This is a genomic window from Micromonospora sp. NPDC050686, from assembly GCF_040654475.1.
Lineage (GTDB): Bacteria > Actinomycetota > Actinomycetes > Mycobacteriales > Micromonosporaceae > Micromonospora.
The window spans coordinates 10,173-93,184 of record NZ_JBFAID010000019.1 but is presented as its reverse complement, the minus strand read 5'-3'; the positions used below and the strand labels follow the sequence as shown (position 1 = coordinate 93,184).

Sequence of the window (83,012 nt, the reverse complement as noted above, 5' to 3'; positions counted from 1 at the left end):
ACAGTGTTGTCGTCAACACGCAGGCTGCGGTCCGCGCCCGAATCAGGCACCTGCTTGACGAGTACGACGATATTCATCGCGATTCGACGACCCTCCTGTTTGGTGTAGCGATCACTCGCCGGTCACGGGCGCAGCCTCGCGCGTGGCTTAACGTTCGGTCAACCGCGCGACGCTGTGCAGTAGCCCACGAGGGCAATGTTACCTGCCAGTAGCATCGCCCATCCGGGCACTCAGCGTGACACAGCTCACCGGCAGCCGCCGTAGCCCGATACGCTTCCGAAAACGGGAGGGAAAGGGCATGTACCCACAAATCGGCGACGCGGGGCCCGACGCGGCCACCGAGGCCGTGCGGCACCGGCTCCACGCCGGCAGTCACCGGTGCGCCTGCGGGCGGATCCGCGACCGGTGCGTACGGGCCGTCGTGCGCACCCTGTGGTCGCTCGGCCGGGAAGCCCGCCCGGTGGCCCCCGAGCCGCCACTCACTCCGGTCGGTCCAGCGCTGCCCTGATCCGTTCGATCATCGCCGTCTCCTCCGGCGCCACCCCGCGGTGCGCCCGGGCCACCCGGCCCGCGGCATCCAGCACCACCGTCCGGTAGGTCGCCACCTCCCCCGGCGACCTCGCCGCGAGGATCCGCACCGCCCGCTCCAGCGCCGGCAGCGCCACCGACTCGATCTCCAGCGCCGAGTCGGTGGGCAACTCGGGCAACGGCCCCGTGGTCAGTGCCTCCTTCACCGGCCCGCTCGCCGCACCGAACGCGGAAGAGGCGGCGAAGCTCTCCCGCACCATGCCGAACATTCCCGGGTCGGCGTTGGAGACCAGGAAGACGGCGCCGAAGGCACCGGTCCGCAGGGTCAGCCGCTCCTCGTCCGTCAACCGCTGCTCCATGATCACGGAGTGTAGACGTACGGGGTGGTCGTGGTGACCGAGACGAGCCCGAGCCGCTCCAGGATCGGCCGGCTGTCCTCCGAGCAGTCCACCTGGAGCAGCGTCCGGCCCCGCGCCTCGGCGAGCCGCGCCCGGTACGCCACCAGCGCCCGGTAGATCCCCTTGCGCCGCCACTGGGCGAGGGTCGAGCCACCCCACAGGGTGGCGAAGCCGTTGCCGCGCGGATAGCGGACCCAGCCGGCGCTGACCACCTCGCCGCCCGCCTCGGCCACCACGATCGTGATCGACTGCGGGTCGGCCTCGATCTCCTTCGCCAGCCCGGTCACCAGGTGACTGCGGTCGGACTGCCAGACCTGCTCCTCCATCGCGGCGATCCGGCCCAGGTCCGCGCGGCTGGTGACCTCGAGCAGCCGTACCCCGTCGGGCAGGACCGGGAGGGCGGCGGCCAGCGCCGCGACCGGGCCGACCACGACGGTCTCCCGCTCCTCCGGGACGAACCCGGCGGCGCGCAGCCGGTCCGGCAGGTCGGCCGGCTGGTCGTGGCCGTTGACCTTCCACTCCACCGCCTCGCCCCGCTCGCGGAAGTACGCCACCTGCCGGGCGATCAGCGCGTCCAACTCGGCGCCGGCCAGCCCGCCCAGGTCCCGGTAGGTCAGGAAGCCCCGCTGGTCGAGGCCGACGACCCGGACCAGTGGGCCGTCCCGTTCGACGGTCACCCCGGCCGGCAGCGGGTCCGGGATCTCCGGGCGGATCTGGTTGTCATAGGCGTCCCGCAGGGTACGAACATCAAGATCAGTCATCCCTCCAGGCTATTGGCGGCACAAAGCGGATAATCGGCGGCGTGATGCAGGCGATCAGGAACTGGTTCGACCCGCGCGAGCTGCGCTCGGTGGGCACCACCCCGGACTACCGGTTCTCGCTGGCCAACGAGCGCACCTTCCTGGCCTGGCTGCGTACCGGGCTCGCCCTGATCGCCGGCGGGCTGGCCACCGCGCAGTTCCTCCCGCCGCTGCCGCTGGCCCACCTGCGCGAGGTCATCGCGATCGCGCTGCTGCTGCTCGGCGGCACCGTGGCGCTGCGCGCGGTCGACCACTGGGCCCGGACCGAACGGGCCATCCGACTCGGGGAGGAGCTGCCGGCCTCCCGCTTCCCCGCGGTGCTCGCCCTCGCCGTGGGGCTCGGCGCGCTGGTGCTGATCGCCGCGGTGCTGCTGCGCGGGTTCGGCCGGTGACCGGCGAGCCGGCTCCCCGCGACCCCGGCCTGCAACCCGAGCGGACCCGGCTGGCCTGGCGGCGGACCCTGCTCACGGTCACCGCGGTCGCGGTGCTCACCGTCCGGCAGGCCGGCGGGGCCGGTGCCGCGGGCTGGGCGGCAGCCGGTGCGGCGGTGCTGCTCTGGGGGACCATCCTGACCGCCGGTTGGCGGCGGGCCACCGGGGGTGGGCCCCGCCGGCCGGCCCGCTGGGCGCTGCCGCTGTGCGCCCTGACCGCCGCCGGGTACGCGGTGCTCGGCGCGCTGCTGGTGGCCCGGGGTCTGTGGTGACCGCCGCGGGTGCGCCATGATGGTCCCATGGCCCGGCTCTACGTCCTCTTCTTCCTGGCGCAGGTCGTCCTCTGCGTCTGCGCGCTGATCAGCTGCCTCTCCGCCGAGGAGGACCAGATCCGCGTGCTGCCCCGGATCGCCTGGGTGCTGATCATCCTGTTCTTCCCGATCGTCGGCTCGGTCGCCTGGTTCGTCGCCGGGCGCGAGCCGGCCGCCGGCCGGTCGGGCGCCGGTGCGTCCAAGGAGCTCGGCGATCGGCTCCGCTCCCGGCCCCGGCCGGTCGCCCCCGACGACGACCCCGAGTTCCTCCGCACCGTCGACGAACGCAACCGACGCCAGGACGAGGAACTCTTCCGGCGCTGGGAGGAGGACCTGCGGCGCCGCGAGGAGGACCTGCGCCGCCGCGACGGCGACGCGCCCCGCGAGGGCAACCGCCCCGAGGCCTGAGCGGGCTCAGGCCAGGTTGGACGAGCGGGGGTACGCGTCCCCCGGGTCGGTCAGCACGTTGACCAGGTACGGCACCCCGCTGTCGAAGGCCCGGCCGAGGGCGGGACCGAGGTCGGCGGTCTTCTCCACCGTCTCGCCGGCGCCGCCGAGCGCCTCGACCACCTTGTCGTAGCGCAGCCCGGGCTGGAGGTCGGCGGCCACGTCGTAGCCGTACATCGCCCGCATCGGGTGCTTCTCCAGGCCCCAGATGCCGTTGTTGCCCACCACGATCACCACCGGCAGCTGCTGCCGGACCAGGGACTCGACGTCCAGCAGCGAGAAACCCGCCGCGCCGTCGCCCATCAGCACGCAGATCTGCCGGTCCGGGTGGGTGACCCGGGCCCCCATCGCGTAGCCCATGCCGGTGCCGAGGCAGCCGTACGGGCCGGGGTCGAGCCAGGTGCCGGGCTGGGCGGGCTCCAGGTACTTCCCGGCGTACGAGACGAAGTCGCCCCCGTCGCCGATGGTGATCGCGTCGGCGGCGAGCACCTTGCGCAGCTCACCGTAGACCCGGGCCGGGCGGATCGGGTCGGTCTCGGCGGCCATCTCCTCGGCGTCGCGGGCCTTCGCGGCGTCCTCGGCGGTGCGCAGCTGGGCGATCCAGTCGGCGTGGTCGGCCCGGTCGCCGGGGTGCCCGGCGAACGCGGTGAGGATCAGGCGCAGGTCGCCGGCGGGGCTGGCGGCGGGCTGCACGTGGCCGGCGCGCTGGCTGGGCGCGTCGACGACGTGCACCACCTGCGCGTCGCCGAAGTCGCCGAAGGAGAGCCGGAAGTCCAGCGGGGTGCCGACCACCACGACCACGTCGGCATTCTTCAGGGCGATCCGGCGCGCCTTGGCGAAGGCGAGCGGGTGCTCCGGCGGCAGGGCGCCGCGCCCCATGCCGTTGGTGAAGACCGGTACCTGGAGGGCCTCGGCGGCGGCCCGCAGGGCGTCGACGGCGTCGCCCGCGTACACGTCGGAGCCGGCGATGATCACCGGTCGGGACGCGCCGGCGATCAGGCCGGCGGCCTTCGCGACCTCGTCCGGGTCGGCCTCGACCGGGGCGGGCGGGGTGACCGCCGGCAGCTCGGCGTCGCCGACGGAGAAGATCGCCTCGAGCGGGAAGTCGAGGAACGCCGGGCCGCGGTGCGGGGTGAGCGCCGCGGTCAGGGCGGCGGTCACCGCGCGCGGGATGTCGTCGGCGCTGAACACCGTCTCGGCGTGCTTGGTGACCGGGGCGACGAGCGGCAGGTGGTCCATCTCCTGCAGGCTGCCGGAGCCCCAGCGGAACTGCGGGGCCCGCCCGCCGAGCACCAGCACCGGGGAGGCGTTGAAGAAGGCGCTGGTCAGGCCGGAGACGCCGTTGGTGACGCCGGGTCCAGCGGTGAGCACGGCCAGGCCGGGGCGGCGCTGGAGCTTGGCCACCGCCTCGGCGGCGAAGACGGCGGACTGCTCGTGCCGGACGTCGTAGATCGGGAAACCGGTGGAGTGCGCGGCGTCGTAGAGCGGGAAGACGTGCCCGCCGGAGAGGGTGAACATCTCCCGTACGCCGTGCGCGCGCAGCGCCGCCAGCGCCAGCGCGCCGCCGTGTCCCTCGACCCGTTCCGTCATCGCCGCTCCCCTTCGATCATGGCCGAGTCCCACGCTACTGGCCGGTAGGCGGAATGTGAACCGCTCTCGGGTCGGCGGCGCCGGTTCGCCGCCGACCCGGGAACCGGTCAGCGGCCGGTGAAGCCCGGCTTGCGCTTCTCCACGAAGGCGGCCATGCCCTCGCGCCGGTCGTCGGTGGCGAACAGCGCCGCGAAGAGCTGGCTCTCCCAGGCCAGGCCCGAGTTCAGGTCCATGTCCAGGCCGCCGTCCACGGCCAGCTTCGCCGCCCGCAGCGCCTGCACCGGCCCGGTCAGGAACGGCTTGACGTAGGCGACCGCCGCCTCGTACACCTCGGCGGCCGGGACCACCAGGTCGGCCAGGCCGATCCGCAGCGCCTCCTGCGCGTCGACCATCCGGCCCGTCATGATCAGATCCTTGGCCCGGGCCGGCCCGACCAGGCGGGCCAGCCGCTGAGTGCCGCCCGCGCCCGGGATGATGCCCAGCTTGATCTCCGGCTGGCCGAGCTTCGCGTCCTCCGCCACGATCCGCCAGTCGCAGGCCAGCGCCAGCTCGCAGCCGCCGCCGAGGGCGTACCCGGTGATCGCGGCGACCACCGGCTTCGGGATCCGGGTGAACACGCCGAGAGCGCTGGACAGGTCGGCGGCGCGCCCGGCCATGTCCACGTAGGACATGTCGGCCATCTCCTTGATGTCCGCGCCGGCCGCGAAGACCTTCTCGCCGCCGTACACGATGACCGCGCGGACCTCGGGGTCGGCGGCGGCCTCGGTCGCGGCGGCCCGCAACTCCTCCTGGACCTGCTTGTTGAGCGCGTTCATCGGCGGCCGCTCCAGGCGGATGGTACCGATGCCGTCCTTCACTTCCAGCCTGACGAACTCGCCCACGCTGCCCTCACTTCCTCGTCGAAGTCGCGTGCCAACCTTACGACCCGACTCGTTGGGGTACGTAGTGTGGTGTCAGCCGCACCGCCGGGAGTCGAGGCCATGATCACGTACTACGACGACAGGTCGGTCCAGGTCACCTCCACCGCCGTACGGGTGGAGCGCCGCACCTTTCCGCTCACCGAGATCAGCGCGGTCTGGCACCGCCGGGGCAGCCGGTCGTGGCGGGTGCTCGCCGGTCGCGGGGCGCTCGGCGCCGCGCTGGCCGGCCCACTGGTCGCCGCGCTGCTCGGCATCGCCCTGGCGCTCTGGCTGGACCGCTCCGCCACCGTCACCATCGCCGTCGTCGGCGCGTCGGTGCTCGTCGGGCTCGCCGTCGGCCCGCTCGCCGACTTCCTCTTCGAACACCTGGACCGCTCGTACGCCCGGGGCAGCCGGCAGTTGGAGATGTGGGCCCGCTGGCGCGGCCAGCCGGTGTGCCTGCTGCGCACCGGCGACGCGCTGCGCTTCGGCCAGATCTACCGGGCCGTGCAGCGGGCGGTGGAGAGCGCGCCGCCGGCCCGCCGGCCGACGGCCTCCGTCCGTCAGAACGCGGGCAGTTCGTCCGGCACCATCGCCAGGCCGCGCAGCAGGCCGTAGAGGTCCTGTTCGCCCCAGAACTGGACGATCCGGCCCCCGGCCAGCCGGTATCTTCCGGCGACGACACCTCCGGGACCGGCGCCGCGACGCGACCGCAGCCGACGGGCGACAGCCGGAGTCGACGGGCGACAGCCGGGACCGACGGGCGGCGATCGTCGCGGGGTGACGGCGGATCGTCGGGGGTGGACGGTTGCCGGCGGGTGGTAATGCTTGATGATGACCCTCTATTACCGGGACGACGCCATGCAGGTGACGTCGGAGTCGATCCGGGCCGGCGGCCACGCCATCCGGGTCGCCGACGTGACGTACGTGTGGCACGCCCGCGGGACGACCACGCTCGCCGTCCGGGGCCGGGTACTGGGTCGCGGGGTGCTGGTGCTGCTGCTGTCGCTGCCCCCACTCGTCGCGCTGGTCTGCGTGGTGTCGCTGGCCTGGGCGGCCCAGGACCGGGGCAACTGGCAGCTGGCGCTGCTCATCCTGGCCGCGTGCGCGGTGGCCGTGCTGGTCGCCATCCCGTTCCTCGAACTGCCGCTGGGCTGGCTCGACCGCTCCTACGAGCGGGGCAACCGGGTGCACGAGCTGTGGGTGCAGCACCACGGGCGGGAGGTGATGCTGCTGCGCACGCCGGACGCGCTGCGGTTCGGGCAGATCTACCGGGCCGTGCAGCGAACCGTCGAGCAGCAGGGCGACCATCGCTGAGCCTGACGGCTCAGCTCGGCTGGCCGGATTCGTCATCCGGCGGTCCTGGCCATGGCGACGCACACTGGGTGGCATGGCGATCCCCCTGCCCCGGCCCGGCGACGTCCTCGGGCTCACCCGCTCCGCGTTCGACTCGGCGGCGTCGTTCGCCGCCTTGCCCACCCGTGCCTTCGCCGTGCTCGACGGGGTCGAGGCGCTGCTGGCCCGGATAAACGGGGTGGTGGACCGGATCGAGGGGACGCTGGACCGTACCGACCGGGTGCTCGACGACGCCGAATCGGCGGTGCGCGGGGTGGCGGTGATCAGCGTCGCGGCGACCACGGCGGTGGAGAACGCGGCGGAGGTCGCCGCCGCGGCCGCGGTGGTGATCGGCGAGGCCGAGCGGGCGTCCGCCGCCGCGCTGACCCTGGTCGCGGACGCGGAGAAGGTGACCGGCGCGGCCGCCGCCGTGGTCACCGAGGCGGACGCGGTGGCCGGGCGGGCCGCCGGCACGCTCCGCACCGCCGAGGAGGTGACGGCCGCGGCGGGCGAGCTGCTGGCCGCGTACGAGCCGGCGTTGCGGCGCGGCGCGCCGATGGCGAACCGGTTCGTGGCGGAGCTCAGCCCGGAGGAGGTGACCGCGGCCATCCGGCTCGTCGACGAGCTGCCCAAGCTCAAGGAGCACCTGACCGCCGACATCCTGCCGATCCTGGCCACCCTGGACCGGGTCGGGCCGGACCTGCACGACCTGCTCGACGTGACCCGCGACCTGAAGCTCGCCGTCGCCGGCATCCCCGGCCTGGGCATGCTCCGCCGCCGGGGTGAGCGGCTCGCCGACGATCCGGAGAGCTGACCGGACGCCGCTCAGGCGGGCCCGGCGTACAGGGCGTCGATCTCCGCGCGGCGGGGCAGCGCCACCGAGGCGCCCAGCCGCCGGCAGCAGGCCGCCCCGGCGGCCGCCGCCCAGTGCACGGCGGCGAGCAGATCCCGTCCCTCGCCCCAGGCGACCGCCAGCGCGGCGGTGAACGCGTCCCCGGCGGCGGTGGAGTCCACCACCTCCACCCGGACCGCCGGCACGTGCACGGCCGTGCCGTCCCGGTCGCCGTACCAGGCGCCGGCCGCGCCGAGCGTGAGCACCGCCCGGGGCACCAACTCCAGCAGCGCGTGCGGCTGGTCCCGGCCGCGCCCGGTCAGCGCCTGCGCCTCGGACTCGTTGACCACCAGCACGTCCACCGCGTCGAGCAGCTCCGCCGGCAGCCGCCGGGCCGGCGCCGCGTTGAGCACCACCCGGGTGCCGGCGGCCCGGGCGGCCACGGCCGCCTCGGTCACCGTCTCGACCGGCACCTCCAGCTGGGCGACCAGCACGTCCGCCTCGCGTACGGCGGCCAGCTCGCCCGCGGTGAGTCGGGTGAACGCGCCGTTCGCGCCGGGGATCACCAGGATCGCGTTCTCCCCCTCGGCGTTGACCATCACCAGCGCCACGCCCGAGGCGCCGTAGACCACCCGGAGCTGCCCGGTGTCGACCCCGGCGGCGGTGATCCGGGCCCGCAGGGTGACCCCGAACGAGTCCGAGCCGATCGCGCCGAGGAAGGCACCGGAGGCGCCGGCACGGACGGCGGCGACGGCCTGGTTGGCGCCCTTGCCGCCGGGGACGGTGACGAAGTCGGTGCCGAGCACGGTCTCCCCCGGCCGGGGCAGGGTGGGCGCGGTGGCCACCAGGTCCATGTTGGCGCTGCCGACCACCACGACACGGGTCTGTTCCACCGGCCTCTCCTCCCGACCGTCGCCCGGCGCGCGGCTCAGGCGGCGCGGGCGGTGTACCGGTCGCCGTGCCGCTCGACCACCAGCGGCAGGCCGAAGGTCTTGGCGAGGTTGTCCCCGGTGAGCGTCTCGGCGAGCAGGCCCTGGGCGACCACGCCGCCGTCGCGCAGCAGCAGCGCGTGGGTGAACCCCGGCGGGATCTCCTCGACGTGGTGGGTGACCAGCACCAGGGCCGGCGCGTCCGGGTCGTACGCCAGCTCGGCGAGCCGGGCGACCAGGTCCTCGCGCCCGCCCAGGTCGAGCCCGGCGGCCGGCTCGTCGAGCAGCAGCAGCTCCGGGTCGGTCATCAGGGCGCGGGCGATCTGCACCCGCTTGCGCTCGCCCTCGGAGAGGGTGCCGTACGCGCGGTCGGCGAGGTGCCCGACGCCCAGCTGGCTCAGCAGGGCGCGGGCCCGGCTCTCGTCGCCGCGGTCGTAGCTCTCCCGCCAGCGACCGACCACCGCCCACGCGGCGGTGACCACCACGTCGGTGACCTTCTCCTCGGCGGGCAGCCGCTCGGCCAGCGCGGCGGTGGACAGGCCGATCCGGGTGCGCAGCTCGTTGACGTCGGTGCGGCCGATCCGCTCGCCGAGCACGTGCGCGACGCCGGTGGTCGGGTGCAGCCGGCCGGCGGCCAGGTTGAGCAGGGTGGTCTTGCCGGCGCCGTTCGGGCCCAGCACCACCCATCGTTCGTCCAGTTCGACCCGCCAGTCGACGTCGTGCAGCAGCGCGGTGCCGGACCGCCGTACCCCGACTCCGTCCAGGCTGACCACCAGATCCGCGTCGACGGGTGAGGGGGCGGCGGCGCGGGCGGCGCCGGGGATCAGGTCACCAGTCACCCGCCCATCCAACCACGCACCGCCCGGCCGCCCCCCACGGGCGGTGCGCCGACTCTAAGGTGAGCGCGGCGTGCCCGTCGACCTGAGGAGTTGCCCATGCCCACGCGAGGCGAGGAGGCCGTCGGGTGACCGCCGTGATCGAGATCGAGGGGCTGCGCAAGTCGTTCCGCAGCCTGCGCCGGGGGCGGCGGGTGGCGGTCGACGGCTTCGACCTCAGCGTCGAGGCGGGCCAGGTGCACGGCTTCCTCGGGCCCAACGGCTCCGGCAAGACGACCACGCTGCGCGCCCTGCTCGGCCTGGTCCGGGCGGACGGCGGCCGGATGCGGGTGCTCGGGGTCGACTCCCCGCGCCGGCTGCCCGAGGTGGCCGGCCGGGTGGGCGCGATCGTGGAGAGCCCGCAGTTCTTCGGCAACTTCACCGCCCACCGGACGCTGCGCCTGCTCGCGGTGGCCGGCGGGGTGCCGACCGGCCGGGTGGACGAGGTGCTGGAGCAGGTGGGGCTGCGGGACCGGGGCCACGAGCGGGTCCGCGGCTACTCGCTGGGCATGAAGCAGCGGCTGGCCGTCGCCTCGGCGTTGCTGAAGGGCCCGGAGCTGCTCATCCTCGACGAGCCGGCGAACGGGCTGGACCCGGCGGGCATCCGGGAGATGCGGGACCTGACCCGCTCGCTGGCCGCGGCCGGGGTGACCGTGCTGATCTCCAGCCACATCCTGGGCGAGATCCAGCTGATCTGCGACCACGTGACGATCATCTCGCGGGGCCGGCGGGCGGCGACCGGCCCGGTGGACGAGGTGCTGGCCGGCTTCGACCGGCACGAGTGGCGGATCGGGATCGCCGACCCGGACCGGGCGGCGGCGGTGCTGGGCGCGGCCGGGGTGACGGTCGCCGAGCACGACGACCACCTGGTGGCGCACGGCGTCGCCGACCCGGAGCTGATCTCGCGCACGCTGGGCGAGCAGGGGCTGTGGGTACGGGAGCTGACCCCGCTCCGCCCCGACCTGGAGAGCGTCTTCCTGGAGCTGACCGGCTCCGCGCCGGACCCGGCGGCCTCCCGCCAGGTGGACGACGTGACGCTCCCACCGGCCCCCCGGGAGCCGGTCATCGACCTGGACGTACGGCAGAACGGGGAGGTGCCGGCGTGAACCTGATCCGCGCCGAGCTGGAGCGGCTGGCCGCCCGCCGCTTCGTGCAGCTGATGGTGGTGCTGCTGCTCGCCGCGTTCGCGGTGGCCGCGGCGACCACGGTGGCCGACTCGCACCGGCCGTCGGCGGCCGAGCTGGAGCAGGCCCAGTCGCAGGCGGCCGTGCAGATCGCGCACCTGGAGGCCACCCACGAGCGCTGCCTGCGGGTCAAGGCGGGGCAGCTGCCGCTGGACGAGAACGACTACCTCCCGGCGGACTGCGCCGAGATCGACCCGGCCCGGATGGCGCAGTTGCCGGTCGCGACGGACTTCCTGGACGGCGTGTTCGTCTTCGCCAACCAGGCCCGGCCGCTGCTCTACACCGTGGTGGCGTTCCTGATGCTCTTCGGGTTGCTGGTCGGCGCCTCCTACATCGGCGCCGACCTGAACTCGGGCGGGGTGGTCAACCTGCTGCTCTGGCGGCCCCGTCGCGAGGAGGTGTTGCGGGCGAAGCTCACCGCGCTCACCGGCGTGCTGCTGGGGTTCTCCGCACTGACGTCGGCGGCGTACCTGGGCGTGTTCTGGCTGATCGGCCAGGCGGGGGGGACGCCGGGGCGGCTGGACGGCGAGTTCTGGGCCGGGCTGGGCGGCAGCTACGGCCGGGGCCTGGTGGCGGTGCTGTTCGCCGGGGCGATCGGCTTCGCCGTCGCCACGCTGGGCCGGCACACCTCGGCGGCGCTCGGCACGGTCGTCGCGTACCTGGTGGTGTGGGAGTTGGGCGCCCGGCTGGTGTTCGGCGTGCTCGGGTCGGGCCGGCCGGACCGGGTGATGCTCTCCAGCTACCTGTTCGCCTGGCTCAGTGGCGAGGTCCGGCTCTGGGACGGGTACGCGTGCGGCGACGGCGCCGGCTTCTGCGACGGCTTCTACACGCTGGGCTGGCCAGAGGCGCTGGTGGTGCTGCTCGCGCTGACCGGAGGGCTGGTCGGGGCCGCCTTCGTCCTGTTCCGCCGCCGGGACCTGATCTGAGCCCGGCCGGTGGGGCGGGCGGTCAGCCGACGGTCGAGCCGAACACCTCGTCCCGCACGGCGTCCAGCGCGGTCCGCAGCGCGCCCCGCAGGATCGGCTCCTCGGTCAGCCCGGTCACCACGACCCGGGGCCGGACCAGGGTGATCGCGGCGACCTCGTGCTGCACCCGCTCGGCCAGCGCCGCCCCGCCGGCCTGCCCGACCTCACCGGCCAGCACCACCAGCGGCGGGTCGAGCACCACGCAGGTGCTGGCCACGCCCAGGGCCAGCCGGCGGGCCAACTCGTCGAGCATCGGCCCGCCTGCCGTGCCAGCCGCGACGGCGGCCCGCACCGCCGCCGGCGCGTCGGTGTCCGGGAAACCGTGCTCGCGGGCCACCGCGCGGACCGCGTCCCCGCCGGCCAACTGCTGGAAGGCCGGCTTCGCGCGACGGGAGACGTCGCGCGGGATCGGCACCCCGGGCACCGGCAGGTAGCCGATCTCGCCGGCCGCGCCGGTGCTGCCGTGGTGCAGCCGGCCGCCGAGCACGATCGCCAGGCCGACGCCCGCGCCCACCCAGACCAGCACGAAGTCGGGCACCTCCCGGGCGGCGCCGGACTGCGCCTCGGCCACCGCCGCCAGGTTGACGTCGTTCTCGAAGACCACCGGGATGTGCAGGTCCTCGCGCAGCGCGGCGAGCAGTCCCCGGTGCCAGCGCGGCAGGTTGAACGCGAAGGTGATGTCGCCCGTGCCCGGGTCGACCAGGCCGGGGGTGCCGAGCACCACCCGCCGTACGGTGGACAGCTCCGCCCCGGCGCTGGCCGCCGCCTGCACCACGGCGTTGTGCACCACGCCCACCGGATCGTCGGTGTCCCGGGTCGACTGCTCCACCCGGCCGTTCACCGCCCCGGTGATGTCGGCGCAGGCCGCCACCACCCGCTCGGCGCCCACGTCCACGCCGACGACGTGCGCGCTGCCCGGCCGCACGGCGTAGAGCTGGGCGTTCGGGCCCCGCCCGCCGGCCTGCTCGCCGACCCGGGTGACCAGGCCCCGCTCCTCCAGCCGTTCCACCAGCTGCGACGCGGTGACCTTGGACAACCCGGTCAGCTCGCCGATCCGGGCCCGGGTCAGCGGGCCGCGCTCCAGCAGCAGTTCCAGCGCCGCACGGTCGTTCAGCGCCCGCAACAGGCGGGGGGTGCCGGGCAGCCGGGTCGCACTCATGCCACGTCCTCGAGTTTCCGTAAGCTTTGCTAACCAACGCCCTGGAAGCGGGTGACCGTAGCGTATCGGCCGCCCGGACCGGGGAAACCCGGGCGACCGGGCAGCACCGCCGACCGGCCCGGCCGAGGACGCCGACACCCGGTCGGGTCACCCGAAGGAGGAAAGTCGTGGGGTTGGATCCAGGACTGCGCCGGCTGGCGCTGGGCACGCTGCTCGCCGCGTACCCCGGCCCGGTGCCGCCGGACTGGGCGGTGGACCTGGTCGCCGAGGGGCTGGCCGGGCACACGCTGTTCGGCACCAACGTCCACGACCCGGCCCAGTTGGCGGCGACCACGGCGGCCCTGCGGGCCGGCCGGGCCGACGTGCTGATCGCCATCGACGAGGAGGGCGGGGACGTCACCCGGCTGGCGCACGCCACCGGCAGCCCGTACCCGGGCAACGCGGCGCTCGGCGCGGTCGACGACCCGGCGCTGACCCGCGACGTGTACGCGGCGATCGGCGCGGAACTGGCCGCCCTCGGCATCACCGTCGACCTGGCCCCGACCGTGGACGTGAACACCGCCGACGAGAACCCGGTGATCGGCACCCGCTCGTTCGGCGCCGACCCGGCGCGGGTGGCCGTGCACTCGGCCGCCGCCGTGGCGGGCCTGCAGTCCGCGGGCGTGGCGGCCTGCGCCAAGCACTTCCCCGGCCACGGCGCCACCGTCGCCGACTCGCACCACGAGCTGCCCACCGTCGACGTGCCCCCGGCGGTGCTGCGGGAGCGGGACCTGCCGCCGTTCGCCGCGGTGATCGACGCCGGCGTCGAGGCGATCATGACGGCGCACATCCGGGTGCCGGCGCTGACCGGCGACGGGCCGGCCACCTTCAGCCGCGCCGTCCTGGTCGACCTGCTCCGCGCCGAGTACGGCTTCACCGGCGTGGTGATCACCGACGCGCTGGAGATGAAGGGGGCGGCGGTGGCCGCCGGCGGGGTCGGCCCGGCCGCCGTCCGCGCGCTGGCCGCCGGGGCGGACCTGCTCTGCATCGGCGCGAAGGTCGACGCCGAGCTGGTCGAGCTGGTGGCCGCCGAGATCGGCGACGCGATCGGCGCCGGCCGGCTGGACCGGGCCCGGGTGGAGGAGGCGGCGGCGCGCACCGCCGCGCTGGCCGCCCGTACCCGCGCGGCCACCGCCGCGCCCGCCGTCGCCGAGCGCCTCGGGTACGCCGCCGCACGGCGGGCCGTCCGGGTCGAGGGCACGGTCGACGGGCTGGCCCGGCCGCTGGTGGTGCAGCTGCACGCCGCCGCCACCATCGCCGAGGGCCGGGTGCCGTGGGGCCTGGGCCCGCACCTGGGTGACGCGGAGGAGGTCCGGGTGGTGGCGACGGAGGCCGACCCGGAGGCGCTGCGCCGGCTCGCCGGCGGGCGGCCGATCGTGCTGGTCGGGCGGCACCTGCACCGGCTGCCCGGGGGCCCGGAGCTGGTCGCCGCGCTGGCCGCCACCCACCCGGTGACGGTGGTGGAGATGGGCTGGCCGGCGTCGTGGCGGCCGGCGGGCGCGCGGGCGTTCGTCACCACGTACGGGGCGAGCCACGCCAACGGCCGGGCGGCGGCGGAGGTGCTCGGGCTGGCTGAGGTCTGAGCCGGCCCCTCGGGGGTAATGCTCACCGGATGACGGACCCCGATGCCTGGCCCCGGGTGCTGGCCGAGATCGTCGCCCGGTCGCACCGGCTGCCGCCGGACGAGCTGACCTCGACGGTCAACGACGCCCTCGCGGCCACCCGCGCGCGGGTGACGATCTTTCTGGTCGACGTCGAACAGCGGCACCTGCGGCCGCTGCCCGACCCGGCGCGCCCGACGCCGGAGCCGCTGCCGATCGACGCCAGCCTTCCCGGTCGCGCGTTCACTCTGCTGGAGCCGCGCTCCGCGCGGGGTGACCCGGCCCGGCTGTGGGTTCCCGTGGTCAACGGCACCGACCGGCTCGGCCTGCTGGAGGTGTCGCTGCCGCCCGGCGGCGACCCGGACGACCGGTCGCTGCGCGACGGCCTCCGGCTGGTCGCCGGGCTGCTCGGCCACCTCGTCACCAGCAAACGGGAGTACGGCGACAACCTGCGCCGGGCCACCCGCAGCCGCCCGATGACGGTCTCGGCGGAGCTGCTCTGGGACCTGCTCCCGCCGCTGACCTTCGCGACCGCGGACATCGCGATCACCGGCCTGCTGGAGCCCTGCTACGCCGTGGGCGGCGACGCCTTCGACTACGCGCTCGACGACGGTGTCGTCTCGCTGGCGATCCTGGACGGGGTGGGGCACGGGTTGCCCGCCGTGCTGACCACGGCGGTGGCGCTGGCCGCGTTGCGGGCCGAGCGCCGCCACGGTGGCGGACCGGCCGCGCAGGCCGGCGCGGTCGACGCGGCGATCCGCGGCCAGTGGAACGACGCCCGGTTCGTCACCGGGGTGCTGGCCACCTTCGACACCGCCACCGGCCTGCTGCGCTACGTCAACGCCGGCCACCCGGCCCCGCTGGTGCTGCGCCACGGTCGGGCGGTGCACGCCCTCACCGGGGGCCGTCGGCTGCCGATGGGCCTGTCCGGGCCGGCGCCGGAGCCGGCCGAGTTGCGCTGCCAGCCCGGGGACCGGCTGCTGTTGCACACCGACGGGGTGACCGAGGCCCGCGACGCGGCCGGGGAGATGTTCGGTCCGGCCCGGTTGGCGGACCTGACCGAGCGGTGCAGCCGGTCCGGGCTGCCGCCGGCGGAGACGCTGCGCCGGGTGAGCCACGCCGTCGCCGGGCACCGCGACGGCGAACTGGTCGACGACGCGACGCTGGTGTTGCTTGAGTGGTCGGCGGAGGCGGCGCGCCGCTCCGAGCCCTGAATCGGCCTGCCGGCCGCGGCTGCGCTCAGCCGAACCGGCGCCACCGGGCGGGGCCGTCCGCCCGGTACGCCTCGCCGTCGGCCCAGCCGAGCAGTGGGCCGACCCCCGTGATGCGCAGGATCCGGGCCACCGCCGGTTGCGGGTCGGTGACCCGCACCGGGACGGCGTGTACGGCGCCGGCGTCGGCACCGCGCAGCAGCGCCCGGACCCCGGCGGAGTCGAGGAAGTCGACCCGGGACAGGTCGACCAGGACGGCACGGGCGTCGGGTCGCCGCACGGCTTCGCGCAGCGCCGCCTCCAGGGCGTCCGCGCTGGACATGTCGATCTCGCCCGTCGGGCACAGGATCACCCGTCCCCTCGCGGCGTCCCGCACAGCCACGTCCATGAACCGTCCCCACTGGTCGGATGAAGAATCGGCGGACGGCCCGCCACCGAGCCGCCCGTCAGCCGACCATACCGGCCGGGCGGGCGGCGGGCCACGCACCGCGATCAGCCGCGGGGACCACTCTCGGTCACCGGCGCCGTGACGGCATCGCGCCGCAGGTCAAGTCCGGTAGCGGACACCCGGAAACGGTCGATCGCTCCTTGCCGCCCGGCGCTCCGATACGTAGCGTTACCGGCGGCGGGTCGAACGGCGGTGGCCACCGGCCCGCCACGGCCCGGGCCTGGGGGATGGGCCGCGGACCGTGGATCCGGCCCGGGATCCACGGTCCGCCGCCGTGCCATCGGTCCAGCGTGGCGCCGGCACCGTGGGACCCGCCCCGTGCCCGGTGGCCGCACCGCCGACGCTCAGGGCGGGTAGACCCCGAACGAGCGCCAGCCGCGGTCCGGGAAGCCGGCGGCCGCGGCGACCCGGGCGGACGCGGTGTTCGCCGGGTCGTGCAGGTAGGTGGGGACGGCGCCCTCGTCGAGCACCCGGCGGGCCGCCTGGGCGACCAGCCGCCGGGCCAGCCCCCGGCCCCGCGCCGCGGCGACCGTGCCCACCGCCAGCTCGTGCCCGTACGCGTCGTGCCGCTTGACGCCGACGCCGGCCAGGTAGCCGCCGTCGGCGTCGCGCACCACCAGCACCGCCCGGTCGAACAGCCGCAGCCAGCGCGGCAGGCCAGGGCCGGTGGGGCTGGTCCACTCGCCCGCGTCGGGCAGCGGCGCGGGCGCCACGCACCAGCGGAACACGTCCTCGTGGATCACCCAGTTCGGGTGCCCCACCGCCGCCGGCAGTTCGGCCAGCAGCGCGGCCTCGCCCCGCTCGGCCAGCGCGCGGACGGCGTCGACCCGGTCCGGCGCCACGGAGAGCACGGTGCTGCCGTGGGCGCCGACGGCGATCGCCGGGCGCGGTCGGCCGTCCCAGGCCGGCCGGGCCCGCCGTCCCGAGCGCACCACGTGCAGCCCCGAGCCGGCTGGCCACTGCCCCAGCCAGCCGGCCAGGTGCAGGTGCAGCCGCCGGTCCAGCACGTGATCACCCCTTCTCGGTCATCGGTCCAAGATCAGGGTACGCCGCGCCGGCGGGGTGGCATCCCGGTTCGTCCGCGCCGCACGCCGCCCTCGTTCGGCAGTGGGCGGCGCGACGTGGTCCGGCCCTGGCCCGGCGCGAAGAGACCGCCGTCACTTTGCGCGCTTGCGCCGGATCGGCCTGGCGGCGGGGTGAAACAGTTGACGAATCGTGATTGGCCGACGAGCCGAGCGGGTAGGCGTACCGAACATCACCGATGCCCTACCGGCCCGGACCTCGGGGACGACGCCGGGAACCAGCGTCACCAACATGGCGTCATATCTATTTCCATACATGTACAACTTTTTTTGGGATGGTAATGGTCATGCCGAATCAGCCGAATGACCGGTACCAGCAGGACGCCGACCGCATCTGGATGGCGGCGGAGGCGGCCGGGCGCTTCCCCGCCCAACCGTCGTACCGGGAGGCCCGCGCCGCCGCCGGGCTCAGCTGGGCGGAGCTGAACGCGCTGCCGGCCGGCGCCTCACCCCGGCGCGGCCTCACCGCCCGCTGACGACACACCTGGGCGGTCCACCCACCGCTTTCGCACACCTGTCGGTTAGCGTCTTCTGGTCCGAGAACCGCGTACGACAGGAGAAGCTCCGCGCATGGGCAAGAAGACGATCCAGGTCTCCGACTTCAGCGGCACGGTCCTGCGGCCCGACGACGAGGTGGTCAGCGTCGTCGTGCTGGAGCACCCTGACCTGGTGGCCGGGCCCGTGCGTTTGGACGCCACCGCGGTGGAGGTGGAGAGCATCGACGACGCCTCGCTCGACGTGGCGGTGGTGGAGATCCACGACCGGCACGGCGGGGGCGAGCCGCGGCGGGTCGTGCTCACCGCCAGCGAGTTCGACGCGATGGCCACCGACACGCCGATGGCGCAGTTGCTGCGTACGGCCGAGCGGGTCAAGCCGCCGAAGGCCCGGCGCGGCGCCGAGAAGGTCGACTACGGGACGATCGAGCACGCCGGCCGGCCGCACCGCGGACGGGTCACCGAGGAGGAGGCCCGACTGGTGCGCGAGCGGCTCGACGAGGTCAACAAGCGCCTCGCCGACGCCGGCATCCGCCAGGTGGACCCGGCGGACCCGGAGCACGCCGCCCGCTACGGCTTCCCCGTCGGGGGCTGACGCCGCCGACGCCCGGGCGGGGTCGACCCCAGCCCGGGCGGCCGGCGCCCGGTCACTGCTGGATCGAGATCTTCTTCAGCGTCTCGACCAGCCACTCCTCGATCGGGCCCTTGGCCAGCCCGAGGCCGGCGAGGGGGCCGTCGCCGTTCTCCTCCTCGATCAGGGCGAGCAGGATGTGCTCGGTGCCGACGTAGTTGTGCCCGAGCCGCAGCGCTTCCCGGAAGGTCAGCTCCAGGGCCTTCTTGCCCCGCGCGTCGTACGGGATCAGGTCCGGCACCTGGTCGGCCGCCGGGGGCAGGACCGCGGTGGCCGCCTCCCGCACCGCTTCCAGCGAGACGCCGGCCACGACGATCGCCTTGGCGGCCAGCGCCTCCGGCTCGGCGAGCAGGCCGAGGACGAGGTGCGCGGGGCCGATCTCCGGGTTGCGCGCGGTCCGCGCCTGCTCCTGGGAGGCCAGCACCACGTTGCGGGCACGGGGGGTGAACCGGCCGAATCCGGCGCTGGGGTCCAGCGAGGCGGCCGTCTCGGACTTGGCCGCCGAGCGCTTCTGCGCGGCCTGCTTGGTCACCCCCATGCTGCTGCCGATCTCGGTCCAGGAGGCGCCGGAGCGCCGGGCCTGGTCCACGAAGTGGCCGATCAGGTGGTCGGCCACTTCGCCGAGGTGGTCGGCGAGCAGGACGGCGTCGGAGAGCTGGTCCAGGGCGTTGTCGCGGGTCTTCTTGATCGCCGCGATCAGGTCGTCGAGGCGTACGGGATGGCTCATCTGCACGGGATCGCTCATGCGTCAACTCTAGGTTGACGCTATCCGGCCGTCAACCACTGGTTGACGATTCGCGGCGGCTCAGTCGCGCAGGGCGTCGTCCACCCCGGTCTCCCGCCGGCCCAGGTGGACCGGGTCGCGCCCGGACAGCACGTCCCACGCCGCTTTGACGCCCGCGCCGTACTCCCGCACGACGCCCCGGCGCCACAGCAGCGGGAACCGCTTCGCCGTCTCGTCCCCCACGCCGTCGGCCTCGACCCCGAGCGCCCGGCAGAGCGTCACCGCCCGGGCGAGGTGGAACGACTGGGTGACCACAATGGCCTTGCGCACCCCGAAGACCCGGTTGGCCCGCGCACACGAGTCGTACGTGTCGAAGCCGGCGTGGTCGAGCACCACCTTCCGCTCCGGCACACCCCGGTCGACCAGCCAGCGGCGCATCGCACCCGGCTCGTCGTAGCCCCAGTCCATGTGGTCACCGGAGACGAGGACGGCGTGGACCTTGCCGGCCACCAGCAGCTGCCGCGCGATCTCCAGCCGCGCGGCCAGGAACGCCGACGGCTGCCCGCCCGGATCGACCTGCGCGCCCAGCACCAGCGCCACCGGCGCCTCGGGGACGTCCTCGACGGTGAAGGTGTGGCCCGCCGCGCCCGAGCGCACCCACATCACGCTGGCACCGGTGAGCACCCCGGCCAGCACCACACCGACCGCCGCCACCAGCAGGGCGCGCCGCAGCCACCGGGCGCGGGGGAACCGACTCAGGACCCGACGAAGACTCGACACCCGCCCAGTATCGCAACCGGCCTTGTCCGCACGTGGCTACCACGCAAGGCTTGACGCGTAGACGTCTTCGGGCCGGTGGCCCGCGCATGACGGCCCTGGCGTCGCGGCTCCGGACGCGCCTGTTCCGCCCGGTTCAGTCGTTCAGCGCCGGTGGCGGTGGCGGGGTGGCGGGCGATCGGTGGCCGCCGTGCGAGGCGACCAGGGCGTCAGCCACCAGCACGGCGTCCGCCTCGGCGACGTCGGCGGGATATTCCGGCAGGAGGTCGTCCCAGACGACCAGCCAGGATCCGTAGAGCTGCGCCTGGCCCGCGGGCCGGGCGAAGAACCAGACGTGCAGGTGCGCGCCGCCGTCGCCGATGCGGTAGACGTGGGCTCTCGCGATGTGCGGCAGGGCCTGCACGTGACGGACGATTCGCGTGGTCAGCAGTCCCAGCTCCGCGGCGAGATCGTCGGGAAGATCCGCCATGTCATAGTGATCGCGCGGGTACAGCATCAGCACCAGCGGCACGCCCACTCCCGGGACCCGGGCCAGCCGCCAGTGATCGTTGAACCAGATTCCCTCGTCGCGCTCCTGGCACGGCTGACAGTCTGCCGGATCCTCGCCGTGCCGGGCGGGCTCGGGCAGCACCGGCGGGCGCAGCGGCGCGACGCGCAATCCATCCTGTTCGAACGGGCTGATGTCCCATCCCGTCATGCGCGCCAGCGGAAGCCGCCGCTCGCTGTCGGCGACGGCCACCGCACGGTCGTAGAACTGGTCCGGAGACAAAGCCATGACGCGGAGGCTAGTACAACCAAGATCCCCTCGTCATCCATCGCCAGTGTGTCGGCCGACCACCGCCCGGCGGCTCGGCTGGCGCGGATTCGCCACGTTCGCGGCCCCTCAGTTCAGACAGAAGTCGTTGCCCTCGACGTCCTGCATCACGAGGCACGACTCGTTCTCGCCATCGGCAGGCAGGAGTCGCACGCGTACCGCGCCGAGCGCGACCAGTCGGGCACACTCGGCCTCAAGCACGGCCACGCGCTCCTCACCTACAAGCCCGGTGGCGACCCGCACGTCGAGATGCAGCCGATTCTTGACCACCTTGCCCTCGGGAACACGCTGGAAATACAGTCGCGGACCCACGCCTGAGGGATCGACGCAGGCGAACGAGGAACCCTGCCGCTCCGGCGGCAGCGCGCGATCGACCTCGTCCCAGCTGGCGAACCCCTCCGGTGGCGGCGGCACGACGTACCCCAACACCTCGCACCAGAAGCGGGCGACCCGCTCAGGTGCCGCACAATCGAAGGTGACCTGGAACTGCTTGACCGATGCCATCGGGCCACCCTAGAGGCGGCGGTGAACCGGCCGGGTGGACGGGCCACCCCGAACAGTCGACGGACGAGGACCCGTACGGCGCTCAACAATCGACGGAAGTTCACAGTGGCTCTTGACCTGCGGAAACGCACCCTTGTTGAATTGCCGGACCGCCTGATCTTCCTCATCGGAGGGTCGCAGCCAGGCCAGCATTGCAGCGCGAGGAAGAACGCGGGGGCGCCAGGACAACTGACCGGAGCTGCGGGGCAACCTGAGAAGGGACGTCACACAGTGTCTAGACCACGCCGTCGTCGATACCTCGCCCTGCTGGCCGCGCTACTCGTCGCCCCCCTGCTCGCGCCCGGGGTAGCCAAGGCCGACGGGCCATTCGTCCCGCCGAGCCAGGAGACCGTGAACCGCTCCTCGATGCTGAGTGCCGCAGAGGTTGCCGCCGAACTCCGCTCGTTGGAGGCCCGCAGCAAGGGCGCGCTTCGGGTGGAGGAAGTTGGCCGCAGCGGCCAGGGCCGTCCACTGCAGGTCGCGTACATCGGCACCGGCAGTACCCGGGTCTGGATTCAGGGTCGGATCCACGGCAACGAGCCGTACGGCGCCGAAGCCTCGCTGGACTTCCTGAAGACCCTGGTAGCCGGCGGCAAGCACGCGCAGGATGTCCTGAAGGAGATCAGCTTCGCGATCATTCCGCTCTACAACCCCGACGGCTTCGAGGCCTTCCGGCGGCAGGACAGCATCCACAACATCGACCTCAACCGGGACTGGGGCGTCGACCGCCGAATCTTCGACCAGCTCAACGCCGTTCGAGCCGGCCTCGGTCAGCCCCCGTTGTCCGAGCGGACCTTCACGGGCTACACCCGGCATCGCGCCGTCGAGTCGCAGGCCTTCTGGTACGCCTGGGCCGACTTCCTGCCCCACCACATGATCGACCTGCACCACCAGGGCACGTATTACGTCGATGACACGGACGAGATGACCACGTTCTCGGTCGGCATCTCGCTCGATCCCGGCATGCTCACCTCGGAGCAGTGGAACACGGTGCGCCGCATGGGTGTCGTGGCTGCGGACGCCGCTGGCAAGAGCGGCGTCGTCACCCTCACCCGCTACCCGTACATCAACATCCCGGAGGGTGTTACCTCGGCCGCGATGCTCAACGCACCGGGACCGCAGGGCGAGTACGTCAACTGGCGCAGCAACGCGATGTTCTTCGAGTCGCGTGGCGGCATCGGCCACAAGAGCAGCGGCTACATCGTCAAGCAGAACGTCAACGGCCTCTGGGCCATCATCAACTCGATGAGTGACGGCTCACTGGCGAGTGTGGACGCCGACCGGTGGGCCGAGATTCCGGATCGGGGTGCCACAATCTCCACCTGCGCGAAGTTCCCCAACCAGTGTGAGTTCTGACCTCGGGCACGATCGTTGACCCACGACGGCTGGCTCACCCTCCCGCCCGGGGGGTGAGCCAGCCCGACGCATCGACCCGGTGGGCGAGCGGTCCAACGGCTCCCGAGCACCCGCCGAGCGACCACCCATCGAGGCACCCGAAAAAGGCCCCGCCCTGGTGTGAACCACCAGGTCAGGGCCTTGATCATTGGTGCGCCGCCAGGGACTCGAACCCCGAACCCGCGGATTAAGAGTCCGCTGCTCTGCCAGTTGAGCTAGCGGCGCTCGCCGGCAACGGGGAGGAACGATAGCAGGCCCGACGGGGGGCCGCTGTGGGAGGTCGGCGGGGTCACGGCTGACGCCCCTCGACACCCATCCGGACGGTGACACCGCGGGTGTCGGCCATCAGGAACGGCGGGGTGAGGGACGATCGTCTGGCGGCGATCGCGTCCGGCTCGGCAGAGCCGGCCGAGGACCAGGTGAGCGGGAGCGATCTCGGTGTTGCGCGCGCTCCGCGCCTCCTCCTGCGAAACCATCCGGCATCCACCTGTCACGATGGGTGCCGGACCGGACATGGGATGGACGTGAGCGCCGGTATCGAGCATGAGGATCTCTTCCGCCAGGTCTACGCGGCCAACTTCGAGCCGCTTCTGGCGTACGCTCTCCGGCGCGTCGCGCAACCCGAGGACGCGGCCGACGTGGTCGCCGAGGTGTTCCTCGTCGCCTGGCGTCGTGGCCGCGAAATGCCGCCCGAGGAAGAGATCCGGCTGTGGCTGTACGGGGTCGCCCGGCGGGTGCTGGCCAACCACCACCGCGGCACCCTGCGCCGGGAACGGCTCGGCGAACGGCTGCGGCACCGGCTGCGGGACGCCTTCTCCGTCGACCCCGGCAGCCAGGTGCCGGAGCGGCTCGTGGTCCGGTCCGCGCTGGCCCGCCTCGGTGAGCTGGACCGCGAGGTTCTCATGCTGACCTTCTGGGAAGGGCTGGAACCGCGCGAGATCGCCGCGGTGCTGCGGGTGAACCCGAGCGTGGTCCGTACCCGCCTGTCGCGGGCCCGGGCCCGGCTGCGCGAACTCCTCCGTGACGACCCCGGCCCAGCCGGACATGAACTCGACGTCATGGCCGTACGCATCTCCGAGGAGGGCAGATGACCGACGAGCAGCTCGACCGGATGGTCCGAGACGCCGACCCGTACCCACCGGATGCCGTCCGGCACCTCGACGGGGCCGCGCAGCACCTCCTGGAGGAGATCATGTCCACGCCGACCCTGGCCCCCGTCACCGAACCGCCGGAGCGACCCCGGCGGGCCCGCCGCAGCGTCCTGAGCGGCCTGGCCGCCGCGGGCGTCGCGGCTGTGCTGCTCACCGGCTTCCTCGCCGTCTCGGCCCTGCGTCCCGAGCCTCCGGCCGGCCGCCAGGCGTCCCCGGTCACCACCTCGGACGGGCCGCGAACCGCCGGCTATTCGGCGATGGTGCTCAAGGCGGCCGAGCAGAACCCGCGCCTGCTGATCGATCAGCCCGGCTGGAAGGCGACCACCGTCTACGGGTTCGCCGAGAAGCAGGGCACCATCGGCTTCACCAACGGCGACCGGCACGTGGAGATGAACTGGTACCCGGCCGATTCCTACCACGGCTACCAGCAGGATCGACTCGGTGTCAGCAGGCCTGAGGCCGTGAAGGTCGACGGTCAACCGGGCGACCTGTTCCGGTACAGCGGGAACGACTTCGCGGTCATGCTCCGGCCCCGCGACGGTTCCTTCGTCGAACTGCGTGCCAACGGCATGCGGCGGGCGGAGTTCGACCGGATGCTGGCCGCCGTGGTGCGGGTCGACGCCCGTACCTGGCTGGCTGCGCTGCCCGCGGAGATCGTCACGCCCGAGCGGATCGAGGAGCGGGCAGCCACGGTCCTCGCCGACGTGCCACTCCCCCCAGGCTTCGACACCGCCGCGCTGACCGAGCTGGGGGTCAACGACGCCTACCAGTTCGGCGCCCAGGTGACCGCGCGGGTCGGCTGCGGGTGGATCGCCGAATGGCTGCGGGCGAAGAAGGCCGGCGACGACGCCGCCCTGAAGCGGGCCACCGACGCGTTGCGCAGCAGCCACCACTGGAAGGTGCTGCACCAGATGAACGAGGCCGGCGATTATCCGGAGGTGTTCTGGGAGACCGCCGACGAGGTGGCCGACGGAGACGTGCCCCCCGGGTACAAGGGGGCGCTGGGTTGCCAGTAGCCGCCGGCGCCTGACTCGACGCCGACAGGGCGCTGGCCCGGTGGCAGCTGCACCGGGCCAGGGCCCCGATCGGATCAGGCCACAGCGATCGGGCGCGGCAGGTCGCCCCCGGCCCGAGCTGGCGTCGGAAGGATGCCTCCGCGACGTGGGCGACGTACACCTCGCGGTGGAACTGCTGTCCGGGGTCATGCGCGCGACGCCGAACGCGTCGGCGGGGACCAGGCCGCCTTCGCCACCACGGTCCACACGGCGTGGGAGGTCATCCTCGCGGCTCTCGCCCACCGCCCGGGTGATCACCGCGCGCCGCCCGCGCAGCTCGCTCTGCTCGATCATCCGGTGTGCCTCGGCAACCTGGGACAGGGACAGCCGCACGACCGCGCGCGGCGCCAGCCGGCCGGCGGCGAGCATCCGGTTGACCGCGCCGGCGGCCTCGGCCAGTTCCGCCGTGGTGGCGTGCGAGATGACGAAGCCGACGACGCTGCGGTCGGACATGTAGAGCGCCCCGGCGGGCAGCACCGGCCGGGAGCGGGCCCCGGCGAGCAGCACGATCCGGCCGCGCAGCGCGAGCAGGTCGACCACTGCTTCGAGGTCGTTGCGTCCGGCGGTGTCGAGGTACACGTCGACGCCGCCGGGGCAGGCCGCCCGTAGCCGGTCGATCAGGTCGGGGGCGTGGTAGTCGAGCACCTCGGCGGCGCCGGCGTTCCGGCAGAACTCGGCGTCCCGCGGGGACGCGGTGGCCACCACCCGGGCGCCGGCCGCGGCGGCGAGGGTGACCAGGGCCGCGCCGACGTTGCCACCGCCGCCGGCCACCACCACGGTCTCCCCGGCCCGCAGCCGGCCGTGGACGACGAGCGCCAGGTACGCGGTCGCGCCCGGGTGCAGCACGGTGACGGCGGTCGCCGGATCGACCCCGTCGGGCAGCCGGTAGAGCCGGTCGACCGGCACCACGGCCCGCTCGGCGGCGGCGCCCTGCCGGCCGTCGTGCCCCAGGCTGTTGCACCACACCAGGTCGCCGGCGCGGAAGCCGGGGGCGCCGGGGCCGGCCTCGGCGACCCGGCCCACCAGGTCGCGGCCCACCACGAACGGCGTCGGCAGCGGCGTCGGGTACGCCCCGGAGCGGACGAAGGTGTCGACGTGGTTGACCGTGGTGGCGACGAGGTCGACCAGGACGTCGGTCGGGCCGGGGCGGGGTGCCGGCAGGTCGCCGTAGCGGATGTCGGCGGCGGGCCCGGGGCGCTCGACGTAGGCGGCTCGCATGCACCCAATTCTGCGGGTCGGCCGGCTCGGGGCCCACGGTTTCCCGCGGACCCCGAGCCGGCCGGCCGGTCAGCTGATCGAGAACTCGGCCAGCCGCAGCGCGGAGCCGAACACCAGGTACACGTCGTGGACGCCGGCGGTCCGGGCCAGGTCGGCCCGGACGGTCACGTACCGATGGTCGTCGCCGGTGCTGGGGACGGCGGCCGTGCCCAGCAGCCGGCCGGTGGGTGAGCCGAGCCGGACCTGGATCGTCGTGGCGCCCGCGTCGGCCCTGGCGACCCGGGCGGTGACGGTGCGCTCGCCGGGGCGCAGGGCCGAGCCGGCGAAGGAGACCCACTGGCCGGCCGCCGTGGCGCCGACGGCCGTGCCGCGGGCCTTGGTCTCGTCGACCAGCCGGACCCCGGAGTACCGGTCGAAGTTCTCCGCCCGGGTGGGCCGGGACAGGTCGCGGGCCGGGATGCTCTCGCCGCGCACCCGCACCGCGGTCCGGCCCCGGATGTCCTCGACGGACGCGCCGACCAGCAGGTCGTAGGTGGACGACTCGACCACCCACCGGTCGCGGGTGACGTCCCAGTGCGCCAGGTCGGCGGCCGGCAGCCGCAGCCGCACCGTGCGGGTCTGCCCGGGCCCGAGTTCGACCCGCTGGAACGCCTTGAGCTGCCGGATCGGCGTCCGGTCCCGCGAGGTGCGCTGGTGGGTGTAGAGCTGGACCACCTCGGCCCCGGCCCGGCTGCCGGCGTTGGTCACGTCGACGGTGACGGTGACGGTGCCGCCGGCGGTGACGGTCCGGGCGTCGGCGCGCGGCGGGCCGTACCGGAACCGGGTGTACGACAGCCCGTGGCCGAAGGGGTAGAGCGGCCGTGCGCTGTTGTACAGGTAGGTCTGCCGGGACGAGATGATGTCGTACTCCAGCAGGTCCGGCGGCAGTTGGTCGGCCGAGCGGTACCAGGTCTGGGTGAGCCGCCCGGACGGGTTGCGGTCGCCGTACAGGACGTCGGCGATGGCGTGCCCGGTCTCCGCGCCGGCGTGGGTGGTCCAGACGATGGCCGGGACGTGCTCCTGCTCCCAGCCGAGGGTGATCGGATAGCTGGTCTGGAGCACCAACACCGTACGCGGGTTGGCCCTGGTCACGGCCCGGACCAGGGCCTCCTGGCCGGCGCCCAGCGCCATCGAGGTCCGGTCGTGCGCCTCCCGCCCGTTGATGAACGGGTTGCTGCCGACGACCAGGACGGCGGTGTCGGCCGCCCGGGCCGCGGCGACCGCCCGGTCGATCCCGCTGCTGAGGACCTCGCGCTGGAACCGGGTCGCAGCGGCGGGGGTGGCCGCGCCGAGGGTGAGCGCGCCGTCGGCGCCGACCGTGACGTACGTGTTGGGGCCGAACCAGCTCTCCTTGGTCTCGTAGCCGACGTAGTGCAGCACCACACTGCCGTCGTCCTGCGGCTCCAGCTTGAACTGCTGCTGCACGAACCAGCCGTTCGGCTGGTCGTCGCGGGTGATCAACGGCCCCCAGTTGTAGCCGAGGTAGCGGCCGTTGGCCGCGTTGCGCAGTGTCACCACGTCCTGGCCCCAGTCGACCACGTCGAACTGGGCGGCGGCGGTGGCCGTGGCGGCGCTCGCGGTGACCTGGTCCGCGTCGGTGGTGCCGGTCGCGGTGACGTACCGGCCGGTCGCGGGGTCCTTCAGCGCGATCCGGTCCGCCCCGTCGGCGCCGCTGACGGTGGCGGAGCCGCCCAGCCGCTCGCGGATGCCGTCCAGGGCGGTCACCTGGTACGGCAGGTCGCCGCCGTACCAGTCGGTGTACAGGGTGTCGGCCAGCGGGCCGAGCACAGCGACCTTCCTGGTGCGGGCTGGGTCCAGCGGGAGCGCCTGCCGGGAGTTCTTGAGCAGCACCATGGCCTCACCGGCGGCCTGCCGGGCCAGCCGCTGGTGTTCGGGGCTGTTGACGACCTCCGGGGTGATGCCGCCGTACCGGCCGCCGCCCGGGTCGAACTCGCCCAGCCGGAACCGCACGTTCAGGGTCTCCCGGATCCGGGCGTCGATGTCCCGCTCGCTGAGCAGCCCGGCGGCCAGCGCCTGCTTGATCGCGTTGACGGTCGGCTGCGCGTTGGTGTCGTCGGTGATGAAGCTGTTGAGGCCGGCCTTGACGATCGCGGCGTTCCCCTCGGCCTGGCTGGCGTAGTACCCCTGTGAACCGACGAGGTTGTTCGGCGCCCAGGCGTCGGTGACGTTCATCAGCGGCCGGTCGGCCCACCCGCGCACGGTGGTGGCCAGGTCCGGGTCGACCGTGGCGGGGCGGCCGTTGACCAGGTTGTACGAGGCCATCACGCCGGTGGCCGCGCCGGCGGTGATGGCCGGCTTGAAGGCGGCCCGGTCGTACTCGTTGAGCACCCGGGGTGGCACGTTGGCGGAGGTCACGTCGCGCCGGACCTCGTTGTTGTAGGCCAGGTAGTGCTTGAGGGTCGGCGCGGTCTTCAGGTGGTCGGGGTCCCCGCCGGTCATCCCCTTGCCGTACGCGGTGGAGATCGCGCCGGTGAGCAGCGGGTCCTCGGAGTAGCCCTCCTCGTTGCGGCCCCAGCGCGGGTCGCGCAGCAGGTTGACCACCGGCGCCCAGAGGTTGAGCCCCCAGACCCGGGGGTTCTGCGCGTGGTAGCCGCGCGCCTCGTCGCCGACGGCCGAGCCGACCCGGTTGACCAGGTCGGTGTCCCAGGTGCTCGCCATGCCCACCGGCTGCGGGAACGACGTGCCGCGGGCCTTCACCACCGCGCCACCGTTGTCGATGTCGGTCGACCAGGCGACGCCGTGCAGCGCCTCGGTGCCGGTCTTGAACAGGCCGATGCCCAGCCGCGGCACGGCCGGCTGGTACTGGTGCAGCATCGAGATCTTTTCGTCCAGGGTGAGCCGCCCGAGCAGGTCGTCGACCCGGGTGTGCACGGGCAGCCGCGGGTCCCGGAACGGGTACGTGGGCTCGGCGAGCGCCGCGCCGGGTACGGCCGGCAGGGCCATCAGGGTGAGCGCGAGCGTGGTGACTGTGCGCCGGAGGCGCCCGTTACGCATGCGGTTCTCCTCGTGTCGTCCGGCAGGCGCCGGGGTGCGGCGAACCGGCGCTGGCCCCCGCTCGACGCCCGGATCGTGGGGTCGCGGGCCGGTCGTCGAAGCGCTTCGACAACGGGTCCGCGACGTTACGGCCAGGGTTCCCAGTGATCCGCGCAACTATAGATGCGCAACTATGAGCAGGCAACCCCGCGACCGGCCTGCTGTCCCCACCGCAGCCGACGACATCGTCCGCTTCTTCACCCCGCGCCCCACCGAACCGGCACCCGCTCCGTGACGTGGGCGCGCTCTCCGGTCGGCCAGCCGGGCCTCCCGGGGCCAGGCCGGTTCGACCCGGCCCCGGGAGGTGGCTGGTCAGCTCCGCAGGCTCCACGGCTGGTTCGAGCCACCGTTGCACGACCAGAGAATGATCTTCGTGCCGTTGGCGGTGGCGGCGCCGTTGGCATCGAGACAGAGCCCGGACTGGCCGTTCGTGATGGTGCCGTTGGCGTTGACGTTCCACTGCTGGTTGAGCCCGCCGTGGCAGTCCCAGATGATGACCTGGGTGCCGTTGGCCGTGCCCGCCCCCGAGGCGTCCAGACACTTGTTGCCGTACACGGTCAGTTGCTTGCTGGCGGTGGAGGTCCACCGCTGGTTCACGCCGCCGGTGCAGTCCCAGAGCTGCACCTGGGTGCCGTTCGTGGTCGCGGAGTTGGGCACGTCGACGCAGCGGCCGGACTGGCCGCCCACGAGCTGCCCGCCCTGCTGGCCGCCGCCGCCGCTCTGCTGCCGGACGACGGAGGTCGACTCCGCCGACCGATTGCCCTGGGCATCGACGACGTAGAGCCGGTACTCCCCCGGCGACGTCGGTACGGCGATGGACCTGGCGGTGCCGGCCGCCCTGGTCATCGTCGGGCCGGCGGTGAAGGTGGTCGTACCGGTGGGGGCCAGCCAGACCGCCTTGGTGGCATCGCCGGTGCTGCGGATCGGGATCGACGCCGTCGCGCTGGTGACGAACGTGCTGGCCGGCAGGACGTGGTTCGGCGCGGAGAAGTTGCCCGCCGGGATGATGTCCCGGTACCCGTCCTCCAGGCCCGAGTTGACGGCGATTCCGTACGCCGCCGCCGGCCAGACATAGTCGGCGGAGACGATGATGTCGCCGATCGTGCTGTTCGGCAGATTCTTGTTCGAGACCTTATTGATCGGACCGTAGGTCTGCGTGATGCTCAGGTCGTGCTTCCGCCCGAAGTCGTCGGAATTGATCATCCAGGTGACGTTCTTGTCGATGCTCAGGACGTTGTCCCGGAACGTCATGTACGCCGATCCCTCGTCCGGGTGCAGCCCGTACTTGTGGCCGGCGGGCACGCCCTGGAGGTAGTTGTCGGCGATCGTCGTCCCCGGCTGACTGCCCAGCGTGTAGATCGGTGCCGTGTCACTCAACCGCTGCACCGTGTCAATGATGTGGTTGTAACTGATGGTGTTGTTCCGGGCCGTGGTGGTCGGTCCGTTGGGCGCGATCGAGCCAGATGATCCGTCGAAGTTCCACCAGCCCCAGCCGAGGGTTATGCCGGACCAAGGCGTCTTCTCGATCCGGTTGTGCTGGATGGTGAGGGTGTCGGCGAAGTACGCCGAGATCGGGCTGTGCCCGTTGAACAGGACCGCGCTGTCGTAGAGGTAGTTGTTCCTGATGTCGATGTTCTTCGGCAGTCCTTCGACCTGCGCGGAGTACTTCTCGCGGTTGATCGACGTGCCGTCTCCGACGTAGACGTGCTGGGGATGCCCCACGGTGATGGCGGACCCGGCGATGTCGTTGGTGTGGTTGCCGATCAACTGGCTGCCCTGCACGTCGTTGATCATGTTGATTCCGTCGGCGCCGGTGTGCTGGACCCGGTTGCGGTGCAGGAGGATCCCGTCGGCGTTCTGCACCTGGACGATGCCGGGGGTGACGTCCACGTTCCGGTAGTAGTAGACGTGGAAGTTGCCCTTCGCGTACGCCTGGGCGCCGAGGTTGCCCTGCTGTGCCTGCTTGAAGGACGAGCCGGCGACGGTGAACAGGTTCCAGTCGGAGTGCTGCACGGTCAGGCCGGAGAACGTGATGTTGCGGGCATGGTTGCTCGTCGAGGTGCCGGCGACGCGCAGCAGGGTGGTCACGTTGTTCGGCGCGTAGACCGTCGCGGTCGACATGTTCTCCGCACTGGCCTTGTAGTAGTACAAGGTCCGGCTGCTCTTGTCGAAGTAGAACTCGCCGGGCGCGTCCAGGAACTCGTACGCGTTCATGACCTTGTGGGTGCCGCCCACCTGGGCGTTGCCGTTGAACGCACCCTGAGCGATGGCCGCACCGGGCTGCTGGAAGAGGGCCACCCGGCTCGCGCCGTCGGAACTGGTGGTCACCTGGCGGACGCCCACGAAGGCCGTGGTCCAGGTCGTCCCCGTCTCGATCTCGATGTCGTCGTGGTTGCGGGCGATGGCGGGAAAGTCCGTCAGACCGTATTTGGCGCCGGCACACTGCGATCCCGACTCCCAGGCCCAGTCGGCCTGGCCGGCCGTGACGGTGTACGTCCCGTAGCAGCCCGCCGAACTGATCGTCTTCGAGGCCATGAACGCGCGCTTGTCGTTGACGTAGAGCGTCCGCAGCTTGTTGGCCCGGTCCAGGGGCGCCTTCCAGATGTTGCCGCTGTGCTGGGTCCAGCCCGTCACCTGCACACCGCCGTCGAGGACCGGCGTCTCGCCGGGGTACGCGGCGTAGATGACCCGGTTGCCGTTCGTGCCGGAGTCGCTCGACCCGAACTCGATCGTGCTGCTCACCGGATAGCGTCCGCCGCGAAGGTAGACCTGGATGTCGCCGGTCATGTTCGCGGTTTTCGTGCGGACCACGTCCCGTGCGCGCTGCACGGTTCTGAACGGTGCCGCCATCGTGCCCGGGTTGGCGTCGTCTCCACCGGGCGCGACATGAAGTGTCTCCTGGATCGCCGCCAGCGCCGGAGCCTGATCTGCGACCACCGCCGGCAGCGCGGCGGAGACGAGCACCGCCAGCGCGAGTAAGGCACCTCTTCCGGCCCGGACCAAGGGCATCATTTCTGCACCTGCCACTTCTGGTTGTCGCCGCCCCAGCAGCTCCAGAGCTGGACCTTGGACGTGCTGGTGTTCACGTCCAGGCAGAGGCCGGACTGCGCACCGCGGATCGTGCCGTCGCCGCCAACCGTCCATCGCTGGTTGTCGCCGCCGTTACACGCGTACGTGCCGACGGCGGTGCCGTTCGCGGTCCCCCGGTTGTACGCGTCGAGGCACCGCTGGCCGGCGAGGGCGGTGATCTGCCCGCCGGCCGTCACGGTCCACTGCTGGGCGGCGGTGTTGTTGCAGGGGTACACCTGGACCTGGATATTGGCGGTGGTGGCGCCAGGGATGTCCAGGCACTGCCCGGTGCCGACGTTGCGCAGCAGGCTGGCCTCCGCCGGAACCCCGCCGTCGGTCAACCCCCAGGCATGTCTGAGGCGGTTGAGGCCGCTTGCGTTGGGGGTGCTGAGAGTGAGGTTGGTGCCGGTGCCGTGCAGCTTCTGCATGGCGTACCAGTCGTCGCCCTGGCCGGCGGTGATCTTGCCGCCCAACCCCGGCCAGTAGATCGAGCCGATCCGCAGTTCCCGCAGCACGTCGGTGGTGGCACGGAAGTAGCGCACGAAGTTGTCGGTGCTGGTGGCGTCCTGGTAGTTGAGCCCGGTGTCCATCGGCGCACCGAACTCGTCCATGACGGTACGGGCGGCGCAGGAGCCGATCGCGTCCCGCAGGAACGCCACCCACTGGTCATAGTTCTTCGCACCGCTGAAGAAGGTGTAGTGGTGCAGCGACACGATCGTGCCGTCGAGCCGGCGGTCGGCGCACATCGATTTGATGTCGGTGTTCAGGCCGGCCCCGCTGACGAAGACCCGGTTGCGCGGGATCGACGGACGGGCGTTGAGCCAGTTGTTCACCACGTTGGCCCAGTCCGCGGCGCTGTGCCCGCCGGGCTCGTTCATCGGCTCGAAGTACACCAGGTCGTTGGCGCCGTACCTGGCGACCACGGTGTTCCACATGGTGTTGAAGGCGGTGGTGTTGACGATCCGGCCGCCACTGGCGGCCACGCCGTCGTCCCAGTAGGAGAGGACGACCTTGAAGCCCTTCGCCGTGGCGGCGTCGATCGCGCCGGTGTACGCGTTCCACCAGCTCGTACCGACGGTGTAGGTGTTGACCGGTAGCCGGACCGTGTTGGCGCCCAGGTTGTTCTGGAAGCCGGTGTAGATCGCGTTGGCCTTGGCCACCACCGTCGCGTAGCTGTCGGAGCTGCTCAGGCCGGCCAGCACCAGTGGCCCACCGTGGAAGTTGTCGCCCACCCTGGCCCAGTTGACACCGCGGAACTGGGTGGTGTCCGCGGCAGCTGGCGAGGCACCACCCAGCACAGCGGCCGGCACCGCGCCGAGCGCGGCCAGGGCGCAGGAGAGTATCCGGGCCAGGTATCGGCTCGTACGGGATCGGGGCGGTGCCGTGAGGTCCGTCATCTCAGGCCCGGGCCCACCGTTGGTTGGCTCCGCCGTGGCAACTCCACACGATCACCGCGGAGCCGTTGGCGGTGCTGGCGCCGTTGACGTCCAGGCACAGCCCGGTCTGCGCGTTGCTGATCGTGGCGTTGCTGTTGAAGACCCACTGCTGGTTGACCCCACCGTGGCAGTCCCAGATCTGCACCCGGGTGCCAGCGGCGGCGTTGTTCGGCACGTCCAGGCACCTGCCCATCACCTGCAACGCCCGCCCGTTCTCGGTGAACTGCTGGTTCGCTCCGGTGTGGCAGTCCCAGATGATCATCTGGGCACCATTGGTCGAACTCGCGCCGTTCACATCCAGGCACCGGCCGGATGCCTCGTTGCGCAGCCGGTTACCGGTCGGGTTCGGGTTCGGGTTGGTGCCACCGTTGAGCGCGTCGAGGACCGCCGTGTACGCGGCCTTCTTGTTGCCCGCGCAGTCGAAGAGCAGGGCATTGTCGCCGCCGCGCCAGGAGTCGCAGTCCCGCACGCCCCACACCGTGATGCCGGTGCAGCGTGACACCGCCAGGCAGGCGCGGGTCACCGCGCCGTACATGTTGGCCTGGTTGCCGCCCTGCATGATGTCCAGCTCGGTGATCTGCACGTCGACGCCCAGATCCGCGAACCGTTGCAGGTTCGCCTGGTAGTCACTCGACAACGTGGTGCCCAGGTGGGACTGGAAGCCGACGCAGTCGATCGGCACGCCCCGGGCCTTGAAGTCGCGCACCATGTTGTAGATGCCGGTCGACTTCGCGTTGACCCCGTCGGTGTTGTAGTCGTTGTAGCAGAGCTTCGCGCCCGGGTCGGCCGCGCGGGCGGCGCGGAAGGCCGCCTCGATCCAGTCGTTGCCGGTGCGCTGCAGGTTCGAGTCACGGCGGGCGCCGCTGCCACCGTCGGCGAACGCCTCGTTCACCACGTCCCAGGAGTGGATCTGCCCCCGGAAGTGCGTGGCGACCTGGGTGACGTGGTTGATGGCCGCGTTGCGCAGGTCACTGCCGGACAGACCCTGTGCCCAGCCGGGCTGCTGGGCGTGCCACAGCAGGGTGTGCCCACGTACCGACATGCCCCGGGAGCGGGCGTGGCTGACGATCCGGTCGCCGGCGCTGTAGTTGAACACCCCCCGTTGCGGCTCGGTCGCGTCCCACTTCATCTCGTTCTCGGCGACGAGGCTGTTGAACTCGCGGTTGAGCACCGTCATGTACGTGGTGTCGGAGAACTTGTACGTCCCGACGGCGGCGCCGAAGTAGCGGCCCTTCTCCGCCGCCGAGGTGCCCAGCGTGGTGCCCGCGTTGGCGGCGCCGGTGGGCACCAGCGCCGTGCCGGCCACCAGCAACCCGACCGCCAGCGCACGCAGCGTCGCTCCGGCCTTCCGTGGTCGCCGCGGAGAACCAGTCCGATGTACGAGAGTCTTCACCTGTCTCAGCACCTTCCAGAGTCGCATCCCGGTCATTGAGTTAGCGCTAACACCGCCGGCCGGCTCCCGTGCTCTGCGGGCAGACCACGGGGGGCGAGAGAACGCTACACATCGATGAATTCGAGATTGCCACATAGTTTCGGGGCGCTCAAGAAGTTCGGCCCGCCGAGCTGAAAAAATCGACGTTCGTCAAGGTCTTCGCGCCGCGCGGATGGATCGATCGCAGCGTTCTCGACACCCGGCGCGTCCCCGTCCGCGACACGCAATGTGCACGCGAACATCGTGCCGGTGTGGGACCTCGAGCACCCAGCGGGCCGCCCCCGCGACCGGCGTACGCGAAAAGGCCCCGACCGGCACCGAAGTGCCACGTCAGGGCCTTGCTCGTTGGTGCGCCGCCAGGGACTCGAACCCCGAACCCGCGGATTAAGAGTCCGCTGCTCTGCCAGTTGAGCTAGCGGCGCTCGTTGGCAACGGGAAGAACATTAGCACGGGGCTGGAAGCTGGTTCCAATCCGATCCCCCACTCCTCCCTTCGGCCGATATTATCCGGCAAAACGCCCATAACGACCGCCAGCCCGGGTGCGGGGTCCAACCAGACAGCAGCGATGCGGCACGATGTCCGCCAGGCGCGAGAACAGGGGTGGGGATGGGCAGGTTCACGCGGGCCGGGGCGATGGTGGGCGCTCTGGCCCTGGCGGCGTCGCTGGCACTGACCGGGTGCGGCGACAAGCAGAAGTCGGCGAACGGTGCCGACGGGACGTTCGTCACCAGCACGCCCACGGCCGCTCCCGAGGAGCCCGACCCGACGGCAGCCGAACCCAGCACGCCCGCGCCGCGCCTGCCGGTGACCCCCGCCGACGGGGCGACCAAGCGCCCGGTGAGCACCGAGATCAGCGCGAAGGTCCCCGGCGGCGGCACGCTCTCCGAGGTCACCCTCGTGGCCGCGAACGGCGAGCGGGTGGCCGGCCGGTGGCGCACCGACGGGTCGTCCTGGGTGCCGAGCAAGCCACTGCGGTACGGCACCCGCTACACCGCCACCGTCACCGGGACCGGGCCGGACGGCGACCGCCGCGAGGGCGCCAGCACCTTCACCACGATGGCGAAGCCCGGCTCGATGATCAGCTCCGGGCTCTACCTCTTCGACGACAAGACGTACGGCGTGGCGATGCCGGTGGTCGCCGAGTTCCACCCGGGCATCCCGAAGAAGGACCGTGCCGCGGTGCAGAAGCGGATGTTCGTCCGGACCGACCCGCCGCAGCCCGGCGCGTGGCACTGGTTCAGCAACGGCACGCAGGCCTACTACCGGGCGCCGGAGTACTGGCGGCCGGGCACCACCCTCGACGTACGCATCGCGCTGGCCGGCATCCCGCTGAGCAACGGCCGCTACGGCAACGTCGACCGGTCGGCCACCGTGAAGATCGGCCGGGCGTTCGAGATGAAGGTGGACAACGCCAGCAAGAAGATGACCGTGTACGAGGACGGCAAGGTGATCCGTACCCTGCCGGTCAGCCTGGGCAAGAAGAGCACCCCCTCCTCCAGCGGCACCCTGGTGGTGATGGAGAAGCAGCAGCACACCACCTTCGACACCCGCGACGATCCGAACCCGGACAACCGGTACGTCACCGAGATCGACTTCGCCCAGCGGCTCACCTGGGGCGGCGAGTTCATCCACGCCGCGCCGTGGTCGGAGGGGCAGCAGGGCCGGCGCAACGTCTCGCACGGCTGCGTGAACGTCTCGATGGCGCACGGCCGCTGGCTGTTCGAGCGGACCAGGATCGGCGACCCGGTCACCGTACGGGGCACCGAGCGCCGGCTCGCGCACGGCAACGGCTGGACGGCGTGGAACCTGAGCTGGTCGGAGTTCGTGAAGGGCAGCGCCCTGCCGGTCCCGGCGGGCGGGGCCGGCCCGGCCCTACGCTGACCACCGGACCTGTCGGCATCCCGATGCCGGTTCGTCAGCAACGTGGGTACATCATTGACCGGGGTGTCCCCGCTCACCCCACGCAACTGTTACCCGAGCCCACGCGTCGGAAAGAGACGATGGGACGGGGAGACGACTGTGAGGGAATCATGCGAGCTGACCAGGACCGACTGATCCGGCCCGGGCAGGCCCGCCGCGCCGGGCGGCGCCGTGGGTGGGCGGCAGCGGTGCTCGCCGCGACACTGGCCCTGACCTCCGCCTGCACGGCGGGCGACAAGGGCGGCGGTGACCAGCCGTCCACCTGGCAGAGCCCCAGCGAGCAACCGCCGAAGGCCTCGGCGACGATCACCACCCCGGCTGCCGACGCCGCCGAGGTGCCCCCGCTGACCACCGTGGCCTTCACCGCGACGGACGCGGAGCAGACCGAGTTCACGCTGACCGATTCCGCCGGTGCGGAGGTGAAGGGCAAGCTGGCCGACAACGGCGGGAAGTTCACCCCGCAGGACGCGCTGAAGTGGGGCGAGACGTACACGGCGACGGTCACCGCCACCGGCGACGACGACAAGCCGTTCACCGCGACCAACAAGTTCACCGTGATGAAGCAGCCCGGCAAGCTGGTCCGGGTGAGCAGCTTCCTCGGCGACGACCAGGTGGTCGGCGTCGGCATGCCGCTGATCGTGCGGTTCGGCCGGGCCATCCCCGCGGAGTACCGCGACGACATCCAGCGCCGGATGTCGGTCACCTCCGTCCCCGCGCAGGAGGGCGTCTGGCACTGGGCCAGCCCGACCGAGATCCGGTACCGGCCGAAGAAGTTCTGGCAGGCCGGCACCAAGGTGTCGTACCAGGTGCGGGCGAAGGGCGTCCCGCTGGGCGACGGCTGGTACGGCCGCTCCGACTTCACCGTGGACATCAAGATCGGGCCGTCGTTCGTGATGACCGTGGACAACTCCTCCAAGCGGATGACGGTCACCAAGGACGGCAGGGCCGTCAAGACGATCCTGGTCAGCCTCGGCAAGAAGAGCACCCCGTCGTCCAGCGGCACCATGGTGGTCATCGAGAAGCTGCGCAAGACGGTATTCGACACCCTGGAGGAGCTCGGCCCCGAGGAGGGCTACCGGACGAAGATCGACTATGCCCAGCGGCTGACCTGGGGCGGCGAGTTCATCCACGCGGCGCCGTGGTCGGAGGGGCAGCAGGGCAGCGTCAACGTCTCGCACGGCTGCGTGAACGTGTCCATGGCCGACGGCGCGTGGCTGTTCGCCAACACCCGGATGGGCGACCCGATCACGGTCAAGGGCACCGAGCGCAAACTGCAGCTCGGCAACGGCTGGACGGACTGGAACATCAGCTGGGCCGAGTACGTCAAGGGCAGCGCCCTGCCGTACACCCCGGCGAACTGACCCGGGTTCCGGGCCCGGCCGCCGGCCGGGCCCGGTCCCCGGCGAACGGCCTCGCAAACGCGGAAGCCCCCTCCGGTGGAGGGGGCTTCCGTCGTTGGGGTGACTGATGGGAATTGAACCCACGACAACCGGGACCACAACCCGGTGCTCTGCCAACTGAGCTACAGCCACCATGCTCTCCGCTCGGGCAGGCCCGGCGGCGCGGACTAATAATAGCCACACCGGTACCCGGCCCGTCCAGCGGGTTCACCGCCGGCGGCTCACAGCTGCGCGGCGATCGCCTTGGCGCTCTCCACGTCCGGCCCGGGCAGCGGGACGAAGATCGTCCGCCGGTAGTACTCCAGCTCCCGGATGCTCTCCCGGATGTCGGCCAGCGCCCGGTGCGCCAGCCCCTTCTGCGGCTGCCCGAAGTACACCCGCGGGTACCAGCGGCGGCACAGCTCCTTGATCGAGGAGACGTCGATCATGCGGTAGTGCAGGTGCGCGTCGAGGCGCGGCATGTCGCGGGTGATGAAACCCCGGTCGGTGGCGATCGAGTTGCCGCACAGCGGCGCGGTGCGCGGGTCCTTCACGTACCTGGTGACGTAGTCGAGGACCATGTCCTCCGCCTCGCGCAGGGTGACCGTGGAGCGGCGTACCTCCTCGGTCAGCCCGGACTTGCCGTGCATGGTCCGGACGATCTCCGGCATGCCGTCCAGCGTCTCCTCGTCGGCGTGGATCACCACGTCGACGCCGTCACCGAGCACGTTGAGATCCGGATCCGTGACCAGAGCGGCGACCTCGATCAGGGCGTCCTTGCCGAGGTCGAGTCCGGTCATCTCACAGTCGATCCAGACGAGCAGATCAGCCACGCGGACCAGACTACGCGCCGGGCCGACGCCCGCGCCTGGCGCACCGTCGACCCCTCGGCGGCTAGGGTTTTTTCTTGTGCCAGCCGAACCCGCCGCCCCACCCGCCGTCGTCGAGGGTGACCGCGCCGCGCGTACGGCCCGGCGGGTGGTCACCGTGCTGGCGCTCGCCGCCGTGCTGCCCGCCCTCTACCTGCCCGGGCGGGCCCACGACTTCTTCGACCTGAAGATCTACATGCGGGCGATGCACTGGTGGGCGGCCGGGCACCCGCTCTACGACTACGTCCAGCCGGACCGGGTGCAGGGAGCGCTGTACTTCACCTATCCCCCGTTCGCCGCGCTGCTGCTGCGCCCGTTCGCGGCGCTGCCGCTCGGCGCCACGGTGGCGGTCTTCACCGCGCTCACCCTGGTCGGGATCGTGGTGACCACCCGCTGGCTGGTCGATCCGGTGATCACCCGGCACGGGCTGCCCCGGCTGTTCACGCTGACCGTGGCGGTGCTGCTGGTGCTCGCGGTGGAGAGCACCCGGGAGACGATCACCTTCGGTCAGATCAACATGCTGCTGGTGGTGCTGATCCTGGCGGACCTGCTCATCGCCGTACCCCGGGCACGCCGGTGGGCCGGGGTGGGCGTCGGGCTGGCCGCCGCGCTCAAGCTCTTCCCGGCCATCTTCATCGGCTACCTGCTGGTCGGGCGGCGCTGGCGGGCGGCGGCGCTGGCCAGCCTCACCGCAGTGACGGCCACCCTGCTGGCCGCCGCGGTCACGCCGCGCGACTCGTGGCGGTTCTGGACCCACGAGCTGTGGGCCACCGACCGGGTCGGGCGCACCGACTACACCGGCAACCAGTCGCTGTTCGGGCTGCTGAGCCGGTTCACCGCGCCGGAGCCGCCGCCGCGCCCGCTCTGGCTGCTGCTGGCCCTGCTGGCCGCCGGCTACGGGCTGTGGCGGGCGGGCCGGGCGGCCCGGGCCGGCGACGCGCTCACCGGACTGACCCTCACCGGGCTGGTCGGCGCGTTGATCAGCCCGATCACCTGGACCCACCACATCTACTGGTTCATCCCGGCGGTGGTGGTGCTGGTCGACGCCGGGCTCTGCGCCGACCCGACCACCCGGGCGGGACGCCGGCAGCGCGCCCGCCGGTACGCCCTGGCCGCCGCGACCACCGTGGTGATCGGGTACGGCGTGGTGTCGTTCCTGGACTGGGGGGTCGCCCCCACCCACACCGACGATCCCGCCGAGTTCCTGCTCCGCAACGCCTACGTGCTCCTGGCCCTGGCCCTCCTGCCCACCCTCCCGATCCGCCCCGACCAGCCGGCCCCCGTTGATCATGGGGTTGCCGGTCCGCCGGTACGAACGCCCTAACTCCATGATCAACGGGACCGTCGAGCGGGGCGGGCGAGTCGGGGTGGCGGTCAGGGGTGGGTGGGGTTGGTTTCGGGGGTTGGGGGCGGAGTTGCCGGGCGGAGGGTGGCGGTCACCGGCACCGTGCGGCGGGTCTCCTCGGGCTCGGTCGGGGGCCAGGTCAGGGTGAGCGCCACCTCGGGCCGGCCGCGCTGAACGCCGGCCGGGACCGGACCGGACGCCGGTTCGACGCCCGGCGTCGAACCGGGCCCGGAAGCCCTGACCGAGACCGGGCCGGAGGACACCGCGCCGGCCGGTTCGGTGGGCGGGGCCGAGGTGGGCACGGGCGGCAGGTCGGCGAGGGTGTGCGGGCGGCTCGGCGGCACCGGCCCGAGGGCGGGCCGGGACCGGGTGGCGGCCACCGCCCCGACGAGTTCGCGGTCCCGGGTCGGCGGCGACTCCCAGCCGGCCGCGCCGAGGCCGCTGAGCGAGCTGACCCCGAGCCGCCCGGCCAACACCGGCACCTGGTCGGGCTCGACCACGAAGACCACCTCGCGGGGGCGGACCGGTCGCAGCAGCAGCAGCGCCGCGAGCGCCACCAACACGATCCCCGCGGCCAGCAGGCCGTACGTGGCCGGGTCGAACCAGCCGACGCGGAGTTCGGCGCGCAGGTCCAGGGTCAGCCCAGCCTGCCCGTCCGGGCGCATCACCACCAGGCTCAACGGGCGGCCGGCCAGGTCGGCGGGGCTCCACTCCAGGGCGCCGATCCCCTCGCGTACCCAGATGGTGCTGCTGACCGGGGTGCCGGCGCCGGCCGCGGCGGGCGCGCCCATCGGCGGGCCGGCCGGCTCGACGCGGACCGGCAGCGGGCCGCGGGCCAGCGCCACCCGGGTCACCGTGGCGTGCGGGACCGGGCCGAGCCAGCGCGCCACCTCGTCGGCCGGGGCCAGCCCGAGGAACGCGGGTCCGTCGGCGGTCCGGGCGGTCATCCGCAGCCGGGACCCGTCGGTGCGGGCGAACGGCACCTCGGCGTGCAGCAGCCGGTCCACGTCGGGGACGACGACCGCCTGGCCGTCGACGCGGACCTGGTCGAGCCGGGCGCCGAAGGCGCCGCCGGGGTCGGCGTGCCGGGCCACGATCCCCAGCGTGCCCCCGGCGACCAGCGCCGGGATCCCCACGATCAACAGCAGCAGCCCGGCCAGCGCTCGCCCGAAACGCATCCGTTTAGCCCCCTCCGTCGCCGATTACCCGGACGACCTTACCGAGGCAAACCGGCCGATCAGCGGATATCCACGGCAAGCAGCGCAAGCCTCTCGAAAGACTGCGGGCCCGCCGGAAATCTTCCGGCGGGCCCGCGGGGCAGGGATCGCTCAGGCGGTCGGCTCGGCCGTCCTCCGGGTACGCGCGAAGGCCAGCCCGCCCAGCACCAGGCCGGCCAACCCGGCCACCAGGCCGGCGACGCCGAGGCCGATGGCCAGGCCCGACGAGTCGTCGTCCGCCTCGTCGTCGGCTTCACCGGCGGCAGCGGCCGGCGGGGCCGCCCCGGCGGACGGGGAGGCCGGGGCCGCCGCGGTCAGGGTGAGCACCGGCGCCGGGCTCTCCGGCTCCGCACCGCCGGTGGTGGGCTCGTCGATCCACCGGGACACGTTGCCGTCGGAGTAGGTCTGCAGGGTCTTGAACACCATCGTGTCGGTCTCGGGCAGCGGCCCCATCGAGACCGGGAACTCCTGGAACTCGCCCGGCTTGACCCCGGTCTGCGCGCTCGCGGCCGTCCAGGTCAGCTTGGCCACCACCTCGCTGACCTCGCTGCCGTGCACCTTCACCGGCGGGTCGACCTTGCGCTTCTCCACCGCCACCGTCCAGCCCTGCACCGGCATGGTGGACACCGACGCGACCGGGGCGTTCTCCGGCAGCACCACCTCGACCTTGACGGTGGACGCCGTGTCGCTCTCGTTCGGCACCCGGAACGCGAACCGGCCGTAGCCGCCCTGGGTCGCTTCCTTCGGGTTGACCGTGACGTGCGCCGAGGCCGCCCCGGCCAGGCCGAACACGGCCGCGCCCACGGCGGCGAGAGTGAACGCGGCGGCGGTACGCCGGAAACGGATCATCGGGGATTGCCTCTCTAACGGATCGGCACGGTGACGGTCACCGTGGCCTGATCGATCTCGGTGGTACGGACAGTGAAGCGCAACTGCCATTCACCGGCGGCGGGCAGGATGACCTCGCCGGTGGCGTGGTTGTCGGTCAACGGCAGCAGCGGCACCTCGATCGCTTCGACGCCCGCCGACGGCAGGGCGGCGCTCGCCTTCCACTCCGCGACCGGCTGCGGCTTGTTGTCCTTCGTGTAGGCGTACAGGTGCAGCGAGTTGGGGCCTCGCCGCGCCGGGTCCAGCTCCACCTGGAGGGTGTAGAGCGGGCTGGTCAGCGTGGTGGTGAAGTAGCCCTGCGGCGTACCGGCCACCTCGGCGCCGGCGGTGCGGGCCGGGGTGGTCTGCACCAGCACGGCGGAGACCCCGAGCACCACCGCGGTGATCACCAGCTCGGCCACCACCAGTCGGCGCATCGGGGTGGGCCGGCCGGCGACGGTGCGCCGCCGCACCAGCTGCCGGGAGTACGCGGCCACCGCGATCACCAGCGCGAACAGCCCGATCTTGGCCAGCACCAGCCGCCCGTACGTGGTGTCGACCAGCGCCTGCGGGGTGGCCACCTCGATCAGCGCCTGGACGGTGCCGGCGAGCAGCAACGCGGCCACGGCCAGCGCCGCCCAGCGGGACCAGATCGGCAGGATCGCGTCGAGTTCCCGCTCGTCGGCCCGGGGCAGCAGGAATCCGGCGAGCATCACCAGGCCGCCCAGCCAGACCGCCATGGCGCCCAGGTGGACCGCGTCGACCACCACCGACACCGCCGGCGCCGGCGAGGCCGCCCCGTGCCCGGCCAGCGGCCAGGTGAAGAGCGTGGCCCCGCCGAGCACGGCCAGGATGATCAGGTCGGTGCGGCCGGCGGGGGCGGCGAAGAGCGGCCGCAGCAGGAACGCCGCCGCGGCGAGCAGGCCCAGCCGGACCAGGTGCACGGCGCCGAAGGTGCTGCCCAGCACCTCGGACAGCCCGGAGCCGGTGACGTCGAAGATCCCGCCGCCCGCCGTGTACGGCACCTGGAGCCACAGCCCGGCCAGGGTGGCGAAGGCCAGCAGCCCGAGCCCGGTCCAGGCCAGCCGGGCCGGGCCCCGGCGGGACAGCCGACGCGGCCACAGGGCGGCGAGCACCAGCGCCGGGCCGACCAGCAGGAGCAGGCCCGCGTAGCCCAGGTACTTGGCGACCTTGACGGCGGTCCCCACCACCGGATCGGCCCGGCTGTCGCTGCCGGTGTCGGTGGGCGGCGTCGACGGCGCGCCCACCGAGTAGGTGAGCGCGCCGGAGACGGGGTGGCTGTCGGCCGAGATCACCCGGTAGCTCACCAGGTACGTGCCGCGCGGACCGGACCCGTCGACCGGGATGGTCACCACCGTCCCGTCGAACTTCGGCTCCCCACGATCGGCCCGGGAACCGTCCGGCGCGAGCACCCGGATCTTGCCGGTGACCTTGCGGACCGGCTCGCTGAAGGTGAGCACCACCTCGGACGGGGCCTCGGGCACCACGGCGGAACCGGCCGGACTGCTGCTGACCAGCACGGCGTGCGCGCTGGCCGGACCCGCCGGGGCCAGCAACAGGGCGACGACGGCGACCAGCAGGCCGGCGGTGGCACCGAACCGGATGAGCCACGCGGGGGCGCGGCGGGTGGCGGAAGTCATGACGGCCATGCTCGCCGACCGGGACCCGCTTCGGCGAGCCCGGTCGACGATCTTTTCGGCGGGACGCCCGCGCGGCGGGCCGACCGGGCGCGACACCGCGCCGCGCCGCGCCGGGCGTAAGTCGTCGCCTGTCATGAGCGGGTAGTCGGCCGGGAGCCCGGGAAAGTTCCCGACGTGGTGGGGACCATGGAAGGGACCAAGGACCCTGCCCCGGCCGTGACCGCCGCGTAACCTTCACAGTCGTGATCCCGCCGACGAAGCCCGCGCCGCCGCGGCGGGAACTTCCCCCAAAAACAGGACGACCAATGACCGTGACGGCAGTGAACAGCAGCGCCCGCTGGGCCGCCGCCCGGCCCTGGCTCGGCACCGCCGCCCGGCTCGGGCTGGCCGCCGTCTGGCTGATCGCCGGCGGCGCCAAGGTGGGTGACCTGGCCGCCTCCGGCCGGGCGGTCAACGCGTACCAGGTGATGCCGTACGACCTGGCCACCGTGATCGGGGCGGCGCTGCCGTTCGTGGAGCTGGCGCTCGGCCTGCTGCTGCTCGTCGGGCTGGCCAGCCGGCTGGCCGCCGCCGTCTCCGCGGCCCTGCTGGTGGTCTTCATCGCGGGCATCGCCTCGGCCTGGGCGCGCGGCCTGGCCATCGACTGCGGGTGCTTCGGCAGCGGCGGGCAGCTCGCCGCCGGCCGGGCCCCGAGCTACCTCCCGGAGATCCTCCGGGACCTGGGATTCCTGGTGCTGGCCGGATTCCTGCTGAGCTGGCCCCGCACGCCGTTCTCCGTGGACGGCTGGCTGGCGGGCGAACCTGCCGTGGAGGACGAGGATGAGTAGTCGCAAGGACCAGAAGGCCGCGAACCGGGTGGTCCGGGAGCAGATCGCCCGGGAGCAGCGGCGCAAGCGGGCGCTCTGGGCGGGCGTGGCCGCGGTGGTCGTGCTGGTGATCGCCGGCCTGATCGGCTGGAGCGTCCTCCGCAGCCAGCAGTCGGACACCTTCACCGCCCCGCCGGGTGTCAACGACGCCGGCAACGGCATCGTCCTGGGCACCGGCAAGGTCACCATCGACCTGTATGAGGACTACCTCTGCCCGGCCTGCCGGCAGTTCCAGCAGACCAGCGGCGCGACCATCGACCAGCTGGTCAGCGAGGGCAAGGCGAAGGTGATCTTCCACCCGGTCGCCTTCCTCAACCGCTTCTCCACCACCCAGTACTCCACCCGGTCGTCGGCCGCCGCCGGCTGCGCCGCCAAGGGCGGCAAGTTCAAGGAGTTCACCGACCAGCTCTTCGCCCGGCAGCCGGCCGAGGGCAGCGCCGGACTGAGCGACGACGAGCTGATCGACATCGGCGCCGGGGTCGGGCTGAACCGGGACGACTTCGGCTCCTGCGTGCGGGCCGGGACGTACAAGCCGTGGACCGAGCGGGTCACCGACGACGCCGGCCGGGCCGGCGTCACCGGCACCCCGACCATCCTGGTCGACGGCAAGCCGGTCCAGGACCGGTCCCCCGACGGCATCAAGGCGGCGGTGGAGGCGGCCGGCAAGTGATCCGCCCCCTGCTCCGCCGCGCGGGCACGGTGCTCGGCGCCGCCCTCGCCGCCACCCTCGCCCTCGCCGCCCCGGCCGCCGCGCACGGCGCCGACGCCCCCGCCGCCACCGACTACCGCACCGAGGTCACCGGCCTGGCCCCGGCCAGCGCCGGGCTGACCGTACGCGCGGTCGAGGCGGGCGCCCGGCTGGAACTGGTCAACCGCACCGGGCAGGACGTCGTGGTGATCGGCTACTCCGGCGAGCCCTACCTGCGGGTCGGGCCGTCCGGGGCGTACGAGAACACCCGTTCCCCGGCCACGTACCTGAACCGGACCATCGCCGGCGACACCCGGCTCTCCCCCGACGCCGACCCGGCGGCCACGCCGGTGTGGCGGCGGATCGGCGACGGGCCGGCCGTCCGCTGGCACGACCAGCGGACGCTGTGGCTGGCCGACGCGCCACCGGCGCAGGTGGGCGTCGACCCGACCCGGGAGCACCGGGTACGCGACTGGGCGGTCCCGCTGCGCGACGGCGGCGGAGAGCTGACCGTGCGGGGCACCCTGGACTGGGTGCCGCCACCCGACCCGTACCCGTGGTGGGTGGCCGCCGCGCTCGGCTTCCTCGCCCTCGCCGCGGCCGGCCTGCTGCCCGCCCGCACCGGCGCCGGGGCGCGCGGGCTCGGCGCGGTCGGCGCGCTGCTGGCCGTCGGCGGGGTGGGCGTGGTCGTCCTGCTCGTCGGCCGGGAGTTGGACGCCGGCGCGCAGGGCGCGGGTGGCCTGCTGGCCGGGCTCCTCACCGAACGGGTCTGGGCCCTGACGACCGCGGTGGGCGCGATCGCCGCCGGCGGCTGGGCGCTGGCCCGCCGACCGGCGGCCGACTTCGCGCTCGCCCTGGCCGGGGCCGCCCTGGCCCTCTTCGGCGGCTTCGCCAACCTGGCCATGCTGTCCCGGGCGGTGGCGCCGGTGCCGTGGCCGGCCGGGTGGGCCCGGGTGCTGGTCGTCCTCGCCCTGGCCACCGGCCTCGGTGCCCTCGGCGCCGGCCTGCTCCGGCTGCATGCCGCCGCCCGCCCCGGCACGGCACCCGCGCCCGCGCCGGTCGACGCCGGTCAGGGGCGGGGCAGGGCGTGGGGGTTGAACCCGTAGGGCAGCTCCAGCCGGTGCCGGGTGAGCAGCGCCTCGTCGGTGAGCACCTCCCGGGTGGGGCCGTCGGCGACCACCCGGCCGGCGTCCAGGACCACCGACCGGTCGCAGAGCTCCGCCGCGTACGGCAGGTCGTGGGTGACCATCAGCAGGGTCACCGGCAGCCCGCGCAGGATCTCGGCCAGCTCCCGCCGGGCCGCCGGGTCCAGGTTCGACGACGGCTCGTCCAGCACCAGGATCTCCGGGCGCATCGCCAGCACGGTGGCCACCGCCACCCGGCGGCGCTGCCCGAACGACAGGTGGTGCGGTGCCCGGTCCCGGTGCTCCGCCATCCCCACCGCGGCCAGCGCCTCGTCCACCCGCTCCGCCAGCTCCGCCCCGCGCAACCCCAGGTTGGCCGGGCCGAACGCCACGTCCTCGGCGACCGTGGGCAGGAAGAGCTGGTCGTCCGGGTCCTGGAAGACGATGCCCACCCGGCGGCGGATCTCGGCCAGGGTGGCCCGGTCCGGGGTCACCGTCAACCCGCCCACGGTGACCGTCCCCTCGGTCGGGGTGAGGATGCCGTTGAGGTGCAGCACCAGGGTGGTCTTGCCGGCGCCGTTCGGCCCCAGCAGCGCCACCCGGTCGCCGCGCGGCACCGCCAGGTCCACGCCGTGCAGCGCGACGTGCCCGTCCGGGTAGGCGTACCGGACGCCGCGCACGTCCAGGGAGACAGCGGAGGTCTGCACGCCCCCGATCATGTCAGGACCAGCGCGGTGGCGGCGATCGCCACCGCCACGACCGGCACCACCGCGGCGGCCGCCCACTGCGCGGCGGTGGCCGCACCCGCGCCCTGCCACACCGCCGGCATCCGGCCCGCGTACCCGCGGGAGAGCATCGCCAGGTAGACCCGCTCGCCCCGCTCGAACGCGCGCAGGAACAGCGCGCCGACCCCGGCGGCGAAGCCGCGCAGCTGCCACAGGAACCGGGGGTCGTCGCCGCGGGAGAGCCGGGCCACCCGCATCCGCCGCGCCTCGGAGACCAGCACGTCCAGGTAGCGCAGCATGAAGGTGGCGATCTGGGTGAGCACCTGCGGGCAGCGCAGTCGATCCAGGCCGAGGATCAGGTCCCGGGTCGTCGTGGTCGCCGCCAGCAGCAACGACGCGAGTACGCCCAGCGTGCCCTTGGCCAGGATGTTCCACCCGCCGTACAGGCCGTCGACGGAGAGCTGGAGGCCGGCCAGCCCGACCCGCTCCCCCGCCCCGAGGAACGGCAGCGCGAACGCGAAGAGCACGAACGGCAGCTCGATCGTGGCCCGCAGCAGCAGCCAGCGCGCCCCGACCCGGGCCAGCGCGGCCACCACGGCGACGAGCAGGGCGTACCCGCCGAACGCCCAGAACGCCTCGCGCGGGGTGGCCACCACCGCCAGGGTGAAGAGCACCATCGCGGCGATCTTGACCTCCGGCGGCAGGCGGTGCACCGGGCTGTCCCGCTCCCGGTAGAGGACGTGCGCGTGTCCCGCGCCCATCGGCCGGCCCGTCCCGCTCAGCCGGTCGGGCCCCGGCCGGCGTCCACGGCCGGCCGGTCCGCGTCCGTGCCCGGCTCGTCGCCGGTCGTCGGCCCGGTGCCGGCGGCGACCGGGGAGCGCCGGCGCAGCAGCCAGAAGGCGCCGCCGCCGACGGCGAAGGTCAGCAGCACGCCGACGACACCGGAGAGCCCGGTGGAGAGGAAGTCGCTGTCGACGCCCTTGATCCCGTAGTCGGCCAGCGGGCTGTCGGCCAGTTCGTGCTCCCGGGCCTGCTGGGCCGGGCAACTGCCGCCGGTGATCTCGTCGTCGGCGTTCACCGTGCAGCCCTTGAGCAGGGAGGAGTCCAGCCCGTCCGGGTGCGACGAGGCGTAGTTGCTGACCACGCCGGCCAGCAGCAGGGCGGCCAGCAGGCCGACCGCGACGAAACCCCAGCTCCGCGTCCTCATCGCACACCCCCGGCGACCGGAACGGCGACGGCCGGCGCGACGGCCCGGCGGGAGCGCAGCGCGTACACCAGGTCGGGCCGGACCTTGGCCACGGTGAGCACGGTGGTCGCGGTGATCAGGCCCTCGCCGATGCCGATCAGCAGGTGTACCACGGCCATCGTGCCGGCCAGCCCGGCCAGGTTGCCGCCGAGGTCGGTGGTGCCACCCAGGGCGTACTGGAGTACGAAGCCCTGGCTCGCGACGACCACGCTGACCAGCGCGGAGACGAACGCGGTGACCGCCAGCCCGGCCCGGGTACGCGGCAGCACCCGCAGCAGCAGCGCGATCAGCAGGTACGCCGCCGCGGTGCCCAGCAGGGCCATGTTGGTGATGTTCAGGCCGAGCATCGCCACCCCGCCGTCGCCGAACACCAGCGCCTGCACGACCAGCACGACGGCCACGCAGAGCGCGCCCACCCACGGGCCGACCAGCAGCGCGGCCAGCGCCCCGCCGAGCAGGTGGCCGCTGACCCCGGCGGTGAAGATCGGGAAGTTGAGCATCTGCACAGCGAAGATGAACGCCGCCACCAGGCCCGCCATCGGCGCCAACCGGTCGTCCAGGTCGGCGCGGGCGCGCAACACGCAGAACGCCAGCGCGGCGAGGGCGAGCGCCCCGAACACCGCGGCGACGGGACCGTTGATGATCCCGTTCGAGATGTGCATAGCCAGGGTTTGCACGCGACCTCCCGCCGCCCGGCGTGGCGGGTCCACGCCGGCACGGGTCAGCGTATTTCCCGTACCCTGCTGTTGCCAATACTTTGCAACAAGCCATGGGCCTGATCACCCGATGGTTGGCGGCACCCGCGCGTCGGCACGGCCGCCCGGACCCGCGCCGGCGGTATCGTCTGCGCCATGACCGACCGCCTCAACGCCGGCGACCCCGCGCCCGAGTTCACCCTGCCCACCGACACCGGCGAGACGCTCTCCCTGGTCGACCTGCGCGGCCGCCGGGTCATCCTGTATGCGTACCCGGCCGCGATGACCCCCGGCTGCACCAAGCAGGCCTGCGACTTCCGCGACTCACTCGCCTCGCTCCAGGCCGCCGGCTACGAGGTCGTCGGCATCTCCCCCGACAAGCCCGCCAAACTGGCGAAGTTCCGCGAGCGCGACGCCATCACCTTCCCGCTGGTCGCCGACACCGACAAGGCGGTGCTCACCGCCTACGGCGCGTACGGCGAGAAGCAGATGTACGGCCGGACGGTGACTGGGGTGATCCGCTCCACCTTCGTCATCGACCCCGACGGGAAGATCGAACGGGCGCTCTACAACGTCAAGGCCACCGGGCACGTCGCCAAGCTGCGCCGCGACCTCGGCCTGGACTGAGACTGTCGGACCGGGCCACTACGGTGCGTACGTGGTCCGGTACCGGTACACCCCCGAGGCGCTCGCCGAGACGGCCGCCGCCGCGCACAGCATCGCCGAGGTCATGCGACTGCTCGGCGTACGGGTCAGCGGCGGCTCGCACGCGCACATCAGCCGGCAGCTCAAGCGCTTCGGCATCGACACCTCGCACTTCAGGCGAATCTCGCCGAACCGCGGCTCGCCCAGCCCACGGCGCACCGCGTCGGTAGACGTCCTGGCGCCACTGCCGCCGGGTTCCCGCCGCACGCCGGGCACCCGTCTAAAGCGGGCCCTGCGCGACATCGGCGTCCCGGAGCAGTGCGAGAGGTGCGGCATCGGAGCGCGGTGGCAGGGCCGGCCGCTGATCCTGCACGTCGACCACATCAACGGCGACTTCCTAGACAACCGGCCGCCCAACCTGCGGTTGCTCTGCCCCAACTGCCACAGCCAGACCTCGACCTACGCCGGCCGCAACAAGGCGATGGCCACACCGGTTGCGCCGGGCACCGGGCCGCCGCCCCGCGCACCCGGATCGGCGCTTACCGACGAGGAGGTGACCGTCGTGGTGGCCCGAGTCCGTAACGGCGAGGTGAGCGCGGTGGAAGCCGCCCGCCTGATCGGCTGCACCCGGGAGCGGGTCAGCAGGATGCGTCGACGCCTCGAGGAGACCGGCACCATCGCACCGCAGCAGCGCCCCCATGACCAACCGATCCGCCGACAGTTTCGCGACCTGGTCGTCGAGGCGGCGCTCGCCCACCCCGGGATCTCGTCCCGCCAGCTCGCCCAACGCGTGTCGGCGCTTCCCGGAGCGCCCGGCACCATCAGCCACCGGACGGTCCAGTTGATACTGCGCGAGGCGGGCCTCACCACGGCGGAGGCCAGACGCTCTAGACTCAGCGGGTCGGCGGGAGTGGCGTAACGGCAGCCGCGGTAGGTTTAGGTCCTATTGTCCGAATGGACGTGGGGGTTCGAATCCCCCCTCCCGCACCAGCACCGCCGCTGTCGCGAGGATCACGATCGTGGTCCCGGCCCGTACGGCTGCCGCAAGATGGCCGCGTGAACCTGCGCTTCGTCCTCGACCCCGAGCTCACCCCCGCCCTCCGCGACCGGATCGTCGAGATCTGGGTGGACGCCACCAACGCCGGGGGCGCCGTCGGCTTCGTCGCCCCGGTGACCGCCGACGAGGTCCGCCCGGTCGCCGAGCGCGCCGTCGCAGATGTCACCGACGGCCCGGACCGCCTGCTGGTCGGCTACGCGGGTGACCGGCCGGTGGCGGTGCTGTTCTTCGCCGACAACCGGTTCCACCTGACCGGCCACTGGCGCACGGTGAAGCGGGTGATGGTCTCCCCGGACACCCAGGGGCGCGGCTACGGGCTGGCGCTGATGACCGAGGCGGTCCGGCGCGCGTCCGAGCTGGGCTGGGAGGCGCTGCTGGTGACGGTGCGCGCCGGCCACGGCCTGGAGCGGTTCTACGGCAAGGCGGGCTTCCGGGAGGTGGGCCGGCTGCCGCGCTCGCTGCGGGTGGCCCCGGGCGACGAGCGCGACGAGGTGTTCCTCTGGCGGGACGTGCCGGCGCTGGCCGCCTGACCGCCGGCGCGCCGTTGCGGCCGACCGACCCGCCAGCCCGCACGGCCGACCGGCCCGTCAGCCCGCGCAGCCGGCCGGCTCGGCGGCCACCGGGGTGCCCGCGCCGACGGCGGCGTCCAGTACCGCCGTGGGCGTGGCCGCCACCGCCGACGGCGACCGGACCGGTGTGCCGCTGGCGCCGACCCTGGCACTGGCACCTGGGCTGACCCGGGCGCTGGCGGTGGGCCGCGCCGAGGCCGATCGGCTGGGCGCGGCGGAGCGGCTCGCGCGCCCGGCGGCGGCCGTCGTGCCGCCGTACATGCGCACGTCGGCGCGCTGGGTGCGGCCCGGTGCCAGCTGGATTTCGGTGGCGGTGGCGCGGTGTCCGTTCGTGTCGGTGACCCGGATGGTGAACGGGCCGGGGCCGGCGCCGGAGTCGATGAGCCAGTAGTTGTAATCCTGCCGGGTGGCCGCGCGCCAGGTGTCGCCCTGGCGGACCTCCACGGCCCGCAGCGGGTTGCCGTGGTCGCCGACGAGCACGGCGAACCACCACTGGGACGCGCCCTCCTTGATCCGGAAGGTGAGTGGGCCGGGTAGCGGCGGGTCGGCCACCGCGCGGTAGCTGACCGGTACGACGCCCCGGACCGGGTCGGCGATCCGGGCGAAGGCCTCGGCGGACAGGTCGAGGTGGCCGGGCGCGCATTCGGGGCACTGGTCCATGACCAGGACCCGGACGGTGCCCTTGGGTCCGGTGACGTCGAGGTAGCGGCCGGCGGCCGGACAAGTGAGCTAAGCGGAAGATAAGCGGCCGGTTCAGCCGGTGACGGTGAGCGGGTCGCCGAGGGCCACCCGTCCGGCGCCTTCGGGGACCAGGTGCAGCCCGAAGAGGAGTTGCTGGTCGATGTTGCGGTGCCGGGCCAGGGTGCGCAGCGGTTCCCGGCCGCGTACTCCGGTCTCCTGGTCGGTGGTGATGACCACGCAGCGGTCGCACGGCCCGGCCGCGCGGTAGGTGACCTCGCCGATGCGCAGCCGGCGGCCGGCCCAGTCGTCCTCGGCCCAGGCCGGGGCGCCCTGGATCACCAGGTTGGGGCGGAAGCGGGCCATCGGCACCGGTTCCTCGCCGGCCTCGGCGAGCCAGTCGTGCAGCGCGGCGAGGGAGGCGGTGCTGGTCAGCAGCAGCGGGTACTCGTCGGCGAAGCTGACCTGGTCTCCGGTGTCGTGGGCGCGCCCGTCGGGGCGCACGTGCCGGGTGGGGTGGGCCAGCCAGACCAGCCGGACGGGCCGGCCGACCAGGTCGGTGAGCCAGCCGTCGGCGGCCGGGCCGGCGGGCAGGGCGTCGACCGACAGCCGGCTGGTGAACACCCGGACCGGCAGCGGCACGGCGGCGGTCGGCTCGGCGACGTCGAGGTCGGGCCGGCCGGGTGCGGTGAGCAGCAGGCCGCCGGGGCGTGGCCGGGCGTGCAGCCGGACCAGCTCGGTGCTCTCGCGCTGGGTGACGCCGACGCCGTCGGCGTCGACCAGCAGCCAGCGCCGGTCGCCGGCCAGGCCGCACGGTTCGACCCGGGCGTCGCGGTGGTCGAGCCGGTGGCAGCCTTTGACCGGGTACGTGTGGATGGCGGCGACGGTCGGCGCGTTCATCCCGCTGTTCTACCACTGTGGACGGGCGGCGCCGGTTGCGTCCGGCTCGGGCCGTCCGGCGGACCGGTCGGGGCCGGACGGGGGCACGCGAGCCTTCTTCGAACTCAGTAGCATCGCCGCCATGCATCCTCAGCAGTACACGGAACCCGAGCCGGCCCTCTGGGCCGGCGGGCAAGCCCTGCAGGGCAACGACGCTCCTCCACCGAAGCGCCGGCGGTGGCGCCGGATTCTCCTGTTCAGCCTGCTGGCCGTGGTGCTGCTGGTGGGCGTGGGTGTCGCCGGTGGGGCGCTCTACCTGCGGTCGGTGGAGAAGGACATCGACCGGGTGGACGCCTTCAAGGACGTCCCGGAGGAGGGCCGCCCGCAGGCCGGCGCCAAGGGCGCCCGGAACTTCATGATCCTGGGCAGTGACTCGCGGGATCCGGAGAGCAACTCGGGCTCGCGTACCGACACCATCATCCTGGCGCACATCCCGGCCGACCACTCCAGCGCGCAGCTGATCTCGATTCCCCGGGACACCTGGGTGGACGTGCCGAAGTCGAAGGACGGCCGGCACGGCGGCCGGAAGGCGAAGATCAACGCGGCCTTCGCCTGGGGCGGGGTGCCGCTGATGGTGCAGACCGTGGAGAAGTTCACCGGGGTGCGGGTCGACAACGTGATGATGGTGGACTTCGCCGGCTTCAAGGAGATCGTCGACGCGCTGGGCGGCATCGAGGTGACCGCGGAGAAGAAGTTCACCTCGATCCACCCGCCGCACCGCACGTTCCCGGCCGGCCCGCAGCGGTTGGACGGCGAGGCGGCGCTGGACTACTCCCGCCAGCGTAAGCAGTTCGCCGACGGGGACTTCGCCCGGATCCGGCACCAGCAGCAGGTGATCAAGGCGATCCTGGACCAGGCGGCCTCCGGCGGCATCCTGAGCAGCCCCGGCAAGCTCAACGACTTCGTCAAGGCCACGTCCAGCGCGGTGTCGGTGGACGAGCAGATGTCCCTGCTCTCCACGGCGACGGACCTGCGCGGCCTGCGCGGCGGCAACGTCACGTTCCTGACCAGCCCGACGAAGGGGACGGGCAACGCCGGCGGCCAGAGCGTGGTCTTCGCCGACGAGGCGAAGGTCCGGGTCTGCTACGACGCGGTCCGCCGGGACTCGGTCCAGGAGATCATCGACGCGGCGCAGAAGAAGAAGTAGACGGTACGGCCTTCGGGGCCGCGGGCGGAGTGACCTCCGCCCGCGGCCTCCGGCGTTTCCGCCGGTCAGTACGCGCCTCGCCGGGCCAGCACCACGCTCACCGTGCGCCAGAGGATCCCGATGTCGTACGTCAGCGACCAGTTGTCGACGTAGTGCAGGTCGAGCCGCACCGCGTCGTCCCAGGTCAGGTCGGAGCGGCCGGAGACCTGCCAGAGCCCGGTGATGCCCGGCCGGACCAGCAGCCGGCGCCGCACGTCGCCCTGGTAGTCGTCGTCCTCGGTGGGCAGCGGGCGGGGGCCGACGAGGGACATCTGCCCGGCCAGGACGTTGATCAGCTGGGGCAGCTCGTCGAGGGACAGGGCCCGCAGGTGCCGGCCGATCGGGGTGACCCGCGGGTCGTCCTTCATCTTGAACAGCAGGCCGTCGCTCTCGTTGTGCCCGCGCAGGGCCTCCAGCCGCTGTTCCGCGTCGGTGTACATGGTGCGGAACTTCCACACCTTGAACGCCTTGCCCTGGTAGCCGATGCGGCTCTGCCGGAACATCACCGGCCCCGGGTCGGTCAGCTTGATCGCCAGGGCGATGCCGAGCAGGACCGGGCTCAGCAGGATCAACCCGAGCAGGGCGGTGATCCGGTCGAGGGCGCTCTTCGCCACCAGGGAAAGGCCGGAGAGCGTGGGCTCCTCGACGGTCAACAGGGGCAGCCCGTCGACCGGGCGGACGTGGATGCGCGGGCCGGTCACGTCGGTCACCTGCGGCACGACGACGAGGTCCAGCCCGGTCCCCTCCAACTGCCAGGCCAGCTTCCGCAGCTCGTACGACTCGAGGCTGGCCGGCCCGCAGACGGCGATGGTGTCCGCGCCGATCTCCTGCACCAGTGGCACCAGTTCCCACCCGACGTACACGGGAACGGGCGCGGTGACCGTCTCGCCGGGACGCGGGTGCTGGGGCAGGTGGATGGCGATGGGTCGCAGGCCGGCGGCCGGGTTGCGGGTCGCCACGTCGTAGAGGGCCAGCGCGTCGGAGAGCTTCCCGACCAGCAGGATCTTCTGCGACGCGCGCGCGCCCGTGCGGCGCAGGTGGCGCAGCACGCAGCGGGCGACGAACCGGCCGATCAGGGTGTAGAGCAGCGCGGCGGCGACGACGAGGAGCACGGTCAGCCGGGACAGGTCCTTCTTGAAGCCCAGCGCCAGCAGCGAGACGGTGGCGGCCATCGCGATGTCGGCGCGCACCACCCGCTTCAGTTCCTCGGTGCCGGTGCCCAACGCCCGGCGGTGGTACGCGCCGGAGGCGGCGAGCAGCAGCACCCAGCCGAGTGGGATGCCGACGTTGGCCACCAGCACGAAGACGCCGTCGACGCCGCCGGGGGCGGCCGGGTCGTGGAAGCCGGCGTCCGCCTTTTCCAGCAGGCCCACCGCGGTCTGGCTGGCCGCCAACGCGGCCAGCAGGTCGAGCACGAGCAGCCAGAGGATGTACGGGCGGTGCCACATCACCCGGGGGGTGACCCGACGGCCGAAGGCCGACCTGGCGAAGCCGTGTGAGGGTGTGATCACGCCGGCGTCGACGTGGCCGCCGCGCTTCGCCGCCGTCTGCTGCCCGGGCACCCGGGTGTTCAGTGACACGATCGTCCTTCCTACGACAGCCCCCGTCGGGAGATCGCGGCATGCACCGTACGTGTGTCGGGCGGCTCCGGCCATCGGCGGTTCGGTCGATGCTGCATCGATCGCGGTCGGATCGCCGATTCAGCGGGGCGCGCCCGGCGCCCGCTCCTGGAGTTCGGCGACCAACGCCCCGTGCGCCTGTTTGGGTCGCATGTCGGCGTCGAAGAGGCAGGCCGCGCCGTAGCCGCGATATCGGTGCGGGATCCAGCTGCTGGCGTCGGTGAAGCCCCAGACGGTGAACGACTCGCAGGTCGACACGGCCAGGCAGGCCGCCAACATGTGCTGGTAGAGCAGCGCCTGGTTGACCAGTTCCTCCTGGCTGACCGGCAGCGGTATCCGCACGTCCAGCTCGGTGATCGCGACCGCGACCCCGAGTGCCGCGAACCGGCGCAGGTTGCCGGTGACGTCGCGCGGTTGCCGGCCGGACCGCAGGTGGCTCTGGAAGCCGACCCCCTGCACCGGCACACCGGCGGTTCGCAGGTCGCGCACCAGCCGCCACAGGGCGTCGGCCTTTCTCGTGCGGCCCTCGGTGTCGTAGTCGTTGATGAACAGCCGGGCGTCCGGGTCGGCCTCCCGCGCCCAGCGGAACGCGTCTGCGATGTAGCCGGGGCCGAGCCGGCGCAGCCAGATGGTGTCGCGCAGCGAGCCGTCCTCGGCCAGCACCTCGTTCACGACGTCCCACGCCCAGACCTTGCCCCGGTACCGGGACGCCACCGTGATGACGTGCTGGCGCAGCAGGGACCGCAGTCGCTCCCGCGACCAGGACTCCGACACCCACGACGGTACGCTGCTGTGCCACACCAGGGTGTGCCCGTAGACGGCCTGGCCGTTGGCCTGCGCGAGTTCCACGATCCGGTCGGCGTCGGTCCAGTCGTAGCTGCCCGGCGTGGGTTGCAGGACCTCCCACTTCATGGCGTTCTCCGGGGTGACGGCGGTGAAGTCCGACGCCAGGGTGGCCCGGTACGGCACGTCGTCGAGCAGCCGCGCGCTGACTGCCGCCCCGATCCGCACGGTGGCGGGCGCGAGGCCGCGCAGGGTGGGACGGTTCGGGGGTTCGGAGGTGTGCCAGCCGATCGCGACCTGGTCCCCCGCGTCCGGCTCGTCCGGACCGGACCAGGCCACGGTGAGCCCGCCCGCGAGCAGCAGCGCCGACGCCACGGCCAGCGCGGTCCACCGCCGGGCGGTCAGCCCGAGCCCGGCCAGCCGCGCGGTGGCGGACCAGACCCGGCCTCCGGTGGGAGCGCCGGCGCGGACGCTCGGACCACTGGCGGGCAGGGCCCCGCGGCGGGCGTCTTCGGCCATTACCATCCTCGGGTGAGACAGCGCGGTGGCTGACGAAAAATGACCGCTGGCCGGGCCCATCCTACGGCCCGGCCCCCACTGGTCGCTGTCGGCTGCTACCTTCGCTGCTCGACGCCGCAGCAGCGGGCGGATCCGCGCACCTCACCCCTCAGGTGGTCGACCTTGCCACGAGTACCCGCCTCGCATTCCGCGCAGCCGCCCGCCGCGCACCCGCCGCCGGCCGCCGGCCCACTGTTGGAGGTGGCGGCGGGCACCGCCGCCGAGCGGCGGCCACCGCCGGCCGGCGGCCGGTCCGCCTCGGTCGTCAAGGCCGGTGCGCTGTCCATGCTCGCGCTGCTCGCCGTCGGGTTGACCCGCCTGGTGCACGGCTCGCTGACCAGCCACCACACCGACCGTGCGACGTACGGCCTGGTCGGCATCATGCTGGCCGCCAGCATGATCGCCAGTCTGCTGCTGCCGGGCGGGGTGTCCGCCGGCATGTCGAAGTTCGTGGCGTTCCACCGGGGCGCGGCCGACGTGCCGGGCGCGTGGGCCGTCCATCGGTTCCTGTCCCGGGTCGGCGTGCTGTCCTCGGTGGTCCTCGGCCTGCTCACCGCGTTGGTGGTCCGGCAGCTGCACGACCTGGGGCCGGTGGACACCGCGTCGTTGGCCGCGCTGACCACCAGCTACGCGTTGTACACGGTGGACAAGGCGGCGATGTACGGGCACGGCCTGGTCCCGAGGTACGCGCGGATCGAGCTGGGCACGTCCGCGCTGGCCATCGTCGCCACGGTGGCGGTGATCGTCACCGGCCGGACGTTCTACCTGCTGCCGCTCTGCCTCGGCTACGGCACCTTCGTGTTGTTGTGCCGGCGGCAGCTCCGCCAGCAGCGACGGCGGGACCGGTCCGCCGAACCGGGCTCCTTCGACCGGCGCCAGGTGGTGTCGTTCGCGCTGCTGGCCAGCGTGGGAACGCTCGCCAGCGCCGGTTTCCTGCAGGCGACGCAGTTGCTTGCCGGTCACTTCGCGGCCCCGGCCGAGGTGGCGTACCTGGTCGCGGCGGTCGCCCTGATCGCCCCGCTGTACTTCCTGCCCCGGGCGATGGCGCTGGCGCTGTTCCCGGCCATGGCAGGCGCGCACGGCGCCGGTGACCGGTCGGCGGTCCGCCGGCAGGTGGACGTGTCGACCCGGGCGCTGGCCGTGGTGATGACGCCGGTGTTCCTGGTCGGTCTGGCGGCCGCGCCGCTGATCCTGACGCTCTTCGGTGGTGCCGGGTACGCCGGCGGCGCACCGGTGCTGCGCCTGATGCTCTGCGCCTCGTTCTTCGGGATCCTCCAGGTGCCCTCGGTCAACGCGCTGGCCGCCGGGGCCGCCGCGCAGAGCCGGATCCCGGTCGCCTCGGCGGTGACGGGGTGCCTGGTCGGGCTCGGTGTGGTGGCCGTCGCGGCCGGGCCGCTGGGGGCCACCGGCGTCGGGCTCGGCTACCTCGTGGGCACCGCCGTCACCGCGCTCGTCCCGATCCTCACCGTGTGGCGCCTCCACCGCCTGTCGTGGGCGGGGCCGCTGGCCCGGTGCCTCGGCTTGATGACCGCCGGCGCGCTGGTGGCCAGCCTCGACGCCCTGGGGGTCTGGTCGTGGCCGGCCGGGCTGGTGGCCGTCGTCGCACCGCTGGTGGCGCTGGCGGTGCTGCGTACCGAGCTGGTCGGGCTGCTCGCGGTGTTGCCGTCCCGCCGCCGCGCGGGCACCGAATGATGCCGGATCTCTGCTGGGAGAACAGTTGACGCACCTGATCGATCCCGCCACGACCACCCGTCCGCTGCGGGTCCTCGCGGTGACCAACCTCTGGCCGGAGGATCCGACCAGCTACCGGGGCATCTTCGTGCAGCGCCAGGTGACCGCGCTGCGGGCGCTGGGCCACCACGTGGACGTGGAGGTGATCGCGCAGTCGCGGGGCAAGCTCGACTACCTGACCGCCGGCCCCCGGGTGCGCCGCCGGGTGCAGGACGGCGGTTACGACATCGTCCACGTGCACTACGGCATGGCCGCCCCGGCGGCCCGGCTGGCCAACCATCCGGCGACCGTGCTGTCCCTGTACGGCAGCGACGTGAACGTGCCGCGCCAGCGCCTGATGACCAAGGCGGGTTGGGGCGGCACCCGCGCCCGGATCTACGTGTCGCGGCGGTTGGCCGAGACGGCGGGCGACCCGGAGGGGCACATCATTGCCAACGGGGTGGATTTCTCCTTCTTCCGGCCCGGGGACCGGATGGCCGCCCGCCGCCAGTTCGGCATTCCCGAGCAGGCCCGGGTGGTGCTCTTCGCCGCCGACCCGGCCCGGGAGGTGAAGGGGTACGACGTCTTCGCGGACGTGGTGGCCGAACTGCACCGGCGGGATCCGTCGGTGCGGGAGTTGATCCTGCACGCGCCCGGCCAGTTGCAGGCCGACCTGGTCCGCAAGTTCGATGCCGCCGACGTCCTGCTGTTCACCTCTCGGCGGGGTAAGGAGGGCTCGCCCACGGTGGTGAAGGAGGCCACCGCGATGGGCCTTCCGGTCGTGTCGGTGGACGTGGGTGACGTCGCCGAGGTGCTGGACGGGGTGCGGCCGGGCGCGATCGTCGGCTTCCCGGACGGCCCGATCGAGGGCGCCAACCGGGACCGGCTGGTGCGGGACCTGGCCGACCGGACGGCCGAGGTGCTGCGGGCCGGGCGGCGTGCCGACGGGCGGGAGAAGAACGCCTGGCTGGACGAACGGCTGGTGGCGGAGCGGATCGCCACCGTCTACCGGCGGGTGCTGGCGGGCTGACCGCAGCGGGGCGGGCCGGAAAGCCGTGTCACGAGCACGGCTTTCCGGCGGGCTCTCACCTGCCCAGCGCGGTCACCATGGCCTTGCCGATCTCGCTGGCCGCGCGGGCCGTCACCACGGCCAGCGCCAGGCCGGGGATCCGGCTGCTGCCGTAGGTGTTGATCAGCCTGTACCAGACCGAGAGGCCGGCCAGCCGATGCCGGCTGATGTTCGTGTCGTGGCGGTGGAAGCGCACCACCGGGTGGGCCAGGTGGGCCATGTGCACGCCGCTGGCCAGCGCGCGCAGGACCAGCTCCACGTCCACCTTGATCGGGGTGCCCTCGTCGTACCCGCCGATGCTGGTGAGCAGCTCCCGCTCCATGGACATGCCGGAGTGCTTGAACGGCAGCCGTGGCCGGGTCAGCACGGACCACAGCATCCGCCGCGGCGAATCGTACGACGGCAGCCGGATGACCTGGCTGCCGGCGCTGGTGAGCTCTTCGTAGTCGGTGTAGACCCAGCGCGCCCCGGTGCCCGCGAGCGCCGCGTGGATCCGGCTCAGGCCGTCCGGGGCCAGCTCGTCGTCGGAGTCCAGGACCGTGACGTAGCGGCCACGGGCCACCGTCAACGCGGTGTTCCGGGCCGCGCTGATGCCTGAGGGCGGCTGGCGTACCAGGCGGATCCGGTCGTCGGCGAGCAGACCGGCCCCGGCGAGGCGTTCCTGGACCGGGACGGTGGAACCGTCGTCGACGATCACCACCTCGAAGTCGGGGAAGTCGCCGGCGAGGACGCTGCGTACCGACTTCACCAGCAGGTCCGGGCGGTTCCGGACGGCGATGCAGACCGAGATGGCGGGGGTCGTGGGGCGTTCGGCCGATCGGGCGGCGGCCGCGACGGCCTCCGGGCGCCAGTGGGCAGGGTACGGCGCCGGCCGTGCGCCGAAGGCCGGCGGCTCGGACCGGGTGCCAGGAGATTGGACCATCACCGGTGATCGTCACCTGCCGCGCCGACGACCGGCGAAGCGCCGCCGTCCGATGCCGACGGCCAGTCCCGTACGTCCATGTCGATAACCCGCTCCCCGTGCACGTTCTCTTGTCCGACCTGGCGCCCGGAACGCCCCGAATGTCACCCCGAAACGTCACCGGATCGACACATGTCGCCGCCTGGCATTCCGGATTCTATGCACCGAATTGCTGGTCGGACGTCCGCCGAACGGCTGCTCTCACCGGGCGCTTCCGCCGTCCGGCCGGTTCCCGCCCGCACGGCGGGAACGTCGGGCGAGGGCCAGGATCTCGTCGGTGGCGAGGATGTGGGTGTTGACCTCGCTGGTGTCCGAGGGACGGCGGACCACCGGCAGCATCTCCGTCGCCGCGGTGTAGATCGAGGCCTCCTTCTCCCGGGAGCGGCGGCAGGCCCACCAGGCGAGCCCGACCACGGTCCACAGCAGAGCCGGCAGCAGCGGGTCCTCGAAGGCCGGGGAGAGGAAGGCGACCAGCGCGGCGAAGACCAGCGCGCCGACGCCCCACACCACGGCGGCGGACGGGGGCGGCGCGTTCCGCTGCCGGCGCTGCCGTCCCAGCGCGGCCAGCAGGGGCCGCAGCACGAAGAAGAGCCAGACCAGGAACGCGATGAGCCCGAGTACGCCGGCCTCCATGGTCAGGTGCAGCCAGAACGAGTCGACCTGGACGGCCTGGAAGCCGTAACGGTTGAAGCCCTTCGGGCCGAACTTCGGGTTCTCGTGCCAGTTGGGGTTGTTCTTCTCGGCGACCACGCCACCGAACTGGCCGATGCCGAAGCCGAGGAGCGGCTGACGCGGCAGGATGTCGGCGGCCTGCTGGAGGTAGAGCACCCGGATCTCGCGTACGGGTGCCGGCGACGGGCTCGGGGCGGGCCCGGCGGCCGGACCGGACGGCCGGGCAGTGGCCGTGGCCGACGGTTTCGGCTTCGCGGTCGACGTCCGGCCCGGCGTGGCGGCCGGCGAGCCGGCGGGACGCGGGGAGGCCGGCTCGGCCGCCGGCGGTGCCGGCTCGGTCCGGTGCTCACTGCCGGCCGGGTGGAGGAAGCCGGAGAAGGCGTTGTCCAGCCGGCGTTCCCACTCGGCCCGGTTGTCGGGCCGGGCGGCGATCTGCGCGGCGGTGCACAGCGACAGGATGAGGCAGACGGTCAGGACACGCCGGGCGCTGCCCCGCACCAGGATCGCGATCAGCACCCCGGCGACCAGGACGCCGAGCAACGACTCACGGGACTGGCTCGCCGACAGCGCCAGCGCCACCACGGCCGCCACCGCCCACCAGGCGAGGCGGACCCGCGGCTGCACCGCGACCCAGGCGATGAAACCGAGCAGGGCCAGCCCGAGCAGGTGCCCGAGGTGGTTCGGGTGGGGTTGCAGGCCCTGGGCGCGGCTCTGCTCCGCCCAGGTCATGTCCACCCAGCCGAGCATCCGGTAGGCCGGCGCCCCGACCAGCATCTGCACCAGCGCGAGGAGCACGTTCACCCCGACGACGGCCGCGACCACCAGCAGCAGCCGACGGACCAGGCCGGGTTCGAGGTCCGCGGCCCGCAGGGCGTAGAAGACCAGCACGCCCCGGAAGTAGACGAACAGCGCCTGACCCATCAGGCTCGTCGAGGAGTCGTTCACCAGGCCGGCGAGCACCATGACCAGGCCGAGCACGAGCAGGGCGAGGTCGGCGCCGGTCCGGAACCGGTGCCAGAGCCGGTCGACGACCACCTTCACCACCGTGAGCCCGGCCAGCCCCAGGTAGAGCAGGGTCTTGAGCTGTTTGGGCCACTGCGCCGCGTTCTCCAGGTTGGCCCGGGGATCGGCGCTGGTCGGCCCGCTGAGCACCTGCGCCCAGGTCTCGACCAGCACGTGCACCAGCAGGATCCCGACCACCACGACGATGGCGACCGACAGCAGGTGCGACAGCCCGCGGGACCGGCTGCCGTCGGCGGCGCTCCCGGCGGCGTGCCGGGCGGAGGCGGCGGCGCTCACGGACGACGCCGGGCGTTCAGGACGACGAGCAGGGCCAGCAGGATCAGCAGCGGCCCGCCCGCGCCGGCGAGCAGCCACCAGGCCCAGGCCGGCGCGCTCGCCGGCTCGCCCTCCAGTTGGCCCCGGCTGTCGGCGTTCTGCCGGTACGCCTCGGCCAGCCGGTTGTCGGGCACCTGCCGCGCCACGGCGGCGAGCTGGTCGGCGGCGGTGGCGTACCGGCCGGTGAAGTAGGCGTCCAGGCCGGAGCGGTAGAGCCGGTCGGTCTCGCCCGGCTCGGCCTTGACTCCGGCCTCGCCGAGCAGGCCGGTGAAGGCGGACGCGGGCAGCACCACCCGGTTCGCCCGGTCGGGGCGGGCCAGATCCTGGTCGAGCATGCCGATGACGCGGCCGGCGGGGTCGATGGCGATGCCTCCGTAGGAGGTGTTGCCGAGGTCCTCGCCGATGCGCCACATCGACACGTCACCGCGCCGGCCGGTGCCGGCGATCTTGACGCTCATCGTCCGGGGCCGGTAGGTGGCGGTACGGAAGTCGGCGTCGGTGGTGGCGAAGCCGAGGACGAGCAGGTGCCCGCTCTGGCTCACCCTGGCCCCGGTGTCCAGGCCGACCGCGGGCAGGCCGTTGCGGTTCAGCTTGACCAGGGCGACGTTGCCGGTCTCCTCGGTCTGCGCCGAGACCACCTGGCCGCCGATGGCCGGATCCTCGGTGACGTTGCCCTTGGCCTCGTTGAGCTGGGCGAAGAGCTGGGTAGCCGGTTCGGTGCCCTGGTCCACCCCGGTGAACAGGGTCCGGTCCAGGTTGGTGTTGAGGTAGTTCTCGACCTGGTTCTCGGCGAGCTTGCCCTCGCGCACCAGCATCCGCGCGACCGTGTCCAGGGCGATCCGCCGGGCGTACTCCTCGCCGGGCCGCACGCAGGAACTGCTCGTCAGGGCGTGGCCGTCCGGGTCGACGACGAAGCCGGTGCACCGCCGGCTGAAGGTGATCGGCGTGGGGCGCACCAGGGCGTTCGTGGCGCGGTCGCGCAGGTAGCCGGTGAAGACGGCCTCGAAGAACACCAGGGACGGCCCCGCCGCGGCGAGCGCCCGCTCCTGCGGGCTGGACGGCGCGGCGTTGGCCCATGGACTCAGGCCCGGCCGAACCGGATCGTCGACCGGGAACGCGGTCGCCGGGGCGGCGTCGCCGGCCTCGTCGCCGACGGCGGTGGCGACGCCGACGGCGCCGACCCCGGCGAGGATGCCGAGCACGAGCGCGGCGACGGCGAGCCAGAGCGCCGCACCGGAGCGGGCGGTGCCAGCGCCGGCCGCGGACGGCTGGATGCGGCGGGTCGGGTCGGCGAACGGGTCGGCGGGCGGCGAATCCGCGGGCGCCGGGACCGGAGTGGACGGTACGGCGAGCTGTGGCGCCGGCTGCTGGGGCACGTGGACGATCGGCTGCTGACCGGTGGCGTGCATCGCCCACGGCAGGTGCGGCGGCCCGGAGGTGGGCGTGGGCGAGCCGGACGTCGGCGCGCCGGAGACCGGCCGCGGCGGCGAGGTTATCGCGTCCGTCGCCGGGATCAGCACGGTCGCCTGCGCCTCGGGTGGGTGCAGGTCCATGCCGAGGGTCTGGAAGAGACGCTGGGCGCCCATCCCCTCCTCGGAGGGATAGGCGACCCACGGCTGCGCGGCGTCGAGGTCGGCGTTGACGTAACGCTGACCGCCCGGCGCCTGCGCCATGGCGTTGGCCGCGTTGCCGAATGCCTGTCGCCAGGCCACATCGGTCGCGGCGGCGCCTTCGAGCAGGGCCACCGTGACCAGCCGATCCTGCCCGTCGACGGCCCACCAGGCCGTACCCACCTGGCAGACGCCCAGCGCCTCGGTGAACCTGTACGGACCAACCGGCTGCATGCCACGACTCCTCTGCTCACCTGCCGTGCGGATAGTACAGAGAACGTGCACCGGCGCTGACCCGTGGGCGGTGGGATGGGACAGCGCGCGCGGCTCAACCGGACGGTTGCCTCTGAAAGTTTTCATGCATAGAGTCGCGGCATGAATGAAGGAGGTGTCGCCGCGGCGCCGGACCGGCTGCTCGACCTGTTCCAGGGCGTCCGGCTCACCCCGACCCAGCGGCGCATCGCGCACTGCCTCGTGCAGCACGCCACCACCGCGGCGTACCTGTCCGCCGCCGAGGTGGCCGAGCTGGCCGGGGTCAGCCAGCCGTCGGTCACCCGGTTCGCGGTGGCGCTCGGCCACGACGGCTACCCGGCGCTGCGCCGCCGGCTGCGGGAGATCGCCCCGGCCGGCGGCCCCGACGACGCGGACGCCGGCAACGAACTCCAACGGGCGGTCCGCGCCGAGATGGGCAACCTGGACCGGCTCGCCGGCGAGCTGGCCGACCGGAAGCGGATCGCCGAGGCCGGCCGGCTGCTCGCCACCAGCCGGCCACTGCCCGTGCTGGGGCTGCGCGCCGCCGCGCCGCTGGCCGCCTACTTCGCGTACTTCGCCGCGAAGGTGCACCCCGACGTGCGGGTCCTCGACGACGGCGGCAGCCTGCTCACCGACCGCCTGGAGCAGGCCGCCGCGGCCGGGGCACGCGCCCTGCTCGCCTTCGTCCTGCCCCGCTACCCCCGGGAGACGCTGGACGCGCTGCGCGACGCCCGGGACGCCGGGCTGACCGTCGTCGCTATCACCGACTCGCCGGTCAGCCCCGCCGACGAGTACGCCGCGCTGGTGCTGCCCGCCGCGGTCGGCACCGGCCTCGTCTTCGACCTGCACACCGCCCCGATGACCCTGGCCATGGTGGTCCTCCAGGCGATCTGCGACGCCACCCCGGCCGAGACCCAGGCCCGGCTCGAGGCGTTCGAGTCGTCCGCCGCCCGCCGCCAGTTGTTCCTCGGCTGAGAGGAGTACGAGATGCACCAGCCCGTCCGCGCCGCCCGCGGCACCACCCGCACCGCGAAGGGGTGGCCGCAGGAGGCCGCCCTGCGAATGCTGATGAACAACCTCGACCCCGAGGTGGCCGAGCGCCCCGAGGACCTAGTGGTCTACGGCGGCACCGGGAAGGCCGCCCGGGACTGGCCGTCGTACCAGGCGCTGGTGCGTACGCTCACCGAGCTGCGCGACGACGAGACGATGCTGGTGCAGTCCGGCCGCCCGGTGGGCGTGCTGCGCACCCACGAGTGGGCGCCCCGGGTGCTGCTGGCCAACTCCAACCTCGTCGGCGACTGGGCCACCTGGCCGGAGTTCCGGCGGCTGGAGGCGCTCGGCCTGACCATGTACGGCCAGATGACCGCCGGCTCCTGGATCTACATCGGCACCCAGGGCATCCTCCAGGGCACCTACGAGACGTTCGCTGCCGTCGCGGCCAAGCGGTTCGACGGAACCCTGGCCGGGACGCTGACGCTCACCGCCGGCTGCGGCGGGATGGGCGGGGCGCAGCCCCTCGCGGTCACCATGAACGGCGGCGCCTGCCTGGTCGTGGACGTGGACCGCAGCCGGCTGGAGCGGCGGGCGCACGACCGCTACCTCGACGAGATCGCCGACTCCCTCGACGACGCCGTCGAGCGGGCGCTGGCCGCCAAACGGGACCGGCGGGCGCTGAGCGTCGGCGTGGTCGGCAACGCCGCCACGGTCTTCCCGGAGCTGCTGCGCCGGGGCGTGGCGATCGACGTCGTCACCGACCAGACCAGCGCGCACGACCCGCTGTCGTACCTGCCGGAGGGGGTGGAGCTGGCCGACGCCCGGGAGTACGCGGCGGCCAAGCCGGCCGAGTTCACCGACCGGGCCCGGGCGTCGATGGCGAAGCACGTCGAGGCGATGGTCGGCTTCCTCGACGCCGGCGCGGAGGTCTTCGACTACGGCAACTCGATCCGCGGCGAGGCGAAGCTCGGCGGGTACGAGCGGGCCTTCGACTTCCCCGGCTTCGTGCCGGCGTACATCCGGCCGCTGTTCTGCGAGGGCAAGGGCCCGTTCCGGTGGGCGGCGCTCTCCGGCGACCCGCGCGACATCGCCGCCACCGACCGGGCCATCCTCGACCTGTTCCCGGAGAACGAGTCCCTGGCCCGGTGGATCCGGCTGGCCAGCGAGCGGGTCGCCTTCCAGGGCCTGCCGGCCCGGATCTGCTGGCTCGGCTACGGCGAACGGGACTCCGCGGGGGTCCGGTTCAACGAGATGGTCGCCTCCGGTGAACTTTCCGCGCCGGTGGTGATCGGCCGGGACCACCTGGACTGCGGCAGCGTGGCCAGCCCGTACCGGGAGACCGAGGCGATGGCCGACGGCTCCGACGCGATCGCCGACTGGCCGCTGCTCAACGCGCTGGTCAACACGGCCAGCGGGGCGTCCTGGGTGTCCATCCACCACGGCGGTGGGGTCGGCATCGGCCGGTCCATCCACGCCGGCCAGGTCTGCGTCGCCGACGGCAGCGCCCTCGCCGGCCAGAAGATCGAGCGGGTGCTGACCAACGACCCGGCGATGGGCGTGATCCGGCACGTCGACGCAGGCTACGACGACGCCCGCGAGGTCGCGCAGCGCACCGGCGTCCGCGTCCCCATGGCCGAAGCGTGAGGAGGGGTCCCTTGTTGACGCATTCGGTAGCGGAAGGGCCCCTTCCTAACCGGTTTCGGGAGCTGTGGGACGAGATCGCGCCGGTCGGGCGGGATGAAGGCAGCGGGGGTTACCTGCGGTACGCGCTGACCGAGCCGGAGCTGCGGCTGCGCGAGTGGTTCCGGGACCAGGCCGACGCGCGCGGCATGCCGGTGCAGCAGGACGGCAACGGCAACCTGTTCGCCTGGTGGGGCGACCCGGCGGCCGGCGACGCGGTGCTCACCGGCAGCCACTTCGACTCGGTGCCGCACGGCGGGGCGTACGACGGGCCGCTCGGCATCGTCAGCGCCCTGCTCGCCGTGGACGAGCTGCGGGCCGCCGGGGTCACCCCCACCCGGCCGGTGGTGGTGGCCGCGTTCGTCGAGGAGGAGGGCGCCCGGTTCGGCGTACCCTGCCTGGGGTCCCGGCTGCTCACCGGGGAGATCGCGGTCGACCGCGCGGCCGGGCTGCGCGACGCCGACGGGGTGAGCTTCGCCGAGGCGTTGGGCGAGCGACCGGCGGGCGCCGACCCGGGCCTGCTCGGCCGCTTCGCGGCCTTCGTCGAGCTGCACGTCGAGCAGGGCCGCGCGCTGGTCGACCAGGCCGCGCCGGTCGCGGTGGCCGCCGCGATCTGGCCGCACGGCCGCTGGCGGTTCGACTTCCACGGCGAGGCCAACCACGCGGGTACGACCCGGATGGCCGACCGCCGCGACCCGATGCTCACCTACGCGTTCACCGTGCTCGCGGCGAACAAGGAGGCCCGGCTGCGCGACGCGCACGCCACCGTGGGCCGGGTGGCGGTCGAGCCGAACGCCACCAACGCCATCCCGGCGAAGGTGACCGGCTGGCTGGACGCCCGGGCGGCGGAGGCGGCGACGCTGGACGGCCTGGTCGAGGCGGTACGCGCCAAGGCCACCGAGCGGGCCCGCCGGGACGGCACCGAGCTGACCCTGACCCAGGAGTCGGCCACCCCCCTCGTCGCGTTCGACGGCGGGCTGGCCGGGCGGCTGGCGGCGCTGCTGGACGCGCCGGTGCTGCCCACCGGGGCGGGACACGACGCCGGCGTGCTGGCCGCGCACCTGCCCACCGCCATGCTGTTCGTGCGGAACCCGACCGGGGTGTCGCACTCCCCCGCCGAGTCCGCCACCGACGCCGACTGCGCCGCCGGGGTGACCGCCCTGGCCCGGGTGCTGGAGGAGCTGGCATGCCGTTGACCCGCTGGCTGGCCGAGTACGCCTGGCTGCCCGAGCACGCCGAACCCACCCCGGACGTGCTGATCGAGGCCGAGGACGGTCGGATCACCGCGGTCACCCCGCTGACCGGCGGGGGGCGGCCCACCGCCGGGGTGGAGGTGCTGCGCGACGCCGCCCGGCTGCCCGGCCTCACCCTGCCCGGGCTGGCCAACGCCCACTCGCACGCCTTCCACCGGGCGCTGCGCGGGCGCACCCACGGCGGCCGGGGCGACTTCTGGTCCTGGCGGGAGGTCATGTATGACGTCGCCGGCCGGCTCGACCCGGACTCGTACCTGGCGCTGGCCCGGGCCGCGTACGCGGAGATGGCCCTGGCGGGGATCACCTGCGTCGGCGAGTTCCACTACCTGCACCACGGCCCGGGCGGGCAGCCGTACGACGACCCGAACGCGATGTCGGCGGCGCTGGTCGAGGCCGCCGCGCACGCCGGGATCCGGCTCACCCTGCTGGACACCGCGTACCTGACCGCGAGCGTCGACGGGGCGCCGCTGGACGGGCCGCAGCGCCGGTTCGGCGACGGCGACGCGCTGCGCTGGGCGGCGCGGGTCGACGCGTTCCGCCCGGAGGACGGCCACGCCCGGGTCGGCGCGGCCATCCACTCGGTGCGTGCGGTGCCCGCCGAGCAGCTCGCCACGGTGGCCGGCTGGGCCGACCGCAACGGCGTGCCGCTGCACGTGCACCTGTCCGAGCAGCCGGCCGAGAACGACGCCTGCCGGGCGGTGCACGGTCGCACCCCGACCCGGCTGCTGGCCGACCACGGCGTGCTCGGCCCGCACACCACCGCGATCCACGCCACCCACCCCACCAGCGCGGACCTCACGCTCCTCGGGGACAGCGGCACCCGCGTCTGCCTCTGCCCCACCACGGAACGGGACCTGGCCGACGGCATCGGGCCGGCCCGCCGGATGGCCGAGGCGGGCAGCCCGCTCAGTCTCGGCAGCGACAGCCACGCGATGGTCGACCTCTTCGAGGAGGCCCGCGCGGTGGAACTGGACGAGCGGCTGCGCACCCGCAAGCGGGGGCACTTCAGCGCCGTCGAGCTGCTGGCCGCCGCCACCGTCGGCGGGCACGCCGCGCTCGGCTGGGGCGACGCCGGCCGGCTGGCCGTCGGCGACCGCGCCGACCTGGTCACCGTACGGCTGGACACCGCCCGCACCGCCGGGGTGCCGCCGGTCGGCGCGTTCTTCGCGGCCACCGCCGCCGACGTCAGCCACGTGGTGGTCGACGGCCGGCCGGTGGTCGCCGACGGCCGGCACCTCACCGTCGACGTGCCGGCGGAGCTGCGAGCCGCCATCGCGGAGGTGACTGCCCCGTGAGCGCGAGGAGTGAGCCGGGTTTGCGAGCCGCGCAGTCGCGAACAGAGGTAGAACAATGATCGGCAGTCTGCTGGTGGACAACATCGGGGAGCTGGTCACCAACGCCCCCCGCGACGGCGTGGACGACCCGCTGGGGCTGCGCCGGGACGCCGCCCTGCTGGTCGAGGACGGCGAGGTGGCCTGGATCGGGCCGGCCCGGTACGCGCCGGCCGCCGACCGCCGGATCGACGCCGGGGGCGCGGCCGTGCTGCCCGGCTTCGTGGACAGCCACGCCCACCTGGTCTTCGCCGGGGACCGCGCTGCCGAGTTCGCCGCCCGGATGGCCGGCGAGCCGTACACCGGGGGCGGCATCCGGACCACCGTCGGGGCCACCCGCGCCGCCTCCGACGACGAGCTGCGCGCGAACGTGCGCCGGCTGCGCGACGAGGCGATGCGGCAGGGCACCACCACCATCGAGATCAAGAGCGGGTACGGCCTCACGGTCGCCGACGAGGCCCGCTCGCTGCGGATCGCCGCCGAGTTCACCGGGGACACCACGTTCCTCGGCGCGCACGTGGTCCCCGCCGAGTACGCCGACCGCCCCGACGACTACGTCGGCCTGGTCTGCGGGCCGATGCTCGCCGCCGCCGCTCCGCACGCCCGCTGGATCGACGTGTTCTGCGAGCGGGGCGCCTTCGACGCCGACCACGCGCGGGCGATCCTCGCCTGCGGGCAGGCCGCCGGCCTGGGCGTGCGGGTGCACGCCAACCAGCTCGGCCCCGGGCCGGGCGTGCGGCTGGGGGTGGAGCTGGGCGCGGCCAGCGTCGACCACTGCACCCACCTGTCCGACGCCGACGTGGACGCCCTGGCGTCCACCAGGAGCGCTGCGGACGCACCGGCGGCCGGCACGGCCACCGTCGCCACGCTGCTGCCGGGGGCCGAGTTCTCCACCCGGTCGCCGTACCCGGACGCCCGCCGGCTGCTCGACGCGGGGGTGACCGTTGCCCTCGCCACCGACTGCAACCCCGGCTCGTCGTACACCTCGTCGATGCCGTTCTGCCTCGCCCTCGCCGTACGCGAGATGCGGATGACCCCGGCGGAGGCCGTCTGGGCCGCGACCGCCGGTGGGGCGGCGGCGCTGCGCCGCGACGACGTCGGTGTGCTGCGGCCCGGCGCCCGGGCCGACCTCGTGATCCTCGACGCCCCCACCCACCTGCACCTGGCCTACCGGCCGGGCGTTCCCCTGATCCGCCAGGTTCTGCACAACGGAGTGCCGCGATGACCGTGACCATCCAGCCCACCGGGATCACCCCCGCCGACCTGCTCGCCGTGGCGCGCGGCACGACCAAGGTCGTCCTCGACCCCGCCACCGTCGAGGCGATGGCGACCAGCCGCGCCATCGTGGACCGCATCGAGGCCGCCGGCCGGCCCGTGTACGGCGTCTCCACCGGCTTCGGGGCGCTCGCCAACACGTTCGTCGCCCCCGAGCGGCGGGCCGAGCTCCAGCACGCGCTGATCCGCTCGCACGCCGCCGGGGTCGGCGCGCCGATGCCCCGCGAGGTGGTCCGGGCGATGATGCTGCTGCGGGTGCGCTCGCTGGCGCTGGGCCGCTCCGGGGTCCGGCCGCTGGTCGCCGAGGCCCTGGTGGACCTGCTCAACCACGAGGTGACCCCGTGGGTGCCGGAGCACGGTTCGCTGGGCGCCTCCGGTGACCTGGCCCCGCTGGCGCACTGCGCGCTGGTGCTGCTCGGCGAGGGCTGGGTGCTCGGGCCGGGCGGCGAGCGGATCCCCGCCGCCGACGCGCTGCGCGGGGTCGGGCTGACCCCGATCGAGCTGGCCGCCAAGGAGGGGCTGGCGCTGATCAACGGCACCGACGGGATGCTCGGCATGCTGCTGATGGCGGTGCACGACGCCCGGCACCTGTTCGCCATGGCCGACGTGACCGCCGCGCTGGCCATCGAGGCGATGCTCGGCTCGGAACGGCCGTTCCTGCCGGAGCTGCACGCGATCCGGCCGCATCCGGGGCAGGCGGCGTCGGCGGCGAACATCCACCGGCTGCTGCAGGGCTCGGCGGTGATGGACTCGCACCGCGACGACCTGGCGCACGCCGTGCAGGACGCGTACTCGATGCGCTGCGCGCCGCAGGTCGCCGGCGCGGCCCGGGACACCCTCGACTTCGTCGAGACGGTCGCCGGCCGGGAACTGCTGTCGGTGGTGGACAACCCGGTGGTGCTGCCCGACGGGCGGGTCGAGTCGACGGGCAACTTCCACGGCGCGCCGCTCGGCTTCGCCGCCGACTATCTGGCCATCGCCGCCGCCGAGGTGGGTGCGATCGCCGAGCGGCGGGTGGACCGGTTGCTCGACGTGACCCGCTCCCGGGACCTGCCGGCGTTCCTGTCCCCCGACGCCGGGGTGAACTCCGGGCTGATGATCGCCCAGTACACGGCGGCCGGGATCGTCGCGGAGAACCGCCGGCTGGCCGCGCCCGCCTCGGTGGACTCGCTGCCGACCAGCGGCATGCAGGAGGACCACGTCTCGATGGGCTGGGCGGCGACCAAGAAGCTGCGCACCGTGCTGGACAACCTGACCAGCCTGCTCGCGGTGGAGCTGCTGGCCGCGGTGCGCGGCCTCCAGCTGCGCGCCCCGCTGGACCCGTCGCCGGCCGGCCGGGCGGCGGTGGCCGCGCTGGGCGCGGCGGCGGGCGAGCCGGGGCCGGACGTGTTCCTCGCCCCGGTGATGGAGGCCGCCCGGGCGGTGGTGGCCGGTCCGGAGCTGCGGGCCGCGATCGAGCGCGAGGTGGGGCCGCTGAGCTGACCGGCGCCGCTGCCGGGGGGCTGTCCCCCAGAAAGGTCGGAGGCCAGCCCCGTACCTCCCGCCGAGCGGGGCCCATAGCGTCGGAGTCGCCCAGCCCGTCCACCTGAGGAGGACGACTTGACCACGACGCAGCTCCGCCGACCGCACCGGCCCGGGCCGGCCGGACGGCTGTTCCTCGGCCCGGATCGCCGGTTGCGCCGGTGGTGGCGGGTCCTCGCCTACCTCGCCGCCGTGCTGGCGCTGGCCGCGCCGCTCGGCGGGTGGGGGCAGCGGTCGCTGACCGCCAACCTGATCGCGCACGCCGGGGTGCTCCTCGGCGTGCTTGGCCTCACCTATGTGTTTCGGCGACACGTCGACCGGCGGCGGTGGCGGGACATCGGGCTGACCGGGCGGCCCGGCCGGAACCTGTGGGTCGGTTTCCTGACCGGCGTGCTGGCGATGGTCGCGTATCTTGCCGTGCTGTGGGGGGCGGGCTGGGCGCGGTTCACCGGGACGGAGCTCGCCGACCGGGGGGTCCCTGGCGCCGTCGGGCTGCTCGGCGCCGGCCTGTTCTTCTTCGCCACCAGCGCCGTCGTGCAGGAGGTCGCCTTCCGGGGGTACGTGTTGCAGACGCTCGCCGACGGCTGGTCGCTGCGCGGCGCGGCGGTGAGTTCGAGCGTGATCTTCGCGCTGCTGCACTTCTCCGGCGTGCCGACACCGCTGTTCGCGCTGATCCTGCTCGCCGACCTCGGGCTGATGGCCGGTTTCCTCGTGCTGACCCGGCTCTCCACTGGTGCACTGTGGCTGGCGATCGGCTTCCACACCGCCTGGAACTGGACGATGGACACCGTCTTCTCCCTGGACACCGACGTCGGCGCGGACTACGGCGACGCGCTGGTCCACGTACGGCTGCACGCGCCGGCGGCCGGGCTCGGGCCGCAGGGCGCGGCGGAGCTGCTGTATCTGCTCACCTCGGCGCTGCTCTTCACCGGGTACTGGCTGGTCACCAGCCGCCGTCGGGCGGTGGTGCCGGGATGAGGCGGTTCCTCCGGACGGTGTTGGCGGCGCCGGTGCGCGCCCGCACCGGGCGGGAGACCCTGCACCTGCTCCTCGGCGCCCCGCTGTCGGCCGTCGCGCTGCTCTTCGTGGGGCTGGCCGGGTACGCCGCCCTGGCCAGCGTGACCGTGGTGGGTCTCGGGCTGCTCGCCGGGGTGGTCACGGCGGCGCGCGGAATCGGCGTCCTGGAACGGCTCCGGGCCCGCCGCCTGCTCGACCTCGACCTGCCCCCGGCCGCACCGCGGGCCCGGCGGCACCCGGGTGCCGTCGGCTGGGTCCGGGACGCGCTGTCCGATCGCACCGGCTGGCGGTGCCTGCTGCACGCGCTGGTTGCCGTGCCGGTCGGTGTGGCCCAGGCGTACCTGGTGGGGCTGTGGTGGCTGCTGTCGCTGGCCACGCTGAGCTACCCGCTCTGGGGGTGGCTGATGCCACTGCGGAACGGGCAGCGCGCGGACGAGATCCGGCTCGGCGGCTGGCAGTGGTACCCGGACCGCTGGCCGTACCCGCTGCTGGTCTGCGCCGTGGGTGTGGTCGGGGTGCTCGCGGCCCCGTGGCTGGTGGCCGGGCTGGCCGGCCTCGACCGGCTCCGGCTCCGGGCGCTGCGGACCGGTTCGACCGCGCGCGAGCAGGTGGAGTTGTCGGAACGCCGCCGGGTCCGGGCCGTCGAACAGTCCGGCGCCCAGCTGCGGCGGATCGAGCGGGACCTGCACGACGGCGTGCAGGCCCGGATGGTCGCGCTCGCCCTGGAGCTCGGCCGGGCCCGCGCCGACATCGGCGACGGGCTGACGTCGCCGCAGGTCGCCGAGCGGGTGACCGCGGCGCACGAGGAGGCGAAGCAGGCCCTGGCCGAGCTGCGCGAACTGGCCCGCGGCATCTACCCGGCGGTGCTGACCGACCTGGGTCTGGACGGGGCCGTACCGCTGCTGACCGCCCGCTGTCCGATCCCCGTCGACACCGACATCGACGTACCGGGCCGGCCGTCCCGGGTGGTGGAGACCAACGCCTACTTCTGCATCGCCGAACTGCTCACCAACATCACCAAGCACAGCGCCGCCACCAGCGCGTCGGTACGGGTCCGGCGGCGCGGCGACCGGCTGCTGGTCGTGGTGGGCGACGACGGCCGGGGCGGTGCCAGGATCGTCCCTGGCGGTGGCCTGGACGGGGTGACGTCGCGGGTGGACACCGCCGGCGGAACGGTGTCGGTGACCAGCCCGGCCGGCGGTCCGACCGAGATCAGGATGGAGCTGCCGTGCGAGTGGTGATAGCGGAGGACTCCGTCCTCCTCCGGGACGGCCTCGGTCGGCTGCTCAGCGACAAGGGGCACGAGGTGGTGGCCGCCGTCGACGACGTGCCGGCGCTGCTGGACGCGGTCCGGGACCGTGCCCCGGATCTGGCCGTGCTGGACATCCGGCTGCCGCCCAGCTACACCGACGAGGGGCTGCGCGCGGCGCGGGAGATCCGCTCCCGGCCCCCGGCGACGCCGGTGCTGCTGCTCTCCCAGTACGTGGTGGACCGCTACGTCGACGACCTGCTCAGCGCCGATCCGAGCGGGGTCGGCTACCTGCTGAAGGATCGGGTCGCCGACGTCGCCGAGTTCCTTCGCGCGGTCACCGAGGTCGGCGCCGGCGGCACCGTCCTCGATCCCGAGGTGGTCCGCCAACTGGTGGGACGCAGCCGCCGCCGCAGCGCGCTCGACGCCCTCACCGCCCGGGAACGGGACGTGCTGGCCGCGATGGCCCAGGGCCAGTCGAACGCCTCGGTGGCCGGGACGCTGCACATCTCGGAGGGATCGGTGGAGAAGCACGTCGCGAGCATCTTCGCGAAGTTGGGGCTGGCGAACGACCGCCAGACCCACCGGCGGGTGCTGGCGGTCGTCGCGTACCTGCGCTCCTGACCGGTCAACCGGCCGGGCCGGCCCAGGGCGATCCCGGGGGGCGGGTCACCGCTCAGGCGGCCGGCGGAAGCACCTTGGCGACCAGCTTGGCCAGCTCGCGCGGCGCCTTGCCCCGGTGGCTGACCGCGTCCTTCTCCGCCGGGGTCAGCTCGGCCTCCGCCGGGGTCAGCTCGGCGTTGGTCCGTTCCTGGCCGTCGCCGAAGAGCGGGAAGTGCTGCGCGGCCCCGAACTGCGTGCGGCGATCGAGCGGGAGGTGGGCCCGCTCGGCTGAGACCATGTGTCGGCGAGCGTGCCGACCGGGCTCAGGCCTTAGGCACCAGCAACAGCACCGTGACGCCTTCGTACGACTCGATTCGGCCGGCGACGTAGCGGGTGCGCAGGCGTTCCCCCAGCTGGCCGCCGCCGAGCAGAGAATGCCACTGCTTGGCGGGGGCGTTGATGGTGCTGACCACCCACAGGCGGTCCACGCCCGCCACCACCCGTGCGGCGGTGGCGTCGTCGTGGTCCAGGGCGTAGTAGGAGTGCTGTTGCCTCGCCGACGCCAATGCCAGCACGTCACGCGGTCGACGTTCGGGCAGGTAGAGGCCGATGGCGAGGCGAGAGACGTTCTGCTGTGGGCCGCGATGCAGGATCCCGTCGCCGGGCTGTTGAGCGGAGGCGATGACAGCGTACGCGGAGCGCAGATCGGGGTTGCCGGAGAGGGTGTCGACCTGCAGGGCGGTGTGCGCCGACAAGCCCAACACGGCCGCCGCCGCGACCACCGCCGGCCCGGTCCACCGACCGAGGCATGCCTGGGCGGCGAGCAGGCACCACGCCGGGACGGTGAACAGCAGATACCGCGGGTGCAGCATTGGTTCGGACAGCGATACCAGGAACAACACCACGGGGGGCACGACTCCCCACGCAACGAGCAGTGCGGTGGCCCGGTTCGCGGGCGGACGTACCACCAGGGCCGCGCCGATCAGGAGACCACCGACCGCTGCGGCACCCACCGTCTCACCCGGCAACTGGGGCAACCTCGCCCAACTTGGGGTGCCCAACCACGCCACCTGCCCGGACTGGCCGGAGCCGAGCAGCAACAGCGGCACCACGGGCAGCAGCCCGACGGCGACCGCGGCAGCCCAGCGCACCGCGTCAGCCCGGCGCGACGCCATGTAGGCCAGGTGTGCGGCCAGCAGCATGAGCGCCAGCAGGTGCGCGGCGGCCAGGATTGGGATGGTAAGGGCGTAGACGATCCAGCGTCGCCAGGTCTGCCGCTCGGCCGCCCACATCAGAGCGAGGGTCGAGAGCAGGGCAGCGGCACTCGCGAGGGCGTACGGGCGGGCCTCCTGCGCGTACCGTGACACCGCCGGAAGTGCGGCGAACAGCAGCCCGGCGACCAGCCCCGCTCGGGTGTTGGCAAGGCGGCGGCCGAGCACCACCACCAGCGCTGCGGCCACAGCCATCGCCGCCAGGGACGGCACCCGCAGCGACAGCTGCGACGCCCCGAAGACCCGGGCCCACGCGTGCAGTGCCAGGTAGTAAGGGGCGAACACCACGTCCACGTTCCGCACCACCGCGCCAAGGTCTCGCACGGGCAGGGTGGCCGCATACCAGGTGACCACCTCGTCCTGGTGGAACTGCCGGCCCATTCCGTACAGGCTGGCGACGATCGTCGCGGCGGAGGAGGCGGCGGGTGCAGCGGCAGGGTGAGCCCAAACGCCACGCCGGGGTAGTGGCGGGGCCGGTGCGTCGAGGACGGCGGTCATGGATGCGCAGCGTACGGCACATGTTGATCGTCCACGCGACCGTCGGCACCACCCGAGCGCTCCGCACACCAAGACCCTGACCGTGATCGGCGAATCGACCGGCTCCTTGCCTCGCCCTGTCTGCGGGAGGCCCGGTTGAGCGATCTCGGGACAGGGACGGATCAGCCGGGCGGGAGCACCTTGGCGACCAGCTTGGCCAGCTCGCGCAGCGCCTTGCCCCGGTGGCTGACCGCGTCCTTCTCCGCCGGGGTGAGCTCGGCGTTGGTCCGCTCCTGGCCGTCGCCGAGGAAGATCGGGTCGTAGCCGAAGCCGCCGTCGCCGCGCGGCGCGCGCAGCAGCCGCCCCGGCTGGCGGCCGTCGACCAGGTGCTCCTTGCCGGTGGGCAGCACCAGCGCCACGGTGCAGACGAAGGACGCCCCCCGGTGCTCGTCGGGCAGGTCGGCGATCTGGTCCAGCACCAGCTGGAGGTTGGCCAGGTCGTCGCCGTGCGAGCCGGCCCAGCGGGCGCTGAACACGCCCGGCATCCCGTTGAGCGCGTCCACCGCCAGCCCGGAGTCGTCGGCGATGGTGGGCAACCCGGTACGCCGGCAGCCCTCCCGGGCCTTGATCAGGGCGTTCTCGCCGAAGGTCAGCCCGGACTCGGGCAGCTCGGGGTACTCCTCCACATCGTCGAGGCCGAGCAGGGCGACCCGGTGCGCGCCGAGCGCGCCGTCCAGGATCCGCTGCAACTCGATCAGCTTCTTGCGGTTGCGGGTGGCGAGCAGGACCTTGTTCATGCCGGTCACCTTCCGTTCGCGAGGGGGTGGCCAACCCTCGCGTTCATCACGACAGTGCCTTGCGCTGGGCCTCGGCCAGCTCGGCGCAGCCGGCCAGCCCGAGGTCGAGCAGGGCGTCGAGCTGGTCCCGGGCGAAGACGCCGTCCTCGCCGGTGCCCTGCACCTCGACGAACTCGCCGGCGGCGGTGCAGACCACGTTCATGTCCACCTCGGCGGCCACGTCCTCCTCGTAGCACAGGTCCAGGCGCGGCTCGCCGGCGACGATGCCGACGCTGACCGCCGCGACCGACCGGCGCATCACCTTCTCCGGCCGGCCGCTGAGCGCCTTGCGCTCGGCCAGCCAGCTCACCGCGTCGTGCAGCGCGACATACGCCCCGGTGATCGCGGCGGTGCGGGTGCCGCCGTCGGCCTGGAGCACGTCGCAGTCGAGCACGACGGAGTTCTCGCCGAGCGCCTTGAGGTCGATGGCGGCCCGCAGGCTGCGCCCGATCAGCCGGGAGATCTCGTGGGTCCGCCCGCCGATCCGGCCCTTGACGCTCTCCCGGTCGGAGCGGGTGTTGGTGGCGCGCGGCAGCATCGCGTACTCGGCGGTGACCCAGCCGAGGCCGGAGCCCTTGCGCCAGCGGGGGACGCCCTCGGTCACGCTCGCCGTGCAGAGCACCCGGGTGCCGCCGAACTCGACGAGCACCGATCCCTCCGGGTGGGTGCTCCAGCCCCGGGTCAACGTCACCGGTCGGAGTTGGTCGGGTTGCCGCCCGTCAGGTCGCGCCATGCCTGCACCCTATGCGGTGCGATGATCGACCGCTGCCGGGGTGGCCCCGGTCCCGCCGACGCCGGGGTCAGATCTCGTAGCTGGCGCCGGCCCGGACGACCTCCAGCGGCCCGGTGTACGCGGCGGCGGCCGACTCGACGGTGTGCGCCTCGCTGCCCCAGGCCGGCACCAGGTGGGTCAGCAGCAACCGGCCGACCTCGGCCTTGGTGGCGTACTCGGCCGCCTCCCGGCCGGTCAGGTGCAGGTCCGGCGGGTTCTCCACGCCGTCGAGGTAGCTCGCCTCGCAGAGGAACACGTCGGCGCCCTGGGCGAGCCGCAGCAGCGCGTCGCAGGGCGCGGTGTCGGACGAGTAGCAGAGCACCCGGCCGCCGTGCTCCAGCCGGACGCCGTACGTCTCGACCGGGTGGTTCATCCGGTCGACGGTGACCGTGAACGGGCCGATCGGGAAGGTGCCCGGTTGCAGGCCGTAGAACTGGTAGACGTCCTCGACCGTGCCGTCGTCCGGCCCGTAGGCGGCGGCCAGCCGGTCGGGGGCGCCCGGCGGCGCGTACACCGGCAGGGGCGGGTAGGGGCCGTCCGGGGCGTACCGGCGGACGACGATGTAGCTGACCGCGTCGAGCATGTGGTCGCAGTGCAGGTGGGTCAGCAGGATCGCGTCGGGGGCGTGCAGCCCGACGTACCGCTGGAGGGTGGACAGCGCCCCGGAGCCGAAGTCGACCAGCAATCGGAATCCGTCGGCCTCGACCAGGTACGCCGAACACGGCGAGTCGGGGCCCGGGAAGCTGCCGGCGCAACCCAGAACGGTCAGTCGCATCCGGTCGTCCCGCGCTCACGCGTAGTAGTCGCCGTCCCGGCCCTCGGCCCGCCGATGATCTCTACCGACGCGTACGCCACGCTGCGCAGCCTACGCGCGGTGGGCGGCGGCAAGAATCGTCTCTCCGAAGTTGTCATCAAGGTGACACAGTGTCGCGGTCGCCGGCGTGGCCGGTGCGGGCCGCCGGGCGGCCCGCACCGGACCGGTCAGGCCCAGAGCTGCCCCTCCAGGGCGTCCTCGGCGTCGGCCAGCGTGCCGCCGTAGGCGCCGGTGGACAGGTATTTCCAGCCGCCGTCGCAGACCACGAAGGCGACGTCTGCGCCCCGCCCGTCGCGTACCGCCTCGTGCGCCACGGCGAGGGCGGCGTGCAGGATCGCGCCGGTGGAGAACCCGGCGAAGATGCCCTCCACCTCGACGAGCTGCCGGGTACGCAGCACGGCGTCCCGGGTGCCCACCGAGAACCGCCGGGACAGCACCGCGGCGTCGTACAGCTCGGGGACGTACCCCTCGTCGATGTTGCGCAGCCCGTAGACCAGCTCGCCGTAGCGGGGCTCGGCGGCGACGATCTGGATGTCGTCGACCTTCTCCCGCAGGTAGCGCCCGGTGCCCATCAGGGTGCCGGTGGTGCCCAGGCCCGCCACGAAGTGCGTGATGGTGGGCAGGTCGCGCAGCAGCTCGGGCCCGGTGGTCTCGTAGTGCGCCCGGGCGTTGGCCTCGTTGCCGTACTGGTAGAGCATCACCCAGTCGGGGTGCTCGGCCGAGATCTGCTTCGCGCTGGCGACCGCCTGGTTCGAGCCGCCGGCCGCCGGCGAGAAGATGATCTCCGCGCCGTACATCCGGAGCAGCTGGACCCGCTCGGTGGAGACGTTCTCCGGCATCACGCAGACCAGCCGGTATCCGCGCAGCTTTGCCACCATGGCCAGCGAGATTCCGGTGTTGCCGCTGGTCGGTTCAAGGATGGTGTCACCCGGCCGGAGCCGGCCGGCCGCCTCGGCCGCGCGGACCATGAACAGGGCGGCCCGGTCCTTGACGCTGCCGGTCGGGTTCCGGTCCTCCAGCTTCGCCCAGAGCCGCACCGGCGGCGCCCCGGCGGGCACCGTCGGCGAGAGCCGCGGCAACCCCACCAGCGGGGTGCCGCCACACGCGTCGAGCAGGCTTTCGTACCGCGCCATGGGTGACCGCCCTCAGCGGGCGGCGACGGCCGCGTCCCGCGCGGCGGTGGCCGCCCGGTGCTGCGAGATCGCGGCGGCTGCCGCGAAGCCGAAGGCGCCACCGGCGACGGCCGGCAGGATGGTGACGCTGTCGCCGTCGTTGAGCTTGGCGTCCAGCGCGCCCAGGAAGCGGACGTCCTCGTCGTTGACGTAGACGTTGACGAAGCGGTGCAGCGCACCGGCCTCGGTGACCAGCCGGGCCTTCAGGCCGGCGTGCCGGGAGTCCAGGTCGGTGAGCAGGTCGGCCAGGGTGTCCCCGGCGCCCTCGACGACCTTCGCGCCGCCGGTGTAGCTGCGCAGGATGGTGGGGATGCGAACCTCGATGGACATGGTGTCGTACTCCTTGATCGGGTGTGCCACGGTGACGGGAAGGAGGAGCTGGCCGGACGCTGAGGAGGTCAGCGGCCCGAACACTCGTAGTCGACCGTCGCCGGGCTCTGCCCGAACATGTAGGACTGGACGGCGTGCGGGTCCACGGCCGCGTCCACGATCCGCACCGGCTCCTCGGTGACCACGCCGTCGACGATGCGGAAGGAGCGGATCTCCTCCGTGTCGCTCTCCCGGGTGGAGACGAGCAGGTAGTGCGCCCCCGGCTCACCGGCGAAGGAGACGTCCGTGCGGGACGGGTAGGCCTCCGTGGCGGTGTGCGAGTGGTAGATGACCACCGGCTCCTCGTCGCGGTCGTCCATCTCCCGCCACAACCGCAGCTGCTCCATCGAGTCGAACTCGTAGAAGGTCATGGAGCGGGCGGCGTTCTCCATCGGGATGTGCCGGGTCGGGGTGTCGCTGCCGACGGGGCCGGCGACCACGCCGCACGCCTCGTCGGGGTGGTCCCGGCGCGCGTGGGCCACGATCGCGTCGATGATCGACCGGTCGATGCTCAGCACGCCTACCAGCCTAGCGCCTGACCGGGTACGGCGGCGAAGTGGCGACGCTCACCCATCAGTCGATCAAGGCGTTGAGCAGGGATTCCTGCAGATAGCCCAGATACGCGTAGACCGACAGTTGGAACACCCGGGACGAGGTGGGGTCGGTGGCCACCGCCTCGTCGAGCTCCTCGGCCAGATCGGTGCCGTCGGAGATGTCCAGCCGGACGCCCATGGCCAGCCGGGCGTCGTTAAGCGCCCGCAGCCACGCCTCCGCCGCCTCCGCGTCGAGCCGCACCTCACCACCGGAGTCGGTGACGTCGGGCAGCGCCGCGAGGATCGCCCCGGCCTGGTCGATCTTGGCCGTCTTCAGGTCGCCCTCGGTGTAGCGGCGAAACTCGGCGGTGCTCGCCGAGTCGTCCGGGTAGACGTCGGGAAAGAGCCGACCCACCACCGGGTCGGTGTGGTCGAAGCCGTCGGTGAGCAAACCGACCACCTCGGAGGCGACCTTGCGCAGCACCCGGACCTCGTCCACGGCGAAGGTCGCCACGTACCGCCCGCCCTGGCAACGGAACATACTCACGGTGCCATCCCTGTTCGCGACTGCGGGGCTCGCAAAACCGGCTCACTCCTCACGCTCACGGCCATCCCTGTTCGCGACTGCGGGGCTCGCAAAACCGGCTCACTCCTCACGCTCACGGCCATCCCTGTTCGCGACTGCGGGGCTCGCAAAACCGG

General features: G+C 73.4%; 75 protein-coding genes, 4 tRNA genes and 4 pseudogenes. 37 read left to right on the top strand and 46 right to left on the bottom strand.

Going from position 1 to position 83,012, the window contains the following annotated elements:
* The 3 genes and pseudogenes from AB0H57_RS15560 to AB0H57_RS15550 all read right to left on the bottom strand — a co-directional run.
* Positions 1-77: pseudogene (locus AB0H57_RS15560) on the bottom strand (electron transfer flavoprotein subunit beta); the annotation flags it as partial.
* A gap of 402 nt (positions 78-479) precedes the next feature.
* On the bottom strand, positions 480-893 hold the full coding sequence (locus AB0H57_RS15555) for a hypothetical protein (RefSeq protein WP_357506771.1): 414 nt from the start codon (positions 891-893) through the stop codon (positions 480-482).
* Positions 890-1,687 carry a GNAT family N-acetyltransferase gene (locus AB0H57_RS15550; protein ID WP_357506769.1) on the bottom strand — a complete coding sequence of 266 codons (798 nt, stop codon included), beginning with the start codon at positions 1,685-1,687 and terminating at the stop codon, positions 890-892. The genes AB0H57_RS15555 and AB0H57_RS15550 overlap by 4 nt, the downstream gene beginning before the upstream one ends.
* Positions 1,688-1,728: 41 nt before the next feature.
* Here AB0H57_RS15550 and AB0H57_RS15545 point away from each other — a divergent pair, with 41 nt between their 5' ends.
* Genes AB0H57_RS15545 through AB0H57_RS15535 form a run of 3 tightly spaced genes read left to right on the top strand, consistent with a single transcriptional unit; the run spans position 1,729 to position 2,876 of the window.
* Positions 1,729-2,118, top strand: a complete 390-nt coding sequence (locus tag AB0H57_RS15545; RefSeq protein WP_357506767.1) for a DUF202 domain-containing protein — start codon at positions 1,729-1,731, stop codon at positions 2,116-2,118.
* Entirely contained in the window at positions 2,115-2,429 is a 315-nt protein-coding gene (locus AB0H57_RS15540; protein WP_357506765.1) for a DUF202 domain-containing protein, read from the top strand. Before AB0H57_RS15545 ends, AB0H57_RS15540 begins: the two co-directional genes overlap by 4 nt.
* A gap of 27 nt (positions 2,430-2,456) precedes the next feature.
* Complete coding sequence (locus AB0H57_RS15535) at positions 2,457-2,876, top strand: PLD nuclease N-terminal domain-containing protein (protein ID WP_357506763.1); 420 nt, start codon at positions 2,457-2,459, stop codon at positions 2,874-2,876.
* Positions 2,877-2,882: 6 nt separating this feature from the next.
* Here the strand turns inward: AB0H57_RS15535 and AB0H57_RS15530 are convergent, their stop codons facing one another.
* The gene (locus AB0H57_RS15530; protein WP_357506761.1) at positions 2,883-4,505 is read right to left on the bottom strand and encodes an acetolactate synthase; all 1,623 of its coding nucleotides are present in this window, start codon (positions 4,503-4,505) and stop codon (positions 2,883-2,885) included.
* A 107-nt stretch (positions 4,506-4,612) separates the two neighbouring features.
* Positions 4,613-5,386, bottom strand: coding sequence for an enoyl-CoA hydratase-related protein (locus AB0H57_RS15525; protein ID WP_357506759.1), 774 nt, complete (start codon positions 5,384-5,386; stop codon positions 4,613-4,615).
* 99 nt (positions 5,387-5,485) lie between these two features.
* Between AB0H57_RS15525 and AB0H57_RS15520 the strand changes: the two genes are divergently transcribed.
* The 3 genes from AB0H57_RS15520 (at position 5,486) to AB0H57_RS15510 (ending at position 7,553) form a co-directional block, all read left to right on the top strand.
* On the top strand, positions 5,486-6,022 hold the full coding sequence (locus tag AB0H57_RS15520; RefSeq protein WP_357506757.1) for a DUF6232 family protein: 537 nt from the start codon (positions 5,486-5,488) through the stop codon (positions 6,020-6,022).
* A gap of 216 nt (positions 6,023-6,238) precedes the next feature.
* Complete coding sequence (locus AB0H57_RS15515; protein WP_357506779.1) at positions 6,239-6,721, top strand: DUF6232 family protein; 483 nt, start codon at positions 6,239-6,241, stop codon at positions 6,719-6,721.
* Positions 6,722-6,794: 73 nt separating this feature from the next.
* Entirely contained in the window at positions 6,795-7,553 is a 759-nt protein-coding gene (locus AB0H57_RS15510; RefSeq protein WP_357506755.1) for a hypothetical protein, read from the top strand.
* Positions 7,554-7,564: 11 nt separating this feature from the next.
* On the opposite strand, the gene AB0H57_RS15505 is transcribed toward AB0H57_RS15510, so the two are convergent.
* Together AB0H57_RS15505 and AB0H57_RS15500 are read right to left on the bottom strand one after the other, a co-directional pair.
* Entirely contained in the window at positions 7,565-8,464 is a 900-nt protein-coding gene (locus AB0H57_RS15505) for a ribokinase (RefSeq protein WP_357506753.1), read from the bottom strand.
* 35 nt (positions 8,465-8,499) lie between these two features.
* Entirely contained in the window at positions 8,500-9,339 is an 840-nt protein-coding gene (locus tag AB0H57_RS15500; protein ID WP_357506751.1) for an ABC transporter ATP-binding protein, read from the bottom strand.
* 125 nt (positions 9,340-9,464) lie between these two features.
* Here AB0H57_RS15500 and AB0H57_RS15495 point away from each other — a divergent pair, with 125 nt between their 5' ends.
* Positions 9,465-10,481, top strand: a complete 1,017-nt coding sequence (locus AB0H57_RS15495) for an ATP-binding cassette domain-containing protein (protein WP_357506749.1) — start codon at positions 9,465-9,467, stop codon at positions 10,479-10,481.
* On the top strand, positions 10,478-11,485 hold the full coding sequence (locus AB0H57_RS15490; RefSeq protein WP_357506747.1) for an ABC transporter permease subunit: 1,008 nt from the start codon (positions 10,478-10,480) through the stop codon (positions 11,483-11,485). Before AB0H57_RS15495 ends, AB0H57_RS15490 begins: the two co-directional genes overlap by 4 nt.
* 22 nt (positions 11,486-11,507) lie before the next feature.
* Here AB0H57_RS15490 and AB0H57_RS15485 read toward each other — a convergent pair whose 3' ends face one another.
* On the bottom strand, positions 11,508-12,683 hold the full coding sequence (locus AB0H57_RS15485) for an ROK family transcriptional regulator (RefSeq protein ID WP_357506745.1): 1,176 nt from the start codon (positions 12,681-12,683) through the stop codon (positions 11,508-11,510).
* A gap of 167 nt (positions 12,684-12,850) precedes the next feature.
* On the opposite strand from AB0H57_RS15485, the gene AB0H57_RS15480 reads away from it, so the two are divergent.
* A complete protein-coding gene (locus tag AB0H57_RS15480; RefSeq protein ID WP_357506743.1) occupies positions 12,851-14,305 on the top strand; it encodes a glycoside hydrolase family 3 N-terminal domain-containing protein in 1,455 nt (484 codons plus the stop codon).
* A 29-nt stretch (positions 14,306-14,334) separates the two neighbouring features.
* Entirely contained in the window at positions 14,335-15,537 is a 1,203-nt protein-coding gene (locus AB0H57_RS15475; protein WP_357506741.1) for a PP2C family protein-serine/threonine phosphatase, read from the top strand.
* A 25-nt stretch (positions 15,538-15,562) separates the two neighbouring features.
* Here AB0H57_RS15475 and AB0H57_RS15470 read toward each other — a convergent pair whose 3' ends face one another.
* Together AB0H57_RS15470 and AB0H57_RS15465 are read right to left on the bottom strand one after the other, a co-directional pair.
* Positions 15,563-15,922 (bottom strand): STAS domain-containing protein, encoded by a 360-nt coding sequence (locus tag AB0H57_RS15470; protein ID WP_357506739.1) that lies wholly within the window; start codon positions 15,920-15,922, stop codon positions 15,563-15,565.
* A 404-nt stretch (positions 15,923-16,326) separates the two neighbouring features.
* Positions 16,327-16,989 (bottom strand): GNAT family N-acetyltransferase, encoded by a 663-nt coding sequence (locus AB0H57_RS15465; RefSeq protein ID WP_357506737.1) that lies wholly within the window; start codon positions 16,987-16,989, stop codon positions 16,327-16,329.
* Between the two features lie 362 nt (positions 16,990-17,351).
* Between AB0H57_RS15465 and AB0H57_RS15460 the strand changes: the two genes are divergently transcribed.
* Complete coding sequence (locus tag AB0H57_RS15460; RefSeq protein ID WP_357506735.1) at positions 17,352-17,540, top strand: DNA repair protein; 189 nt, start codon at positions 17,352-17,354, stop codon at positions 17,538-17,540.
* Positions 17,541-17,634: 94 nt separating this feature from the next.
* Positions 17,635-18,153, top strand: a complete 519-nt coding sequence (locus AB0H57_RS15455) for a hypothetical protein (protein WP_357506733.1) — start codon at positions 17,635-17,637, stop codon at positions 18,151-18,153.
* A 52-nt stretch (positions 18,154-18,205) separates the two neighbouring features.
* Here the strand turns inward: AB0H57_RS15455 and AB0H57_RS15450 are convergent, their stop codons facing one another.
* The 4 genes from AB0H57_RS15450 to AB0H57_RS15435 form a co-directional block, all read right to left on the bottom strand.
* On the bottom strand, positions 18,206-18,934 hold the full coding sequence (locus tag AB0H57_RS15450; protein ID WP_357506731.1) for a Clp protease N-terminal domain-containing protein: 729 nt from the start codon (positions 18,932-18,934) through the stop codon (positions 18,206-18,208).
* A 60-nt stretch (positions 18,935-18,994) separates the two neighbouring features.
* Positions 18,995-19,693 (bottom strand): ElyC/SanA/YdcF family protein, encoded by a 699-nt coding sequence (locus AB0H57_RS15445; protein WP_357506729.1) that lies wholly within the window; start codon positions 19,691-19,693, stop codon positions 18,995-18,997.
* A gap of 133 nt (positions 19,694-19,826) precedes the next feature.
* Positions 19,827-20,429, bottom strand: coding sequence for a hypothetical protein (locus AB0H57_RS15440; protein WP_357506727.1), 603 nt, complete (start codon positions 20,427-20,429; stop codon positions 19,827-19,829).
* A gap of 144 nt (positions 20,430-20,573) precedes the next feature.
* Positions 20,574-21,008: a VOC family protein gene (locus AB0H57_RS15435; protein ID WP_357506725.1), complete on the bottom strand. Its 435-nt coding sequence runs from the start codon at positions 21,006-21,008 to the stop codon at positions 20,574-20,576.
* 105 nt (positions 21,009-21,113) lie between these two features.
* Here AB0H57_RS15435 and AB0H57_RS15430 point away from each other — a divergent pair, with 105 nt between their 5' ends.
* Positions 21,114-22,403, top strand: coding sequence for a M14 family zinc carboxypeptidase (locus tag AB0H57_RS15430; RefSeq protein ID WP_357506723.1), 1,290 nt, complete (start codon positions 21,114-21,116; stop codon positions 22,401-22,403).
* Positions 22,404-22,591: 188 nt separating this feature from the next.
* Here the strand turns inward: AB0H57_RS15430 and AB0H57_RS15425 are convergent.
* Positions 22,592-22,667: transfer RNA gene (locus AB0H57_RS15425), tRNA-Lys, on the bottom strand.
* A 293-nt stretch (positions 22,668-22,960) separates the two neighbouring features.
* Here AB0H57_RS15425 and AB0H57_RS15420 point away from each other — a divergent pair.
* A complete protein-coding gene (locus AB0H57_RS15420) occupies positions 22,961-23,533 on the top strand; it encodes a sigma-70 family RNA polymerase sigma factor (protein ID WP_357506721.1) in 573 nt (190 codons plus the stop codon).
* Positions 23,530-24,609, top strand: coding sequence for a hypothetical protein (locus AB0H57_RS15415; RefSeq protein WP_357506719.1), 1,080 nt, complete (start codon positions 23,530-23,532; stop codon positions 24,607-24,609). The genes AB0H57_RS15420 and AB0H57_RS15415 overlap by 4 nt, the downstream gene beginning before the upstream one ends.
* Positions 24,610-24,972: 363 nt before the next feature.
* On the opposite strand, the pseudogene AB0H57_RS15410 reads toward AB0H57_RS15415, so the two are convergent.
* The 6 genes and pseudogenes from AB0H57_RS15410 to AB0H57_RS15385 all read right to left on the bottom strand — a co-directional run.
* Positions 24,973-25,866: pseudogene (locus AB0H57_RS15410) on the bottom strand (zinc-binding dehydrogenase); the annotation flags it as partial.
* A gap of 69 nt (positions 25,867-25,935) precedes the next feature.
* Positions 25,936-28,920 carry a glycoside hydrolase family 3 C-terminal domain-containing protein gene (locus AB0H57_RS15405; protein ID WP_357506717.1) on the bottom strand — a complete coding sequence of 995 codons (2,985 nt, stop codon included), beginning with the start codon at positions 28,918-28,920 and terminating at the stop codon, positions 25,936-25,938.
* Positions 28,921-29,271: 351 nt separating this feature from the next.
* Positions 29,272-31,971 carry an RICIN domain-containing protein gene (locus AB0H57_RS15400; protein ID WP_357506715.1) on the bottom strand — a complete coding sequence of 900 codons (2,700 nt, stop codon included), beginning with the start codon at positions 31,969-31,971 and terminating at the stop codon, positions 29,272-29,274.
* A complete protein-coding gene (locus AB0H57_RS15395) occupies positions 31,968-33,425 on the bottom strand; it encodes an RICIN domain-containing protein (RefSeq protein ID WP_357506713.1) in 1,458 nt (485 codons plus the stop codon). The genes AB0H57_RS15400 and AB0H57_RS15395 overlap by 4 nt, the downstream gene beginning before the upstream one ends.
* A 1-nt stretch (position 33,426) precedes the next feature.
* Positions 33,427-34,857 carry an endo-1,4-beta-xylanase gene (locus AB0H57_RS15390; RefSeq protein ID WP_357506711.1) on the bottom strand — a complete coding sequence of 477 codons (1,431 nt, stop codon included), beginning with the start codon at positions 34,855-34,857 and terminating at the stop codon, positions 33,427-33,429.
* Positions 34,858-35,242: 385 nt separating this feature from the next.
* A tRNA-Lys gene (locus AB0H57_RS15385) sits at positions 35,243-35,318 on the bottom strand.
* Between the two features lie 184 nt (positions 35,319-35,502).
* Between AB0H57_RS15385 and AB0H57_RS15380 the strand changes: the two genes are divergently transcribed.
* Both AB0H57_RS15380 and AB0H57_RS15375 read left to right on the top strand, forming a co-directional pair.
* On the top strand, positions 35,503-36,777 hold the full coding sequence (locus AB0H57_RS15380; RefSeq protein ID WP_357506709.1) for an Ig-like domain-containing protein: 1,275 nt from the start codon (positions 35,503-35,505) through the stop codon (positions 36,775-36,777).
* 149 nt (positions 36,778-36,926) lie between these two features.
* Complete coding sequence (locus AB0H57_RS15375; protein ID WP_357506707.1) at positions 36,927-38,177, top strand: Ig-like domain-containing protein; 1,251 nt, start codon at positions 36,927-36,929, stop codon at positions 38,175-38,177.
* 95 nt (positions 38,178-38,272) lie between these two features.
* On the opposite strand, the gene AB0H57_RS15370 is transcribed toward AB0H57_RS15375, so the two are convergent.
* Together AB0H57_RS15370 and orn are read right to left on the bottom strand one after the other, a co-directional pair.
* A tRNA-His gene (locus AB0H57_RS15370) sits at positions 38,273-38,348 on the bottom strand.
* Positions 38,349-38,437: 89 nt separating this feature from the next.
* Complete coding sequence (gene orn, locus AB0H57_RS15365) at positions 38,438-39,028, bottom strand: oligoribonuclease (protein ID WP_357506705.1); 591 nt, start codon at positions 39,026-39,028, stop codon at positions 38,438-38,440.
* A 76-nt stretch (positions 39,029-39,104) separates the two neighbouring features.
* Between orn and AB0H57_RS15360 the strand changes: the two genes are divergently transcribed.
* A complete protein-coding gene (locus AB0H57_RS15360; protein ID WP_357506703.1) occupies positions 39,105-40,388 on the top strand; it encodes a glycosyltransferase family 87 protein in 1,284 nt (427 codons plus the stop codon).
* Between the two features lie 449 nt (positions 40,389-40,837).
* Here the strand turns inward: AB0H57_RS15360 and AB0H57_RS15355 are convergent.
* From AB0H57_RS15355 to AB0H57_RS15345, 3 genes and pseudogenes are all read right to left on the bottom strand, one after another.
* A pseudogene (locus tag AB0H57_RS15355) lies at positions 40,838-41,056 on the bottom strand (hypothetical protein); the annotation flags it as partial.
* Between the two features lie 681 nt (positions 41,057-41,737).
* The gene (locus tag AB0H57_RS15350; protein ID WP_357506701.1) at positions 41,738-42,475 is read right to left on the bottom strand and encodes a YcnI family protein; all 738 of its coding nucleotides are present in this window, start codon (positions 42,473-42,475) and stop codon (positions 41,738-41,740) included.
* Between the two features lie 14 nt (positions 42,476-42,489).
* A complete protein-coding gene (locus AB0H57_RS15345) occupies positions 42,490-44,154 on the bottom strand; it encodes a copper resistance protein CopC (RefSeq protein ID WP_357506699.1) in 1,665 nt (554 codons plus the stop codon).
* A 305-nt stretch (positions 44,155-44,459) separates the two neighbouring features.
* Here AB0H57_RS15345 and AB0H57_RS15340 point away from each other — a divergent pair, with 305 nt between their 5' ends.
* From AB0H57_RS15340 to AB0H57_RS15330, 3 genes are read left to right on the top strand one after another with little or no spacing between them, the layout of a single operon-like run.
* Entirely contained in the window at positions 44,460-44,981 is a 522-nt protein-coding gene (locus tag AB0H57_RS15340) for a MauE/DoxX family redox-associated membrane protein (RefSeq protein WP_357506697.1), read from the top strand.
* Complete coding sequence (locus AB0H57_RS15335; RefSeq protein WP_357506695.1) at positions 44,974-45,690, top strand: thioredoxin domain-containing protein; 717 nt, start codon at positions 44,974-44,976, stop codon at positions 45,688-45,690. Before AB0H57_RS15340 ends, AB0H57_RS15335 begins: the two co-directional genes overlap by 8 nt.
* Entirely contained in the window at positions 45,687-46,814 is a 1,128-nt protein-coding gene (locus AB0H57_RS15330; RefSeq protein ID WP_357506693.1) for a hypothetical protein, read from the top strand. The genes AB0H57_RS15335 and AB0H57_RS15330 overlap by 4 nt, the downstream gene beginning before the upstream one ends.
* On the opposite strand, the gene AB0H57_RS15325 is transcribed toward AB0H57_RS15330, so the two are convergent.
* The 4 genes from AB0H57_RS15325 to AB0H57_RS15310 are packed head-to-tail and all read right to left on the bottom strand — an operon-like array spanning position 46,778 to position 49,480.
* Complete coding sequence (locus AB0H57_RS15325) at positions 46,778-47,551, bottom strand: ATP-binding cassette domain-containing protein (protein ID WP_357506691.1); 774 nt, start codon at positions 47,549-47,551, stop codon at positions 46,778-46,780. The genes AB0H57_RS15330 and AB0H57_RS15325 overlap by 37 nt on opposite strands.
* Complete coding sequence (gene cbiQ / locus AB0H57_RS15320; RefSeq protein WP_357506689.1) at positions 47,548-48,318, bottom strand: cobalt ECF transporter T component CbiQ; 771 nt, start codon at positions 48,316-48,318, stop codon at positions 47,548-47,550. The genes AB0H57_RS15325 and cbiQ overlap by 4 nt, the downstream gene beginning before the upstream one ends.
* Positions 48,319-48,335: 17 nt before the next feature.
* Positions 48,336-48,764, bottom strand: a complete 429-nt coding sequence (locus AB0H57_RS15315) for a PDGLE domain-containing protein (protein ID WP_357506687.1) — start codon at positions 48,762-48,764, stop codon at positions 48,336-48,338.
* A complete protein-coding gene (locus AB0H57_RS15310) occupies positions 48,761-49,480 on the bottom strand; it encodes an energy-coupling factor ABC transporter permease (RefSeq protein WP_357506685.1) in 720 nt (239 codons plus the stop codon). The genes AB0H57_RS15315 and AB0H57_RS15310 overlap by 4 nt, the downstream gene beginning before the upstream one ends.
* Before the next feature lie 174 nt (positions 49,481-49,654).
* On the opposite strand from AB0H57_RS15310, the gene bcp reads away from it, so the two are divergent.
* The 4 genes from bcp to AB0H57_RS15290 all read left to right on the top strand — a co-directional run bounded on the left by bcp (position 49,655) and on the right by AB0H57_RS15290 (position 51,730).
* Complete coding sequence (gene bcp, locus AB0H57_RS15305; RefSeq protein ID WP_357506683.1) at positions 49,655-50,125, top strand: thioredoxin-dependent thiol peroxidase; 471 nt, start codon at positions 49,655-49,657, stop codon at positions 50,123-50,125.
* Positions 50,126-50,156: 31 nt separating this feature from the next.
* The gene (locus AB0H57_RS15300; RefSeq protein WP_357506681.1) at positions 50,157-51,062 is read left to right on the top strand and encodes an HNH endonuclease; all 906 of its coding nucleotides are present in this window, start codon (positions 50,157-50,159) and stop codon (positions 51,060-51,062) included.
* Positions 51,048-51,133 (top strand) — tRNA-Leu (locus AB0H57_RS15295). The genes AB0H57_RS15300 and AB0H57_RS15295 overlap by 15 nt, the downstream gene beginning before the upstream one ends.
* A 66-nt stretch (positions 51,134-51,199) precedes the next feature.
* A complete protein-coding gene (locus tag AB0H57_RS15290; protein WP_357506679.1) occupies positions 51,200-51,730 on the top strand; it encodes a GNAT family N-acetyltransferase in 531 nt (176 codons plus the stop codon).
* Positions 51,731-51,787: 57 nt separating this feature from the next.
* Here the strand turns inward: AB0H57_RS15290 and AB0H57_RS15285 are convergent.
* A pseudogene (locus AB0H57_RS15285) lies at positions 51,788-52,474 on the bottom strand (expansin EXLX1 family cellulose-binding protein); the annotation flags it as partial.
* Positions 52,475-52,522: 48 nt separating this feature from the next.
* Positions 52,523-53,347, bottom strand: coding sequence for an MOSC N-terminal beta barrel domain-containing protein (locus AB0H57_RS15280; RefSeq protein WP_357506677.1), 825 nt, complete (start codon positions 53,345-53,347; stop codon positions 52,523-52,525).
* A 121-nt stretch (positions 53,348-53,468) separates the two neighbouring features.
* Between AB0H57_RS15280 and AB0H57_RS15275 the strand changes: the two genes are divergently transcribed.
* The gene (locus AB0H57_RS15275) at positions 53,469-54,533 is read left to right on the top strand and encodes an LCP family protein (protein WP_357506675.1); all 1,065 of its coding nucleotides are present in this window, start codon (positions 53,469-53,471) and stop codon (positions 54,531-54,533) included.
* Between the two features lie 65 nt (positions 54,534-54,598).
* On the opposite strand, the gene AB0H57_RS15270 is transcribed toward AB0H57_RS15275, so the two are convergent.
* Entirely contained in the window at positions 54,599-56,152 is a 1,554-nt protein-coding gene (locus AB0H57_RS15270) for a sugar transferase (protein WP_357506673.1), read from the bottom strand.
* Between the two features lie 120 nt (positions 56,153-56,272).
* Positions 56,273-57,493 (bottom strand): endo-1,4-beta-xylanase, encoded by a 1,221-nt coding sequence (locus tag AB0H57_RS15265; protein ID WP_357506671.1) that lies wholly within the window; start codon positions 57,491-57,493, stop codon positions 56,273-56,275.
* Positions 57,494-57,655: 162 nt separating this feature from the next.
* Here AB0H57_RS15265 and AB0H57_RS15260 point away from each other — a divergent pair, with 162 nt between their 5' ends.
* Both AB0H57_RS15260 and AB0H57_RS15255 read left to right on the top strand, forming a co-directional pair.
* Complete coding sequence (locus AB0H57_RS15260; RefSeq protein WP_357506669.1) at positions 57,656-59,224, top strand: lipopolysaccharide biosynthesis protein; 1,569 nt, start codon at positions 57,656-57,658, stop codon at positions 59,222-59,224.
* A 25-nt stretch (positions 59,225-59,249) separates the two neighbouring features.
* Positions 59,250-60,272, top strand: coding sequence for a glycosyltransferase (locus tag AB0H57_RS15255; protein WP_357506667.1), 1,023 nt, complete (start codon positions 59,250-59,252; stop codon positions 60,270-60,272).
* Between the two features lie 55 nt (positions 60,273-60,327).
* Here the strand turns inward: AB0H57_RS15255 and AB0H57_RS15250 are convergent, their stop codons facing one another.
* The 3 genes from AB0H57_RS15250 to AB0H57_RS15240 form a co-directional block, all read right to left on the bottom strand.
* Positions 60,328-61,233: a glycosyltransferase gene (locus AB0H57_RS15250; RefSeq protein WP_357506665.1), complete on the bottom strand. Its 906-nt coding sequence runs from the start codon at positions 61,231-61,233 to the stop codon at positions 60,328-60,330.
* 240 nt (positions 61,234-61,473) lie between these two features.
* Positions 61,474-63,243, bottom strand: a complete 1,770-nt coding sequence (locus AB0H57_RS15245) for a hypothetical protein (protein WP_357506663.1) — start codon at positions 63,241-63,243, stop codon at positions 61,474-61,476.
* Positions 63,240-65,126 carry a trypsin-like peptidase domain-containing protein gene (locus AB0H57_RS15240; RefSeq protein ID WP_357506661.1) on the bottom strand — a complete coding sequence of 629 codons (1,887 nt, stop codon included), beginning with the start codon at positions 65,124-65,126 and terminating at the stop codon, positions 63,240-63,242. The genes AB0H57_RS15245 and AB0H57_RS15240 overlap by 4 nt, the downstream gene beginning before the upstream one ends.
* 141 nt (positions 65,127-65,267) lie before the next feature.
* On the opposite strand from AB0H57_RS15240, the gene AB0H57_RS15235 reads away from it, so the two are divergent.
* The 9 genes from AB0H57_RS15235 to AB0H57_RS15195 all read left to right on the top strand — a co-directional run bounded on the left by AB0H57_RS15235 (position 65,268) and on the right by AB0H57_RS15195 (position 76,087).
* Positions 65,268-66,119, top strand: coding sequence for a MurR/RpiR family transcriptional regulator (locus AB0H57_RS15235; RefSeq protein ID WP_357506659.1), 852 nt, complete (start codon positions 65,268-65,270; stop codon positions 66,117-66,119).
* Between the two features lie 12 nt (positions 66,120-66,131).
* A complete protein-coding gene (hutU, locus tag AB0H57_RS15230) occupies positions 66,132-67,781 on the top strand; it encodes a urocanate hydratase (RefSeq protein ID WP_357506657.1) in 1,650 nt (549 codons plus the stop codon).
* 11 nt (positions 67,782-67,792) lie between these two features.
* Entirely contained in the window at positions 67,793-69,013 is a 1,221-nt protein-coding gene (locus AB0H57_RS15225; RefSeq protein ID WP_357506655.1) for an allantoate amidohydrolase, read from the top strand.
* The gene (locus tag AB0H57_RS15220; protein ID WP_357506777.1) at positions 69,010-70,365 is read left to right on the top strand and encodes a formimidoylglutamate deiminase; all 1,356 of its coding nucleotides are present in this window, start codon (positions 69,010-69,012) and stop codon (positions 70,363-70,365) included. The genes AB0H57_RS15225 and AB0H57_RS15220 overlap by 4 nt, the downstream gene beginning before the upstream one ends.
* Before the next feature lie 58 nt (positions 70,366-70,423).
* Positions 70,424-71,626, top strand: coding sequence for an imidazolonepropionase (hutI, locus tag AB0H57_RS15215; protein ID WP_357506775.1), 1,203 nt, complete (start codon positions 70,424-70,426; stop codon positions 71,624-71,626).
* Positions 71,623-73,158: a histidine ammonia-lyase gene (gene hutH / locus AB0H57_RS15210; RefSeq protein ID WP_357506653.1), complete on the top strand. Its 1,536-nt coding sequence runs from the start codon at positions 71,623-71,625 to the stop codon at positions 73,156-73,158. Before hutI ends, hutH begins: the two co-directional genes overlap by 4 nt.
* Positions 73,159-73,275: 117 nt before the next feature.
* Positions 73,276-74,175, top strand: coding sequence for a CPBP family intramembrane glutamic endopeptidase (locus tag AB0H57_RS15205; protein ID WP_357506651.1), 900 nt, complete (start codon positions 73,276-73,278; stop codon positions 74,173-74,175).
* Complete coding sequence (locus AB0H57_RS15200; RefSeq protein ID WP_357506649.1) at positions 74,172-75,455, top strand: sensor domain-containing protein; 1,284 nt, start codon at positions 74,172-74,174, stop codon at positions 75,453-75,455. Before AB0H57_RS15205 ends, AB0H57_RS15200 begins: the two co-directional genes overlap by 4 nt.
* Complete coding sequence (locus tag AB0H57_RS15195; RefSeq protein ID WP_357506646.1) at positions 75,443-76,087, top strand: response regulator transcription factor; 645 nt, start codon at positions 75,443-75,445, stop codon at positions 76,085-76,087. Before AB0H57_RS15200 ends, AB0H57_RS15195 begins: the two co-directional genes overlap by 13 nt.
* Before the next feature lie 52 nt (positions 76,088-76,139).
* On the opposite strand, the gene AB0H57_RS15190 is transcribed toward AB0H57_RS15195, so the two are convergent.
* The 9 genes from AB0H57_RS15190 to AB0H57_RS15150 form a co-directional block, all read right to left on the bottom strand.
* Complete coding sequence (locus AB0H57_RS15190) at positions 76,140-76,364, bottom strand: hypothetical protein (RefSeq protein ID WP_357506781.1); 225 nt, start codon at positions 76,362-76,364, stop codon at positions 76,140-76,142.
* Positions 76,365-76,389: 25 nt separating this feature from the next.
* A complete protein-coding gene (locus AB0H57_RS15185) occupies positions 76,390-77,835 on the bottom strand; it encodes a glycosyltransferase family 39 protein (protein ID WP_357506644.1) in 1,446 nt (481 codons plus the stop codon).
* 161 nt (positions 77,836-77,996) lie between these two features.
* Entirely contained in the window at positions 77,997-78,611 is a 615-nt protein-coding gene (gene rdgB / locus AB0H57_RS15180; protein WP_357506642.1) for an RdgB/HAM1 family non-canonical purine NTP pyrophosphatase, read from the bottom strand.
* A gap of 46 nt (positions 78,612-78,657) precedes the next feature.
* Positions 78,658-79,383, bottom strand: a complete 726-nt coding sequence (gene rph / locus AB0H57_RS15175) for a ribonuclease PH (protein ID WP_357506640.1) — start codon at positions 79,381-79,383, stop codon at positions 78,658-78,660.
* Positions 79,384-79,450: 67 nt separating this feature from the next.
* The gene (locus AB0H57_RS15170; protein WP_357506638.1) at positions 79,451-80,197 is read right to left on the bottom strand and encodes an MBL fold metallo-hydrolase; all 747 of its coding nucleotides are present in this window, start codon (positions 80,195-80,197) and stop codon (positions 79,451-79,453) included.
* Between the two features lie 206 nt (positions 80,198-80,403).
* The gene (locus tag AB0H57_RS15165) at positions 80,404-81,369 is read right to left on the bottom strand and encodes a cysteine synthase (RefSeq protein ID WP_357506636.1); all 966 of its coding nucleotides are present in this window, start codon (positions 81,367-81,369) and stop codon (positions 80,404-80,406) included.
* A gap of 12 nt (positions 81,370-81,381) precedes the next feature.
* Positions 81,382-81,738: a MoaD family protein gene (locus AB0H57_RS15160; RefSeq protein WP_357506634.1), complete on the bottom strand. Its 357-nt coding sequence runs from the start codon at positions 81,736-81,738 to the stop codon at positions 81,382-81,384.
* A 68-nt stretch (positions 81,739-81,806) separates the two neighbouring features.
* Positions 81,807-82,295 carry a M67 family metallopeptidase gene (locus AB0H57_RS15155; protein ID WP_357506632.1) on the bottom strand — a complete coding sequence of 163 codons (489 nt, stop codon included), beginning with the start codon at positions 82,293-82,295 and terminating at the stop codon, positions 81,807-81,809.
* A 55-nt stretch (positions 82,296-82,350) separates the two neighbouring features.
* Positions 82,351-82,851, bottom strand: a complete 501-nt coding sequence (locus tag AB0H57_RS15150) for a DUF2017 domain-containing protein (protein ID WP_357506773.1) — start codon at positions 82,849-82,851, stop codon at positions 82,351-82,353.
* Positions 82,852-83,012: the final 161 nt, after the last annotated feature.

Excerpts from the sequence above, each read along its gene's own strand:
- AB0H57_RS15550 (WP_357506769.1), bottom strand. The coding sequence starts at position 1,687 with ATGACTGATCTTGATGTTCGTACCCTGCGGGACGCCTATGACAACCAG.
- AB0H57_RS15535 (WP_357506763.1), top strand. The coding sequence starts at position 2,457 with ATGGCCCGGCTCTACGTCCTCTTCTTCCTGGCGCAGGTCGTCCTCTGC.
- AB0H57_RS15530 (WP_357506761.1), bottom strand. The coding sequence starts at position 4,505 with ATGACGGAACGGGTCGAGGGACACGGCGGCGCGCTGGCGCTGGCGGCG.
- AB0H57_RS15520 (WP_357506757.1), top strand. The coding sequence starts at position 5,486 with ATGATCACGTACTACGACGACAGGTCGGTCCAGGTCACCTCCACCGCC.
- AB0H57_RS15515 (WP_357506779.1), top strand. The coding sequence starts at position 6,239 with ATGACCCTCTATTACCGGGACGACGCCATGCAGGTGACGTCGGAGTCG.
- AB0H57_RS15510 (WP_357506755.1), top strand. The coding sequence starts at position 6,795 with ATGGCGATCCCCCTGCCCCGGCCCGGCGACGTCCTCGGGCTCACCCGC.
- AB0H57_RS15485 (WP_357506745.1), bottom strand. The coding sequence starts at position 12,683 with ATGAGTGCGACCCGGCTGCCCGGCACCCCCCGCCTGTTGCGGGCGCTG.
- AB0H57_RS15475 (WP_357506741.1), top strand. The coding sequence starts at position 14,335 with ATGACGGACCCCGATGCCTGGCCCCGGGTGCTGGCCGAGATCGTCGCC.
- AB0H57_RS15470 (WP_357506739.1), bottom strand. The coding sequence starts at position 15,922 with ATGGACGTGGCTGTGCGGGACGCCGCGAGGGGACGGGTGATCCTGTGC.
- AB0H57_RS15460 (WP_357506735.1), top strand. The coding sequence starts at position 17,352 with ATGCCGAATCAGCCGAATGACCGGTACCAGCAGGACGCCGACCGCATC.
- AB0H57_RS15455 (WP_357506733.1), top strand. The coding sequence starts at position 17,635 with ATGGGCAAGAAGACGATCCAGGTCTCCGACTTCAGCGGCACGGTCCTG.
- AB0H57_RS15450 (WP_357506731.1), bottom strand. The coding sequence starts at position 18,934 with ATGAGCGATCCCGTGCAGATGAGCCATCCCGTACGCCTCGACGACCTG.
- AB0H57_RS15435 (WP_357506725.1), bottom strand. The coding sequence starts at position 21,008 with ATGGCATCGGTCAAGCAGTTCCAGGTCACCTTCGATTGTGCGGCACCT.
- AB0H57_RS15420 (WP_357506721.1), top strand. The coding sequence starts at position 22,961 with ATGGACGTGAGCGCCGGTATCGAGCATGAGGATCTCTTCCGCCAGGTC.
- AB0H57_RS15415 (WP_357506719.1), top strand. The coding sequence starts at position 23,530 with ATGACCGACGAGCAGCTCGACCGGATGGTCCGAGACGCCGACCCGTAC.
- AB0H57_RS15405 (WP_357506717.1), bottom strand. The coding sequence starts at position 28,920 with ATGCGTAACGGGCGCCTCCGGCGCACAGTCACCACGCTCGCGCTCACC.
- AB0H57_RS15400 (WP_357506715.1), bottom strand. The coding sequence starts at position 31,971 with ATGATGCCCTTGGTCCGGGCCGGAAGAGGTGCCTTACTCGCGCTGGCG.
- AB0H57_RS15395 (WP_357506713.1), bottom strand. The coding sequence starts at position 33,425 with ATGACGGACCTCACGGCACCGCCCCGATCCCGTACGAGCCGATACCTG.
- AB0H57_RS15380 (WP_357506709.1), top strand. The coding sequence starts at position 35,503 with ATGGGCAGGTTCACGCGGGCCGGGGCGATGGTGGGCGCTCTGGCCCTG.
- AB0H57_RS15375 (WP_357506707.1), top strand. The coding sequence starts at position 36,927 with ATGCGAGCTGACCAGGACCGACTGATCCGGCCCGGGCAGGCCCGCCGC.
- AB0H57_RS15350 (WP_357506701.1), bottom strand. The coding sequence starts at position 42,475 with ATGATCCGTTTCCGGCGTACCGCCGCCGCGTTCACTCTCGCCGCCGTG.
- AB0H57_RS15345 (WP_357506699.1), bottom strand. The coding sequence starts at position 44,154 with ATGACTTCCGCCACCCGCCGCGCCCCCGCGTGGCTCATCCGGTTCGGT.
- AB0H57_RS15340 (WP_357506697.1), top strand. The coding sequence starts at position 44,460 with ATGACCGTGACGGCAGTGAACAGCAGCGCCCGCTGGGCCGCCGCCCGG.
- AB0H57_RS15335 (WP_357506695.1), top strand. The coding sequence starts at position 44,974 with ATGAGTAGTCGCAAGGACCAGAAGGCCGCGAACCGGGTGGTCCGGGAG.
- AB0H57_RS15325 (WP_357506691.1), bottom strand. The coding sequence starts at position 47,551 with ATGATCGGGGGCGTGCAGACCTCCGCTGTCTCCCTGGACGTGCGCGGC.
- cbiQ (WP_357506689.1), bottom strand. The coding sequence starts at position 48,318 with ATGGGCGCGGGACACGCGCACGTCCTCTACCGGGAGCGGGACAGCCCG.
- AB0H57_RS15315 (WP_357506687.1), bottom strand. The coding sequence starts at position 48,764 with ATGAGGACGCGGAGCTGGGGTTTCGTCGCGGTCGGCCTGCTGGCCGCC.
- bcp (WP_357506683.1), top strand. The coding sequence starts at position 49,655 with ATGACCGACCGCCTCAACGCCGGCGACCCCGCGCCCGAGTTCACCCTG.
- AB0H57_RS15280 (WP_357506677.1), bottom strand. The coding sequence starts at position 53,347 with ATGAACGCGCCGACCGTCGCCGCCATCCACACGTACCCGGTCAAAGGC.
- AB0H57_RS15275 (WP_357506675.1), top strand. The coding sequence starts at position 53,469 with ATGCATCCTCAGCAGTACACGGAACCCGAGCCGGCCCTCTGGGCCGGC.
- AB0H57_RS15265 (WP_357506671.1), bottom strand. The coding sequence starts at position 57,493 with ATGGCCGAAGACGCCCGCCGCGGGGCCCTGCCCGCCAGTGGTCCGAGC.
- AB0H57_RS15250 (WP_357506665.1), bottom strand. The coding sequence starts at position 61,233 with ATGGTCCAATCTCCTGGCACCCGGTCCGAGCCGCCGGCCTTCGGCGCA.
- AB0H57_RS15240 (WP_357506661.1), bottom strand. The coding sequence starts at position 65,126 with ATGCAGCCGGTTGGTCCGTACAGGTTCACCGAGGCGCTGGGCGTCTGC.
- AB0H57_RS15235 (WP_357506659.1), top strand. The coding sequence starts at position 65,268 with ATGAATGAAGGAGGTGTCGCCGCGGCGCCGGACCGGCTGCTCGACCTG.
- hutU (WP_357506657.1), top strand. The coding sequence starts at position 66,132 with ATGCACCAGCCCGTCCGCGCCGCCCGCGGCACCACCCGCACCGCGAAG.
- hutH (WP_357506653.1), top strand. The coding sequence starts at position 71,623 with ATGACCGTGACCATCCAGCCCACCGGGATCACCCCCGCCGACCTGCTC.
- AB0H57_RS15200 (WP_357506649.1), top strand. The coding sequence starts at position 74,172 with ATGAGGCGGTTCCTCCGGACGGTGTTGGCGGCGCCGGTGCGCGCCCGC.
- AB0H57_RS15190 (WP_357506781.1), bottom strand. The coding sequence starts at position 76,364 with ATGGTCTCAGCCGAGCGGGCCCACCTCCCGCTCGATCGCCGCACGCAG.
- AB0H57_RS15185 (WP_357506644.1), bottom strand. The coding sequence starts at position 77,835 with ATGACCGCCGTCCTCGACGCACCGGCCCCGCCACTACCCCGGCGTGGC.
- rdgB (WP_357506642.1), bottom strand. The coding sequence starts at position 78,611 with ATGAACAAGGTCCTGCTCGCCACCCGCAACCGCAAGAAGCTGATCGAG.
- rph (WP_357506640.1), bottom strand. The coding sequence starts at position 79,383 with ATGGCGCGACCTGACGGGCGGCAACCCGACCAACTCCGACCGGTGACG.
- AB0H57_RS15170 (WP_357506638.1), bottom strand. The coding sequence starts at position 80,197 with ATGCGACTGACCGTTCTGGGTTGCGCCGGCAGCTTCCCGGGCCCCGAC.
- AB0H57_RS15165 (WP_357506636.1), bottom strand. The coding sequence starts at position 81,369 with ATGGCGCGGTACGAAAGCCTGCTCGACGCGTGTGGCGGCACCCCGCTG.
- AB0H57_RS15160 (WP_357506634.1), bottom strand. The coding sequence starts at position 81,738 with ATGTCCATCGAGGTTCGCATCCCCACCATCCTGCGCAGCTACACCGGC.
- AB0H57_RS15150 (WP_357506773.1), bottom strand. The coding sequence starts at position 82,851 with ATGTTCCGTTGCCAGGGCGGGCGGTACGTGGCGACCTTCGCCGTGGAC.